Source organism: Rheinheimera sp. 1928-s (genome assembly GCF_029269265.1).
Taxonomy (GTDB): Bacteria; Pseudomonadota; Gammaproteobacteria; order Enterobacterales; family Alteromonadaceae; genus Pararheinheimera.
The window spans coordinates 1-115,343 of record NZ_JARIXP010000003.1; the positions used below are offsets into that span (position 1 = coordinate 1).

Below are 115,343 nucleotides of genomic sequence, written 5' to 3' on the forward strand. Positions count from 1 at the left end.
TGGGTGAGCGCCATGGATGGCAGCGCATAAAAAATCGTCTGGAACGATTTTTAACAACGCAACGCGTTGGCCCCTTGGGGTGCTCTGCAATCCTGCAGAGCATAAAAAAACCGGTCAGAGACCGGTTTTTTTCATGTATCGACAGCAACTAATTAGTTAGTGGCTTGTTCCAGCGCAACAGCAGTGCGTGCTTTACGTGCTTTAGCAGCAGTGCGGGCATAAGCATCAGCAGCCTGAACACGCTCTAACTCTAAAACTGAATTGCCGTTTAAATCAATTTTGCGCATGTAGGTTACAAATACAAAAGCGTTAACCATAAAGAATGCGATAGCTGCGATTAAAAATAAGTCCATAATTCACCCCGTCTTTACTACTGTTCATTTCAGCGTTTTGCTGAGCCTGCCGGTAAATTAGGTAAGAGTAACAACATCGTACCTCTTACCTAATTTACCGTTACGAACTAATAAATGCAGAGTCCGTGCCAAGTTTCTAAATTAATTTTTAATCCTTAAATAACAACATCTTATGCAAGATTATTTTAAATTTTTTCTGAAAATGAACAGAAACTCCAAAAGATCTGTCGCTAATTAGCAACAGCAAAACAGGGGTTAATTTAATATCTATATATTTCAACAACTTAGACTGTATGCTTTTTGCGACAGTTTTGTCTGGATTTATTAATAAACAATAATTCACTTTAATTTCAACAACTTAACCAACATCAAAAATGCAGTATCTAGGGCAAAAAGGGAGTCGAGCGCGGGGAGTGTCTAATTCGAGCCAGAGTAAAATTAATTTAGGGACTTACTTTTACTCTGGCTCGAATTAAGCTGGTTAGTTAATAAAGCCGTATTTTTGTGCGACTTTATCGAAGTACTCTAAACATTGCTTGGCGTACTGGCGCTTCTCTACATAGCTGCCCGGAAAAAAGCTTTTCTTAAAGCCATAGGCCACCATGTCTTTTAAGCGCTTCAGCGGAATATCAAAGTTATCCAAAGCCAATTTGTATTCGCGGCTGACTGTGGTGTTCGACACCAGCCTGTTGTCAGTGCAAATCACAGTCACAATGCGGTGGTCCAGCATATCGCCCAGTTTATGCGCCTTAATGTCGCTGATGCCTGGATTGGTTTGCAGGTTGCTGGTTAAACAGACTTCAATGGCGATACGTTTGTCGGCTATATAAGAAGCCAGTTCACGAATGTACTTTTGTTTATCTTTGATGGCCGGGTCCTGGATCATCTCCGGCACAAACAACGAATAACCGTGGCCTATGCGGTCGGCGTAACATTCGGTAATAGCCTCAAACACACTTTCAGCGCCATAAGCTTCGCCGGCATGCAGGGTTTTCAGTAAAAAGTGCTGATGCGCAAACTCATAAACTTCTTTAAATTTACTGGCCGGATAACCAGACTCCTGCCCTGCTAAGTCCAAAGCCACTATTGGAATTCCGGCTTCATCCCGCAGCCGCACACTGGCGCGTACTAATTCCATCGCCGCCAGCTTAATAACTTCAATAGGGCTAAAATCGCGCATCAGCTGGAATAAATTGGTGTAATAAGGTGAAAAGCCTTTGTCGCCAAACATCCGCATGGCGCAGTTGATAATGCCGTAGGCAAAAGGCGGTTTGTCGCCGCTCAGAATAGCGGCCTGACTGTTGTATTCCTGCTGCGCTCTTTTCAGACCATTGTTGACCGCATGCATCACACGGTCAAAATCTATGCCTGTAGGCAGGTCGATTAATAGCTGAGGAGCAAAACGCACTTCGATGTAATTCACGCCTTCAAGCTGGTTGTCGATGGCCAGTTCATAAGCAGCGCGCTCCAGATTGTCCATGTCACGCAGCACGGCACAGGTGTATTGAAAGCAATGCAGGTATTCACCCAGATTCTGGTAGCTGTCTTTAAACACCAGCTCTTTTAAACCTTCCACCGTTTGACTCGGCAGTTTCACACCGGCTTTAGCAGCCATCTCAATCAGGCTGTCTAAACGTAAGCTGCCATCTAAATGCAAATGCAGATCAGACTTGGGCATTTCTTTAATAAAATCAAGAGAGTAAAAATGCATAACAGAATAAACCTGCAAAATAAGCAAAGTGTTTTAGTTATAGCAGTTAAGTGGCAGAACAGGAATTTAAAAGGGAATATGCAAAGAATAACAGAAGAGAAATGGTGCCCGGGGCCGGACTTGAACCGGCACGCCCTTTCGAGCGAGGGATTTTAAATCCCTTGTGTCTACCGATTTCACCACCCGGGCATGAGCAGAGCGTGTTTGACAACACTGGCAGAACGGGGCGCATTTTATGCTGAATAACAGGCATTCGTCATGTGTTTTTCATAAAAAAACTGAAAAAATGCATCAACCGCCTAATTTTTCAACAAAAACAACTGTATTTCACTGCGATTGCCGCAAAAAACATCAGGCTGTGACTCTTACCCAAACAAAAATACTTAGATATTTAGCCGTCTATACTGTTGCAAAGCCAAAAGTGCCGTGATATTACTAATAGCAGTTGTATAAATTAAACCCAATGAAGACTTAAACAACAATGAATTTAAACCAGCGTTTCGCTAACCTGCTCACTCTCCTCGTGCTCCTCAACAGGCCACGGGGCTTTGTGCATTGGTAAAACGACTGTACCAGTAAACCAAAAACCCCGTGCCACAGGCCGGGGTTTTTTGTTTTAACCAAGGCCACCAGAACGGGTTTAAATCAATGAATGAGGAAAATGTGATGAGTGGTCAGGACAAAATCTGGATTTTTGATACCACCTTAAGAGACGGCGAGCAGGCGTTGCGTGCCAGCTTAAGCCATAAGCAAAAAATTCAGCTGGCTCATGCGATTGCCCGCTTAAATGTCGATGTGATGGAAGTAGGTTTTCCCGTGTCATCACCAGGTGATTTTGAATCTGTGCAAAGCATAGCCACACAGGTCAAAGGCCCCATTATTTGTGGTTTAGCCCGGGCTGTCAGCGCTGACATTGAAGCTTGTGGCCAGGCTTTGGCTAATGCTGAACGTCGCCGCATTCATACTTTTATCGCTACCTCGCCTTTGCATTTGCAGTACAAATTACGCCGCACATTAGAACAAGCCACTGAACAAGCCGTTGCTGCTATTCAGCTGGCGCGTCGTTATACAGACGATGTCGAGTTCTCTTGTGAAGATGCAGGCCGCACTCCTATTGATGATTTATGCCGTATTGTCGAAGCAGCTATTAAGGCCGGTGCCCGCACTATTAATATTCCGGACACTGTGGGCTACACCATACCGAATGAATTTGCCCGCATCATTACTGACCTGCGCAACAAAGTACCCAACATTGATCAGGCCATTTTAAGTGTGCACTGCCATAACGACTTGGGTTTAGCTGTGGCGAATAGCATCACAGCGGTTCAGGCTGGTGCCCGTCAGATTGAATGCACAGTCAACGGTATTGGTGAGCGCGCTGGTAACTGTTCATTAGAAGAAGTGGCGATGATTATCAAAACCCGCCCGGACATTCTGCCGTTTTACACCGACATTAAAAGCACTGAGATTTACCGCAGCAGCCATTTGGTCAGCCAGATTTGCCATATGCCTATTCAACCGAATAAGGCGATTGTTGGTGAAAACGCTTTTGCCCACTCCTCAGGTATTCACCAGGATGGCGTATTAAAGGCGCAAAACACTTACGAAATTATGTCGCCTGAGCAGGTGGGTATTCGTCAGAACGAATTAAACCTGACCTCGCGCTCTGGCCGCGCCGTGATCCAGCATCGCTTAAGCGAAATGGGTTACACCACTGAAGATTACAACTTAGACGAGATCTACAAAGCCTTCGTCACTTTAGCCGACCAAAAAGGCCGGGTTTTTGATTACGATTTAGAAGCGCTGGTGTTTTTCCAGAACTTACAGGACACCAACGAGCCGTACAAACTGGAGTTTTTAAGCTCGTCCACTCATACCGGCCATGTTGCCAGCGCTACTGTGGGCATCAGCATTAATGGCGAAACCCATACCGAAGCCGCCACAGGCAATGGCCCGGTGGAAGCGTCGTTTCAGGCTATTCAGCGTATTGTCGGCGCTGACGTCAAGATGGTCGACTTTAACTTACAAGCTAAAGGCAGTGGTGAAGATGCCTTGGGCCAGGTGGATATTATTGCCGAACATCAGGGCCGCCGTTATCACGGTGCAGGCTTAGCCACTGACATAGTGCGCTCTTCAGTCTTGGCTTATGTGCACGTCTTAAATTTAATTGAACGCAGCAAACAGGTAGACGCCGCTAAGCAGGCTCGCCGTTTATCTGAATCACAGACAGAGAAGTAATGATGAAAAACTATAAAATTGCCGTATTAGCCGGAGATGGTATTGGCCCTGAAGTGATGGTTCAGGCGTTAAAAGTACTGGATGTAGTTTCAGCAAAATTTAACTTCAGCTTCCAAAGCACTGAAGCGTTAATTGGTGGCGCAGCTATTGATGCAACGGGTGTGGCTTTGCCGGAAGCGACACTGAATTTATGCAAAAGCAGTGATGCTATTTTATTTGGTTCAGTAGGCGGCCCTAAGTGGACTAGCCTGCCACCGGCTCAGCAGCCAGAACGCGCTTCATTATTGCCTTTGCGTAAAACCTTTGATTTGTTCTGTAACTTAAGACCTGGTCAGATTTACCCTGCTTTTGCCGAGTTATCGCCTTTGCACCCAAAAATCAGCAGCCAGGGCATGGATATTTTATGTGTGCGTGAACTGACAGGCGGTATTTATTTTGGTGAAAAAGGCCGCACCGAAGACGCTGCTTTTGATACCCAAAAATACAGTGTCAACGAAATTGAGCGTATCAGCCGGGTTGCTTTTGAAGCCGCGACTAAACGCCGCAATAAGGTGACCTCCATCGACAAAGCCAATGTGCTGGCGACCAGTGTGTTATGGCGTGAAGTGGTAGAGCGTGTCGCTAAAGACTACCCACAGGTGCAGCTGGAACATATGTATATCGACAACGCTGCTATGCAGCTTATTCGGGCGCCGCAGCATTTTGATGTGCTGTTATGCGACAACCTGTTTGGCGATATTTTGTCGGATGAAATTGCAGCTATTGCCGGCTCTTTAGGTTTATTGCCTTCAGCCAGCTTAAACGGCTCCAACTTTGGTTTATACGAACCAGCGGGTGGTACAGCGCCAGACATCGCAGGCAAAGGTATTGCCAATCCAATAGCGCAGATTTTAAGTGCAGCTTTAATGCTTCGTTACAGCTTTGCTGAAGAAGCTGCAGCCCGTGCTATTGAACAAGCCGTTGCCATTACCTTAGAGCAAGGCATAGTAACGCGGGATATTAATTCAGCATCCAGTTATGGTACAGCAGACGTAGGCGCTGCAGTGATTGCCGCCTTAAACGCTATTGATACAAAGAGAGCTTAATGATGGCCAAAACCTTATATCAGAAGATTTACCAAAGCCATATAGTGGCTCCTGTCAATGGCAGCACCGATTTGTTATTTGTTGACCGCCATTTAATTCATGAAGTCACCAGCCCTCAGGCTTTTGCTGGTTTACGTCAGGCTGGTCGCACTGTGCGTCGTCCTGATTTAACTTATGCCACTATGGACCATAACGTCTCGACTCAACTGCGCAGCATAGATGCGGCAGGGGAAACCTCACGTAAACAGCTGGAAGCCCTGGCGACCAACTGCAAAGAATTTAATGTACCTTTGCTGGATTTAATGCACCCGGATCAAGGCATAGTGCATGTGATTGGCCCTGAGTTGGGTTTAACTCAACCAGGTATGATCATCGTCTGTGGTGATTCCCATACCTCTACTCACGGTGCTTTTGGCGCTATCGCCTTTGGTATTGGTACTTCTGAAGTAGAACATGTGCTGGCGACCCAAACTTTGCAGCAGCAAGTGGCAAAAACCTTAAAAGTAGAAGTGACAGGTTCTTTATCACCTTTTGTCACACCTAAAGATGTGATTATGGCGGTGATAGGCCAGTTAGGGACAGCTGGCGGTAATGGTTATGTGGCTGAATTCTGTGGCTCTGCTATTCGTGGCATGAGCATGGAAGGCCGTATGACGTTGTGCAATATGAGCATTGAAATGGGTGCTAAAGCCGGTTTAATAGCACCGGATGAAGTGACGTTTACCTATTTAAAAGGCAAACCTCATGCGCCTCAAGCAGAACACTGGGATGCAGCAGTGCAGTATTGGCAAAGCCTGTATTCAGATGCTGATGCCGTCTTTGATAAAACCGTGACTATTGCCGCTGAAAAAATCAGACCACAAGTGACCTGGGGTACGAATCCTGAGCAAGTCATCGCAGTCGATCAACCTATTCCGTCCCCTGAGTCCTTCAGCGATTTAATTAAAGCCGATGCCGCGCGCCGTGCTTTAACTTATATGGGCATTGAAGCGGGCCAGAAGTTAACCGACCTGAAAGTCGATGTGGTCTTTATTGGTTCCTGTACCAATAGCCGGATTGAAGATTTGCGCCAGGCTGCTGCTGTGGTGCAAGGCAAACAAGTGGCGTCCGGTGTCCGTGCTTTAATAGTGCCAGGCTCTGGGCAGGTCAAACGTCAGGCCGAAGCCGAAGGTTTAGCTGATATTTTTAAAGCTTCTGGTTTTGAATGGCGTGAACCAGGTTGCTCTATGTGTTTAGGCATGAACGACGATCGTGTTGAAGCAGGCCAACGTTGTGCTTCCACCTCAAACCGCAACTTTGAAGGTCGTCAGGGCCGTGGTAGCCGCACGCATTTGGTTAGTCCCGCTATGGCAGCTGCAGCCGCTATTGCCGGTCGTTTTGTAGATATTTCTTATGTAGAGCGCGCTGAAGGAACATACCAATGAGCCAGATTTTCGCACAAGGGCTGGTCTGCCCTTTAGATAAAAATAATGTCGATACCGACCAGATTATTCCAAAGCAGTTTTTAACTTCGGTCAGCCGCGACGGTTTTGCTGAAGCCTTGTTTTACGACTGGCGTTATCTGGCGAACGAACAACCTAACCCGGACTTTGTGTTAAATGAGCCTGCGTACAAAGGCGCGTCTATACTGCTGACCCGGGCTAACTTTGGTTGTGGATCCAGCCGTGAACATGCGCCTTGGGCCATTCAGCAGTATGGTTTTAATGTAGTGATTGCCGAAAGTTTTGCCGATATTTTCTTTAATAACAGCATTAACAACGGCATGTTACTGATCAGTCTGAGCGCATCCAATATCGAGTTTTTATTCAGCCGTTGCCAGCAAGGCACACAGGAATGGAAAATTGATTTGGCAGGCCAGCAGATTATTCTCGGCAATAATGCTGCCGTAGGTTTTCAGATAGACCCGGATATTAAACAGCGTTTATTAAGTGGCCTGGATTTTATCGGTGCCAGTGAGCAGTTTGAACCGCAAATCAGCGGCTACGAAAAACAACGCGCCTCGGCGCAGCCCTGGTTAGGTTAACAGTTCCAAGGCAGCAAAAATTTTGCTGCCTTTTTTCATTCAGCACGCCAACACCTTGTTTCATAACCTAATGTTCACATACCCAATACAGCTCCTTCACCTGCCAGCCATCTAGCCGTAAACTACTGATTTATATCGACTACTTGCTTATCAGAAAATGCAGGTAATACTTGGCAAAGTAGTACCCGACAGTATATAGTTTCATTATTATCAAATTTACCAGTTCACCTATAAACCTCTAAGGGGTATTTTTATGAAAAAGCTCGTTACATTAGCAGTACTCGCAACTGCTTATTTCGCAGCAGCGCCAGCGGCGTTAGCACAAGACCAATGGGCCACTTCTTTGTGTGAATACACTAAAGCCGACGATAAAAACCGTGTTCGCAAGGTACTATCAGATAACAAAGTAAACGTTCGTAAAATTTATGATGCGATTCAATGCAACGGCGATTCACTGATTAAATTTGCGATGCGCAGCGATGCTTATGAAACAGGTTCATTTTTTGTAAAACAGATGCCTGCTAAAGCATTAGTGGCTGAAGATTTGGAAGCATGGGCTGGCGCTAATGGTTTAGCCGCATCCCCGCTGATCAACGATATTAAAGCCCGTATCGGCCAGGATTAATTATAGCCTTCGTACTTGAAGCCGTAGCGTTGTTGTCTGCGCTCTTCGCCCCAGTCACATAGGACAACTATGCTCCTGGGGTCTCAGTCGCTTGCCGCCTAGCTACAACTCTAATTACTTTGGCTATATCCTTCGACCTGAAGCTTACGGGCGGGGATAAACCCCGCCCCTACAATTGAAACCTCTTTTTACCTCTGTCCAAAGCTTTACGTTCTGTGTAAAAAACCAAACCTAACACCCAAAGTAACAAAGGGATCACACCTGTCAGTAGCAACAGGATTTTGAAAGGGTCTCCACCAACAGCAGCAATATGCAGTGGATAAATCAGTTGGCTAAGTTGTTTACCCAGCCCCATTTCAGTGGCTTTTTGCACAGATAAAACACTGGAGCTAGCCGGATCAACTTTAATCAGAGTACGGCCATTGGGGTGCCATTCTTCGCGCAGCTGAGCACGGACGGATAGTTCTTGTTCTGCTTTCTTTCGGAAACTGACTAAACGTAAAACCCCATCAGGTAATTGTTGTTGCGCTGTCGGCAACCAAAGAGCCCACTGACTTTGCGTGACAGGATAAGATGAAACAACAACTGCGGGCACTTTGACGACTGGATCGTTAAATAGCCAGCTTAAGCTTTGTTGTACTTGCAGGTTATACACCATAGCTGTGCCTGTCAGGCTGGTCAGCAGTAATAAGGGTGCAGTCCAGAACCCCATCACAAAATGCCATTGTCTGGACCAGCGAATAGCAGAGGCCGACATGGGTAAACGCCATAACTTCCAGCGCCAATGTCTGGGCCAACTATGCCATAAACCGGATCCAATCAGCAGCAACGCCAATAATCCCAGTACCCCAATCATTTGTTCACCCAGCTCAGCACTGAACAAATACAGATGGAATTCATAACACCAGCCGATGAAATCCTGATAGGGGCCGCGGCTCAGCAATAAGTCGCCTGAAGCAGACCAGTATTCTAAAGTGCCATCCAGGCGGGATAACTCCAGCCAGGGACGTTCTTCATTGGCAAGGCGGACAAAGTGGTAGTCAGTCTGAGGCAAGGCATCTAATACCTTGCCCCAGGTGGCTAAATCTGTGACTAAAGGCTGCTGCAATTGAGGGTAAAGCCATTGCAGTAAAACGTTTTTATACAGCAGTACTGAGCCTGTCAGGCTGACGGGCACCAGCCATAACGCCAGGATCAGGCCAAAAAAACTGTGTAACTTTTTGGCCATTCAGGGCACCGGATCACTTAAAAGGTCATTTGCCAGTTCAGATTTAAAGTGCGGCCTAAGCCGGCAAAATAACTGTTGTTGGCAGGAGTGGTTTGGGAATAATAGGTAATGTACTGTTTATCCAGCGCATTCTCCAGACCCAAAGTCCAACTGCCCCAGTTGTTGCTTTCATAGCGACCGGATAAATCCAATGTATGGTAGCCTTCAAAAGAGGAGCCATCGTTATAATCGATATCGAACAACTGACTAAGCTGTACTCTGCTGCTCAGTTGCATAGGCCATTGCTGTAACCAGTACAGATTTAACCGTTCTGGCGCTATATTGATACCGCCTAAATCTCTGTCGACCTGCCCATCATTGTTACTGTCAAACTGGCCCTCAGTGCGGGCATAAGTAAAGCCTACCGTGCTGTCTTCACTCAGGTTATATTCGCCTTCGGCTTCAAAACCGCTGATTTCAGTTCGTTCACGCATTACACTGTAAATACCATCGGCATCCGCTTGCAAACGAGAACCTAAATCAGAGTCTGACTGGAAGTAACTCAATTGCAGCCGGTAACTGTTTTCTGTCAGTTCAATACCCACTTCAGCGTTATCTGATACCACTGGCTGTAAATTCAGAAATTGAGCCACAGACTGATTGGGTGTATTAATGGCTCTTAATACCCGGCCCACATCGGGCATACTGAAACCTTCACTGTAGCTGGCATACAAACGAATACTGTCGGACCACTGATGCACCACGCCAAAGTTTTTCAGCAGTTCATTAAAGCTGGGCTCACCGCCCGTCACAAAGCTACTGTTGGATGAAGCCAGGGTGGTGAAATCATCCACTGACAACTGGCCATACTCATAACGGGCGCCAGCACTGAAAGTCCAGTCTTTGATCTGGTTGTAACGCAGTTGCACAAAAGGCGCGTAGTTGTTGAATTCGGTTTCAGGCACCCAGTTTCTGTTGGTCATTACCAGCTCCTGATAAGTACTGTCCCGCAACCAATCCAAACCAGTGCTTAAATCCACTCCAGAGTCCGCCAAATTAGTGCGGAACCAGGTCAGTCGACTACCGACTTTTTCTGAGATGTTTTGGGATTGATCAAAAATACTGACGCCAAGCGCCGGATCCTGAAATACGCCAGCTCTGCTGCCGCCAAACATGGAGGCGAAATCCTGGGCAAATAATTGCAGGTTCAATTGACCGCCCGCCAGATCCTGATGCTGATAATCCAATGAAGCCGAAGTCACTTTATTTTGCGACGGCTTGCCTTCGGTGACGCCACGCGCTGAGGTAGTAGGAACGCCTGCGGCCGCATTGCCCGGCACTGTAACGTAGTTATTATTTCCTTGAAGATCAAAGTGATTGATCATCAACTGCACACTTTGATCTTCAGACATCTGCCATTTGCTTTTGATAAACAAATTGACCGTGTCTGAATCCATAGTATCGCCCTGAGTGGTATCGACTCCTATAGGGTTGCCGTTACCGTCCAGATACAAGCCTGTTTTGTTTAATGCAGCACCAGCGATGAAAGAGACATCATCAAACTGTTCGGAAAACAAATAACTGGCTTTGTAACTTTGAGTGTCCGATCCGCCTGCAGTGGGCGCAGAGCCAGATAAACTGACCTGATGCTGATGCTCAGCCGGTGATTTGGTAATGATATTAATAATGCCGCCACTGGCTCCCATCCCCTGAATCGCATTGGCGCCACGTATGATTTCAATACGTTCAATCATGGATGGGTCTATGGTATTGCCGTCACGGGAACCATTACGTAAAGGAGTCGACTGAGGCACACCATCAATCATATACAGCGGCTCGCGACCACGCAGGGTTTCGCCATTGGCCGTTAGTTTTTGTCGGCTCGGTGAAAAGCTGGGTAATAAATTCCCCAGAATTTGCGATAAGTCCTGCGTCACAGCCAGCTGAGATTTTAATTCTTCCTGATCGATCACGGTAATAGTAGCTGGTACCGTACTGACCGGATAAGAAGAACGGGTTGCTGACACATGAATGGTTTCAATTTCAGCTGCTGTTTCTGCAGCTAACAACGGAAATGGCAAAGCCAAAGCTAATGCCAGTCTGGACAATTTCATCACTACACCTGAGCAGATAAGAATAGGTCGCATTTATAAATGCGAACTATTCTTATGTCAAGTTGAATCAACCACTAGTCTGGTTTTAGTTGGAATTCGCTTTCAGGGTTAAACTGGCAAAGCTGATAAAATCTTCCGCCGTATCAATTCCCGCCATTGCCGAGCCATCCTGCATCTGGAAGAAAGTAGGAGGTTGTTGAAACTTAAAGCTGAGTTTTAAGCGTTCTGGTTGTTGCAGAAAATTCAGCACGGGCTCGCTAATTTGAGCAGGAATTTGTGGATTTTGTTGCAAAGCAGCAGTTAGTTGCTGCTGCATGCCACTGTAATCTGCGGTGATTTGTGACTGGGCCAGTTGATCAAAGAATTGCTGTAAAAAGGCTTTGTTTTCAAGTTCAACCGAACCATTGGCTATAGCTATCACCCCCACCTTTTTCATCAGATCAGGTAAATACTCAGGCTGCTCAGACCGCTGCTGTTGCTGCTCAGGAGTCAGTTGTTTCACTTCTTCAGCGAAATGCCATAAATCCGTGACCCCAGTTAAAGCAAAACGGTAGTTCAGGTTAAAATGGTGATTAACACGTAATTCTTGCTGAAAAGACAGCTCTCCTGTTTTCGCTTTGTATTTGTACTGATAACTCAGCTCCATCAGCAAAGTACCCAGATAAGTCGCTAACTCAGGAGGTAAAGAAGCCAAAGCCTGTGGTGCCAGCTTTAAGTCTTTTAAGCGAGCCGCTCCGTCTTCAGGTAAACCATCACGCTGTAAACCAATAAGCTCGACCTGGCCTATAGTGACTAAATCCCCCATACCGGCAATACCAATATGCAAATCCTGGATTTTATAGCTTGAGGTAATGACGTTGGCAGACAGTTTGCTGTAACTCATATGAATAGGCGGCATATCGCCATGTTCAGCCAATTGCAGGTACTGCTGATTACTGCGCTCTATATGTCCTGCCATCAGTTCTTCCGCATGATGGTTGGCATAAAAAAAACCTGCCAAAGCACTGGCCGATACAAATAACGCAGCCCCTAGCCAAAACGTTTTACCCATATTCCCTTTTCCTTCAACAAAACTAACGACGTCATACTAGCATGAGCAGAAAATAAAACACCTGCCTGAACCTGTGATTCAATGTAAAAGCCTGTTAATTTAACGTTATTCATCTCATTTCTTGGTGTGCTATGGAACTCTATTTCCATTGGTTTGATTTATTAGGTATAGCTGTGTTTGCTATATCTGGCACTTTGGCGGCCTGGCGAAAACAAATGGATGGCTTTGGTGTGATAGTGTTGGCCACTGTAACAGCCATAGGAGGCGGCACTTTACGGGATCTGATCCTCGACTCTCCTGTGATTTGGTTAAGCAACAACAGTTACTTCCTCGCGATTTTTGCTGCAGCAGGTTTAACCATTCTTGCTGTTCGTAACCGACTGGTGATCCCAAACAATACCTTACAAATTGCTGATGCCATTGGTTTAGCTTTTTTTGTCATTATGGGCACGCAAAAAGCATTGGATCACGGCACTTCGGGTTTTGTTGCCATTATGATGGGCACTATGAGTGGCGTTTGTGGTGGCATGATCCGTGACGTGTTATGCCGTGAAATTCCTATGGTATTCCGTGGTGAGCTGTACGCTATTACCTGCATTGTTGGTGGTCTGGTGTACGTGCAACTGCTAGGTTTTGGCATGGAACAAATGCCCGCCATGCTCGCAGGGATGACCGCCTTATTGACCCTGCGTTTAGCCGCTATTCGCTGGCATCTGACCATTCCTGTGTTTGGTAAAAAAGCTGACGATATGCGCTAAAGCCAGACAAGCAGCAGGTCAATTGTACTTTTTTATTTACAGAATACATGGGGCTTTTGCTGCTCCGGCTTGAAATTAATTAGGAAGCTAACTAAAATATAATTAGCTTCCTAATTATTAACGAGCAAATTATGAGTTTCCAAAGTTTAGGCCTGCAAGTCCACCAACTGTCACGCCAATGGCGTTGTTTATTGGATAAACAACTGGCCAGTCAGGGCCTGACCCAAAGCTCCGGCATCGCGCTAGTTTATATTGCTGAACATCAAGGCGTTAGCCAAACCGAACTGGCCCGCTTGTTAGCAGTAGAAACTCCGTCTTTAGTACCTGTACTGGATCAACTGGAAAAACAGGGGCTGATTGAACGCCGCCCATCGGAGCAGGACAGACGCCAGAAGGCTTTGTATTTGCAACCTGTAGCAACAGACTTAGTGGCTGCCATTAATCAGCAACGCCATGCTTTGCAGCAGCAATTACTGGGTAATTTAACACCACAGCAGCAGCAGGAGCTTCCACAACTGCTGAGTCTGGTATTGCAACAAGCCGCTGTGCTTTTGCAGGATCAAAAAGCCGGAGACTTATCATGAGCGCCGAACAACTGTTTAACCGCTGGATCAAATGGACCTTAGTGTTGTTTGCACTGGTGTTTGGTTATTACCTGGCCGCTGATTTGTATATGCCTGTGACTACAGACAGTCTGGTGCAACGTTACGTGGTACAGGTCGCCCCTCAGGTTCCAGGCCGGGTTGTCTCTGTTGCAGTGCAGAACAATCAGCAGGTTAAAAAAGGCGATTTGTTATTTGAACTGGACCCGGCTGACTACCAGCTCAAACTAGAACTGGCCCAGTTACAGCTGGAGCAAAGCCAGCAAAAAAACCGCCAGTTGAGTGCAGCTTTGCAAAGTGCAACAGCTCGTGTCGATCAGGCGCGTTTTGCCTTGCAGGAAGCGCAACGGGAAGATCAGCGTTATCAGCAGCTGTATAATCAAAAGCTCATCCCTCGCCAACAACTGGATCAAAGCCAGACCTCAGTACTAAAAGCCAAAGCTGAACTGCAAGCCAGCATTGCGGCTTTGAATGAACGGGAAGCTGAATTGGCTATTCCGACTCAGGAACTGGTGCAAATTAAACAAGCCAGGAATCAGTTGGCAGCAGCCCAACTTGAGCTGGACAGAACCAAGGTGTATGCCGATGTCGATGGCATAGTGACAGATCTGCAATTGGAAGTGGGTACCAATCTGGCCAGTCATCAGGCTACTGTAGCTTTGGTATCCACTCAGCAAAGCTGGGTCAGTGCCTTGTTTCGAGAAAAAAGTCTGCTGCATGTACAACAAGGTACCGAAGCCTTGATCACTTTTGATGCCCTACCCGGCAAAGTATTCAGCGCTTCAGTGCGGGATATAGATGCAGGTGTCGCCAACGGCCAGAACACCCCGGATGGACGTTTAGCCACAGCAGACAGCAGCAGCCGCTGGGTACGTGATGCGCAGCGCTTAAAAGTGAATCTGGCCATGCAACAGCAAATGCCGCCCGCTTTAGTGGTTGGCTCCCGGGCTACAGTGCAACTGATCCCCAAAGACAACAGCCTGCTGGCGGCTTTAGCAAAAAGCCAAATCCAGCTGATTAGCATGCTGCACTATGTTTATTAAAGCGGCATTTACTAAAGCTATGTTTACTAAAGATTTTAGAGTCTGCTATGTTTGCACCCACTCCCTTTAATAAAGTACTACGGCTGGCCTTTGGTGCCAGCCTTGGTTTACTGCTGGCCAAACTGACCAACTCAGATCAATGGGGTGTATTTTTTACCATCAGTCCTGTGTTGTTATTGGGGTTAATCCCCAGACTAACGCCTTTTGTTGTGCTGCAGTATGTGTCGGCTAACCTGCTCGCTGGCGCGATGGTGTTGCTGTACAGCTGGCTGGGCGCTTTAAGTGCCGTCATGACGCTGGCAGTTTTTGGCTATTTTGTGTGGTTATTCCGCCTGATGGCCAAAGGGGCACTTTTTGTTTTTGCTGCTATTGCCATTATTAACGGCAGCATCTTTTTGCATTTTGCCAGCTACCCCAGCATGGATCCGGGTCAGATGCTTGGCAATGCTTTATTGGCGGTGTTGTTTGCGTTGCTGATTAGTGGTGCTGTGATTTGGCTTTTTCCTGTACCAGAACAAGCTATGCAAATGCCCCCGGCTAAAACTCCGCTTGAACAGCAACAACAGAGCCTGATCGCAGCTGCCATTGCAACCTTGTCTTTTGTTGCCTTTCAGTTGTTGGATTTACAGGATTCGCTGTCTGCTCAGGCCAGCAGTATCCTTATTCTGTTGCCCATGAGTTTCACTGGCATAGTGCAGGCTGGTATCAAACGAGCGTCAGGCGTATTACTGGGATCCGCTTATGCAATAGCAGTCCAGTTAGTGTTGTATGACAACTACCAGCATTTAGCCTTAACCCTGCTGGCGTTCTTTTTCGGCATGCTGATTTTTGCCAGAGCTCAGCAACTGGAAGGCCCGGGCTCCGGTGTAGCTTTTGGTGGCATGACAACTATGGCCATTATTTTTGGTCAGTATTTAAAGCCGGATCAGGATTTGATGTACAGCGCTTTGTACCGTATCAGCTCAGTCAGTGTTGCTGTAGTTTTAACTCTGCTCTTGGCCACAGTGTTGTATTTGCAGTTGGACCGTCGCAACCTTAAAACAAGCACGAATAAAAAAGCCCCGTTAATCAGTGACTAATGGGGCTCATCTTGTCTTTTTCACCTGGCTTTAATCGGCTTTGTCGTCCGATATAGCTTTGTGCAGTTTCACTACATTACGGCTTTTACGCATGCGGATATTGATCATCTCCACAGTCATAGAGAAAGCCATCGCAAAGTAGATGTAACCTTTTGGTACATGCACATCAAAACCTTCAACCATTAAGGTGACGCCCACTAAAATCAGGAAAGACAGAGCCAAAATTTTAATGGACGGATGCGCGTCGACAAATTCACCAATGGATTTGGCCGCAAACAACATCACAAGCACAGCTGAAATAATAGCTATAGCCATAATCTCAATGTCATTTACCAGACCCACTGCGGTGATCACAGAATCCAGCGAGAACACAATGTCTAAAATGGCAATTTGGATCAACACCATAAACAAACTATTAGCCACCACTTTAGGGCCAGTTGTTTCTTGTTCTATACCTTCGAGGCTATGGTGAATTTCCTGAGTGGATTTGGCCAGCAGGAACAAACCACCACCTATTAAAATCACATCGCGGCCTGAAATATCGTTGCCAAGCACAGTAAACCAATTTTCAGTTAAGCCCATCACCCATGAAATTGAGAATAACAACGCCAGGCGGGCAAACATGGCTAAACCCAAACCGACACGACGAGCGAAATCCCGTTGATGTGCAGGTAAACGTGATACCAAAATTGATAAGAAGATTATATTGTCGATACCCAGCACTATTTCCAAAGCTGCAAGAGTACCCAACGCAATCCAGGCCTCAGGACTTGCGATCCATTCAAACATAGAAGATTTCCAAGGTTTAGTTAATGCTGGCTAGTGTAGCGGCTTTACTGACGAATTTCAGCTGTCAGCTATGCTATATCTCAGGACTTTGGTAGTTGTTCCTTGTATTCAACCAGACCGTAGCGTTGTTTCAACTGTTGGATCTGGTCTTGTTGTTCAATCAGAAACTGATTAAAACGCCGAATTTGCTCCGGATGCTTTTGGCTGGATAAGTGAAAAGCCAGATTGGTAAAAGGCAGGTGTTCCGCCATCACTAATTCGCCAGGCGACTGCATTTGTTGTAAATGGTATTGAGCTACATTGTATTCGACATTCGCAGCATCCACCCTGCCCCGAATCGCCATACGTAAGGCCGATTCAGCATCAGCTACATCCAGAATTTTAAACTTATGTGTTTGCTTCAGCTGCAGCCACAGGCTTGGTGAAAAACCATGAATATTGGCCAGCACTTTAAAATCAGCCAGCTGCATGAACCGTTTTTCCGGTAAAACCAGTGTGGAACCTAAGGTATAAATCACCGGAGCACTGAAGTATTTGGCCAGGTTCTGATCGATATCTAAATGAGGTTGCCATGCCTTGTTATCCGGGTAAACAAAGTCAGTTAACTCCACTGAATCTTTGTATAAACGTTTGACAGGCAAAGCCTTGAAGCGAAACTCGTCACCACTCCATTGGCTGTAGAGCTGGATCAGATCAAAAAAATAGCCGCGTGGCTGCGGCGACAGAAAATCGTAATGTGGATAATAATCCAGTTGCTCTATACCTATCACATAGGTTTTCGCCTGCAGGCTCCAACAGAAACAACCACCGAATAACAAAACAAGTGCAAGGCGCATGCAACTCCAACTTCTTCAATGATACTGCTGTAAGCCTAGTTTATTCAGAGCCTATTTACCTGAATACCTTTGTTCTGGTGGCAAATAGCCCGGAATAGAGTTCAGCTCGACGTGATCCAGTTGGCCCGGTTTTAAAAACTGCTCTGCATACTGCAGATACACTTTTTGATCGATAAAAATATCAAACAGGTCTGGGTCTATATGCTGGTTTTCTTTCATTCGCCCCATAATGGCCAGACATTCGCTTAAAGGCTTACCCTCTTTATAAGGTCGGTCGGACGCCGTTAAGGCTTCAAAAATATCGGCGATTGCCATCATGCGGGCCGGCACTGACATTTGTTCTTTCGTCAGGCCTTTGGGATAACCAGTGCCATCCATTTTTTCATGATGACCACAAGCAAACTCCGGCACCCTTTGTAAATGTTTGGGGAAAGTTAAAGACTCCAGCATATCGACGGTAATATCCATATGACGGTTGATGATCTGCCGCTCTTCTGGTGTCAGGGTGCCACGGGCTATACTCAGGTTATATATTTCATTGTCAGACAACAGATTTTGTAGCTGCCCACCAATGTGGATCTGCTGTTGACGGCCAAAATCCGCCACGCGCTGCTGATCGTTTTTATCCATAAACTCGCCGCCAATATTGGCGTTACGCAAAAATTCACGTTGAGCGTCCAACTCAGCCAAACCATCCGCCAGTTGTTGTTGCAATCTAGCAACTTGCTCCAGATCCTGTTGATGCGAGGCCAGATACAAAGGACCAGCCAGACTCAACTCCAGGTCCCTTTTAGCAATTTCTATCTTGGCGTCGACCAGCTCTATCCGGTCAAAAATGGTCTGTAACTTACTGGCTTTATCCATTACATATTCGGGTGTGGCAATTTTGCCGCAGTCATGCAACCAGCCTGCGACACTTAACTCGTGACGGTCAGCCTCTGTCAGTACAAAGTCTGCTAAAGGTCCGGTATTGTAATGGTGCACCGCATTCGCCAGCATCATGGTCAGCTCAGGAACCCGCCGGCAATGCCCGGCTGTGTAAGGTGATTTTTCATCTATAGCTTTAGCAATAAGCCGTGCTATGCCCTGAAATAACTCTTCCATATTTTCAATCAGTTGCTTATTGGTCAGTGCCACAGCAGCTAAAGAAGCCAATGAGCGCACCAATTCCATTTGCTGAGTTGAAAAAGCACTGACTTTGCCATCCACTGTGGCATTAATTAATTGCAATACACCGTTCAGCTCACCCTCATGATTTTTCATCGGCACAGTCAGCACAGACTGAGTATGGTAGCCGGTTCGCTGATCCATACTGCGAGCCGCGCTTAAATCGTATTGCTGGCAGGCGTATGCATCAGGAATATGGATCATTTCGCCTTCAGCGGCAGCAATAGCCACTATGGCGTGTTGATTCACCTGACCCTCTGTGTAGATAGAAATAGAGGGGAACGGGATCTGCACGCCAGAACTGCCGCCCATATACATATTGAGCGAGTTGTTGATTAAGGTCTCAAATTTCAGACACTTGTCAGCCGTCACTGAATAAATAGTGCCGCCGTCTGCCTGAGTTAAGGTTTGAGCACTGGTTAAAATACGCTCCAGCAGACGGGTTGTATCCCGCTCTACCGACAACGAAATACCTATTTCTATCAGGTGTCGTAATACTGAAGGTTCAGTCATCATTTTTCACTGCCATGACTACTTTTCTGCATGAGTATAGACCCCATCCCAATCTGCACCAGGTGGATGCTGACGGTAATGAGCCAATCGTTCGAGATACAAGCTGTATAACTTATCACTATAGCGCTGATGCAGCGAGGCCCAAAGCACTTCGGCGTCGGCCCAGTTTTGCTCTGAGTACAACAAAAGCGCTTGTTCATGCTGCTGCAACGCGACAACCAAGTCGGGGTTGAGCACTAAGCTGGCATCCACAGGTTCATAAATAGCCACAGCTTCAGTTTTACCTTTCACTTTCACTTTATCTACGCTGCGAAAAATGATGTTCTGGCATTGCTGCACAGTCGACTGACTGACCAAAAACCGGACACCGTAATATTTCGTCAGACTTTCCAGGCGGGAGCCTAAATTCACCGCATCTCCAAGCACTGTATAAGCACGGCGGTATTCCGATCCCATGTCACCGACGTTCATTTCGCCAGTATTGATACCCACACCAATATCGATGGCGGGCAAACCATCCGACACAAAACTTTTACTGAGTTCATCCGTGACTTTTAACATAGAAAAGCCAGCTTTCACCGCCAGTTCTGCATGATCTTTGACATCCAAAGGCGCATTCCAGAATGCCATCACCATATCACCCACATATTTATCTATAGTGCCCTGATGCTCAAAAATAGTTTTGGTAATGGGCGAAAAGTAGCGATTGAGTAAGGATTTTAGTTCTGTGGCACTCAGCTTCTCTGACAAGCTGGTAAAACCCCGAATATCAGAGAACAACACCGACATCTCCTTTCTTTTACCGTCCAGGCTGACACTCTCAGGGTGATTCAGCATTTCATCAATGTGAGCAGGTGGCACATACTGGTCAAAAATAGACTTGATCCTTGCCTTTTGCTGCGAAGCGCCAAAAAAGCCATAGATTAAATTCAGTAAGGTCAGGCCTAAAATCAGCAACAGGCTCGATGTCAGTGGCAAATCCAATTTTAACACCTGCCAGCAGTATAGGTTTCCCCCCAGAGTCAGCAGTAAAAGACCACTGCCACTCAAAGCCAAACTAACAGGACCCAAAGCAGGAAAAGTCAGACTCATCAACAGACCCAGCACCACTAAAAACAAAAACACCAAAGCTTCAGCCCAATCCGGATGCGAGTGAATCAGTTCCGGATAAATGAGGCCTTCAAACACATTGGCATGCACTTCCACGCCAGGGTATTGCACCCCAACCGGAGTGGAGCGCAAGTCGGCATGACCTACAGCTGAGGTGCCAACAAAAACGATAGCGTCTTTGAGCAAAGTTTTATCTACTTGACCATGCAACACATCGGAAGCGGAAATGTAAGGGAAACTACGGGCGGGCCCACGATAAGGGATCAACACCCTGCCGTATAAATCTGTATTGATGCGGGTATTCCCCACAGTGACACCGACTATAGTATTAATCTGTTCCAAAGGAGCGGTTTCTACCGTCAATTCGTTCGCCAGTGCATACAAACGGGCAGCTTCCAGCGCCAGTGAAGGATAGACTTGATCCTGATAGCGGATCAGTAAAGCCGCCTGACGAATAAAACCATCAGGGTCTGGGGATGAGTTAATAAAACCTGTGCCCGAACTATGTTGTTGCAGCACAGCAGTGTTGGCTACATAGCCTTCAAAATGACTGGCTGAACTTTGACTGGCCTCAGTGTCCATCAGAACATAACTTTCAGGTAACTGACCTATAGCCAGTTGTTCTTGCTGAAATAAGAATCCCAGTACCACATCTTTGTTTTCAAGGCTGTTGGCAAAGTGTTGATCCGCATCCAGAGCCGGGGCTAATTGCTGCAATTCTTCAGTCATTCCGGCCGATAGCTGCTGCTTTGCCCCCTGTAACACTTGCTGTACCGGGTTACGTTCAGGCTCTGAGAAAATGACATCAAAAGCCACCACTGAAGCCCCTGCTTCAGTTAATTGTTCCAGCATTTGCGCAACCAACTGTCGGCTCCAGGGCCAACGCCCCACTTGCTGCAAACTTTTTTCGTCTATATCCACAATGACGACAGGCAGGTCGGTTGCGGCTCTGTAAGGCAGAGTCAGTGTTAATCTGCTGTCATACAAGATGCCATCCAGACGTTTTAACAAGGATTGCTCTGAATACACTGCACTGAGCTGAGCCAGCACCAGCACTGCGCTAAACAACAGACTACAAAATACGATCCACTGATGACGACGCCAATACTTCAGCACCACAACTCCATTCCTTCCTGCGCCATCACCACTTCAGGTTGCTGACCATAAAACTGCTGCGCCAACTGATCCAATTGCTGATCAGTGCGAGCCGGATCATGACTGAAAATCACCAGTTTTTTCACTTTAGCCTCCACAGCCAAAACCACAGCCTCACTGACCAGTGAGTGGCCCCACCCCAACTTATGAGGCATATCAGCTTCCAGATACTGTCCGTCATGGATCAACAGATCGACACCTGCGACAAACTCCAGCCACTGTGCTCTTGAGGTCAGCTCTTGTTGCGGTGGGTAAAGTTCATTATCAGTGACATAAGCCATAGTCTGGCCGTCTGCTGCAATACGATAAGCACTGCCCGATCCCGGATGATTCAACCGGCAACGTTGAATTTGAAAATCCCCCAGTTGCCATTGATCTTCTGCCATAGGGGTAATGCGAATTGCAGAGGGTAACTGTTCTGGTGTCACAGGAAAAAACTCGCCACACATTTGCTTTAAAATAGCGTCATGCTCACCCTGCAGGGTATGGCCCGGAATTATGCGGATCGGCCGCCCGGCCTGGTAGGCTGGTGCAAAAAAGGGGAAGCCCTGAATATGGTCCCAGTGGTTATGGCTCAACAGCAACACCAGTTCGGTAGTGTCAGCCAAGAGTTCTTGTCCAAGGCCCCGAATACCAGTGCCTGCATCCAGAATTAATTGCTGACCACTTTGGCTGGTCAGCAATACACAAGGGGTGTTGCCACCGTAACGCTGTGTATCAGCACCGGGAGTAGGAATTGAGCCACGCACACCATAAAATTTAATTTGCATAATGGCTCACTAAATATTGCCGGGGTTGTAGTGATAGAACAGGTATTGCCGCAGCGTTGCCTGATAGCCTCCCGATCCATAGTTACTCCAACCCAAGGTGACTTTACTGCTGGTCAGTTCAATAAATACATCGCTGGAGAAGCTAGAACCGGTAAATAAGTAAGCGCCATAAATAGCAGAGTTGGCTTCAAAAGCAGGATCCCAGCGGCCTACATCTGCGCCACTGCCATCCAGCAGCACGCGCCCTACCCAGACATCGTTCCACATGSTAGTACCAGCCATCAGCAATCGTCCTTCAGTATCCATCTGGATTTTTTTGATCTTCAAAGCGGCAGGCACCAGATTGCTGAAACTGTTATACAGTCTCGGCATACCTGAATTAAACGAATTATCCGTCAGACCATTTTGCAGCAACCTATACAGGTAATGAGAATCATAGCCCTCATAACTTCTCGACAGTGCCAAAACCAGATTGCGCCCAGCATCAAAATCCAGGCCATTGATATATTCAGAATAGTGGTAGTAGTCATTACTGTTATCCACCAGATTCATCAGGCTATAACCCAAAGCGGCATCACCAAAACTATCTGAAGGACTGTTGGCCGCATTCATCAGCACGCCGGTATCACTAAAGCGGGCAATATAGAGTTGAGGATCAGTACTTAGCTTGTATTGGCCTGCGATCACCAGACTACCGTCTGCAGGATCCAGTTTCATTTGACTGAGTCGTTCTTCTGTTGCTGAGCTGGTATCTATTTCGCTGAATATTGTATAGCCCGCTGCCGAATCACCAAAATAGCCGGCATCCAGACTACCATCGGTATTGAGCTGCATAACCACAACGTCTGTATTGTCGTACAGGTAGCTATATTCGGCGCCAATCAACAGGTGACCGTCAGCCCTGACTTGTAGCTTCACTACCTCAGACTTGTCATAACTACCCACAGCAGCAGGCGTTAAGGTAAAAATTCCATTCGCAAAACTGCTGTCCAGAGCACCATCCTGATTTAACCTCATGACAAAACCAGTCTGATCATTATTCTCATCAATACCATCACCGGCCACATAAAGCTGATTTGAATCTGCTTCAGCTATGGTGTTTATCCCGATATTATAAAGCTGGTCATTCGCCACAAGCACCAGACCATGATTACCAAAACTCTGATCTAAAGCACCACTGGCGGTTAACCGGCCGATAAAGAACTGCTGGTAACTGCCGTTCAGATAAGAGTAGCTATAACCATAAATAAGGGTTTTATTGACCTGACTGCCCAGCAGCAATCTTTGGCTGCCAAGCAAAACATCTTCACCAAAGCCGGCATTAAACCAGCGCTGACCATCGCCGGAAAATGCGGTGTCTGCGGCCAAAGTATTATGCTGATATTTACCGACCCAGTTAAAGCTAACACTGCCAGTAGCACCGTAATTTGGATGACTGAAATGATTGAGCAACCATAAGCCAGCACCATCACTCTGTAGATCCACAGCTTTTAATTGTCCATCCACAGCAAGAGGCTGATCGGACATAAAGTCCCCAATCAGATTATATTGGCTGAGCGAGACCATATCACCCTCGCTCTCTGCAGTGCTTGTCAGCACATAAAATCCACTCTGATCAACCGCCAGAGCTTGGTAATGCAACGGATAACCTGAATGACCACTGACCTGAATAAATCCGGCAGCATTGCCAAAGACAGGATTCAGACTACCGTCGTAAGTCAGCTTAAAAAACAATCCATCCGGACTTGTTGGGGCAGAAGACTCAGTCACGCTGCCCACCACATACAACTCATCGTTGTACAACACAGCGTCATAAGGCTTAGAGGAATACAAAGAGAAATCATATTCCCTGAAGCCAACACAGCCTGGAGTGCAGCCGAAAGTACTGCTGTCTAATACAAAAGAAGAGGAAAAGCGGGCAATCACTATATGGTCTGCAGACGACTGGCCTATACCATAGTAGTTATGGTCGCTGTCCTGACGAACCAGATCAAAAGCTTCAACACTAGTGATGGTACTGACCCAGCCAGCCTGATAGCCGGAATCTGCAAACTCAAACAGGAAAGCACGATCATCCTTGCTGCCGGACACGACATAATGTCCAAGATGGTTCAGAAGCAGATCTGTGGCCTGCACATCGCCGCTGTCACAGGGACTGTATTCACAAAGTACATAACCCTGCATGCTGCCAAAGCTATAATCCAGAGCTCCGTCGTCACTGAGTTTAATCAGATAAAAACCTGAACCACCAGTTTCGCTATAGTTTGCCAGTATCACCAGTTCATTGTTGCTGGTGACTACGCCAGCTACAGCTTGCTCTGTGGTATAGACAGAAAATACCTTACTTCTGAACAAGCCTTTGTCTGCATAACTAGAGTCCAGAGAGCCATCCGGGTTCAGTCGTACAACAAAAAGTTCCTGCTCAAAAGAATTGCTGACGTTACCAATCACCAGACTACGGCCATCACTCTGAGGAATAATTTGCACCGGATCGTTGTATTCACCACTGAGCATCATCTCCAGTGCCAGATTGGCACCTCCGGCAAAACCAGTATCAGCAATCACTGTGGTTTCATCGGTTGGGGCAGCAATAACGCTAATGATTACTGTGGCTGTGTCTGTCAGATTGGTATCACCATTTTCTGTCACTTTGACCACCAGACTGTAAGACGCTGTAGTGCCAGCATCCAGCAAAGACGAATCAGCAACCTGAATCACGCCTCCTGAGGTAATAGCAAAAACCCCACCAGTGTTGCCTGACAAAATCTCAAAACTGTAACTACCCGGATCCTGGTCAGTCAGAGTCATGGTCAACACCTGCTGTGAGTTCACATAGTCATCATAAATAGTGACAGTCGCGTCTTGTAGAACCGGAGGAGCATTGACCGGGAGAATGTTCAATTCCACCTGAGCATCCGAACTGAGTGCCCCCTGAGTCAGCCGGTAGGTAAAGTAAAAAGCACCGTAGGAGCCAGTTGCAGGCTGATAGGTAAAAGTACCATCTGTATTAAAGCTCAGCGTGCCATAAGGTGGCGCTTGCACCAGACTGACACTCAGCTGCTGGTCTGGATCAAAAATATCATTCTGCAGTACAGAATTACCTGCGGTCACTGTAAGCAGCGTATCTTCATCCAGAGTATAAGCATCAAAGTTTGCTAACAAGGCAGGCAACACCTGAGCCACAGTGATGGTGACTGCTGMACTTGCAGTTCTTACACCATTAGTAACCTGGTAATGAAAAATATCCTGTCCATAGAAGTTCGAATTAGGTTGATAGCTAAAACTGCCATCCGCGTTAAGGCTGAGCTGCCCATAGAAGGGTCCTGAAGTGACAGAGGTTGCGGTTAACCCCAACCCAGTAGGATCATTGTCATTGCTAAGCACACCTGCAGCAATATTCACCTGCAACACGCTGTCCTGATCCACTGTATAGGAGTCAGCATTAGCGACAGGCATGGCAGATATCACATTCAGCGTAATTAAAGCTGTACCTGCAGCCCCAGCACTGTCCGCGATTTGTATATACAAAGCGCCACTGCCACCACCTCTGGCCAACAGCGCACTTGCACTGGCCACCACAAGCTGGCCCTGATTAGTCACGGAAAAGGCTTGAGTGTGATCCCCACTCAAAATGCTAAAGCTGTAACTCTGGTCGGTTTCAGCATCTTGCCAAACCAGTTGCCCTACAACAGCTCCCTGCACCACAGCCTCAGAAAAAGTAAAAGTAGCAGGACTTAATACAGGCGAATCATTCACCGGAGTGATAGTAACAAGCACAGTGGCCTGTGCAGACCGGATGCCATTACTGGCACTGTAAACAAAACTGTCTTGCCCATAAAAATTCAGGTTTGGGCTATAGCTAAAATGGCCATTCGCATTCAGGTTTAACACACCATGAGCAGGAGCTGTCACCAGACTGGCAGTTAAGCCCACCCCTTTTAGATCCACATCATTGACGAGCACACTGACAGCTGACGACAGTACCTGATCTTCCGCCACTGTATAGTTGTCATTATTTGCAGTCACCAGAGTGCTCTGAATCCTGACGGTTACAGTGGCTTGTGCTGAAAGACCCGCACTATTTTGTGCTCTGACCGTCAGTAGAACAGAAGTCCCCCCCAACTGAACCAAAGGTGCAGGGTTTACAACACTAAGTGCACCAGCAGCAGTCAGACTGAAAATGCCCTGTGTATTACCAGCAATAAGACTAAAGCTAATACTTGTATCAGGATCAGTGTTGGTCACGACAAACTGGGCTAAGCCAAAACCTTGAGGTACATCGTCCCAGACGTCAATCGTCATATCAGAAAATACAGGGGGGTTTGGAGCTGCAATAATAGTGATGCTCACAGAGCCAGTACCCACAGCTCCCGCAGGATCTGTCACCTGATAGCTAAAACTGTCTGTCCCTGTTGCCGTAGCATTGGGTTGATAGCTAAAAGCACCGTCCGCTGACAAGCTCAACACTCCCTTGGTCGGAGCTGCAACAGGGGTAGTGACCAGACTCAGGTTGTTGTCATCCACATCAAACGCGTGCGCTAACAAACCTGGAGCTTGCACAGACAACAAAACGCCCTGACTCACAGAATAAGAGGATGCCTGTACCACTGGCGGATCATTTTGCGCTATGACAGTCAGCGACACAGTAGCAGTGCTGACTAAACCGGCAGGGTCTCTAATCTGGTAGCTAAAACTGTCAGTACCAAAAAAATCCTGATTTGGGATATACAAAAAACTGCCATCGGATGCCAATAGCAACTGGCCATTTTTGACGGTAGCTGGTAATTCAGTGATCAAGGTAACTGTATCGCCATCAGGATCAACATCGTTGGCCAAAATGCCATTTGTGGCATTCACCTCCAGTCTTTGATCCTCATTCACCTGATAACTATCATTCTGAGCTACTGGGGCAGCGTTCGTCATTTCAATACGCAGACTGACCCTGGCCTCAGCTAAACCGCCCTGACCATCAGTCACCTGATATACAAAAAAATCTTCACCTGCATAATTGGTTTGTGGTGTGTAGCTAAAAGAGCCATCAGTATTCAGTTGTAAATTGCCATGGGCAGGCGCTGTTAAGGGGATGATGTTGACAACCAGCCTATCGCCATCCACATCAAAATCATTATTTAATACCCCTGGCGCAGCAATATTCAAACTGTTGTTTTTATTCAGACTATAACTGTCATCCTGTGCTACCGGTGCATCGTTCACAGGCAACACAGTCAGACTGACCAGCGCTTGTGCTGTCAGCCCTTGAGTGTCGATGATTTGATAAATAAAACTGTCATTACCAACAAAGTTGGGTACTGGCTGATAAATAAAAGATCCATCGGTATTCAGTACCAAAGTTCCGTTATCCGGCAACCGCACAGCTTTTGGATCCAAGCTGAAACTGCGGTCATCAGGATGACTGTCATTGTCCAGTAAAAAGCCTCTGAATTCCGTATCTTCGTTCAGGCTAAACTGATCAGGCGTAGCAACAGGGGATGAAAATTCAGGCGCCCCCACAGGCTGCACTACATGTTGCTGCGAGAACAAACTTTCACCAGACGAATCAACTCCGGTAATAAGGACAAAATAACGTTGATTTGCAGTCAGGTTTGGTACAGACAATGCCGGTTGAGTCAGAGCTAAAAACTGCCGTCCACCGGTTTTTGTCAAAACATTTTCAGGTGTGATACCTGGCTGCTCTGCAATGTAAAGGTTATAACGGCGAGCACTACTGTTTGCTGTCCAGTTGATCTGTGCACTGCTGTCAGTTCTGCTGGTGTTTACCCCTGTGATGGGTTCTGGCAACCATTCAATATCCCGGGCATCAAACATAACGCGATTGCCTAGCAGATCCTCCAGCCACAACTCTAAACGTAAGGATCCGGGAGTTAAGCCAAAATTGCGCGGATTTACCCCTGTCACAGTTTGTGAGTAGGATGTACCACAGTTGCTGTCACATAAAACCAAAGCCTGTTCACTGCCATTAAAACCAACCAGCACCCGGGCTATACCATCAGGGTCCGCCACATCAACAGCTATAGTCAGATTGCCACTAATACTCTCACCAGAACGCGGGAAACGATAAGTGGCAGTGCCATTACCCACAGCAAGATTTTGAACCTGATCAGTCCGTAAAGGCGAACCTGCGGCCAGCGAGTTGTAGCCAAAAGCCACCATTAAGCCCATTTCAACAGGAGTGTCTCCCACCGGAGGAATGACGGGCGGAGACACTGGAGGCACTTCCCCTGAGGGTGTATCTGGCCCACTTTCACCACCAGAGCCACCACAAGCGACCAGCAGCACACAAAGTGTGAACACTAACCAGCAGCGAAAAAGTTCACGAAGCAGAGCTACACACATAACTTTATCCTTCAAGGCGGTGCTACTTGATCAAAAATATACCGCCAGCTGTCACCGCTGGGTTCTCTGTTTCGCTCAGCACAAATTGCCCGAGGATCTGATCAATACCATCCACAAAAAGGGTGTCGACCTGCCCCTGCGCTCTGTCATTACCATGGCTGGCGAAATTAACACCTAATTCCAGTTGGTCCACATTCACCACCCCATTAAAAGCAGCAAACCACTCTCCCCCCGCATCGTTAAAAGACAACTCACCTTGAGGGACAGTGCCATTATCAAAATCTATCGTCAGACTGACCTGAAAGTCAGACACAGCCCCTTCTGTGCTTTGCACACTGAATTGTTCAAGGCTGGCGTATTGATAACTGCCTGAGCGCGCGGCAATTAATTCAGCAACCGGAATTTGATTGCTGCTGCCCTGATAAGCTTGCTCCGCAATAAAGGACGTCTCTTCAGAACCCTGATTTGACACTGAATTTGTCGCTTGGGTTAAGACGGTAGTTGACGCTGCATCCGCACTGCCGCCGGAGCCGCCAGCGCTTTCTTCGCCACGAGCACCGGATTCTCCTGCAAATTCAGCAGGAGGAGACAACAAGGGGGTCACCTGCCCCGTTGTGGTGATTTGCGCAAATGACGCACTTGCTCCCCCACCAAAAGTAACATTTTCTACAGTACCGTCTGAGCGGGTAATTTGTAATTCAATCTGACCATCCCAAACCCCCACCAGCATAATTTCGTTGATGTAAGACAACTGAAAAGTAGTACCACGAATACCTATGCTGCCCACAGGAGTTTTGAGCTGGTAGTTACCGGCATCCCCTTTGATAGAGCCAGTGACTGTGCGCAAGCCGCCTTTAACAAGTTCCATCACGACTGAGCCTTGTTCAGTGGCGGAACCGGCTTTGTATTCAGAGATCAACAGCTCTGTATCGCTTTGCAAAGCAACCAAAGCCCCATCAAGCATTCTGAACTGGGCCTGGCTTTGTGCACCTGTACTGACCTGATCGATATTAAAAACAGGTGCTTTACGACTTAAATCGCGGCTTTGTTGGGTATCAGTTGCTGTGGCAGTGACATTGCCCCTGGCCATCAAGGTCAGCCCTGCATTAGCAGCTTGTTCCTGGGCTGATACAGCAAGACTGAGGATCGCCAAAGCTGCTATCACAGACAGGTGAAAGTTAGAACGCATAGCTGGCTCCTAGCACACATTCTGTGCGGTCGTATTCATACAAAGTAACGGGGCTGTTTTTATTAGTGTAGCTGCATCTGAGTTCAGTGCCGAGCGAGGCCGAATACTGCCACATCCAGCTGGCTGTAAAGGAAAATAGCGATTCTTCCCGCTCTACCCTGAATAATGGGTGAGGTGCTTTATAACTAATGTCCTGTAGTTCAGCTCTGGCCAGAAGAATATGCGAGGCGCTGGCCAGCCAGATAGTGCTGTAACTGAGTGAACTGACATCTCTGCTATTGTAGTCGGCGCTCTCCAGCCGGCTACGTTCATTGGACACACTGACATTAGCCTGATTAATCCAGCGGTTGCCTTTACGTTCCCAGGACGCTGTAATGGCATGCACAGTCAAATTTAATCTGTCATCTATTCTGTTATCTGAACGACCTGACACCCATTGCAAACCGATAGAATTGAGAGCATTAAACTGATAGCTGCCACTGATTTGCCCTCCCCAGTCATTCCTGTACAGCTGTCCGTCTAAACGCAGAGGTCTGCTGTAGGCACGCAGGCTATAACGGTACTGCTGATAATCAGCTTCAAAACCCACACGAGCGGCCAGAGTTTCCCGGTCAAATTCAGACAACTGATTAAACTGTGTTGCTGCTAACTGTGCATCCGCCAGCCAGGCATAACGCTGATCCTGCTGCCAGCGCCCATCGAAGCTATAGCCAAGTTGATGGAAATGGTCACTGCTTGCTTTACTTTGCGGAAACACATCAATTTCTCCCAAAGAAGGGATAAAAATTCTATCCTCAGCCGTACCGCTGTTTACATTGTCATCATGACCAAAACCATACCTGATCTTATGCCGCTGATAGCCTTTGAGCTTAGCTTGCTGCCACTCTACTGCACTGCGTAACTTAGACACAGGCTCAACCAGATCTGCTTGTGGCTGTGTCCCGAGTCGTTCCAGTTGACGTAAAGCTGCAGGGTAATTCTTTGTTTTGTAATAGGCCTGAGCTAAGGTAAAACGAGCTTGCTGCCACGCAGGTTTCTCAGCAACAACACGTTCAAGCGCAAATACAGCTCTGTCATTTTGACCTACATGCAAAGCAATGCGGCCATAGGCCATATCAAAATCGGGGTCCCCTGCTAACTCCGCTTCCAGCGCTTCAGCCAATTGATAGGCCTGTTCCAACTGACCTGTTTGCACCAGTTGAATAAATTCAGCCTTTTGCTGCTCTGTGCTTTGCACTGCAGCAATCAGTGGACAAGCCGCTGTGCTTAACAAAACAAAAATGCCCATTTTCAAAAGAGGCTTGAGAGTGGCTTTCACTTTTTGTCTCCCGGCTTTTCTCACTGCAACCTCTTGTGCTTTGTGATGGCCAGACACTGTATTTGCCTGACAAATAATTAATTCTGCTGTAACAGGAATAGCAGGAAATGTAAAAAAGGAAAGCTCTAACTCTGAATTTCACAGCGGAAGTGAAAAATAAATAGTCTGCATAAACATAGATTTAGTCTTTATTTTATGCCTTTAAATCAGCGCCTTTATCATTTCGGGATTTGAACTGGCTAATTACAATTCAAAGGTTAAAATTAAGTAAATAACTTATCTGAGGACGGATCATGGCGCTGGCCTTAGTCCACAGCAGAGCCCGCTCTGGTTTGCATGCACCTCTGGTTACAGTTGAGGTGCATTTAAGCCGTGGTTTGCCTGGTTTCCAGTTGGTAGGTTTACCTGAAACCTCAGTCAAAGAAGCCAAAGACAGAGTGCGTAGCGCATTGATTAATAGTGGTTTTGAGTTTCCTGATCATAAAATCACTGTCAATCTGGCCCCTGCGGACTTACCCAAAGAAGGTGGCCGTTTTGATTTAGCCATAGCCCTTGGCATACTGCATGCCAGCGGTCAGCTACAGGCTGATTTATCGGCTTATGAATTTTTTGGTGAGCTGGCATTGTCAGGTGAAATTCGCAGCATAGTGGGAGAAATCCCTCTGGCTTTAGCCTGTAAAATTGCCGGACACACAGCGGTGTTTCCGCTGCAAAATGCGGTACAAGCCCAACAAGTACCGGAGCTTAAAGTCTTGGGCACAGAACATTTGTTGCAGGTGCACGCCTTTTTATTACATCATCAGGGCTTACCCGCTATTCCGGCTATTCCTGAAACTCAGGCTGAACCTTATCCGGATCTGGCCGACGTAAAAGGCCAGGCCCAGGCCAAAAGAGCTCTGGAAATTGCAGCAGCAGGCGAACACAATCTGTTGATGTTTGGCCCGGCAGGCACGGGGAAATCTATGTTGGCTCAACGTTTAGCCGGTATACTTCCAGTATTAACCGATCAGGAAGCTCTGGAAACGGCGGCAATTTATTCAGTCGCAGCACAACCCCGTACTCTGCAACAATGGCATCAGCGTCCCTTTCGTCAGCCTCATCACAGCTGTTCTGCTGTGGCCTTGGTAGGAGGAGGATCTGTACCCCGTCCCGGCGAAATTTCCTTAGCGCATAGTGGCGTTTTATTCCTAGATGAGGTACCCGAGTTCCCACGTGTCGTTCTCGAGTCCTTACGTCAGCCGCTGGAAAGCGGCAAAGTGTTTATTTCAAGAGCTGCACGGCAAGCCGAGTTTCCGGCCAGTTTTCAATTGGTGGTGGCGCTGAATCCCAGCCCTTCAGGGCATCATAAAGATGGCCGTTCCAGTCCTGAACAAATCCGGCGCTATTTAAGCCGCTTGTCAGGCCCTTTTCTCGACAGAATAGAGTTACAGGTAGAAGTGCCTTTATTGCCCAAAGGCAGTTTAAGCCAACACCAAACCGAAGAATCCAGTGCTGTGGTGAAACAGCGGGTGGACGCAGCCAGAACTATGCAATGGCAGCGTCAGGGCAAAGCCAATGCGCGTTTAAGTTTGAGTGAACTGGAACAGCATTGCCGTTTACAGCCGGCAGATGCGGATTATTTTGAATCCTGCCTGACTCAACTGAAACTGTCCGCCCGCAGTTATCATAAGCTGTTAAAAGTAGCGCGCACTCTGGCCGATTTAGCACAACGGCCTCACATTGAGCGCAACGATTTGCTCGAAGCCTTGAGTTACCGCTCTTTTGACCGCTTACTTAACTATTTACAATCATAGAGCTATTTAACAGCTTTAGCCTGATACACACCAAAAAACTGACTGACGGCAATAGCCACTACACCAGAAAACATCAGCACAGAAAATGGCAAGGCAGTACCAGTGTAAGCCAACGCCAGTAAAGGCCCGGCCAAAGCACCACTGCCAAAACGTAAAGTACCAATCACAGCTGTCGCTGTACCGCTATGCTCTGGAAAACGCATTAAAATCATGGCATCTGCATTGGTGGCTATTAATCCCAGACTCGCCATCAGCGGCGCTATACTCAGCACAGTGAAGACCAACCCCAGTTCAAACCAGTTTGCCAGACAAAGCACAGTCGAGCTGAACAGGGCCAGCACCAGACCAAAATTCAGCATTCGCTGCGGACCAAATCTGCCGACATACCTGCTGTTACAAAAATTTGCCAGCATCAACATCCCCACATTCAAGGCAAACAGCAGGCTAAACAGCTGCTCGTTGACACCATAATATTCAATGTAAACAAAGGGGACTGCGGTTAAAAAACAGAAAAAAGCAAAAGAGGCAAACATCGAAGTCGCAATTTGTGGTCGTGCCGCCACATGAGCAAAAACAAAACGGTAACCAGCCAGAAACTCCAGTTTTCGCCCTTTAACCACAGGCACAGGATCGGGTAAAAAGAGCCAGGTCAGCAGCAGTATTAAAGACGAATACAAAGCCAGTACCAGAAATATGTGCTGCCAGTGGCCAACCCATAACACGGCGCTGCCAATGGCAGGTGCTATTAAAGGTGCCATCATCATAATCATCGACACATAGGACATGCCTTTAGCCGTGTTTTCCTGATACAAAGCACGGATAATACCAGGCACCACAACAGTGGCCGCGCTGCCCGCAAAAGCCTGAAAAGCGCGTAAGCCCAACAGCCATTGTGCATCCTGACAAAATACCAGAGCAAAACTGGCCAGGCTGAAAAACAACAAGCCACCTAATGCCAGCGGACGACGACCTATGGCATCAGCCAAAGGACCAAAAATCAACATCCCCAGGCCATAAGCGGCGAGGTAGATGCTTAAGGACTGTTGGATCAGGCCTATCTCTGTGCCCAGTTCATCTGCCATCACTGGCATAGCGGGCAAATACATATCGATAGCCAAAGGAGTTGTGGCAACTATACTGGCAAGAAGCAGCAACATACCAAAAGAGACTGTTTTACTCATCATAATACTCAGGCAGGAACTAAATAAATGATAACTGATCTCACTAAGATTACTGCAGGCTAAATCGCAAGAATTGCGACATTGGTCCTGAACTATGCTAAATAAACAGAGTCTTCCCGGAGTTTTGATATGAAATATCTTGTTGTTTTACTAAGCCTGCTCTGCCCACTGCTGCTGGCCGCACCAATAAAAGTAGGTTTGCACGATTCAGCACCCTGGGCCTATCGCAATACTCAGGGTGAAATTACAGGGCTGGATTATGAAATAGTTAAAACCATTTTGCAGCGTGAGGGCATTGAAGCTGAATTCGAGCTCTACAGCTACAGCCGCTTATTAAAACTCTTTTCAGAGCAAAAGCTGGATATAGCCAGTCCTGTTGCTGTGCCTTATCCGGGGGCTTTCTATAGCCAGCCTTACTTTACTGTGGTGGATGTTGCGGCGACGAAAAGCACCAGTCCGTTGCTCATCAAAAAACTGACGGATCTGGAAGGAAAAACCATAGTTGCCTACCAGCAGGCCAGTGAAGTATTGGGTCCGGATTTTGCTGCCATGATAAAAAAAGCCCATTATCTGGAAGAAGCCGACAGAGTTCAGCAGTTTGAATTATTGATGAACGACAGAGTGCAATTGATGATAGGAGACGCCAAAGTGTTGGCGTATTACGCCACTAAACACTACGGTGCTGGCAGTATCAAGATCCATAAGATCTTTCCATCCGTTGATTATCCTGCGGCATTCTGGAGTGCAGAATTACAGGCTAAATTTAACTCGGGGCTGCTGCACCTGACCGAGTCAGGCGAGTTTGACCGGCTGCATGCTAAACCCCGGCTTTAATCCAGACTTTTGATGATGACCGCCGGATTGCCCGCCACCACTTTAAACGCAGGTACATCTTTCGTCACCACAGCACCAGCTGCTATCACAGCGCCTTCACCTATGGTAACGCCAGGTAAAATAATAGCGCCACCGCCCACCCAGACTGAATTGCCTATAGTGACAGCTTTGCCTTGTTCCAGCCCTGTCTTGCGCTGAATAGCATCCAGCGGATGAGTTACAGTATAAATCTGCACCCCTGGGCCAAACAGCACATCGTTGCCAATACTGACTTTAGCCGCATCTAAAATGACGCAGTTATGATTGGCATAAAAATTCTGGCCCAGTTCAATATTTTTGCCATAGTCACAGAAAAAGTTGGGTTCGATGTAACAGCTGCCTACGCTGCCAAAGAGTTGTCGCGCTAACTCTTGATGAGCTTTAAAAGGCAGAGGGCCTTGTTGATTGAGCTGAGCACACAAAGCTTTGGCATCGAGTCGTTGCTTCGCCAGAGCTTTATCTGCCGGATTAAACCACAAAGCTGCGGCCATTTTTTCCTGTTCTGTCATCTGTTACTGCCCTTGTTTAACTTATAGATAAGTGAGTGCTGCTGGCTGAGCTGTTACCATAAAGCTTCAGGCTTTTTATAGTGTTATGCGCTGGAATAGAGATATACTAAGGTTAATGTCGTTGTTTAGCCGGGTTTATAAGATGAAAAAAACTAAAGTAGTGACCACCGAAGAAATATTACTCACCCTTTGTCAGTCCGTTACTCAGGTGTTAGCTGCCGCTGGCAACGATAAGGTGGCCTATTCACCTATGGTGCAGAAAATTCATAAAACCTGCCTGCGTCCTGACCTTGGTTGCTTTGTGTTATTTGATGGTGGCTTTTCTGGTTTGGTCATTATCAACTTTACCTCGCAAGCAGCAATGGAAATTTACCGTAAATACATGATGAGCATGGGCATGCCCGAATCTGAACTGGCTAATTTCCATACCTCAGACGAAGTGGGTAATGTCATGGGCGAGCTGATGAACCAAATCGTCGGCGACTTCACCAACAGAGTCCGTATGGAGCTGCAAACTTCTATTAATCAAAGCCAGCCGAAAATGATGGCGATTAATAAACAAGTGCAAATCATGATCAACACTCAGCTGGATCAGCCTCAGGCTCGCCGGGTGACTTTCAGCACACCAAACCATGCAATTTTCTACATGGAATTGTCGATGGATAAAACTGAATTTATCCAACTGCACGATTTTATCCCAACCCAGGATGAAAATCCGGACGATATTATTGCCAATACCAATGCAGCAGAATCTGAAGCGTCGGAATCTGTAGAAGTATTAACCTCTGATGCAGATGATGATTTCCTGAAAAATCTGGGGCTGTAAGGTCTACACTCTGCCATCAGAGCGCGACTCAGATGGCAGTTTTATCCGAAAACTGGCACCACCCAAACTGCTTTGGCCCACTTCAATACTGGCCTGATGCCATTCAAGCACCCGGCAGACAATAGCCAGGCCTAAACCAAAACCACCAAAACCTTTTTGCCGACTGGGGTCTAACCTTACAAAAGGTTTAAGTATTTCCGCTCTTTTTTCTGGCGCTATACCTGGACCATCGTCTTCAACACAGAGCTCAATAGCCTCTGGAGCAGATTGCAGCACCAGCACTACTCTGGTGCGGGCAAAGCGCTTGGCATTGACCAACAAATTTTGTACTGCACGCTCCAGATAATGGCCATCACACACATAAATACAACCCGTCTTCACTTGCAGTTCAATAGCTGCACCGGGCAAAGGAGATAGCTTCTCCACTAAGTTCTGCAGTAACTCAGACAAGTCGACCTTCTGCATCTTTAACTGAGGTTGTGTGGATTCAAGACGAGCATAATCCAGCATTTCGTCTACCAGTTGCTCCAGCTCTTTGACATCATTCAACATCAATTGTTTTTCGTCCTGCGTTAAAGCAGACAATTCCAGAGCAAAGCTTAACCGGGCCAAAGGAGTACGCAACTCATGCGAAACCGCCTGCGTCATTTCACGTTGCAATCCCAACAAACGCTGGATTTGTTGTCGCATCTGTTCAAAGCTGATGGCAATAGGGGCAATAAAAGATCGAACAGGAACAGCAGCAGTGCCTGTCGGATTCAGCAATTGCTGTTTTAACTTTTGGATATCGCGGGCAACAGGCCAGAGCCATAACCAGACAGCTACTGCCAGCAAGCCCAAAAATAACAAACTAAACCAATAGGAAGGAACTGTACTCTCGCTCAGATCTGTAGGACCCAATTGCCATAACTCGCCTTGCTGCATGGCATAAAAAAACACCTGGTCCCGGGTAAACAAAGGCACAACCTGCCCCGCGTTTAATGCAGCTCGTTCAGTTTCAGACCATAAAATGCTGCCTGCGGGCAACAAAGTGACAGGCAAAGCTGAGGATAACTGAGCTTGCGGCAAAGATTGAGTACTGAGTTGTCCGGCAAGATTGTCTGCGATCAACATCACCCAAGGCGGAACCTGACTTTGTGTTTCCTGCCAGATCCGCTCGACAGTCCAACCAACACCAATCAGCACCAGCGAAATAAACAGGTAAAAATGCAGAAATAGCCTGGGCACTTACTAGCTGTTCCAGGCATCAGCAACAAACAAATATCCTTTGCCCCACACCGTCTTAATCCGGAACGGCGTTTCGGCGTTGTCATTCAGCTTACGGCGCAAATGCGATATCCGAACATCTACAGTGCGGTCCAGCCCATCGTATTCACGTCCAATAATCTGTTTATGAATGGCCTCACGTTTTACCGTCTGGCCAGCATGTTTGGCTAACATCCATAACAAATCAAACTCATAACTGGTTAATTCAACCAGTTGCCCATCAAAGTGAGCTTCGCGGGCACTATTATTCAGGTTCAGCTTGCCAAAGCTAAGCTCCTGATTTTCAGTTTTCAGAACCGGGTTGCCTCGTCTCAATAGGGCATGCACCCGTGCCAGTAATACACGAGGCTCCACAGGTTTAATCACATAGTCATCTGCACCCAATTCCAGACCCAACACCTGATCAATATCACCTTGTTTGGCGGTTAACATCAACACAGGAGCGGTAAACCAGGGACGGATAGCACGGCAAATGCTGAAGCCATCCATACCAGGCAGCATCAAATCCAGAATAACCAGATCAGGTTGCCAGGTCTTGCAAATAGCCGGAACTGTCTCACCACGACTTTCCAGTCGCACGTCAAAACCATGTTGCTGCAAAAAGCTCTGCACTAAAGCCGCCAGGCGGGCATCATCTTCAACTAATAAGATTTTTTGCATTAAAACACACTCCAGGGAGCCACCAGACGACGTCTTTTTTCCGGCTGACGGCTTAAGACAATTAACTCTTTTTGCAACAACACTTGTGTGCCATTTTGCAATCTTACTTCTGTTTTACCTGGCCAGTTCAACTCTTGCTGCCACTGTCCTTGTTCTGCCTGTTGCCAACACTGCATTCGCTGCTGTGCAAAATACAAACATAAGTTTTCCGCTTTATTGCTGGTCCAGCTCACCGTCAGCAGGGCTTCGCAATTTTGTTCCACTGTTGCGGAAACACAAAAAGCCGGACTTACAGACCAGCATAATTCAGCCCTGCATTCGGGAACAGGAGCATTCGCCAGCAGTATGTTACTGACGAATAACAGCCCTAACATTCCCTATCCTTGCATCAATAAAAGCGATAACTCACACCTACAAACCAGGTCTGCACTGAATCATCCTGCACTAACGGGCTATCCGTCATTGCATCGTCCAAATGCAGATATCTATAAAAAGTCAGTAATGACCAGCGCGGATCCAAAGCCTTTTGCCAGCCTAAACGCAGTTCAGGTTGCCAACTGGCACGCCCCTGATATCGCTGCAGATAATACAGTTCATCCTCGTCGACACCATAATAGGTATCGATCAATTTGGCACTTTTCCAATATAAAGTGGTACTTAGATCAAATTGTCCACCAGCAAAAGGCCAAAAACCTGACCAGCTCAGACTGGCGTTCTGACCTTCATACTTTGAACTGATATCTTGCCAAAGGTTTAATCTGCCTTGCCATTGTTCGCCAAACCAGTTGAACTGCACTCCGGCATCTACGGCAGTTGGGCGTTTTTTAACATGCTCAATGGAGACGGCTGCCAGAGATTTCTCAGTCCCAGTGTCCACTTCGGGTGGTAAAAAAGCCCCTGAGCTACTCAATGTCACCACATTGCCGGCAAACCAGCGCTGAAAATAGCCTTTTTCTGAATTCAGCCGCATCACAATACTGGCGGCGAATTGATCATTTTGTTGCAGGCTGTAGCCCAAAGTACCATTGTCGATAAACCAGGAGTCAGCGTAGTAACTAAAGTCCGGCAAGATCAGCATAGGGAAGCTGTCGCCATCATACAAAGGATTGCTGCGCTGTCCTGCCCCTAAAGCAACAGACAACTGAAGTTTTTCAGACTCTACACACACTTTTTCGTCTGTGGCACATGCCAAAGCTGCACTGCTGGCAAAAAAGCAGAGAAGAACAAGCCAAGTCACTGATTTCATCAACACATTACCCAGACTAAAGATTGAGCGTACTTTAGCAGTTATTGCAAAACAGCTTAAGCAGAGTTAACAACTTCACACAAATTGCAGCACCCAGTCACAGCGCAGCTGAAGTCAGACCATCTAATCCGAAGAGTTTTCCCGGCCGTATTCAGACTGTGGTAAAGCCTTTTCGCAGCTCAGGTGAAAAGGATCCAACAGACTAATTTAATGCTATGATGCCCGACACTGACAAGAATAAACAGCGCTTGGCTGCAGTACGCCACTCATCATACCCAAAGTAATGGCAGTTGCAGCAAGACGACAAGAGAAAAAGCGCAGTCAACGCAGCTGCAGCTTTAAGTAAGAAGGGTATATGAAGTCAACAAATCAGCCAGGAATAGCCCCGATGACACCGTTGAAAGGAAAAGCGACCTCCTTTGATATCGCCTATCTTGCCGGCGTATCTCAATCTACAGTTTCCCGTGCATTGCGTGACAGCCCTGCTGTAAATCAGGAAACCAAAGACAAAATTTTTGCCATCGCCAAACAGCTAAATTACAAAGTGGATAAAAACGCCAGTAATTTACGCAAACAAACCACTGGTACTTTGGCGCTGTTGCTGTTTGAAGACCCTACTGTGGATGAGTCGCAAATTAATCCATTTTTTCTCGCTATGCTGGGCAGTATTACCCGTGCCTGCAGTCAGCGTGGTCATGATTTATTAGTCTCCTTTCAACAACTCAGTAATGACTGGCATGCCGATTATGAAGACAGTAAAAAAGCAGATGGTATTATTCTGCTCGGTTACGGTGATTACAAAGACTACGAAGAAAAACTCAATACCCTGTTAGCTCAGCAAACCCATTTTGTCTGCTGGGGTGCAGAAGTGCACGGCCATCCTGAATTCACTATTCGCAGCAATAACCTGCAAGGTGGTAAGCTGGCCGGACAGCATCTGTTACAACAAGGGCGGAAGCGTTTTGCTTTTATTGGCAATGCGTCCGACCACAGCCCTGAATTTCTGGCCAGGTATCAGGGCATGGTGCATGCATTAGACCAAGCAGGTATAGCTGAAAATACTGTGGCGCAACTGGATGCTATTTCGACAGAGCAGGCAGGGTTCGATGCTATCAACCAATTGCATGCTCAAGGCAAAAGCTTTGATGCACTGTTTTGTGCCAGTGATCTGATTGCTATAGGTGCTATTCGTGCTTTGCAGAAAAAAGGCCTGAAAGTGCCGGAAGATGTTGCAGTCGTAGGCTTTGATGATATTCCGGTTGCTTCCTTTGCTTCTCCTGCTTTAACCACCATTCAGCAAAACACCTCACTGGCTGGTGAGATGCTGGTGGTCAATTTATTAAAACTGATTAACCACCAGCCTGTTGAGCTAACTGAAATTCAGCCAAAAATCATTGTCCGTCAATCTTGCGGTGCTGCAGAACGTTAAACTGCAGCCCAGGTTATTTTTATGACACTTACTTCCAAAGGTCTTCATCCCCGTAATAAGCACCAGCAAGCCTATGATTTTGCAGCTTTAACTGCTGCGGTTCCGGCTTTAACTACTTTTGTGCGTGATAATGGCCATGGCACGCTTTCGATTGACTTTGCCAACCCGCAAGCTGTTAAAACCCTGAATCAGGCTCTGTTAAAACACTTTTATGCAGTTCAGCACTGGCAGTTACCCGAGCAGTTTTTATGCCCTGCAGTACCGGGACGGGTGGATTATCTGCATTATTTGGCCGATCTTTTGGCCCCGCTGAATAAAGGCAAAGTTCCAACAGGTTCAAAGCTACACCTGCTCGACATCGGCTGTGGTGCCAATCTGATTTACCCTTTGCTGGCTCAGACTGAATATGGCTGGAAAGTTACAGCCTCGGAATTAGACCCGCAAGCACTGGCTGCAGCTGAGTTATTGATTAAGCAGAACCAGCTACACCATAAAATAACATTACGCCAGCAGCATAAAACCGAACAGATATTTCAGGGTATTATTCAGCCTGATGATTTGTTTGATTTAACCTTATGCAATCCGCCTTTTCACAGCTCTGCTGAGCAGGCTCAGGCGGGCAGTGAACGCAAAGCGAAAAACCTCGGCCAGAAAAATACCAGACTGAACTTTGCGGGCCGTAGCCATGAACTCTGGTGTGAGGGCGGAGAAGCAGCTTTTATTCGCCGTATGATCAACGAAAGCCAAAGTTACGCTCAGCAAGTCGTATGGTTTAGCAGCCTGGTGTCTAAACAGGAAAATGTGCCGCTGTTGCAGCAACAACTGACAAAACTGGGTGCGCAGCAGCACCTGATTGAAATGCAGCAAGGCAATAAACAAAGCCGAATACTGGCCTGGTCTTTTATGAATCCAACACAACGTCAGTTGTGGGCTGATTATCGCTGGCGTTGAAGCAAAGCAGAACAAGGTCCTGATCCAGCATAAGGCCGCGGATCAGGACGAGGCTTCATTTGTGTGTCACTGTTGCGCTGCTGTGCTCTCTTGTTCTTTGACGAACCACACAGACAAAGCCCCCAATATCATGGCAGCACCTGCCAGCATCACAATATACAGAGCTTCATTTTTAAAGACAGAGCCAAGGATCCAACCCGCCAGTAAACCTGAAACAATCTGAGGCGCGGCTATGGTAAAGTTGAAAATTCCCATGTAGACACCGGTTTTATTCGCTGGCAACGCGCCTGCCAGAATGGCATAAGGCATCGCCAGTATGGCAGCCCATGCTATACCTATGCCTATCATCGGGATCATTAAAGACAAAGCCCCTTGTGGAATAGTGACTTCAGTGATCAGCAAATCCACCTGAGTCAGGGTCGGATCGTTAAAGAGTACAAAACTCAGATAACCCACACCACCACAAGCTAACGCAAAGGAATACACCAGTTTACGGCCAAATACATTGGCCAGCTTTGCCATCACCATCGCAAAAAATACGGCAAACAGAGAATAGCCTGCGTACAGAATACCAACCCAATCGCCTGCAGCACCTTTGGCAGCCGCTATATCGGCAGGCACACCACCCATTTGTTGAATATAAACCGGATCAAACCAGTGCACTGCAACACCCCAGTTGTTCTGAGCTACAGCGGCCGGGAAATAAGTCCACATGATAAACAAAGCAAACCAGGAGAAAAACTGCACCAGAGCCAGCTGTTTCATAATGCCAGGCATCGACAGCATAGTGGCCCAGAATGACTTCATCTTCTCAGCAAAGCTGGTTTTTTCGCGCTGTTGCTGCAATTTTTCAAGGTCCAGTCCTTTGTACTGGCAATATTGTTCAGGGTTGTATTCGCGGGTTCTGAACGCAGTCCACAACACGCTGCCCAACAACACAGTAGCACCAATGTAAAAGGACCAAATCACTGAATCAGCCACCTGGCCGGTTTGTGAAGCGTTATCCAGACCAATCACGTTGGTCAGTACAAAAGGCAAAATAGAACCAAAAACAGCACCAATGTTAATCAGCAGGGTTTGGACAGAGAACCCCAGATTACGTTGTTCGGCTGGAACCATATCCGAGACCAGAGAGCGAAACGGCTGAAAGGTGACATTAAAAGCGGCGTCTTTAATTGCAAAAATCACCAGACCAAACAACATAGGCGGAATAAAGGCAACCACCATGGAAGAATTAGGTAACAACACCATAGCGCCAGCGGCAACGACTGCACCACCCAGCATAAAAGGAATACGACGTCCGAATCTGTTCCAGGTCCGATCCGAAGCAGCACCTACTATGGGCTGCACTAACAATCCCATGATAGGAGCAGCTAACCAGAACAATGACAATGACGATAAATCAGCGCCAAGATCGGAAAGGATGCGACTGACATTGCCATTTTGCAAAGCAAAACCAATTTGCACCCCAAGAAAACCAAAACTGAGGTTCCATATCTGCCAGAACGATAACTGCGGTTGTTTCATCTATTGTCCTATTATTTTTATGTGAATGTCAGGTGAGCGCTCACCTGAAACCGGCTCCTCTGTCATCTAATCCGGCCTTCAGTTCACCTGCAATGGACAACGCTGACGACGCTTGTTAGAGCGTTGGAGAAGAGATCGATTAGAACAGCCTTTGCCAGAGCCAGCAACCAGCTGAATACGTATTCAGCCGCTGCACAGAGTATCAAAGATCACCTGAATCAGTATGGCTCAGCCTGAAGCAGATGCCGATTTTTTCCAGATCACTATACTCTTGCAGGGAATGACGGCTTAACGCTTTTCCCAGTTGTAAAAAGGGACGCCAAAAGACGTCCCTGCACAGCGGTCAGTCGTTACCAGATTTTGACCCGTACCGCATCATCACGGTACATACCATCACCAGGTTTCACATCAAAGGTCTGATAAAATTCAGGCATATTCGACAGCACACCCAACACTCGGTACATACCCGGAGAATGAGGTCCTGTGATCACTTGCTGACGCAAGGAAGCATCACGGAACTTGATTCGCCACACCTGAGACCAGCCCATAAAGAAACGCTGATCACCACTGAAACCATCAATCACAGCAGCAGGTTTGCCCTGTAACGAGGTTTGATAAGCTTTAAAAGCAACAGTTAAACCACCCAAGTCGGCAATGTTTTCACCTAAACCTAAAGCACCCTGCAGTTTTAAATCATCAATAGGATTAAAGGCACTGTACTGGTCTATCATCAGTTGAGCACGTTTCTGGAACTGCTCTGCATCTGTAGGCTTCCACCAGTCGGTTAAGTTACCATTGCCATCTGAACGACGACCCTGATCGTCAAAACCGTGGGTAATCTCATGTCCTATCACACCACCGATGGCACCGTAGTTCACCGCATCATCCGCATTCACATTAAAAAATGGCGGTTGTAAAATGGCTGCAGGGAAAACAATTTCATTCATCGTTGAGCTGTAATAGGCATTGACGGTTTGAGGTGTCATGCCCCACTCAGTGCGWTCGACCGGCTGGCCTAATTTGGCCACCATGCGGTCGAATTCACACTGGCTGCTACGCTGCATATTGCCCAGTAAGTCGCCAGCTTTTACTTCTAAACAGCTGTAGTCACGCCATACATCAGGGTAGCCAATTTTGGCATTAAACTTAGACAGTTTTTCCTGAGCCGCCTTTTTGGTTTCAGGGCTCATCCACTCCAGACCATCTATAGCTTCTTTAAAAGCGACTCGCATATTTTTGATCAATTGATCCATGCGCTCTTTCGCTTCGGGCTTAAAGTGGCGATCGACATACATTTTGCCCAGCATAAAGCCTAAAGAGCCTTCAAGTGCTGCCACAGCGCGTTTTTCGCGTTCACGCTGAGCCTCTAAACCAGACAACGTTTTACCATAAAACTCAAAACTGGCCTGATCAAAGCTGCTGGCCAATAACTCACTGTTGGCACGCACCAGATGGAATTTTAGGTAACTCTGCCAGTCAGCAAGCGAAATTTCGCTTTGTAACTTAGCAAAAGCGGTCAGGTAAGTCGGTTGACGCACGACTAACTCTTTTACATCAGAGAGTTTGGCTGCAGCCAATAAAGCAGCCCAGTCAAAACCTGGCGCAGTTTCCGCAAGCTGAGCCAGAGTTAATTTGTTATAAGTGGCGTTACGGTCGCGGTTTTGCACCCTGCTCCATTGAGCTTCGGCCAGCTTGGTTTCTATCGCATAGACAGTGGCAGCTACTTTCGCCGGATCGTCCCAGCCGGCCAATTCAGCCACTTTGCTAATGTAAGCCTGATACTTCTGCTGAATTTCTTTCGATTTTTCATCAGTATTTAAATAATAATCACGGTCTGGCATACCTAAACCTGACTGGTTCGCCAGGGCAATATACTGATCCGATGCTTTTTGATCCTGACCGACAAATAATACGACAGGAGTACCGGTACGAGCAGCCTGGAATTCGCCCCACAGCTTGGCTAAATCGGCATGAGAAGTCAGAGCTTCTACTTTGGTAAAGTCGGCTTTTAATGGCTCTAAACCTAAAGTGTCCAGAGTCGCCGTATCCATATAAGAGCGGTAGAAGTCGGAAATCTTCTGAGTATCTGTGCCTGCTTCTGCCGTTTGGCCCGCCAGTTCCTGCACTATTGCCAGCACTTGTTTGTCAGCGTTTTCACGCAATTCGTCAAAACTGCCCCAACGGCCTTTGTCGGCTGGTATTTCAGTTTTTGCCAGCCAGTTGCCGTTTACATAACGGAAAAAATCCTGGGCTGGTTTCACGCTGGTGTCCATATTGGACAGCTCAATACCTGAAGTTAAGGTTTTTACTTCAGCCACAGCAGCAGGTGTTTCTGTGGATTGAGTTGGGGTTTGGGCTTTATCACAGCCTGCCAGTGCCACAAGCACTGCAAGGGCCAGAGTAGATTTATTTAACATGGTTTTTCCTGAAATTGATTTTAGTTATCAGTTTTTACGCAAAACCAGTGTAGAGAAAAGAAGGGTATTGTCCAGTCTTAAGATTTGGGCTGCGACTAGTGGCAAATCAAACCAGATAAGTCTCTGCTCTGGCAAATAATTGACGGAGAAATTGTCAGTCAGGCTTCCAGGCCTTCAGCAATCTGAGTGGTCACCTGAACCAACCATGGCCTGTCTTGTTCAGCCACAGGTACATCCAGCTCGCTAAGCACAGCTACAGCCAGTTGTTGCAGCGTGTCCTGCAGCGCTAAAGGCAGATGATTATCCGGATCGCTGACTAAACCTGACACAGTCAACCACAGTACCCGAAGATCAGCCAAAGCTTTAGTTTGCTCCAGCTCAGAACCTTGTTGTGCCAGTTCAAGCTGATAGAGGACACGTCGAAACACCTGAGCCTCGAGGGCTTTGGTGTTTGACGCTAAAAGCCGGGTAGCACGATACAGCTCCAATGGTTTGCGCATCGGAAGGACTTAGTTAAATAAACTCAGTAAAGAGCGAGCGCCTTGATCTTTATTGCCTATACCCATGGCCTGTTGTTTTAATTGCTGACGGGTTTCTTCAGCCTGCTTTAACAAAGCAGCTCTGCTGTCTTCATCTGGCGCAGCACGGGCTGAATTGCGGCCCCCTGTACGTTCAGATTCCAGACTATTCACTGCTTTACTGACTGCTGTTGCAGTTTCCAATTGGGCTTTGAGCTTTTTATCGTCTTTTGCCAGACGTTCTGTACTGTCGGCCACTGCAGTCTCAGCCGTCGCCAGTACACTGGCTTTGCCCTCTTTACCATTTAACAAATCACGGGCTTCGGCTGCTGAGCCTATTTTCTCCGGCAGGCCCAGGCTTTTATTCAGGGTACTGCTGCGCAGTTCAGACTGACTGCCATAACTATTAATAGTCACTTTGCTGCTGTCTTTATCGGTCAGCAAATTCAAGCCTTTGCCGCCATCAGCGCCTTTATAGCTGGCACTTTCCAGTGATTTTTCAATGCCGGTACGCAATTCAGCATACTGTTTTTGTAACTTTTCACGATCAGGAGCAGCCAACGAATCATCTGCCAGTTGAGTGGCCACTTCCCGTACTTTCACCAGTGAATCTTTAATCTCTGTTGTGGCGGCCTGTGCACTTTCCACAGCACCTTTGCCCTTCGCCAGACTTTGCTGCACAGCCGAATAGTCTTTGGCCGAGTTACGACCAGGGCTAAATTCCAGTTCCGCTTTTTTGCTGGCTGGCGCTGTAGTTTCTGTAGTGGCCACATTGGAACCAGCACTGGCTGTAGCAGGATTAACCACCGGGTTTGACGGCATAAAGCCCGGGCTGATGTTGTTGATCATGAAAAACTCCATCTGGACTGGCGACCAGAAATTAAACTACTTACTAGTTTAACCCTGCAGCGCTGTTTCGCCAGTTTAATATGGCTATTTTATCGCCAGTTCACCATGCAGAAAGGCTTTTGCTTTAGACTGGCCACCGTGTCATTGAAAAGGATGGATATGCAACAGCTACTGCTGATTTACGATGGAGACTGCCCTTTGTGCCGCAACTATGTGGCATCGCAGCGGCTGCAAAAACAATTCGGCGAACTGACGCTGCTCAATGCCAGAGATTTGCCTGAACGAGCCCCGCTGTTACTGGCTGAACTGCATCATCTGGGTTTGGTTATAAATCAAAGCATGCTGTTAAGAGTGGACGGTCGCTGGTTAAAGGGAGCTGAAGTATTACAACTACTGGCCTCACTGAATGAAGCCAGTTGGCGCAACAGGCTTTGGTTGTATTGGTTTCAATCTGCACGCCGGGCCCGCTTTAGTTATCCACTGCTGCGGGCCGGACGCAATCTGTTATTAAAGCTGTTAAAAATACCACCTTTGCCTTACTGAAGCTCTAACACCAGACTGCCACGGGAAGGTAGTTGCAGACTGCCATTGGTGGTGATGCTTTTGCCTGTCATTACGTCTATAAAGCGGGCATTGGCTGGTAAGAGTTCAGCATAACGCTTTAGATCCACGGTTTTAGCATCAGGGTTTTTATTAAAAAACACCCACAGCTGTTTGTTGTGCTGATAACGCACATAACTGTAAATACCATCGACCGGGCTGAAATGTTTCATCTTTCCTTGATGTAATACAGCGTTGTTTTTACGGTAATTCGCCAGGGTTTTGATCAGTTGCTGTGCCTGTAGCTGAGCCTGGTTTAAACCTTTGCCGCTAAATGCATTCACTGAGTCCCCTGCCCAACCACCGGGGAAATCACTGCGTACTAAACCGTCGTCACGCTGTTTAGGGCTTTGCGCCAGAATTTCAGTGCCATAATACAGCTGCGGAATACGAGGTGCAGTCAGCAGGTAAATCATCGCCATCCGATACAGATCGCTGTCTTCATTGAATAACGAAAATATCCGCGCTGTATCGTGATTGCCTTCAAACAACACCAGATTGGTTGGGTCAGGGTAAATCACATCGTTGCCTAAAGCTTCATAAAGTTTGATCCAGCCTTTATCCCATGACTCTTCTTCAGTCAGCGCCGCCAGTAAAGCGTAATAGAGCGGAAAGTCCATCATGCTAGGTGTAAATGACTGATAACCATCGGAGTTTTGTTTGCCTTTTTGCCAATAGGACACCACAACAGGGTTAGCACTCCACTCTTCACCGACAATATTAAAATTCGGGTATTCGCTCATCAGGCGTTTAGACCACTGAGTCAGAAAATCTTTATCCGCATAAGAGTAAGTGTCTTCACGAATACCGGATAAATGAGCGTATTCCACCCACCAGATGGAGTTTTGGATCAAATAAGTCGCCAATAGCGGATGACGCTGATTTAAATCCGGCATAGTTTCTACAAACCAGCCATCGACAAAAGCTTTGGCGTCGACCTTTGCGGCATAAGGGTCCTGCACTGTAGTGCGGGCGTGGTTGGTTGGATGGAAACTGGCGTTGTAATTCAGCCAGCTTTTTTCCGGTAAATCCTTTAGCCACCAGTGATTGGAGCCTATGTGATTCACCACTATGTCCTGGATCACACCTATGCCATGTGTATTGGCCTCAAGTACAAAGTTTTTGTAACTTTCATTGCTGCCAAAACGTGGGTCGATTTTGTAGAGATCCGTAGCTGCATAGCCGTGATAGGAATAAGCCGGACTATTGTTTTCCGTCAGCGGTTGAGGCCAGATCTGCGTCACACCCAGTTGCTGTAAATAAGGCAAAGCCTGCTGCATACCGGCAATATCACCACCATGCCGGCCGCCAGGGTTTGCTCTGTCCAGCCCTTCGCTCATACCTTTCACTTCATCGTTTGCGGGGTCGCCGTTGACAAAACGATCCGGTGTGATGAGGTAAATTAAATCTTTTTGAGCAAAACCCTGGCGCTGTGCCGAACCCTCTTTACGCGCCAGTAAGCTGTAGTGATGCCTCGCTACTGTCTTGCCATTGTGGCTAAAACTCAGCTCAAAACTGCCAGGTTTTACATCAGGGCTCAGTTCGAAATCGACAAACAGATAATTAGGGTTTTGCACCTTCTGCACACCCAAAAGCTTCACGCCCGGATAACTCAGTTGCACCTGAGTGTGCTGAATATCTTTGCCATGCACCATCAGTTGCAACTTTGGCTCTTTCATACCTGCCCACCAAAAGGCGGGCTCCAGATGTTCGATTGGACTGGCGAAAACAAGATTCGCCATCAGCGCCACACTCAGCAGCACAGTTTTTATCCTATGAAGAGGCTTCACTCTACCACCACCCTGGCTTTGGCCTGATCCCAGTTCAGTTTCAGCAACACTTGCTGTTTGCTGGCATCAAAATAAGCGCTTCCTGCTACCAGTTCTGCTGCTGAATTCACCCAACTCAGCGCCTTACCATTCACCAGCGCGGTAGCAGGTTTCGCCAGTTGATGAACAACCAACATAGTTTCCCGCTGTTTTGGCATACCGGCATAACCCAAACCAGTGCGGTTGAATTCAAAAGCCAAACTCTTGCCTTTTGCCGCAGCACTGAAGGTCAGCAGTTCATACTGGCCTTTGCTTAATGAATCTGGCGATTTGCCATCGTCTTCATACATGTGGCCTTTGGCCTGGCTGATGGATTTATCGTGGTAATAATGCAGCTCAAGCTGACGGCTGCTGTAGTCCTTTAAACTTTGTACAGCGGGCACCATAGGCACAAAAGAGCCGGCACGAACCAGCACAGGTAAAGTGGTTAAGTCGGTCGGTTGCTCAATAGTTTTGCCGCCCTGATAGGCTTTGCCTGTCCAATAATCCAGCCAGACACCCGCAGGTAACTGCACTGGTACCGACTTCACACCAGCAGCAGTGACCGGAGTGACTAAAAAGGCATCGCCCCAGAGGTAACTGTCTTTATTGGCGATTAAACTGGTGTCTGCTTCATTTTCAAAAAACAGCGGTCGCATTAATGGCATACCAGTACTGCTGTTTTGATACGCCAGCGTGTAGTTATAAGGCGTTAAGCGGTAACGTAACTTGACGTATTCCCGCAAAATATCTTTAGTTTCCTTGTCGTGCAACACTGGCTCTGGTGCTATTTGCTCCTGGGCGTGAGGACGATACACAGGCTGGAACACACCGTATTGCAACCAGCGGATATACATTTCTTTATCAAACACTTCGCCGCCGGCAAAACCACCTAAATCCGAATGGGTATACGCCAGGCCTAACAAACCCATTTGCAGCGCCAACTCCACCTGAGGTTTTAAACCATCCCAGCTGCGACTGACATCGCCTGTCCAGGGGATCATGCCAAAACGTTGTGAGCCGGCAAAACCCGAACGCATCATAATCATAGGGCGCTGTTCTGGTTGCTTTTCTAAGCGGTTCTGATACACCAGTTCAGCCCAACGATGGCCGTACACATTATGAATTTCGTCCGCCGTGCCAAGGCTATGAATCGCATCAGCAGGATGCACTTCAGGCTCGCCTAAATCGCCCCACCAGCCTGCTACGCCATAGTCTGCCAGCTCGTTGTAAATACCTTCAAACCAGCTTGTGCCTTCTTTTGAAAATACATCCACTAAGCCTGTGTTACCAAAATAAAAATCGAAGGTTTTGGCTTTACCTGCTAAATCAGTGGCTAAAGCTTTGGCCTGAACTGCTTCATCCCAACGTTTGGAAGTGCTTAATACAAAAGGTTCAGTGATCAGCACAGTGTTCACCCCTTTGGCTTTAAAGTCGCTGATCATGCCTTTAGGGTTAGGGAAAGCGTTGTTGTCCCAGGCTAAGTTGCCCATATGGCCCTGAATATCTGGCCCAAACCAGTATAAATCCAGCACGACTGCATCCAGTGGAAAGTCTTCAGCGGCAAATTTATCCACTATGGCGCGGGTTTCAGCCTCAGTGCGATAGCCAAAACGTGAGGCAAAATTTCCCAAGGCCCAACGCGGTGGCAATGGCTGCTTGCCCGTCACTGTCACGTACTCTTCAATCAGTTTTGGATAAGTGGGCGCCGCCATCACCACATAAGCAGTGCGGCCTGCCACAGCTTCAAATTGCAGCACCTTTTTTTCAGTTTTGCCTAAATCGACAAAACCACTGGCGCTGTTATCAAACAACAACAGATACTTTTCACTCGACATCACAGCGGGTAAACCAAAGTACATTTGCTGTGCTTCAGTGGTGTAGCCATAACTGGCTTTGTTATACAAAGGCAAACGCTGGCCACGTCTGTCCATGCCGACTACCCGCTGGCCTGTGCCTAACAGCTTTTCATCATCCTGCAGCTTAAAGCGGAAGCCCCTCATTGTTTCATGAGCAAAAAAGCCTTTTTCTTCCGTCAGAATAAGTTCGTTGCCACGGTAATAACTGAGCTGAAAAGGCGACTTTTGTATTTTGACTGTCAGTTGTCCGGTTTTGAACTCTAAAAAATCATCAGTAACACTAAGCTGTCCAGGCACTTTTTGTTTCAAATCGGCTAAGGCGAAAGAAGGTAACTGCTTTTCACCATCACGCTGGTACTCCACTTCTACAGCGCCACTACTTTTGAAGCGAAGCTGCACTTTGTACTCTTCGGTTGTGATCTGCAGTTGATCATTAGCCAGTTCGTGCCGCTGATAGCTTGCAGCTTCCGCAGGAACTAAAGTCCCGGCTAAAGCCCATAGTCCAATCCAGAAAACGCAAAGTTTCTGATTCATCTTCATAGAATTCTCTACTCATTTTTAGTAGTTAAACCAAACAACACATCACTTTTGTGATGGGTTAAAAGTAACTGCTACACTGAAGTTACGACAATAAGATGCTACAACTTAGTGCAAAAAATCAGTGGAGCATATGGCAGAGTAGATGCATACGTATGCACACTCTCCCTTCTGGCTGTGCTTCTGCGCTGCATTTATAATTATGTTTGCAGTAGTTGGTATTTTTACTCATATTCTGCAAAAGCAGGAAATGCACCAGTTTGGGGCGAAAAAAACACACTTTGCGCCATGCTCGTGCACTTTAGAAAAGATGAATACGTATTCATGTTGAGATGTTGACCGAACAAGTTTAATAAAAGCATGGGTTAACACTATCGTGCGAAAAGTGCGGGTCAAACCAGAACTTAAAAAGCACATAAAAAAACAACACACCGGGGATAAGGAATGAAGAACTTCAAACTCAACATGCTGACCATAGCGTTGGCAACCGCAGGAGCAAGTTCACTTGCTGTTGCACAAGAAACTCAGTCTACAGAAGCACAAGAGCAAATCCAAAGCCAAGTCGAAGTGATTGAAGTTCGTGGTATTCGCCGCAGCTTGCAACAATCTCAGGCTTTGAAAATGGAATCGACATCCATTGTCGAAGCTGTATCCGCCGAAGAGATCGGTAAATTGCCTGATATGAGTATCGCCGAGTCCCTGGCTCGTTTACCTGGCTTGGCGGCACAGCGCCTTGACGGTCGCGCCAACGTTGTGTCGGTTCGTGGTTTAGCTCCGGATTTCACCACAGCAACCTTAAATGGCCGTGAGCAGGTTACTGTAGGTGACAACCGTGGTGTTGAGTTTGACCAATATCCATCAGAAATGATGAGCAACGTTGTAGTTTATAAAACTCCGGATGCTTCTGTAATGGCACAAGCCATTGGTGGCACCATCGACATGCAAACTATTCGTCCTTTAGCTCATGGCGAGCAGACGATGGTGGTGAACTTACGTGGTGAGCGTAACTCATTGGGTTCATTAAACCCGGATGGTAAAGAAAATGGCTTCCGCGGTAGCTTCTCCTACATAGACCAGTTTTTAGATGACACTGTAGGTATAGCCTTTGGTTATGCCAAAATGGTATCTCCAAACCAGGAAGAACGTTGGAATGCCTGGGGTTATCCTGATGCAGGCAATAACAATATTTCTATCGGCGGTGCAAAGCCTTATGTTCGTTCAAGCGAACTTGATCGCGACGGCTGGTTAGGTATTGTTGAATATAAACCTAGCGATAAACTGACCACTATAGTAGATGTCTATTACTCTAAGTTTAATGACACCCAGTTACTGCGTGGTATTGAACTGCCATTCGTTTGGGGCCCTCAAGGCAACACTTTACAACCAGGTTACACCAGTGAAAATGGTCTGGTGACCAAAGGTGTGTATAACGATGTTGAAGGCGTGATCCGTAACGACGTAAACATTCGTGACGCAGACACAATAGCGATTGGCTGGAACACAGAAATTACGGTAACAGATCTGTGGTCGGTAGAAACCGATCTGAGCTATTCAAAAGCAGATCGTACCGACTTCGGTATGGAAAGTTACAGCGGCACTGGTCGCGGTTACCAGAATGGCGTGGCTGACAATATAGGCTTCGAATACACAGCAGATGGTTCAATGCGTTTTAGCCCAACGCTGGATTACTCCGACACAGACATTATCAAGTTAGGCGGCCCACTGAGTTGGGGTAACGGTTTAACTGTGGCAGGTAATGCACAGGACGGCTTTATCAATACACCTCATATTGAAGATGAGATGACTGCTGTACGTTTGTCTGCAAAACGGGTTTTTGAGCAAGGCTCTATCAGCTCCATTGAGTTTGGTATCAATAGCAGCAAGCGCGATAAATTAAAACGTGACACAGGCTTGTATCTGACCTTAAAAGATTACCCGGCTGATGTGGATATTCCTGCCCAGTACCTTTTACCTGATGTGTCTTTAGGCTTTATTGGCATGGGTAATATGGTCGCATACGACTCATTAGCCTTGTACCGCGACGGTTACTACAACGAAACTAACGACGCACTAAATGATACAGGTCGTGTACAAAATAACTGGGATATCAGTGAAGAAGTTTTAACGCCTTATGTCAAAGCTAATGTAGAAAGCGAAGTGAGCGGAATTCCTGTCAGAGGTAACTTCGGTCTGCAAGCAGTGCACACTGACCAGTCCTCTAGTGGTTTTGCAACAACAAAAGATAGCGCCGGTTATGTCGTGGCGACCCCGGTAAGCGGCGGCGATAAATACTGGGAAATGCTGCCTAGCTTTAACTTCGGCTTTGAAGTTGCGGAAGAACAGGTTGTTCGTGTGTCTGCAGCCCGTACTCTGGCACGTGCCCGTATGGACCGTATGAATGCCAGTAATGGTTACAGCTACGATGTAACGAAAGAGAACAACACCGATCTGGATGCTTCTCCATGGAGCGCCAGCGGTAGCAACCCGGCATTACGTCCATGGTTGGCTCGTCAGTACGATTTAAGTTATGAAACTTATTTTGGTGATGACGGCTATTTCGCCGCAGCTTTATTCTACAAAGATTTAGAAAACTACGTATTCACCGAACAAGAGTTGTATGACTTTACCGGTTTACCTGTAGTAGGTAACGAGCCAGCTCTGCGTCAGGGTTACATCAGTACGCCTAAAAACGGCAATGGTGGCCATGTTCAGGGTCTGGAATTAACATTGTCCGTTACCGGCCAGATGTTGCATCAGTCTCTCAGTGGTTTTGGCGCTATCCTGAGCGGTTCATACACAGACAGTGAAGTAAAAGAAAAGGCAGACAGCCAACCGACTAAGTTGCCAGGCTTATCAGAGAAAGTAGTAAACGCAACACTGTACTACGAAAACTCAGGCTGGGAAGTGCGCACCAGTGCCCGTTACCGTTCTGATTTCCTGGGTGAAGTCACAGGTATTAGCTTGACCCGCAAAACCGTTGATGTGAAAGCTGAGACTGTTGTTGATGCACAAATTGGCTATGACTTCTCTCAGTCTAGTTTTGAAGGTTTGGAAGGCTTATCTGTATTGTTCCAGGTAAGCAACCTGACTAACGAGCCGTTTGTCACCTACGAAAATGGTGATGAGCGTCGTGTGCTGGACTTCCAGAACTATGGCCGCAACTTTATGTTAGGCATCAGCTATAAGCTGTAAGCATTAACAAAACTGCCGAAGAGGCCCCTGCTGCTGTATCTTGGCTCAGGGGCCTTTTTTATATGTGGAGATATACATGCCTACACCAATACGACATCTGGTTATAGCCGGAGGAGGAGCTGCCGGCTGGATGACTGCAGCTATGTTGTCCAAACTTTTTCCCCATCATTTGCAAATCACGCTGGTTGAATCTGAAGAGATTGGTATTGTTGGTGTGGGCGAAGCCACAATACCGCCGATCTTATTATTTAATCAGGCTTTAGGCATTAAAGAGGCCGATTTTATCCAGTCAACCAAAGGCACCTTTAAACTCGGGATCCAATTTGAAAACTGGGGTCAGCAGGGTGACAAGTATATGCATGCCTTTGGTGATATTGGCAAAGACTTAGGGCTGACCAGCTTTCATCATTTCTGGCTAAGGGCACAACAACAAGGGTTCACTGATAGTTACTGGGATTATTCCCCTTGTTATCAGGCAGCAAGCCGCAACAAATTTGCACCACTACACCAACTCCCCGGCACGCCATTTAAACAGTTAAGTTACGCCTACCATTTTGATGCTTCGCTTTATGCTGCAACCTTAAGAAGACTGAGCGAACAGCAAGGTGTTAAACGTATTGAAGGAAAAATTGCCTCTGTCACCCAGGATCAAACCAGTGGCGATATCCAAACATTAGTGATGGAAAACGGACACGTCATTCAGGGCGATTTATTTATTGATTGTTCAGGATTCAGGGCGCTGTTGGCAGAGCAAACTCTCAAAACAGGGTATGAAGACTGGTCCCGCTGGCTGCCATGTAACAGAGCATTGGCGGTGCCAAGCGCAAACCGCAGCGCTGCAGTCCCTTATACCAGAGCTATAGCACATCAGGCAGGCTGGCAATGGCGTATTCCACTGCAGCACCGCACAGGTAATGGTGTGGTGTATTGCAGCGACTTTATGGATGATGAGTCAGCACAACAGCATTTACTGAGCAATTTAGAAGGTGACGCTCTGGCCGAGCCACGTCCCATTCGTTTTACGACGGGAAGACGCAAAATGCAGTGGCATAAAAACTGTATTTCGTTAGGTCTTGCCAGCGGTTTTCTTGAGCCGCTGGAGTCCACCAGTTTGCATTTAATTCAATCAGGCATTATCCGGCTGGCAAAGCTGTTTCCGGCAACAACCGATTATGCCAGCCAGCGCGACCAATACAACCGGCAGTCTGTCACTGAATTTGAGCAAATTCGGGATTTTATTATTCTGCACTACCACCAGACTCAAAGAGATGACAGTGAGTTCTGGCGCTATTGCCGCACTATGAGTGTCCCTGACAGCCTGACCCAAAAAATGGAACTGTTTCGCCAAAGTGCGGTAGTGCAACGTGAGCAGGATGATCTGTTCAGTGAAGTGGCCTGGCAACAAGTGATGCTGGGACAAAACCTGATACCACAGCAACACCATCCTTTGGCTAATCAGGTTCCGTCTGAAAAACTACAGCAGTTTATGCAGGATTTAAAACTGATAGTGACAGACATCGTTGACAAGCTGCCAAGCCACCAACACAGTATCGAACAGCTATTAGTACAACGCAGATAAAGCCGGTCAGATAAACCTTATAAGGGCCAGCAGAATGGCCCTTATAAGGATGTCTCACACCCGATACGAAGCCGCTTGCTGTTGCAAACGACTCGCTAACTGTGCCAATGAAGTACTGGCATCTGCGCTGTGGGTTGCGCTGCGGGTCATCTCGCCAATGCTGACACTAAACTCGCTGATATTTTTGTTAATATCTTCAGCCACTATGGTTTGCTGCTCCGTTGCTGCGGATATCTGCACATTCATGTCCACTATAGTGCCGACTGCAGATTTAATGTCTTCCAGCACAGCGCCGGCTTCCTGCGCATTGACTACGCTGCTGCTGGCATATTGACCAGATTGCGCCATGGCCTGTACAGCTTCCCGGGCAGATGCCTGCAGGTTATCAATCATAGCGCGGATAGACTCAGTGGCTTTTTGCGTATTGGTGGCTAAAGTTCGTACTTCATCGGCCACTACAGCAAAACCCCGGCCTGCTTCACCGGCGCGGGCAGCTTCAATGGCAGCGTTTAATGCCAGTAAATTGGTTTGGCCTGCAATAGTCTGGATCACGGCCAGCACCTGGGTGATCTTTTCCGATTCGCCATTCAATTGCTCAATCACCACACTGGCTCCATTCACCACAGTAGATAACTGCTCAATGGAGCCGACATTTTGCATCACCTTTTGATAGCCCTGCTGGGTTTTCTGATCCACCTCATTGGCCTGCTCAGAAGTCGCCAAAGCACTGTTAGCAACCTCCTGAATAGCTGCCGACATTTGATTGACAGCTGTAGCTATTAAATTCGCCTGCTGTTCCTGCTCAAAAGCCGTGCCGCTGACCTGCTGACTGATTTGGCTCATTTCTTCTGAAGCAGCCGCCAGTTGAGACACCGCATCTGCTAATTCAGTAAAAAACTGATGGACACGACTAATGGTTTGATTAAAAGCACGAGCTGTGACGGCAATTTCATCAGTGCCTGTCACTTGCGCCCGGATACGTAAATCGGATTTATCCCCCACAATGGAAATGGCCTGCTGTAATTGATTCAGCGGACTGTGAATAGAGCGATAAATGAGCCAGGACAAAACGCCTAAACAAATAAAAACCAGCAGCAAAGCAATAACAAACAACTTCAGGAAAAACTGATACTGCTCTGCCGCCGCCACTTTAAACTTCTCAGCTTCGACCAGTTGCACATCAATTAACGCCGCTAAAGACGCGCTGAGCGGGTCAGCCAATTGATACAACTCTGTATTAAAATCTTTGGCACTGCGCTGCATTAAAGACCCATCAGAAATCTGCGCCCTGTATTGCTGCAAGCGTTGCTGGAACAACAATTTTTGTTGTTTGGCCTTTTCAGCCAGCCCAGCTTCTTCTGTGGTTAAGCTGGTTGCCAGATAAGCTTGCCAGACCTGATCCGCCAACTCGCCTTGTTGCTGCAACTGCTGCACAGCTTCCCCGGCAGTAATGACCTCACCACGATATTTATGCAACAAATCCACTGAAGTCACAGCGTAGGCATCCGCTACTTGTTTAATTTGTTTCAGAGGCACTACACGGTCTTCATAGATACTGGTCGCTCCGTCACTTAAATGCCCCATTTCCCTGACCGAAATCAAACTAATGGCAATTAACACCAGTAATGGCACACAGACCAATACCAACAAGCGGATTTTTACCGACATTTGATTTAACATTGAGGTGAACTCCTTAACAGATCAGTTACTTAGCGGCTTGGCTTTTTTATTGAGCATAGCCTAAAACTCACAGCTTCAAGGGCGAAAGTCAAAATCTGTCTGGATTCAGTTGTTGCCTTTTGTCCGGCTTTTCTGGATCATCGGCAAAGCACCCTAACTTAAAGAAAGGATTTTATAATGAGTGACACTTTATTGGCCTCTGTGGCAGGTTTCCCGGACTTTATCAGCTTCTTTTTTCTGGCCATTTTATTGGTGGCTTTATTTTGCCGCTTTTACACCTGGATCACGCCACACGACGAATTAGCCTTAATCAAAGAAAATAACGGTGCTGCCGCTGTCGCTTTTGGCGGTGCTTTAATTGGTTTTGCCTTGCCATTGTCCAGCGCTATCACTCATTCACTGTCATTAGCCGACTGTGCTATCTGGGGTGCTATAGCTCTGGTGGTGCAAGTATTAACTTTTGCTGTAGTACGTTTTGCTTTGAAACAGCTACCGGAACGTATCACTAAAGGCGAAGTAGCAGCTGGTGTGTTTTCCGCCGGTTGTTCTATTGCCATAGGTTTGATTAACTCCGCCAGCATGACGTATTAACCTGCATAACCTATTGAGGAGTCACTGATGAAACAAAAAGTGCTTAAACGCAGTAAAAAGGCAGCTTTAGTGTTAATGGTGCCTACTGCAACTTTTTTAATGGCAGGCTGTGGTCAGGAAGAAGCAGTGCAAACTGCAGCTTTTGAAACCGTTGATCAATGTGCAGCCTATTTTAATCCTGAGCAATGCCGTGCCGATTTAAACCAGGCTTTGACTATGCATACTCAGGTTGCGCCAAAATATACCGACAAAGCCTCCTGTGAAACTGACTTTGGTGTTGGTCAGTGTGAAACTCCGGCTCAGGCCGCAGCGGCAGCTGGTACAGAGCAGCCAGCACAACAGGCTCAGGCTTCCAGTGGCGGTTTTTTTATGCCGATGATGATGGGCTTTTTAGCAGGCCAAATGCTGAACCGTTCAGGCGGCCAACTAAAGCAACCAGTCCAGGCTCAACCTTTGTATAAATCACGGGACGACCGCAGCACTTTCCGTACTGCAACCAATACACCTGTAGCCAGAGGTGTAGGCCCAACCTATATCAAGCCATCCTCAGTACAACCTAAAGCAGCTGGTACTGTGAATCGTGGTGGTTTTGGTGCTCAGGCCGCTAAACGCTCCAGCCCAACCAAAAGTTTTGGTGGTTAACAGGCAATGAAAAAAGTAGCTTGTGATGAGCGCCCTGGCTGGCGCTCTTATGCTGAATCTGTTGGCTTTGAATTCCATACCTTTGACGGCGAAGCCTATTGGGATGAAACTGCCTATTATCAGTTTAACCTGCGCCAGATAGAACAAGATTTAGAAGACCCCACCGAAGAGCTGCATCAAATGGCTTTAGGTTTGGTGGATGACATTATCGGCGATGAAGAAAAACTGCAGCAGCTCGCTATACCAGAAAAGTTCTGGGATTTTGTTGCCGAATCCTGGCGCGCTAAAGCGCCGTCTTTATACGGCCGGCTGGATTTAGTTTACGACGGTAATGGCCCGGCTAAATTGCTGGAACTAAACTACGACACCCCTACCTCTTTATTTGAAACCGGTTTTTTCCAGTGGGTATGGCTGGAAGATCAGATCATGCGCGGCAAAGTGCCACAAGGCGCTGATCAATTTAACTCCTTGCAAGACCAGCTCGAAACCGCTTTTGCTGAGTTGCCATTGGCCAACCCTTTGTATTTTGCTTCTGTGGCCAACAGCATAGAGGACAAAGGCACAGTGATGTACCTGATGGACATCGCCAAACAAGCAGGTCTCGACAGCCGTTTTATCGAACTGGAACAGTTAGGTGAAGCCAGTGGTCAACTGGTGGATCTGGACGGGTACGCTATAGGGGGGTTATTTAAACTCTACCCATGGGAATTTATGGTGCAGGAAGATTTTGCGTCCGTCATCTTAAGCAGCCAAACCCAATGGTTGGAACCCGGCTGGAAAATGTTGTTATCCAACAAAGGCATATTGCCCTTGCTGTGGCAAAAACATCAGGGCCACCCGAATTTGCTGGAAAGCCATTTTGAACAACCAGGCCAAAGTTTTGGCGCAGGCTGGGTACGTAAACCGCTGTTTTCCCGTGAAGGCGCTAATGTTGAATTAGTGACGCCAAGCGGCGAAAAAATCAGTGAACCAGGCCCTTACGCCGATTCAGCTTTTATCCGCCAGAAGTTTCAACCACTACCAAAATTTGGTGACAGCTACACCATGATAGGCAGCTGGGTCGTAGGCAACAGCGCAGCAGGTATTGGTATTCGCGAAGACAATTCGCTGATCACCAAAGACAGCTCCAGATTTTTGCCGCATATAATTTTGGATTGATGCGAAGGCTCTGGTTGCTTTAGCAGCCAGAGCTTTTTTCCAGCATTTCTGGTTCGAACCATGATCACGTATTTACTTAACCGCTGAGATAAAAGTACGACTGACGTCCTCACTTCAATCAATTCGTAGTTTTTTATTTACTTATATCCGTAGAGTCTATTTAACCAATCCATTCAATTGAAATACATATCCAAATTCACCAACCTGCTATCAGGTATTTATCCGCTTTTTCTCCTGTAAAAGTAAGGCTTTTTTTTACTTTGGCTCTCATGCTGTCGACTACTCCTGTTACAGCGCACAAAGCGCAGAGCGTACTTATGAACAGAATCAGCATACTGAAGCTTTTCCTCTTGGCGATGACAACCACAAGTTGCCTGTATTTGACCGCTTGTGGTGGCGGTGCGACTACTCCAACAGACATTACTGGCGGCGGTGGTCAGGTTGCTCCGAATAATCCTGACTTTGGCCAGTTGCCACTGGCTGCTGAAGTGCCGGATAACAGGTATGTCGATCACTATAAAATCCTGATGTTTGGCAACAGCCATGTGCGCTCACACAATATGCCTGGCTTGATCCGGCAACTGATTCTGGCAGGACGACCAGGGGCTCTGGTGGATATGACTGTGGCTGATGGTTATGCTTATCTGGATGAGCGTTTATCTGGCACTGCGGATTTAAAGTTATTGCAGTCTTTGAGCTGGAGCCATGTGATTTTACAAGGCCAGAAGTACTCTACCTCTGGCCTTTATAGCTACCCTGTAAATGACAGCCTGATTTGGCTTAGGGCGGTAAAAGCGCAAAACGCCACCCCCGTGTTATTTCCGGAACATGGTCAGGATGGCAACAGCACAGAAGGCAGCCGTGTACATCAGTTGCATCAGTCTATTGTGGCGACTGAGCCTGGTTGTGTTGCGCCTGTTGGTATGGCCTGGGACAAGGTATTGCAGCAAGATCCTCAGATGATATTGCATGAGGCGGATGGCAATCATGCGGCTTTGGCTGGTACTTTTCTGACAGCTTTGGTGTTTTATCAAAGCATCACAGGAAACAATGCCGAATTGCTGGCGTATTTTCCGCAAATTCCTTTAAGCTCTGAGCAACAACAGTTTTTACGTCAAATCGCCGCCGCCACTTTGCAACAGCATCCAGCCTGCCCTTTTTAATGGATAAACTTAATATTCATGCAACAAAGAAACATAACAACCCACAACAATGAATAACAACACTCGAAGGTAAAACATAAAGCATTGATATAAAATATGTTTTACAAAAACACAGTCCCCATGCAAATTAACTGTTGGTTATTTATCCAAAATTGTTTAAAGTGCGCGCTCATTTGTACTGCCCATACAGCGTCAGCTATAGCTTTTGCATTATTTTGCTATGCTTAAGTTGCTGTCGTATTCCTGTCACAAGGCAGCCCTAGTCTTATTTTTGTTTTTGCCAGAAGGAAACAAAACCATAGTGCGCACTACAGAACTTGTTGATGGCTTTCGTCAGTCTGCCCCTTATGTGAATTCTCACCGTGGCAAAACCTTTGTGGTGATGCTGGGTGGTGAAGCCATAGATCAGCCCGGCTTTCGCAGCATTATTAATGACATAGCTTTGCTTAATACGCTCGGCATTAAAATAGTGCTGGTGTATGGTGCCCGGCCACAAATTAATAAGGCGCTGGAAAAGGCCGGTTTAAATTGCGATTACCACAACCGCATTCGGGTGACGGACGATGATTCGTTCCGTGTGATCAAACAAGTCGCAGGTTCTTTGCAACTGGATATTACCGCTCGTTTGTCGATGAGCTTAAGCAATACTCCTATGCACAATGCGCAAATCAACGTAGTCAGTGGCAACTTTGTGATAGCCCAGCCTTTAGGTGTGGACGATGGCATCGACTATTTACACAGCGGCCGGGTGCGTCGTATTGATGTACAGGGTATTCGGCGTCAATTGGATAACAACGGCATTGTCGTGATGGGTCCTGTTGCAGCTTCGGTCACAGGTGAAAGTTTTAATCTGACTGCCGAAGAAATTGCCACTCAGGTTGCCATTAAACTCAAAGCGGAAAAAATTATCGGTTTTAACGAAGCTGGCGGTATTGTCGGTGAAGATGGCGATATTACCGCAGAGTTGATGCCCAATTATGCTGAACATTTAATGTGGCAGATGGAACAAAAAGACGATGCCTGCACAGCCACTATCGCCTTTTTGCATGCAGCCGTCACAGCCTGTCGCTCTGGCGTGCCCCGTTGTCACTTAGTCAGCTACGGCGAAAATGGTGCCATGCTGCAGGAATTATTCTCCCGTGACGGTATTGGTACCCAAATTGTGACTGAAGCGGCCGAACGTTTGCGTGCCGCCAGTATCACTGACATCGGCGGTATTCTGGATTTGATCCGCCCGTTGGAGCAGCAAGGTTTATTAGTTCGCCGCTCGCGCGAGCAACTGGAAATGGAAATCGATCAGTTTGTCGTGATTGAACGTGATGGTTTAATTATCGGTTGTGCCGCGCTTTATCCATTTCCGGAAGAAAATGTCGGTGAATTTGCCTGCTTAGCAGTGCATGAACAATACCGTGATGCAGACCGTGGCAGCGCTTTGCTGAAAAACATTATTCAGCTGGCACGGCAGCGTAAATATTACCGCTTGTTTGCACTGACCACCCGCAGTATTCACTGGTTCCAGGAGCATGGTTTTGAACTGGTGACTGTGCAGGATTTACCAGAGAAAAAACAGCAGTTGTATAACTACCAGCGCCGCTCAAAAATACTGGCACTGGATTTATAAATCTTTTTGTTGCACCTGTTCCACTACAGTCAGGGCCAAAGCTCTGGCTGTAGTCCATTTCCCACCTGACACTGTTAATAACTGCTGTTGCCAGTTTAATGCGTATTCCCTGCTGGCCGTGCTGGCACTGTCGCTACCACCTAATAAAGGCCGCACTCCAGCAAATTTGTCTTTTACATCTGTTGCTGTTTTCTGACCGACAAAATAATGGTTATACAGCTTCAGTAAATAGCTCTGCTCTTCGTCACTGCACTCTATAGGTTCTGCCAGACTTTGCCGCACTTCTGTGGTGCCCAACAAAGTTTGCCCCTGATAAGGCAATACAAACACAATACGGCGCTCACCCGGCACTTCCAGCATATGGCCATATCGGCTGACGGCTGGCAGCAATAAATGACTGCCCCTCACCAAGTCTAAAGCTTGTTGCACTGGCAGTTCAGACTGCTCCAGCAGCTGATTACTCCATGGGCCTGCCACATTCACCACCAGATCAAAGACTTGCCAGTCAGAACTGTTCCCGGCAAAGACCCCACCAGTAGCAGTAATTTGACTGACAGGGCAATGCTGATGAATTTGTACCCCAGCTTTGATGGCTTGTGTTGCCACCCAGAGCCCGAGTTTTCTGTCGTCCATCTGGCCATCAAAAAATAAATAAGCCCCTGTTAAACCATCGGTTTTTAATTCAGGCGAGCAACGTTTTGCTTGCTCTGCCGACAGCCAGCGATGGCGGCCTATGCCTTTTTTGCCACTCAGCAAGTCATACAACCACAAACCAATTTTGATTTGCCAGCGGGGTCTTTGACCCTTCTGATAAATGGGATACAACAGCGGTAATCTTTTGGTTAAATGCGGTGCTTTCTTCAGCCACCAGCGCCTTTCCTGCAGAGCTTCATGCACCAGCCGGAACTCGCCCTGCTCCAGATAACGTAAACCGCCATGCAGTAATTTGGAGGAGGATTTACTGGTCGCCTGCATCAGCTCGTCACGTTCAAACAGCGTCACCTTATGACCAGCCAAAGCCAGTTGCCATGCGGATGACAAGCCATTAATACCACCACCTATGACAGCTATTTTCATATGCAAATCCATTAAGTCTTTGATCTATCAAAGCAGAACAGAGCAGCTTTGTCGAACTGCTTCGCAGGCTTTAGCTGGCTGATAAGCAGCATGATCTGGCTTGAATGCTGGCAGACAGCTGAAGGTGTCTCTGTTGAAATAGGTTAAAAGAAATGAGAGGAGATACTGATGTTAGAACTCAGACCCAATTGCGAATGTTGTGATGCGGATTTAGCGCCAGTAGATCAGGCTTATATCTGCTCTTTTGAGTGCACTTTTTGCCCAGATTGTAAAAATAAGCTAGCTGGGATTTGTCCAAACTGCAGTGGGGAACTGGTCAGAAGGCCGATACGCCCTGCCTCTAAACTAGCAGCCAATCCACCTTCAGCGGTACGGGTGTGTAAACTTGATTGCAAAACAAAAACAGCGTCTTAGTTCATCAGCGCCATGGCGGTTTGAATTTGCTGTTCAGTTAAGCCCTGATCTTCCATTGAGCTGACTAAATTATTTTTCGCGTCAACCAAGCCGCGACTCAAACTACTGACTTCCGCTTGTAGCGCTTTTACTTTTTCCTGTTTTTCTTCAGGCGGCATAGAACTGTTACTCATCAGCTGTTGCAGTTCTTGTTGTTTTTTCTCCAGCTCTTCCTGCTTATCACGAATAGCTTTCAGAGCCTGCTTCACGTTGTCAGGCAGTTCACTTTCATCAATATCTTTGTCCCTTTCGGCTTTTTTGGATTGATCTAAACCCAGCGGCGACAGATCGACATGAATACCGACAGGAGCTTTACTGCTGTCTTTTTCCGGCTCTGAGGTGTTGTTAGCCGAAACAGGCCTTGCCTGCGTCGGTGCAGAAAATACATTTTGAATGCTCAAATTAAGCATCTGGTTTAAGTCCATTTTTATCATCAGCTTTGCACCGAAAACAGAGAATCCACTCTGTTATCGGCGCCACTTCAATAAACTTGAACCAGCTTTAGCGAGTTTGACCGTCGCCTATCACTATGTATTTCTCAGTGGTCAGGGATTCCAACCCCATAGGGCCGTAGGCGTGCAGCTTAGAGGTAGAAATACCAATTTCTGCCCCTAGCCCCAGCTCGCCGCCGTCACTGAACCGTGAGGACGCATTCACCATCACCACAGCACTGTTAATTTGCTTTAAAAAGCGTTGTGCTGTGCTGATATCCTGAGTGCAAATGACTTCAGTATGACCTGAGCTGTGGCGCTGGATATGAGCCACAGCTTCGTCGTAATCAGCCACTGTTTTTACCGACATGGCTAAACGCAAATATTCGGTATCAAACTGAGTCTCATCTGCCTTGGTCGCCCCAGTGAAATAGGGCAAAGACAAGTCGCAGGCAAAGACTTCTACCTGCTTCTCTTCAAAAGCCGCAGACACTAAAGCTAAAAACTCCGGTGCTACCGCCTGGTGCACCAACAAAGTTTCCAGCGAATTACAAACACCGGGACGCTGAGTTTTGCCGTTTAATAACAAGGCCATGGCTTTATCCAAATCAGCAGCTTTATCAACATACAAATGGCAGATGCCTTTGTAATGCTGAATGACCGGAATTTTGCTGTTGTCGCTGACAAAATGAATTAAACCTTCACCACCTCGGGGTATCACTAAATCGACACTGTCCTTTTGTTGCAGTAATTCCAGCAATAAAGCCCGATCGGGGTCTGGGATCACGCTAATGGCAGCTGGGTTTATGCCCTGTTGCGCCATGGCTTTATGCAAGGAAGCGGCAATAGCCAGGCTGGACTGCAGAGCTTCACGGCCCCCACGTAATATCACCGCATTCCCTGATTTTAAACACAAAGCACCAGCGTCTGCCGTGACATTAGGCCTGGCTTCGTAAATCATCGCGATAACGCCAAGCGGAATACGCATTTTACCGACCTGAATGCCATTAGGCCGTGGTGCCATCTGACGGATTTGGCCTACAGGATCAGGTAAAGCTGCGATATAACGCACTGCGTTGGCTAAAGCTTTAATCCGATCTTCGGTCAGTAACAAACGGTCCAGCATAGCCTCCGCCAACTGCTTATCGCGCCCGGCCGCCATATCTTTGGCATTGCCCGCCAGAATCAAAGCAGTATCGGCTTCCAGCTGATCCGCCATCGCCAGCAATAACTGGTTTTTATCGGCTTCGGATAACTGCGCCAGTTGCAACGCCGCTTGCTTGGCTTGCTGGCAAATGGCTTTAATATTTACATCGCTCATGCTCAGCCCTCCACCAGTGCTAAATCGTCGCGGTGCACTACTACTTCGCTTGGGCAATACCCCAAAATGCTTTCAATCTGCTGGCTATGCACACCACGGATTTTACCAAGCTCAGATACACTGTATTGGCTGATGCCTTTGGCCAGTTGCTTACCAGCTTGATCACACAACCAAATCGCATCACCTTTATCAAAATCACCACTGATGCTGCTGATACCTTTTGGCAGCAAAGAGGCGCCTTTATGCAATAACGCCTGCACAGCACCACTGTCGAGCTGTAGCTCACCCCGGGTTTTTAAACTGTGTAATAACCAGTGTTTTTTTGCACTTAAACGCTCTTGCTGCTTATGAAACAGCGTGCCACAGGCTTTGCCTGCCAAGAGTGCCGCAAAACTATCAGCTTTCTGGCCATTAATAATTAAGGTATCAATACCTTGCGAGGTCGCTTTGCTGGCAGCCTGCAACTTAGTGGTCATGCCGCCTGTACCAATCAAATGATGACTGCCTCCGGCCATGGCATAAATTTCTGCTGTGATCAGATGCACTTCAGGAATAAGCAAAGCGCTGCTGTCCGAACGTGGATTGGCGGTATATAAACCATCGACATCAGAGCAAATAATCAAGGCGTCGGCATCTACAACTGTCGCCACCAAAGCGGCAAGGTTGTCGTTATCCCCCACTTTGAGTTCAGCTGTCGCCACAGTATCGTTTTCATTCACTATCGGCAGCACGCCGTGATCGAGCAAAGTACGCAGCGTATTGTGGATATTTAAATAGCGATTACGGTGCTGTAAATCATCATGCGTCAGCAGAATTTGCGCACAATCCACATCCAGTAAATTGCGCCAGCTTTGCATCATGCGGGTTTGGCCCACAGCAGCCATAGCTTGTTTCACATTAATGGGTAAGGGGTGGTGGACAAAGGGAATCGCGGCGCGGCCTGCAGCCACACTACCTGAGGATACCAATACCACTTCAACCCCTTGTTGCCTGCATTCGCTGATAAACCCAGCGATAGCCAGCAAATAACGGGTGGAGCAACCTTTTGCTTCCGGTGCAATCAGGGCACTGCCCACTTTGAGCACCAGACGTCGCCACTTTAACCCTGCCATAAAACCCATTTATCTCCAGTTATTTTTTAACCACCCGAGCATACTGGTTTAGACGTATATATGTCTATGAAGAAAATGGGGTCAGATCACATTTATCGTTCACAATGTGATCTGACCCTAGCTTTATTCGCCGCCATCCATGGTGCTCTCCCTAAAGGGCCAAAGCTCCGCGTTGTTAAATATTGCTACGGGCAATGTTTTTAGTTCAGCGCTAATTCAGTTGAACTGAGGTACAATTGCGTCACAAAAATTCAGGAGATTTCGCATGAAAGCCAAACAGTTAGGTTTAGTCGCCTTATTCAGCACTTTAGTTTTATCAGGTTGTGCCAGCATGAACATAGCGCCGGAAAACCAAAACACCGCCAAAGGCGCCGCTATTGGTGCAGGTGTGGGTGCTGTGCTGGGTAAAGCCACAGGCAACCATAAAAATAAAAGGCTGGCGATAGGTGCTGCTATTGGTGCTTTAGCCGGTGCAGCTGTGGGCCGTTATATGGACAATCAGGAAATGGCCTTGCGTGATCAGTTATCCGGCACTGGTGTCAAAGTGCATCGTGACGGCGATATTTTACGTTTAGAAATCCCATCACAAATTACTTTTGCAGTGAATCAATCAGCCATTCAGCCACAGCTCTATCCGGTACTCAATGATGTAGCTAAAGTGCTGGGCGAATACGATAAAACTCTGTTAGTGATCAGCGGCCATACCGACGACACAGGCACTTACGATTACAATATGCAATTGTCGAAAAAACGTGCTGAAAGTGTGAAAGATTATTTAGTAGCACAGCGCCTGAACCCGATTCGTATTGAAACTCAGGGTTTAGGCCCAAGCTACCCGGCTGTGCCAAACAACTCTGAAAGCAACAGAGCAATGAACCGCCGCGTTGAGATACATATCGAAGCAATCACCCAGTAATTTAGCCGTCGCCCTAATGGCTTAGGCTAAAGCTGTTAAAAACGCAAAACTCCGGCTATGCTGCCGCTGAATTTTCAGCCCAGCACACCGGAGTTTTTTATGGGTTTATTGTGGTTAGTTACGCTGATTTGGGCTTTTAGTTTCTCCCTGATTGGCGAGTTTCTGGCAGGCCGGGTTGACCCTTATCTGGCCGTCAGCAGCCGCATGCTGTTGGCTCTGTTATTGTTCCTGCCCTGGTTACTCAAAAGCACCAGTTCTAAACCTCAGGCTATGGCTCTTGCCGCCATAGGCGCTATCCAACTGGGGCTGATGTACCTGCTGCTGTATCACAGTTTTTTGTATTTGAGCGTGGCTGAAGTGCTGCTCTTTACCATTCTGACCCCTGTGTATATCTCGATACTGGATTATTTCTGGCGTTATAAAAAGTTACACCTTCGTTGGTTAGGTCCTGCTCTGCTGGCCATTTTGGGCGCTTTAGTGATTCGGTATCACAACTTAAGCTCAGATTTTTGGTGGGGTTTGCTGCTGATACAGGCCGCTAACTTATGTTTTGCTTTTGGTCAGGTGGCTTATCGTCAACTGAATTTAGGCTCTACAGGCGCGCAGCGTTATAACTTCGGCTGGTTTTTTGTCGGCGCAACGATTACCAGTTTGCTGGCCACAGTTTTATTTGCCGACTGGAACAAAATGCCGACGACCACTCTGGATTACGGCATTTTAGTCTGGCTGGGTGTAGTGGCTTCAGGTTTAGGTTACTGGTTATGGAATGCAGGAGCCAGGCAGGTCAATGCGAATCAGTTGGCCGTGATGAATAACGTCTTGATCCCTGCAGGCTTAGTAGTGAATTTTGTATTCTGGCAACATAACGTCAACTGGTGGACTTTATCCGCAGGTTCAGCACTGATTTTAGCCAGCTTAGCCTGGGCAAGCAGGCAGAAAAATTTGTAGGGCGGCACTGCGCTCATAACACATCGCCTGTTTAAGGTTTGGATAAAACCACTTTGTCATCAACAGTGGCAACAAACCGCAGGCTCCAGTTGTACTTACTTTTTTGTTTGGACATGGACAGCATGTGCCAGGATAAATCTGGGTCCATAAGCGACTTACGCACGTCATCAACCTTAATGTCTCTTGGCACATTGATTTGCAGCAGACAAATGTTATCTCTGCAACCTAAAGCTTGGGGCTCGGCCTGAAATTTTTTCACTGCAATTAACATCAGCTGTTCAAGTTTCAGCTCAGTTTTGTGGTCATCAGCTTTTTGTCTGGAGTAATGCAACTGCTCTGCTGCCTCAATAAAATTCCGACTTTTAAACACAGCCTCAAGTTCAGAGCTTAACAAGCCACCATCGTTATTGAGCAGCTTCAGATGCCAGTTTTCGTGTAGGTCCAAAGTACAACCGCGGCCCTCCAGGCACAGTGCTGAAGACAACTCAACAGCTTCAGATTGAGGCAACTGCGCCACATGCTCCGGAACTAAGTCTGTATCCAGCCTTGCCAGAACCTTATTAGCCGATGCAGTTGGTTCTGCAGGATTTACTATCACACTGATATGATCATCAATTTTAAGCTCTGCTGCTGGTAGCCAATCACTGCCTTTTATAGCCAACAGTCCTATCACCAAGATTGCAACTGCCGCAAAAATCCATTTCATATTAACTGTCCCTGGTTCAAGCTAGGTTGCTATTACTCTGCAAAAGCCTTTTTGACAAAATTAGGCAAAGCCATAGCGGCTTGATGCACTTCGGCGTTGTAATACTGGGTTTCAAACGCAGGGTTTTGTGCAGCTTCAACACGGAAGCCGTCAAATTTGGCCTCTTTACGAGCCAAAGTACAAGTCCACCAGCCGGATGGGTATACCATCTGCGGGAAGAGCAGGCTTTGTAAATCAGCAAAACCAGCGCCTGACATGGCATCGCGCATGGCTTTTAAAAGTGGCATATGAATAAGAGGCGACTCGCTTTGTTGCACTAAAATGCCACCAGGGCGCAGTGCTTTTAAGCAGCTTTCGTAAAAAGCACGGTTAAATAAACCTTCGCCCGGGCCTATAGGGTCGGTGGAGTCGACGATCACTACATCCAAAGATTCCGGTTCAGCGTCACGCATAAACTGGATACCGTCGGCAAATTTCAACGTAGCGCGTGGGTCGTTATTGGATGCACAGAGTTCAGGAAAGTATTTTTCCGCCATGCGGGTGACTTGTTCGTCGATATCAATTTGAGTGACTTGTTCGATATCCGGGTGTTTTAGTACTTCACGCAAAGTACCGCAGTCACCACCACCTATAATCACCACCTGTTTTGGCGCGGGGTGAGTAAATAACACCGGGTGGCTTAACATTTCGTGATATAGGAAATTGTCACGGCTGCTTAGCATAATCACGCCGTCTATCACCATCAGATTGCCAAAATGGGTGGTTTCAAACATTTCGATATGTTGAAAAGGCGACTGCACCTCATCCAGTTTTTTTGTAATGGCTAAACCAAAAGCACTGCCACTGGCCGCAAAAATTTCGGTGAACCATTTATTGTCGCCCGACATACTTATCTCCTCAAAATAAACTAAGCTGGATGTCCCAGACTCGTATGAAACTGCACCTGCATTAGCTACGCCGTGCTGCAATTTCAAAGACTTTGGGGGTATTTTGCCAGTCAGGGCACTATGAGACAAACTTTTCATGTTTTTTTCACAGCATTGGCTTTAAAATAGCGCATCATTTTTTTAAGGGCACGACAATGGCAGATTGGGGTATCGAAAAAGCACGATCCATATATAACGTAGCAGTCTGGAGTGAAGGCTATTTTGATGTTAACAATAATGGCGACCTGGTAGCCTATCCGGATCAGGACCATAAAAAACCCGGTATTAATTTCCCGGAACTGACTGCCCGTTTTAAAGAGGAAGGCTTAACCCTGCCCGTATTGGTACGTTTTACCGATATTCTGCAGCACCGTGTTGGCACCTTAATTAATTCTTTTGCTCAGGCGAAAAAAGAGCGTGAGTACAAAGGTGAATACACTGCCGTTTACCCTATCAAAGTAAACCAGCAATTTTCTGTAGTGAAAAAGCTGGTCAGTCATGACAGCGGCAAAGTAGGTTTAGAAGCAGGCTCCAAACCTGAGCTGATGGCTATTTTAGGTGTCACCGACAAACCTCTGCGTATTGTCTGCAACGGTTATAAAGATTCTGAGTTCCTGCGTTTAGCCACTATTGGCCAGATGATGGGCCATCAGGTTTATGTGGTGGTTGAAAAAATCACTGAATTAAAAACCTTAATCCGTGAAATCGACAGCTTAGGCCAGGCACCTTTAATTGGTATCCGTATCAAGCTGAACTCGGTCGGTAAAGGCAAATGGCAAAATACCGGTGGTGAAAAAGGCAAGTTTGGCTTAACCGCCACTCAAGTGCTGCAAGCCATCGACATTTTGCGTGAAGCCGGCAAACTGGATCTGTTGCAGTTAGTGCATTTCCATATTGGTTCTCAAATTGCCAATATCCGTGACATTCACAATGCCATCCGTGAATGCGCTCGTCACTACGCTGAACTGCGCACTTTAGGTGTGCCTATCACGACGGTTGACGTAGGTGGTGGTTTAGGTGTGGATTACGAGGGTTCGAACTCACGTTCAGCCTGTTCGATGAACTACACCATGCTGGAATACGCCCGCAACGTGGTGTACGGCTTAAAAGAAGTCTGTGACGAATACGACTTACCGCATCCAAATATTATCACTGAATCTGGCCGCGCTATGACTGCACACCACGCTGTGTTAATTACTGATGCGATTGACGTTGAACGCGCACCAGGTTTAGTCAATATGCCAGAGCCAAGCGAAGACTCACCAGCCGTGATTTGGGCTTTGTGGGATTCGTATAAAAACGTGACTCCACGTACAGCGGTCGAAGCCTACCACGATGCAGTGCATTATTTTACCGATGCCCACGCTCAGTATGTGCATGGTTTGCTGACGTTAAAAGACTGGTCGTTGCTGGAGCAAATTTACTTTGCCACCATCAACAAAGTGAAAAACAAACTGGATTTATCGTCGCGCTCGCACCGTGATATTCACGATGAACTGAACGAGAAATTAGCCGACAAGTTGTTTGTAAACTTCTCCTTGTTCCAGTCTATGCCGGATGCCTGGGGTATTGACCAGTTATTCCCTGTGATGCCATTGGAGCGTATGGATGAGTCACTGGAACACCGCGCTATTATTCAGGACATTACCTGTGACTCAGACGGCGTACTGAAAAGTTATGCCGACGGTAACGGTATTGAATCCAGCCTGCCGCTGCCTTCGTACAAAGAAGATTCGCAGTTCCTGCTGGGTATGTTTATGGTCGGCGCTTACCAGGAAATTCTGGGCGACTTGCATAACCTGTTTGGTGACACCGACTCAGTGCATGTTGAATTGGATGACGAAGGCGGTTACCGTCTGACCAATGCGATTAAAGGCGACACAGTGGCTGACGTTTTACGTTATGTACAGTTTGACGCGAAGAAGCTGCTTGCCTCTTATCAGAAGCAATTAGCACGGATGGACTTTACCCCAGAAATGCAGGCCTCTTATTTAGATGAACTGAAATCCGGGGTTTATGGTTACACCTACTTCGAAGATTAAGGTAAACTTGCCACTGATCGGATGAGAGAAAAGCAGGTATACCTGCTTTTCTTTTTTAAAACTATATCCCTAATGACCACAGGCTCGACACCTTGGGAAGTGGGAAATAACGAATAAGTGGTGACTGAATGCTGCATTTTTTACCAGCCCCTGTACGTGGCTCGCTTTCTTTTCTGCTGTACTTTATCAACACTATTTTTTGGGCCACCCCTATTCTGATCCTGGCCATAGTGAAGTTACCTCCGGTAAAAATCTGGCAAACCTGGATCACTTATTTACTGGATTTCTGCGCCACCAGTTGGATCACACTGAACAATTTAACCAGCCGAACCTTTACCCGTATTCGCTGGGATATCAAAGGCATAGACAATTTAAGCGTCAAAGACTGGTATCTGGTGATGGCGAATCATCAGTCCTGGGTTGATATTCTGGTGCTGCAAAAAGTCTTTAATCACAAAGCACCCTTTTTAAAGTTTTTCCTGAAAAAAGAGCTGATTTATGTGCCTGTGATTGGCTTATGCTGGTGGGCGCTGGATTTCCCTTTTATGCAGCGTTTAACCGCCAAGCAACTGGCAGAAAAACCTGAACTCAAAGGCACCGATATTGCCACTACCCGTAAAGCCTGCGAGAAGTTTCGCTACAAGCCGGTGTCTGTGATGAATTTCCTTGAAGGCACACGCTTTACTCAACTTAAACATGACAAACAACAATCGCCTTTCACTCATTTGCTTAAACCTAAAGCCGGCGGCATTTCTTTTGTACTGAACGCTATGGGTGAACATTTACATAAGCTGCTGGACGTGACCATTTGTTACCCCAAAGGCATACCCACTTTCTGGGACTATATTTCCGGCAAAGTGCACGACATTAAAGTACGGGTCAGAGTATTGCCTATAGATCCCAACCTGATTGGTGATTATGACGATCCGGCATTTAAGCAAAGATTTCAGGCCTGGGTGAATCAACTCTGGTTAGATAAAGACTTGTTATTAACAGAGCTGAAGCAAGGAGAGCGAAGCTGATGTTGCACTGGTTACCTGCCGTCTTTAAAGCCCCTGTGGCATTTTTTATGTTTAGCTGCAACTTAGCTTTATGGGGTACGCTGGTCACGCTGATTGGCATCGCAAAACTGCTATCGCCAAGCACAACAGCCAGAGCATTCTGGTCAAAACCTGCGCATTGGTGTTATCGCGGCTGGTCGCGTTATAACAAAGGGCTGATGGAGCTGTTTAATAAAGTGGAATGGCAAGTCAGTGGTGTGGCTGAGCTGAAAAAGGACAGCTGGTATTTGCTGATCTCCAACCATAAAAGCTGGCTGGATATTCCGGTGCTAAGTCAGTTTGCATTAAACCGTATTCCTGAGCCTAAGTTCTTTTTAAAAGAAGAATTAAAATGGGTGCCTTTTATTGGTTCTGGGTCCTGGGCTTTGGATATGCCTTTTATGAAGCGTTATAGCCAGGCAGTGGTCGCTAAAAACCCACAACTCAAAGGTAAAGATATAGAAACCACCCGCAAATCCTGCGAAAAGTTTAAAAACACCCCAACCACTATTATCAACTTTGTTGAGGGTTCGCGTTTCACCGCAGAAAAACACAAACAAAAACGTAGCCCATTCCGGCATTTATTACCGCCCAAAGCCGGTGGCATTGCTTTTACCTTAGCCAGTATGGGCCAACAGTTTCATTCGGTACTAGATGTCACTATTCTGTACCCTGACAATCCGGGTCACGTGGCTTTGGATATGCTCTGCGGCCGTTTAAAGCGCGTGGTAGTTCTGGTTGAGATTCTGCCTGTTGATCACGAAATCATTGGCGATTATTTTAACGACGAAGCCTTCAGAGTCAGCTTTCAAAACTGGCTGAATCAGCGCTGGCTGAAAAAAGATCAGACCATAGCGGCTTACCATCAACCAGAAACATCAGCTTCGGAAAACGCCTTGTGTTAGACCTGTATTTACAACAAGCCGCCAGCTATTTTGGCCAGACTTTACCGCCAGAGCATCTGCTGATGTTGGCCATCAGACTATTGCTCGCTTTGCTGTTGTTATGTCTGCTTTTTGCATTGGCCCGCCGTTATCTGATGCCCGTCATAGCTCATCTGCTGGATAAAGTAGATGGCGAATTAGAACATCAAACAGCAAGAGAACGGTTGCAACTAGCCAGCCATGTGGCGCATTTAATACCAGCAGTGGTACTGATCAGCTCGGCCGAAAAGTTCTTTCTGCATTGGCCGGATTTTATGTCTGCCGTGCATCTGGGTCTTTGGATCTACCTCTATTGTTTTGCAGGTTTGGCTTTTGCAGCGCTGATTAATTTTGCTACCGCTATTTATAGCGCTATAGACCGTCAAAGCAATGTACCTTATCTGGGGCTGGCTCAAGTTCTGAAATTACTCGACTTTATCGTAGTCGGCATACTTATCTTAAGCATGCTGCTGGATAAATCTCCGGTGTATTTACTCAGCGGTTTAGGCGCTTTAACAGCGGTGTTATTGCTGGTATTTAAAGACACTATTTTAGGTTTAGTCGCCAGTATTCAGTTAGCCACCAATAACATGGTAAACCGCGGTGACTGGATTGAAATGCCTAAGTACGGCGCAGATGGTGCCGTGACTGAAGTGGCGCTTACCACTGTCAAAGTGCAAAACTGGGACAACACCATTACCACTATCCCTACCTATGCACTAATTTCCGATTCCTTTAAAAACTGGCGTGGTATGCAACAATCCGGTGGCCGCCGTATTAAAAGAGCCATCAAAATTGATATTCACAGCATAGGATTTCTGGACGAGCAGGAAATACAACAACTGTTAGAGCAACAAGTGCTGCAGCCATTTTTTGCTACACAGCAGGCGAAGGACTTGTTAAAGCAACCTCATCTAACCAACCTGAAACTGTTTCGTCATTACACTCAATGGCTATTGCAGCAAAACCCCAATATCAATCAGGACATGACCCTGATGGTGCGTCAGTTAGAGTCCAACGAAGTAGGCTTACCCCTGGAAGTCTATTGTTTTAGTTCGGATAAAGTCTGGGGTAACTATGAGCAAATTCAGGCCGAAATTTTCGAAACCTTGTTTGCGACTTTACCGCTTTTTACTTTGAGTACTTTCCAGCGGATAGGTGGCAGGCAACAGGAGCTTTAACTTTTGTAAGCACTGATCATCAGATTGCGTGGCGTAAGTTGGTAATCACAGAATTGTTTAACCTGCACTTGATAACCTTGCTGTTGCAAAAATATGGCCCTGTCCAGCACCAGCCATTGCTCCAGCAGAGGCCGGAACAAGGAACGGACCAGTTGCATTTTCTGCACTAATAAATGCCGTTGTTGGCCAAGTTGCAGGTAATAATCCCAGTTTGTATCAACCGGGATCTGCCATTGGTGTTGACTGGCAGCCCACTGTGCAAAAGCACTGAACTCACCACTAAACCAATGTTTAGGCACTGAAGATAAAGGCCGGTAGTCCGTCACTTTTTGCAAAGCCTGATATAACTCCTGATAGGCCAAACGCCACAGCACTTCGGTCTGGCGCAAACGTGTCACCCGCTCACCAGCAGTCACCTGAGCCTGTACTGCCAGCTTAAGCTCATCACGGTTTAACTGACCCAAAGTACTTTGCTGCGCCAAACTGGATAAAGCCTGATACTGCTCTTTGGCTATTAAATGATAACAACAAGGCACTATATCCAGTTGCTCTGTTCCTACCTGGCTAGCCAGTTGTAATAAGCGAATATGCAAATCACCACAGGCATGCAAAGCCACTATCTGTTGCTCTGTTTTGAGGTGATTAGCAGCATCTTCAGACAACACATCTGCCTGAACAAAACCCTGTGACAGCTTGAGTTTTTCCGCCTGTTGCTGACCTTCACTACAAAGCTGGGGCTGCCATTCCAGACTGGTTACTTTTCGCTGCATACTAAAAGAAAGCCAGCGGCCTAAATGACCTTTGCCAGCGCACCATTCCAGCACAGGCAAATCACTTTGCTGCATCTGCAAAGCAAAGGTTTGAATTTGTTCCAGTTTTCGCCCTTTAATATCACGGCTGAACCAAAAAGGCACTGCAGTCTGCTCTGTGGCTTTTTCCTGTGTTAAATCAAAAGGGCTGAACTGATTTAATTCGGGGAAAAACTCAGAGAAATAACTACGGCGATACGCTTCATCCTGATCCAGACGCTCTATTTCTGCAGGCTCAATTTGTTGTAAATGCTGGCCTAACTTTGTATCAGCCCATGGCAAACTGGTTAAATGAAAAGGGCTAAAACGCCAGAACTGCTGATACTGACTTAATAACAAATCCAACTGCAAAAACTGTTCAGACAAAAGCTGAGGCATAAGCGAATAAAATATCGTGACCCTATCGAATACTGACACTATACCACCGGATCACACAAAAACTGCCGTGCCTTTTGCCTGGTATTTTATGTACCACAACCAGACTTGAACTGGCATCGGCGCTAAAAATCATGCACACTCAGATCTATAAGTAGGATCAGATAAAGAGACATTCAGGTGACAGAACTTAAACGTATTATGCATGTGGAAGACGACCCTTCCATTCAGGCTGTAGCCAAAGTAGCACTGGAAGTCGTAGGTGGTTTCACCGTTGAAACCTGCAGTGGTGGTGAAGAAGCATTAAATACTTTTCACGCTTTTCAGCCTCAGCTGATATTGCTGGATGTGATGATGCCTGGTATGGATGGTCCCAGCACGTTAAAAAAGATGCAGGCTGATTTTGATTTAAGCCAAATTCCTGTGGTTTTTATGACAGCCAAAGTGCAGGCCAATGAAATTGAATCTTACAAAGATTTGGGTGCTGCCGACGTGGTAGTCAAACCTTTTGATCCTATGACCTTGTCTGATCAAATCCGCGCTATCTGGCAGAAACTGCAGTAAGCTGAAATTGGGGTCAGATCACATTATTTGCCTGGCAAATAATGTGATCTGACCCCAATTTTACAATTTTATTCTTTATCTTTGTCCTGCCGCTTTTGTTCCACTTGCTCAAATAACTGCTGCAAGTCCTGTTCATACTGCTGCATAGTTTTGCCCTGTCCCAAATAAAAAGGTAAAGGCAAGATACGCGGATCGTAACGCAAGCTGCGATCAAAAGGCGATGGTGGTGTCAGTAAACTGGCCCATTGGCCTGAAGTTGCCAATAACGCTACAGCCAAAGCTACAGCTGTCTGAGCACGCAACGACCAGTGGGTTGCCAGCCAAAAATTACCACTAAACAATGCAAACAGGATCACAGTGTAGCCAACAACTTCCACCACCTGAGCCACACTTGAACCATCCAGATTAAAGCCCAGCCAATAACAAATAGCCCCCCACAAAGCACTGGCAGCGACAGCAGCATAAGTCAGGCTTAACTGAGGTAAAAAATGACTTTCTTGCTGGTTAAAACGGCTCCACAACGCCAGAATGGCAGGCCAGATACAAAACAACAGCAAATTCCTTGGAATATCCAGCAATCGTGCTGGCCACAGCTGTTCCAGCTGCTTTGGCAATGTCAGCCAGATTTCCACCACCTGATCGGCAGCCAGTATCAGGGCAAACAACAGGATAAAAGCCCAATGCCCCATAGCCTGTAATCTTTGCCCCATCACACTGAATGGCAACGTCTCAGCCACAGGGTGGGCATCGTCATACAATCGCAGTGCCTGCTCACCCAGCCAACAGATTTCACCTGAGCGCAGTGGCTCTTTAGCTACCACAGCTTTGCGTCCGGAGACAAAACTGCCATTGACTGAGCTTAAATCCTCAAGCCACCAGTAACCTTCTTCATCTTGTTGCAGCATGGCATGATAAGGACAAACGTGTTTATTAAATAAAATCACGTCATTATCAAAAGCCCGGCCAAGACGCACCTGATGTTGCAAAAACTTGTGCCGCTCAGTGACTTTTTGCTGCTTATTCAGTACTTCCACTATTACTGCCATACCACAGCTCCAATAAACTTACGGCTGAACTCTAAAGCGATTTGTTGATCCACTCCTGCTAAGGTGAAGTGGCTGATCACGCCTTGTTGCTGGTGGTCCATAGAAGCTGAAATATAAGCTACATCAAAAAGTTGCGGATAATTACGATAGGCTCTGATACAAAATATTGCCTTAGCATGCTGCCCTTCGACCGGGCTTACCAACTGGTTCTGGCAGGAGAAAGCCGTAACATCATCTTCGCCTGCGCTGTTATCGGCATTCATCTGGCTAATACTGAACTGATAACGGCGGAAAAACTGCAGTGGATGTAAGTCTTTGGCCTGGATCCATTCAAACTGCATTTCAATGCGGCCTGTACTGAATTCTGACGATAAAAAGATTTCTTCCGGTTGATTACAAAAGGCATTCACCCTTTTGATATCGTCTTTGTCTTTCTCCACATTGGACATACCCCAGCAGCGGATAAAAGGCACAATTTCGTCCGGCACTGTGGCAGGGCCAAAGTTTTTCAGTTGCCAGTCGGCCTGCAAAATTTGCTGAAACATGCGCTGCTGGTTACCGATCAATTGCTGCTGAATATCCAGTTTTAAGTCAGCCACTACAGCTTTTTCCAGCAGCGCTTTTAAAGCAGCCGCAGGGACTAAAAAACCTAAATCATTACCAGCAGAAGCTACGTTCACTCCAATCACTTCGCCGGCGTCATTGACCGCCGGGCCACCACTCATGCCACTGTTAATAGCACCGGTAAAATGAATGCGAGGGTAAAAGCTGTGTTTTTGCAGGCCATTGTATGTACCTGGTACAACAATTAAGCCTAAATCATGCGGGTTTCCCAGTGAATACACTGTCGCCCCTTGCACTGGTGTTTGCTGTTGTAGCCGGAAACTTTTGGCCGCTTTGTAGTCAGTTTTTAGCAAAGCCAAATCGTTAACCACATCCACAGCTACTATTTCGAGTGCGCCTTTTTGCTGATTTTGCGCCAGAAACTCCAACTGATACTTTTGCGGAAACAACACAGCTTCGGACACCACATGGTAGTTAGTGACCACCAGATCCGAGTCTGCCAGCAAAAAGCCACTGCCTATAGCCGACTTAGCGCCTGAAGCATGTTCCAGCACTTTAATTTGCAACAAAGCGTCAGCGTAATCGGCAAATACTTTTTCTGCCACAGCAGCGCTGTAGCTTTGCGCTGACCAACAGCACAGAACCAGCCACACCAGGCTGGTCCATGTTTTTCTCAGCATAGGGAGTCCTTTCAAACAATGAATTAATACAAAAGGCTATAGAGTTTACGTCTGTAGCTGGAGGCTAAAGGCTCACCTTTGGGTAAAGTAGCCAGAATATCCAGATAGAGCTTTTTCGCCTCACCAAAGTTCAGATCCTGTTTTAATATCTCAAAAAGCAAAGCCAAAGCCTCAGCAGAACGTTGCACCTGATGGTACTGCACTGCAAGTTGTTGTTGCAGCTCTTTATTGTCAGGATCTGTGACTAAAGCCTGTTCCAGTGCTTTTACTTCAGGGCTGTCTGCGGCCTGTTGCGCTAATTCCAGACGGGCTTTAACACTCTGATACAACGCATCCTGATCGGCCATTAATACAGTAGCCAGGGCTTTTTCAGCGGCATCCAACTGCCCCAGCTCCACTTGCACCAACGCCAGTTGTAAGCGGATATCCACCCGATCACTTGCCAGCTCATTCGCCTCTTTTAACAAAGGATAAGCTTCAGTCCAGTTTTGCTGTTCCAGTAAAGGCATAGCCTGCTGCAGCAACATATCTTGCGGCTTAGGTAAAAAAGCACTCAGACGCTGCAAAATAGCCTGTTCAGGTTCTTCACCCGCAAAACCATCGACTGGCTGACCTTCTTTAATAAAGAGGACTGTAGGCACAGAACGCACACCAAAATGAGCGGCGAGTTGCTGCTCCTGATCACAATCCACCACAGCCAGCGTCAGCGCATCCGGATAATTTTGGGCAATACGCTGCAAAACAGGGCCTAAATTTAAGCAAGCCGGGCTGCGCTCTGAGTAAAAATAAAACAGCACAGGCTGGGCAAACGACAGCTCTAACAGTTCACGGACATTTTCTATAGTAACGGGCTTGATATTAGCTGACACAACTCACCTATTTTTATGCAAACCGGACAGCTCCGGTTTTATGGAATGCTTTGAACCACTATGTGGCCGGGACCTTAGATTTGCAAGTCGGGGCTGAGCCGGGAATTGTGAGTATGGCTGCCAAATAGATTCACGAATTGGCTTTTGATAAGGCCAGGGGATACTAACTCAACGAATACCTGACCGACTTAGTGCACCTTACAACACTCAGGCTCGCTATCCCTTATGTTGTTCCTTTCCAGTATTTGTATCACTAAAAAACAACCTAACAAGTATTTTCTCAAACCCATAAAAACACAGATTTAACACCACAAATAACCCCAAAATCACTCCAAGCCAAATAAACCCTATTTCTGGTGGGTTCTCAATGGCGGGGAGACCTAACTCGGAACGACGATCTATAAGTGAATTGACGAAATACAACTTTAGTAACTGCCAAAAGAAAAGAAAACCAGCCAAAATGTAAGAGGACCTTACCCTGTATTTACGCACCAGTTGGCTGAACTCTTGAAGTGTCATTGATTGCATATCTTGTCCCTAAGAAACTCGTTATAACGCAGCAGTAAAAGGATACCAGACTAATACCAATGTGCCTGTATTCCAATGATTTCTTACGAAATCACTAAAACTCGTGCGAAAGAAATCTGTAGGTAGCTCACTCTTTACTACCAATGATTAAAAGCCTCTACCAATTACGGGCACCAAATCCCTAATGAGGCCTGCTAAAACTGTTCAACAGCTCATGTTATCGCACTGCTGCAGCGACACTTTTTTGTGTCAGGCCAGAAAAAGCGTTACTCGCCACCTTCCCTGGCGCTCACCTTGCGGGCCAATGCTGCGCATTGTTCACAAAACATCAGGGATGATGTGAGTGAAAAACATTCCAGATGTTTTTGTATTCGCCGCCATCCCTGGCGCTCACCCTTACGGGCCATCGTCGCTGCGCTCCAATGCTCACAAAACGGCAGGACAGCCGTTTTGCACAGCTTTAGCTGCCGAAGGCGAACATCAGGGACGATGTGAGTAAAAAACATTCCAGATGTTTTTGTATTCGCCGCCATCCCTGGCGCTCACCCTGCGGGCCATCGTCGCTGCGCTCCAATGTTCAAAAACATTCCAGATGTTTTTGTCGACTTTCGTCGATTATTCCCTTAAATTAGCCATCAAGCCTGCTAAATAAAACATAAAAACGACCACTGAGTCGGATCCATACCTCAAGGTATACAGGCACATAGTTTTGACAGACCCCTTACTCTGTCCGTCCACGTAAAAGAAAATTTATGCTGTTCTGCGCAAGCTGAGCAGTGATTTTTGCTTTGAGCTCAATTGCGCCCGCAATAGGGCTTAAAGTTCGCACGTGCAAACTATGAGACCTGAACAATGACAAGCCAAAACACCCAACCAGAACTGCTGTCTGGTGGAGCCATGCTGATCCGCGCCTTAGCTGACGAAGGCGTAGAGTATGTGTATGGTTACCCCGGCGGTGCCGTGTTACACATTTACGATGCCATGTTTCAACAGCATCAGGTGAAACACGTGCTGGTCCGCCATGAGCAAGCCGCGACCCATATGGCGGACGCCTACGCAAGAGCAAGCGGCAAAGCTGGTGTAGTGCTCGTTACCTCCGGCCCTGGTGCTACTAATGCGGTTACCGGCATAGCCACAGCCTATATGGATTCTATTCCTATGGTGGTGATCTGTGGTCAGGTGATGAGCCATCTGATTGGCGACGACGCCTTTCAGGAAACCGATATGCTGGGTATTTCCCGCCCTATTGTGAAACACAATATGTCGGTACGCTGCCCTGAAGATATTCCGTATTTAGTGAAAAAAGCCTTTTATATAGCGCAAAGCGGCCGTCCTGGTCCTGTGGTATTGGATATTCCAAAGGATATGACTATCCCAAGCCAGAAGTTCCCTTACGACTATCCAAAAGATATTAAGCTGCGCTCTTACAACCCGAACGCTAAAGGCCATCCGGGCCAGATTAAAAAAGCCCTGACCACTTTATTAGCGGCAAAAAAACCTGTGTTGTATGCAGGAGGTGGCGTGATTTTAGGCCGGGCTTCAGACGAGCTGACAGTGCTCGCCCGCAAGCTGAATTTACCAGTCACCAACACATTAATGGGCTTAGGTGCTTATCCGGCGTCCGATCCGCAGTTTATTGGCATGTTGGGTATGCACGGTAGTTATGAAGCCAATCAGGTGATGCATAACGCCGACGTGATTTTTGCCGTAGGGGCGCGTTTTGACGATCGTGTCACCAACGCCACCAAAAAATTCTGCCCCAATGCGACCATTATTCATATCGACATTGACCCGGCCAGCATCTCCAAAACCATTAATGCGCATATTCCTATTGTGGGTTTAGTAAAACCTGTACTGCAGGAAATGCTGCATCAATTGGAGAAAAACAAAGGCGAACTGGATCAGGACGCTTTAGGTCAATGGTGGCAGCWAATACAGCAATGGCGTGAAGTGCATGGCGGCCGTTACGACACAAGCCCATCGCATTTAAAACCTCAGGCTGTGATTGAAGCTGTGCACAGGCATACCAAAGGCGATGCTTATGTGACGTCCGATGTAGGTCAGCACCAGATGTTTGCCGCTCAGTATTATAAGTTTGATAAACCGAACCGCTGGATCAACTCAGGTGGCCTTGGCACCATGGGCTTTGGTTTACCCGCTGCTATGGGCGTCAAGCTGCATTACCCTGATGCTGAAGTCGTCTGCGTCACAGGCGAAGGCTCTATTCAGATGAATATTCAGGAGCTGTCCACCTGCAAGCAATACGGCCTTGGCGTCAAAATTATTAACCTGAATAACGGTTATTTAGGCATGGTGAAACAGTGGCAGGATATGAACTACGACAGCCGCTACTCCAGCTCCTATATGGATTCCTTGCCTGACTTCGTTAAATTGGCCGAAGCTTATGGCCATGTCGGTATTCGGGTCACCAAAGCCGAAGAATTAGAACCTGCGTTAGAGCGTGCTTTTGCCCTCAAAGACAAACTGGTGTTTTTAGATATTCATGTCGACCCAACAGAGCATGTGTATCCAATGCAAATACCAGGTGGCGCTATGAATGACATGTTTTTAAGCAAAACGGAGCGGACTTAAGATGCGGCATATTTTATCTGTATTGCTGGAAAACGAGTCCGGCGCTTTAGCCCGCGTTGTGGGTTTATTTGCCCAGCGCGGATACAACATTGATTCGCTCACTGTAGCGGCCACTGAAGACCCGACCATCTCGCGTCTTACTCTGGTGACCCGCGGTGATGATCAGGTAATAGAACAAATCACCAAACAGCTGCATAAACTGATTGAAGTGGTGAAGTTAGCGGATTTAAGTGAATCGGCTCATATTGAACGTGAACTGATGATGGTGAAAGTGAAAACCACGCCAGAGCAACGCGAAGAAGTAAAACGCTGCGCTGATATCTTCCGAGGTCAGATTATTGATATCACAGCCAGCACCTACACTATTCAGGTGGTCGGCACGTCGGACAAACTGGAAGCTTTTATTCAGGCCTTAAACGGCACGCAAATACTGGAAACAGTACGAAGTGGTGTCTCTGGTATTTCACGTGGTGAACGTACCTTAAGCTTGTAATAAACTGGTTTTAGTGAATTTAACAAAGCGGACTCTGGTCCGCTTTGTTGTTTTATGGCGTTAACTTTCACTTACAACCCGCGCTGATACAGCATTTTTCTCTACGGCTTTCTTCTTCATATGCCGCCCATACACCAGCTCAAACAGTGGTGTCGCCATGAGCGTAGTGACTATGGCCATCAACACCATAATGGAAAATAACGCAGGTTCTATCACGCCAAACTTCAGCGCTATATTGATAATAATCAGCTCCATCAGACCTCGGGCGTTCATTAACGCGCCGACGGCCATAGCAGTTCTGTTATCACTGCCAGTGAGGCGTGCGGCAGCCCAGCAAGCAATGCCTTTGGCAAACACCGAAGCGGCCAGTATCACCAAAGCAACAGACATCACTTCCCAATCGGCCAGTATAGTTAGCTGAGTTTTTAAGCCTGAGTAGGTAAAAAACATCGGCAACAATACAAAAATCGTGATTTTTTCCAGGCGTTTACGTAAGTGCTCCACTATGGCACCACGGGGCATGGCAATACCTAAAATAAAGCCGCCGAACACAGCATGTAAACCTACCCATTCCATCGAATAAGCAGAAATAGCAAAGAGCACCAGCAGGAAAGCAAACTGGCCCCAGCTCATTTCGCCTTTCGTTTCAATACGGTCAGCCAAAGGCTGCAACCAGCCTGTGACTTTAGTAAACATCAGGCTGGCGTATAAGGCGCCGCCCACTATAGCTTTGACTGCCAGTAAGGTGCCTCCACCAAAACTGCCCAACACCACAGCCATCACAGTCCAGGCCGCAGCATCGTCTATAGCACCGGCCGCTAAAGCCAAAGCGCCTAAAGATGTGCCGGACAAACCCCGTTCATAAATAATACGGGCAAGCATAGGAAAAGCGGTAATAGCTATGGCTGCGCCTAAAAATAACGCGGCGTTGCTATAGGAAATATCGGCAGCAAATAAGCCCGGTATATCCAGCAGCCATACACACAATAAAGCGGCAACAGTAAATGGCACCAACATGCCAGCTAAAGACACAGCAATAGCACTGCGCGCCTGTTGTTTAAACAAACTGGTATTAAATTCCAGTCCAACTAAAAACATATACAAACCCACGCCTAACTGAGCGCCAAAATACAGCACAGGCATAGTGTCAGCAGGGAAGATTTGTTGTTGCCATTCTGGCCAGAACAAGCCAAATAACGAAGGGCCTAACACAACGCCAGCGATCATTTCGCCAACCACTTTCGGTTGACCAATAAAACGTGCCAGATAGCCAAAGATTTGCGCTGCGACAAGAATTACCGCCAGTTGCAGCAAAAAGGTGACTACAAACTCTAAAGAACTCATCATTTACACTTCTGTTGTTGCTGTTGATTGAAGGATGCTTGTAGTGGGAAAGGTTGTGTTTTGTTGCTTTAATGCCGGTTTAAACCGATCTCTGAAATCGAGACTACAGAGCGGTTTAAGCCAGCGCAAGCGAATTTCTGCCCTTCTCTGCTAAGCGGGTGATTAGAGGGAGTTTTATTTGCTCAGAAACCACCAGATAAACAGCAGCGAAAAGCCAAATAAGTAGGTCAACCCTAGCCAGGATAACAAGCGGATCCAGGGCTGCATCAGGTGTTTTTGCTGACCCCGCATCAGCCGGTAATTCAGCCAGGCAAATATCGGTGTGGTCACAAAAGCCAGACTCATGGCAAAGGTCAGCATAGGCCCAAGCGCAGATTTAAAAAATAAAATCACTGCCATACCTGAAGCAGCCTGCGCCAGCAGCCAAAGGTTGTAACTATTTTTTCGGTGCGTTTTTTGCCAGCCCAGCAGCTGAAACGACTCATTGATAGTACGGGCATAACCATCCAGCACGGTCAGCGTAGTGCCAAACATACAAAGGAAAGCCACAAAAGCCACCAGCAACCTCGACCAGTCACCTATAGTGCTGGCATACATAGCGACAAACTGGCTGGTGTACGCAGCACCAGCTAATTCTACTTTCTGATCCGAGCCATATTGCACCAAAGCGCCCAGTGACAAAAATACCAGAGCCAATGCAGTAGTGCTCCAGTAGCCTAAGTTAAAGTCAAACAAACCATCCTTTTTACTGACAGCCGTATGCTGCTGCTTGGCTTTAAGCCATAACGAATTAATAGCGGAGATTTCAATAGGAGCAGGCATCCAGCCCATCAGCGCGACTAAAAAACCTAAATACATTAATTGCCAGGGCGAAGGGCCAACAAAATCCGGCGCTGCTGTTGCTCCTTTGTTAAAAGCGATAATGGCCGCAGCTACAGTGGTGATGGTTAACAACACCATCACCCACTTGGACACGCTATCAAGCAGCTTGTATCGGCCTGCCAGCAAAATCAGCAAACAGACTACTAATAACATCAGGCACAGCGCCGTCAGTGATAACTGAACCGGCAGAAACAACTGTAACAAGCTGGCTGTCAGCAACAGCACACCAGCCGTATTGACCACAGCAGCTATTAAATTCAGCCAGACAAAACTTAATAAATAACCCCGGCCCTGTTTTTTATAGCCTTCCAGCAAGGTTTCACCACTTTGCAGGCTGTACTCGACACCAAAGCGGAAAAAGGGGTACTTCAATACGTTCACCAGCAAAATCAGTACCGCCAGTTGCCAGCCAAATAAAGCACCAGCCTGAGTGGAAGCGACAATATGCGAACCACCAATAGCAGCCGTTGCTAATAAAACACCTGGCCCCAAAGCCTTCAGCCTGCTGTGCCAGTTTGACGAATATCCCTGTTGCATAAGTTTTTGTTTTTATGTTTAAAAAGTCGTGACCCAGCTTAGCCAAAGCCAAAGCTGAACACCATCGGACAAATGGAAAAACTTCAGAGGTCGGTCCTTCGACTTGCTGCTTTGTAACCACTCTGGCATGCTGCGCGCATAGATACAACTGTCTGGAAAAAAACCGAATGACTCAGGAACCTTTAGTCGATCAGGAAATAATTTTTGAAGTGCTGGAAAACCAGCTGGCCGATAATGATCCAAAACAAGTAAAAGAAACTCTGATGCGTTTATGCATGACAGGCCATAGCAGAGAAGATGCACTAGAGCTGATGGCTTGTGCTTTAGCGCCAGAAATGGAAGCCGTGATTGAACGCAACGAAACCTTTAATCTGCAGCGTTACATCGAACATCTGGCGTTATTACCGGAAATGCCTTGGGTGACCGAATAAGCTACTTGGTTATTGTACAGGCGGGATAAACCCAATCGACACCGGATTGAACGATGGACGGGCGGGGATAAACCCGCGCCCCTACAACCCAATATGCAAAATAAATCCGTAGGGGCGACCTTTATGGTCGCCCGCCTATAAACCGCGGCGCCAAGGACGCAGGATTTTCAGAAATAGATGATCATCTCGGCTGCCTCACAGCGACAATCAAAACCACAACGCACGCACTCGTAACCGTTATGGCTGTCTTGCCGCCATTTATCCGGATGAATTTTTACCAGTTGCCCACCTTGTTTTGTGAAATACTTTACAGCCGCATTGCCAGGGCTTTGCCGCCATAAATGCGCTACACCGGCTTTTGCGCCTTGTTGTTTTAATGCAGTGATAGTGCGTTTCATCAGTTCGCCACCCACACCATGGCCCTGCCAATGAGGCGCTATGGTGTTGCATTTAAAATAACTGGTATCCGCTATTTCTGTTTGCCATAAATCTGTGCTGCACCACTGATCGGGTTGCCACTGCCCTGCCGCCCAGCATAAACGGAACCCCACCAGTTGCTGATCCGCATAAGCCACAAAGCTGGCATCTATGCCCTGCTTAATACTTAACTGGTGGTAATAAGCCAGAGACTGCTGATCCAGATAACCATCACCATGCACCTGATTGGCCAATTGCAGTAATGCGGCATAATCCTGCAATTGAAGCTGACGGTACTGAATAGCTATGGAATGCATAAAACACTCTTGGTTTTTTCTCTTGTTCTTGCCATGATCACTAAAAAACTCATCCATTACAATATAGCTGTACGACAAAAGGAAAAACGGATGTACGACCCGCTTATCGACCCCCATCCGGGCCAGGGCCAGGCTTACCCACACAGCTATTGGGCTGATCATTCAGGCGCAGCACCGGCAGATGATGGACAGTTGCAGCAGGATTTATCAGTGGATGTCGCCATTATTGGTGCTGGTTACACAGGTTTATCTTGTGCTTATCATCTGGCGACTGAACATGGCGTAAAAGCTGTGGTGCTGGAGGCCAACAAAACCGCCTGGGGGTGCAGCGGCCGTAATGCCGGTTTTGTGCTGAAATCCTCAGGTCGGAAACCCTATTCAGTGATGCGGGCCCAGTATGGCGAAGCAGTAATGCACGGAATTTATAACGAATTTTGTGCTGGTCTTGAAACCGTTAAATCGCTGATCGCCACTGGTATAGAATGCGACCAGCAAGAAGCTGGGTATTTACGGATGGCCCATAAGCCATCGATGATCAAAAGCCTGCGGCAACAAGCAACCTTACTGCAAAAAGAATTTGGTTATCAGGTGGAGTTATTCAGCCGTGAAGAGCTACAGCAAAAATTTGTTGCCGATCAGCACGCTTATGCAGCTTTGCGTTTTCATGATGGTTTTGGTGTTAACCCGCTCAAACTGGCATGGGGTTATCAGCAACTGGCGCAAAAAGCTGGCGCGAAAATTTATAGTGCAAGCCCTGTGACTCAATGGCAACAAGATGGCGACCACCAACTGTTAATAACTCCACAAGGCAATGTCAGAGCGAAAAAAGTGGTGATTGCCAGCAATGGCTACACGCCAAAGTTGCTGCACAGCGGTGTGCAGTCCCGCACCTTGCCTGTGTTGTCACAAATTATTGTCACTGAACCTTTGTCTGAAGCTCAGTTGGCTGCCTGCAATTTTTTAACCTCGCAAGTCATTATGGACACCCGCGCTTTAAAGTATTACTACCGTAAATTACCGGATAACCGCATTTTGTTTGGTGGCCGCGGCGCTATTACCGGTCAGGGCGCAGAGGATCCTTATTTTGCTAACCGCTTGCTTGAGGTTTTAAAACTCAGTTTCCCGGCTTTACAGTCACTCAAATACGACTACAGCTGGTCAGGCTGGATTTGTATGACTCTGGATGATATTCCACATCTGGCTCAGGCCGATGACAAAGGCAATGTGCTGTACAGCATGGGCTATTGCGGCAGCGGTCTGACCTTTTCAGTTCAGGCAGGTAAACGACTGGCTGAACGTTTAATGGGAGTGCCTTTACCCGCCATTCCGATTTATCAGAACGCTTTGCCGCAGTTTCCTTTGCCAGCGCTGCGGCGTTTAGGCCAGTGGGGCTATTTTCATTATGGTATGGTCAAAGATCGCTGGTTCTAATCCTCTTCGTGCTTGAAGCCGCAGCAATTTCTTGGGTATATAAACAGAGTCAGGTAAACTAGCGGCCATATCTGGCGTGAGAAAAGACATCATGAGTTCAAGCAAAGCATTAAAAAAGAAAATCAGTAAAAGAGCCAAACAAAAGAAAAACATTCTGGTGAAAAACTCCATCAGGTTAAAACAAAAAGCAGAAGAAGCTCAGACTGAAGTCACTGAAACTGATGCGACTCAAGTTGAGGCAGCTGAAGCTCCTGATTCACCTCTGAAAAATACTTCAGCTGCAGCTGAGTAAAGATGGGCTCTTGCTGTACCTCAGCCAGAGCTTTATCAAACTTGGCTCGCAACCGCTCATTCTTAAACGCCGCACTGTATAAACTGGGCTGAAACACAGCTGCTAAATCAAAAGGCTGCATACTGTGACCTGCCAATCTGGCGTAGTAATAAAAGATATTTCTGTCCATCACCACTACGTCACAACGTTCCAGCAATAACATTTGCAGTTGCTGACTCTGGTTCGCCACTTCCTGATAATTCATCACCAGACGCACCAGTTGCTGATACTCAGGCCCCAACAAAGTTCTGGCGTTATGGAACGCCACCACAGAATAGGGTTTCAATTGTTCCAATTGATGCAATTGCAAACTTTTGGATGACAGGCTGGCGGCCACATTCTGATAACGGATATAGGGCTGCGAATAATACAGCTGCTGTTGCTCTGGATCGCTCTTTTGCAAGGTTGCGATATCCGCCCTTCCCGCCAGCATTAGATCTTTAATCCGGGCGTTAGGCACATGCAAAAAAACTGCGTCGTAACCCATTTTTTTACTTAATAAACGTAATAGATCCAGCTCATAACCTGAGCTGTCGTTTAAGTCGATATAAGGGGGTTTGTCCAGGCCGACCAGAATAGTCAGCTCTGTTTTAGCCTGGGCTGTCAAACTAAAGGCGATACATAAAAACAACAACCATCTCATGCGTTTACCTCTATACCCGCCATTAGAAAAAGTTTAGTCTGGATGAGATCATCCTTAATCTGCAAAGGCCATTCTGCATGTCAGCATCAGTTGATATTCAACACCATCCTGAAGAACATCGTTTTTTTATTTTGTGGGCAAAAGAACAAGCGGAGCTTCTTTATAGCCTTGACCCAAACAGCAAGAAAATCAACTTTTACCGCACTTATGTTCCAGAAAGTGCCAGAGGAAAAGGGTTAGCCAGACAGCTGGTAGAAGCGGGTCTGAGTTGGGCCAAAAAGCAGGGCTATCAGATAGAAGCCAGTTGTTCTTATGTGCAGCCTTTTTTAAAGAACTGAAACATTTGCTTACGGTTCAGTTTGAGTACAGCTTGACGCGTCTACACTCCTGTCAACTTCATTGCCAAAGGCAATCGAACTTTATAACAGTGAATTGAGGTGTATGATGAACAAGTCTCTTATTGCAGGTTTAGTAGTAGGTGGTATCGCCGTTACTGCTTTAGGCTCTATGGCAGGCTACAGTTATTTAGACAAAGAACCGGAATACGCCGAAGTAGTTGCCAGCAAAGCTGTGTATGAAAGTTACAACGTACCGGTTGAACAGTGTACCGACCAGATAGTGCAGCAAAAAGCAGCTGTGCAGGATCAGCATCAAATCGCAGGTACTGTCTTAGGTGCTGTGGTGGGTGGTGTACTGGGTAACCAGGTTGGCGGTGGTTCAGGTAAGAAGATTGCAACTGTTGCAGGTGCTGCAGCTGGTGGTTATGCCGGTAAACAAGTGCAGAACGACATGCAAAACAAGGATGTAGAAAGTACAACCCGCCGGGTTTGTAAAACAGTGCAGAAAAAAGAACAACGGGTTGTTGGTTACGACGTAACCTATTTGTTGGACGGTAAAGTCCACAAAACCCGTTTAAATGAAGAGCCGGCAGAACGCCTTCCGGTAAAAGATGGCCAGCTGCTTACAGCCAGCGCCAACTAAGAAAGTGCCCCTTGATGGGGCATTTTTGTTTCTGCTCGTCCCCCTCTGCCGAACTACCTTCTGTTAATATTTTGCTGATGCCCTTGCAGCTTGCCCAAAGCAGACCTATGGTGCTAAAGGAGCATATGCCATAACACAGGGCTGTTCATCTCATGTCAGCAGTAGGTTTTAAGGGTGCTGGTGCTATTCTTTTGCTTTGCCTCTGGCTGGCAAGCACAGCTGCATGGGCCGAACCTTTGTTGTCAGCTTCCCAAATTCAGCACCTGAAACTCAAAGGCAAAATCACTTACTGTATAGACCCGGACTGGCTGCCTTTTGAAGCACTGTCGGAGCAAGGCAAACACACAGGGATGTCGGCCGAATATATTCGCCTGTTACAACAAATGCTGCCTGTACCACTGGAGCTGCATCCGACACCAAACTGGCCTGCCTCCTTGCAAGCGGCCAAAGACAGACACTGCGATCTGCTCACTCTGGCGATGCCCACTCCATCCCGCCTGGATTACTTAAACTTCAGCAAAGCTTATCTGGAAGTGCCTAATGTGGTGGTCACGACGAAGGACAAAGCTTTTATCCGCTCTGCAGCCGATATTCCAAACTCAGCTCCTATCGGCATCAGAGCAGGTTTCGGCACGCTTGAGATTTATCAGCAACGTTACCCGCAATTACAGCTGGTGCCTTTTCATAGCTATGAACAAGGGCTATTACAGGTTCAGGCCGGAAATTTGTACGGTATGCTTGGTAATATGGGCAGTATCAGCTTTAGCCTGCAACAAAACTCCATCATCAACCTGAAAATAGCAGGCCGATTAGCTGAAGATACGTTACTGAGTCTGGCCTGTCGTAATGATGACCCTGTGCTGTTGGAAATTTTTGATACCTTGCTGGCGCAGATCAGTCCGGAGCAAAAACAGCAGATCAACAATCACTGGCTGGCTATTCGCTACGATCAGGGTTTTGACTACGAATTATTCTGGCAAATGCTGGCGGCCTTTGTATTACTGATTTCCGTGGTCAGCATCAGTTACCTGAAACTTAAAAAGCTCAATCAGGCACTGACAGAAGCCAATATCCGGCTGGAACAGTTAAGTCAGCATGACCCTTTAACTGGCTTGTACAACAGGCAATATTTTGAGCCTCGTGTGCAACAGGCGCTGGCTTTGTGTCAGCGTCAGCAACTGCCTCTGACCTTAGCCATGATGGATTTAGACCACTTTAAACACATTAACGACAACCTTGGTCACAGCTTTGGTGATCAGTGCTTAAAAGACTTCGCCACTTTATGCCAAAGCCAGTTTCAGCGCAAAGACGACTTACTGGTGCGTTATGGTGGCGAAGAATTTATTCTGGTCAGCGTCGGTTGTGACGCACAGACTATGCAGGAATTGTTACAAGACTTTTTACAGCGCCTGGAAGCGCATCAGGTGCAGTTGAATAAGCAACAAGGCCACTGCACTGTCAGTATTGGCTGGTACTGCGATATTCCGCCCTCTGATATGGATAGCGAAACCCTGGTCGAACTGGCTGATCAGGCGTTGTATCAGGCCAAAAATGCCGGGCGTAACTGCGAGGTCCGCTCCAAAGCTGCGGCGTCCTCTAGCCCAGATTGTTAATCCATTCACTCATCACCACATGAGTGCGGATTTTAATCACATCCAATTCCGCATCCAGTAACTCACGAATTTCATGCAAGCGCTGCATCGACTCTGTTTTTACATAAACCAGTAAATCCATTTCACCGCTGATGCCATGGCAAGTCACCACCTCCGGAATAGCCCGAAACACATGCATCACATCAGCACAACGGCCACACCGATGCTGAATTTCAAAGTAAGCCGACACCGCACTTTTTTGTGATTCAGACAACAGCACCTGATAACCACGGATCACGCCGTTTTGTTCCAGCCGCTTAATACGATCGGAGACAGCAGTACGCGACAAGCTGACTTTCTCCGCTAAAGTAGACACACTTTGCCGCGCATCTTTTTTCAGTTCGGCCAGAATATGTTGATCAAATTTATCCATCTTTTGTATACGCGCTCCGGCATTTTGCCGCTTTTGTTATCAATACAACTGCATTTTCACGGTACAAAACCGCAGTTTGCAGCCTGGGCTTTCAGTAGAATATCACCAGCCCTAACCGAAGAGAAAAACTATGTCACACAAAGGAATTGGACGCTGGCAAGGCGCGGCATTAATGGCCACCACCTTACTGGGTACCGGAGTATTTATTCTGCCGCAAATGACTGTCGCAGTAGCAGGTTCATGGGCTTTGCTAGCCTGGCTGTTACTCACTGTTGCCGTTTTGCCTTTGGCTTTTACTTTTGGTTTGCTGGCCAGCCGTTTTCCTCATGCCACAGGGCCTGCCCACTTTGCCGCTTTAGCTTTTGGTGAACTGACAGGCCGAATTTTGGGCCTGATGTTTTTGCTGGTGGTGCCACTGGGCGCATCTGCTGCTTTGATGATTACTTTTGAATTTATTGCCCCCTTGATACCGCAAGCCCAACAATGGCGTTTGCCGGTTGAACTGGGTTTGCTTGGGTTATTGTGGTTGCTGAATTTCCGGGGTTTACAGCTCTCAGCCCGCTTGCAGTTTGGTTTAACCTTGCTGATTGTTATGGTGGTCTTGCTGCTATTACTGGCCTTTGGCCTGCTGCAACCGCAAAACGTACAACAGCCTACTTTGGCTGACTTTAATGGCAGTGCATTGGCGGCGGCCTGTGCCATCGCCTTCTGGAGTTTTTTAGGCATCGAAGCCATGACGCATCTGGCCCATGATTTCAGAGACGCCAGCAAAGATTTATTACCTGCGCTGATCCGTGGTTGTCTGGTGGTGGGTGCTATTTATCTGGCCTGTAGTTACCTGGTGTTGGTGATGGGTTCTGACCATCCGCTGGCTATGATTGGCGTTTTTAATCAGTTGTTAGGAGGCTATGGCGAACTGGTGCTTGGCGTCTTAGGTTTTTGCAGCGGCATAGCCACAGTCAATGTTTATACCGCCAGTGTGGCGCGTTCTTTGGCCAGCTTTAGCGAACAAGGTATTACTCCTGTTTACTTTCAGCAGAAAAATGCTTACCAGATGCCACAACGTGCTTTAACCGCCATTATCGCAGCCATGGCTGGCGTCTTAGTACTGACCTGGCTCAGCGGCCAACAACTGGAAGATTTAATCAGCTGGGTCAACGGCGTTTTCGTGGTGATTTATCTGGTTAGCATGGCAGCCGCTTACACACTACTGCCCGACCGTTATAAAGGCTTGTGTCTGCTGAGTTTCGCTTTGTGCCTGATACTGGCTGTGGCTATCGCAGAACATATGGTGTACGCCCTGCTGCTGATTGCCGTGCTTGGGCCGCTGCTTTATTTGCAGCAGAAACAACAACGTCTTAGTGCACCACCTTCAGTGAGCCCTCCTGGATCTGGCGTGTGACAGTGTAAGGTAAAGCCAGGGTATCAGTGACAGCACACAACACAGTGTCAGAAGCCCAAAATGAAAAATACATCGCTGTGCTAAAGCCACTTTGGGTTGGTTCGCCGTAAAGCTGGCAAAAGTTATGGGCAGTCCCACTGTAAATACGTGGAATAGACTGACAGTAACTTTTTTTATCGTTGAAACTGATCGCCACTTTGCCTTTTTCCGGTTCCAGCGTTTGCATGGTGCCACAACCAGTTAAGACAGCCAGCAGTGTGAAAAGGCTCAGTGTTTTGATAGGTACCCGCATTTATCATCCTTCGGCGACTGGGGTTGAATTCGGCTGCCCTACAGCTCCGGCATAAAAAATCAGCAACAACACAGGTTCAGTGCCGATATTTTTACCGCTGTGAGCAGTGTTGACTACTTCAGCTAAAGCATCACCTGCTTTGACCACATTCTTTTTACCATTTATTAACCTTATTTCCAACTGACCCTGCAGCACAACACCAAAAGAAGGAACCGGGTGTAAATGCCAACCGGTTTCTCCACCCGGAGCTATTTCAATCCTGACACCGGTAATTTCAGCCTGACCTTGCGGATAGCTTAATGAAACACCGTCCCAGCTTTGGCTGGTCTTTAAAACAGGGGTCACCTTTACAGCAGTATTGGTTTCGATAGCGGATAAAGCGAAGCTAAAAGGCAGCAATACAGCACAGATCCAGCCAATGATTTTGTTCATAGATTATTCCTCTGGGGCAGCTGAAATAAAGTCTAGTTGGAGCAAAGCAGATCTCCAGAAAAAACAGTAACAAAGCAATTCTGGTTCAGCGGTATTTCAGCTAGTATTCTTTAGACTAAGCAAGCTTCATAACGTCTTTGTTCTGAATTTCAATCCAACGCCTCCTAAGGATCAGCTCATGCAGCCCACACCTTCAGCTTTTCGCTTCAGTTTAAAATTCAGTATTGGCCTTTTTGTGCTGCTGACCTTATGGCTGTTGTATTTGGATTGGCAGCTGTTAGTACCAGGCTGGCTGAAGTATGTTTTTGTGCTGATCAATGCTGTAACTTTGTTTGGCTATTGGCGGGATAAAAAAGCAGCTGAACAACAAGCCTGGCGCACTCAGGAAAGCAGCTTGCTACTGCTGGGTTTAGTGGGCGGCTGGCCTGCGGCTTTTGTAGCTCAACACTGGTTTCGGCACAAAAACCGTAAAGTCAGCTTTCAATTGCTATTCTGGTTAACGGTACTACTGAACACCTCAGCCTTTTACAGTTTATGGTTATCCGGCTGGTTGCTGCCATAAGGGCAAAAACTGCGACCAGAAACAGAGCTTGCTCTATACCCGAAGTGTAAAGCGCGATAGATTAGGAAAAAACGACTGCATTGCAGTTAAAACTATCGAGGGATCTATGCGCTTTACTCTACTTAGTATCAGTTTAATTGCCGCTTTTGGCCTGCAGACTCAGGCCGCAGACTTTAGCCAACAGGCGAATAAAATCGCCCAAAGCACGTTGATTATCGACACTCATATCGACGTGCCTTACCGTTTGCATGACGACTGGGAAGATGTGACTAAAGCCACCAAAAGAGGCGAATTTGACTACCCCCGCGCTAAAGCCGGTGGTTTAAATGCGCCTTTTATGTCGATCTACATTCCGTCTTCTTATGAGAAAAAAGGCGGCGGTTATTTGTTGGCGAACCAGCTGATTGACAATATGGAAGCCTTAGTGGGCCGTGCGCCGGATAAATTTGCCATGGCTTACAGCAGCGCGGATCTGGCGAAACACTTTAAAGAAGGCAAAATTTCCCTGGCTTTGGGTATGGAAAATGGCACTCCTATCGAAGGCAAACTGGAGAATCTGCAACACTTTTATGACCGTGGTATCAGATACATCACTTTGGCTCACTCCGAAAGTAATCATATAGCCGACTCCAGCTACGATTTACGCCGGCAGTGGAAAGGTTTAAGTCCTTTTGGTAAAGAGCTGATCAAGGCGATGAACGAAACAGGTGTGATGGTAGATGTATCTCATGTGTCAGATGATGCCTTTTATCAGGCGGTCGCGATCAGTAAAGTTCCTGTTATTGCGTCCCACTCCTCGTTACGGGCATTAGTGCCGGGTTTTGAACGCAATATGGACGATAAGATGCTCAAAGCGCTGGCCAAAAATGGCGGTGTACTGCAGATCAACTTTGGTTCTGCGTTTATCGTTAATGCCGCCAATCAGTGGGGCCTGCAACGGGACGCGGCTTTTAAAGCTTCAGGTCAGACAGACAAAGATGCATTCAGCCAAAATTATCGCAAAACCAACCCTTATCCGTTTGCCTCTTTAGAAAAGGTGTTGGATCATATCGACTATGTGAAAAAGCTGGTGGGTATAGACTACGTAGGCATAGGTTCTGACTATGATGGTGTAGGTGACTCTCTGCCAGAACAGCTGAAAGATGTGTCGACCTACCCGAACCTGATCCGTGGTTTACTGGAACGGGGCTACACTGAACAAGAGATTGAAAAAATCTTATCCGGAAATACATTGCGGGTTTGGCGTGCGGTAGAGGACTATGCAGCTAAACACTAACTGCATTTATACTGCTCTATAAAATTGAAGTTGCAGGGAGGCAACCAATAGTAAATCGCCAATGACAATAACCCACTATGTCATTGGCGCAAAAACCCCTGGCAACACAGTTGCAGCTTCAAGTAAGACGAGTCAGTTGTAAGAGGTAAAAGTAATGGAATGGTTACGTCAGTTATTTGAACATCCAGCCGATCCATTGCTGTTATCCGGCAGTTACGATCTCAGTTTAGTGGTGTTATCGTTTTTAATAGCTGTATTTGCTTCTGCCATGGCGATGCAAATCACGGCTCAGGCTATTAGTGTCCGAAAAAATTCCTTACGTTTATTGATGCTTGGCAGCGGCAGTGTGGCGCTTGGCGGTGGCGTCTGGTCTATGCATTTTATCGGCATGCTGGCCTTCACTTTATGCACAGAAGTCAATTACCACTTTGGTTTAACCTTGTTGTCTATGCTACCCAGTGTCGCGGCGTCCTGGGTTGCTTTGGATCTGATCAGTAAAAAGCGGATCAGCCTGCCTCAGCTGTTATTAGGTGGAGTACTGATGGGTGCTGGTATTGGCACCATGCACTACAGTGGCATGGCCGCTATGCAAATGTCGGTCGCTTTACGTTACGACTTGCCGATGTTTTTACTCTCTATTCTGGTTGCTGTGGTGCTTGCCATAGTGGCACTCTGGATCCGTTTTGGTTTAAAACGTTTTAATCTGGCCCCGCAATGGTTAACGCTGTTGAGCAGTCTGGTGATGGGCGGCGCTATCAGTGGCATGCATTACACAGGGATGGCGGCAGCCCGTTTTGTGCCTCCACCCGGTTTTGTCCCTGATGATCAGGCTGGCGAAATGCCGCTGGTGCTCGCTATGGGTATTACTTTTACCACCTTAGTGATCAGCAGTTTTGTTGTGGCTATCAACTTGCTGCTGAAATACCGCGAAGTCAGTGCTGTCGTCAAAACCAGTGAAAGCCGTTTACTGGCCATGATGGACACAGCGGTAGATGGCATAGTCACTATTAATGCCAAGGGCCTCATCCAGGGTATGAATAAAGCCGCAGAACAGATTTTTGGCTGGACTCAAGCCGAGTTACTGCATAAAAACGTCAATATTCTCACCCCCGCCGCTATTCGCCCTGAACATGATTCTTATCTGACGAACTACCTGACCACTGGCACAGCAAAAATTATGGGTATAGGCCGGGATGTTGAAGCAGTGCATAAAAATGGTCAGCCAATACCGGTACGATTAGCTATAGGCCATGCCAAATTACCGGACGAAGATATTTTTGTCGCTTTTATTACGGACATCAGCCAGCGCCTGCGGATGGAGCAAGCGCTGAAAGAAAACGAAGAAAAGTTCCGCTCTTTAATTGGCAATATTCCGGGTGCAGCGTATCGCTGTTTGTACAATGAAAACTGGGATATGGTGTTTATCAGTGATTCCATAGAAAGTATTACCGGCTATCCGGCAGCAGATTTTATGTTGCCGGATGCCAAACGCAGCTGGATGTCTGGTATTCATCCTCAGGATGAACACTTGCTGCAACAACTGGATTTTTTCCAGCAAAGTTTTCAACTGGAATACCGCATTATCCACAAAAGTGGCTCTGTACACTGGGTACTGGAAATGGGGCAGGCCGTGCGGGACAAGCAAGGTGAAATCATCTGGGTGGATGGTTTTATTATGGATATCAGCCAACGTAAACAGATGGAAGTCGACCTGCTGGAAGCCAAAAATAAAGCTGAACAGGCCGCCGAAAGCCGTAGCGCTTTCCTTGCCAATATGAGCCATGAAATTCGTACACCCATGAACGCCATTATCGGCTTCAGCGATTTGCTGTTAAGTTCGGACTTGTCCGCGGAACAGAAAAAACATCTGGCGACTATCCATGGTTCGGCTCATTCGTTATTGCATTTACTGAACGATATTCTCGACAGCGCCAAGCTGGAAAAAGGCAAACTGGAACTGGAGTGCAGTGACTTTTCTTTACCTGCTGTATTGGATGCCGTGGTGTCTACCTTATGGATCCAGGCGCGTAAAAAACAACTGGAACTGAAGCTGGAACTGGATCCAAAACTCGGCGAGTTTTATTACGGCGCGCCGGACCGATTACGTCAGGTACTAACTAATCTGATCGGCAATGCCATTAAATTTACTGACAAAGGTTCTGTGCTGGTTCGGGTGACTCCAACAGCAGACCAACAACTGAAGTTCAGTATTCAGGACACCGGCATTGGTATAGCAAGCGATCGCTTAGCCTTGATTTTTGATGCTTTTACTCAAGCCGATGCATCAATGAGCCGCCGTTTTGGCGGCACAGGCCTTGGCACCACCATCAGCAAACAGTTAGTCGAATTGATGGGCGGCGAAATCAGCGTCCAAAGTACTGAAGGTGTGGGCAGTTGTTTTGAATTCAGTTTACCGCTCAAAGCAGGTAAAGCCATTGTTGCTGCTCAGCAAGGTTATGTGCCTGCGCTGCCAGCTTTAAAAGTACTGATAGCAGACGACATCCCACAAAATCTTGAACTGTTGAAACTCCTATTACAACGTGCCGGACATCAGGTAACGGCGGTGACAGATGGCATCGAAGCAGTAAAAGCTGTGCAGCAACAGCCCTTTGATTTGGTGCTGATGGATATTCAGATGCCCAACCTGGATGGCCTGAAAGCCTGCCAGCAAATTCGCTTATGGGAGCAAAACCATCACAACACCACCCTGCCGATCATCGCATTAACTGCCAGTGTGCTGGACGAAGATAAAACAGCTGCCAAAGAAGCGGGCATGCAGGGTTTTTCCAGTAAACCTATAGATTTTGCAGCTTTATGTTTTGAAATAGCCCAGGTGCTGCAGATTGAAGTGCGGGAGCCTTTATCCCAGCTTGCGCCAACTCCGGCATCCGATCAATTACTGAACTTGCCAAAAGCACTGCAGCTCTGGGGCAATCTGCCCACTTATTTGCCTCAATTGCAGCAATTTTTACAGCAACAACTGCCTCAGTTACAGCGGGCCATCGCAGAATTACAAGCCGAAAACTATCAGTTAGTGCAGCAACAGGCGCATGCGATTAAAGGTGTTAGCGCGAATCTTGGGCTGGATCCTCTGAGTAAAGCCTGCGCCGAGCTGGAACAGGCAAGCCGACAGCAGCAGCAACAAAGAGCCATGGAATTAGTGCAGAAAATTTTGGGCTGCTGGCCTAAATATGAAGCTGAATATCAAAAACTGCTGACAGAGCAGCCTGTGGCTCAGAAAGCACAGTCAACACAACTGGATAATCAGCAACTTAAAACCATGCTCGACAGCTTAAAACAGTCTTTATTACGGCATGAATTGGACGACCAAAGCATAGAGCAATTGGCTCAGTACAGCGGCGAGCATCAGCCTGCGCTACTGATGTTGCTGGATGCCGTCAACGATTTTGACTTTAACCTGGCGCTGCAACTACTGGAACAGTTAACGCAGAAGCTGGCGGAAGGAGAGCTCTGATGACAGACAAACAAAGCCTGTTACTGGTGGATGATGAACCCACTAATTTAAGAGTATTACGTACTGTATTGCAGGAGCAGTACCGCCTGTTTTTTGCCAAAAGTGGTGAAGAAGCCTTGCAGCTGCTGCAAACAGAACAACCCGACTTAATACTGCTGGATGTGATGATGCCAGGCTTAACCGGCTTTGATGTCTGCGCCCGCTTAAAAGCCAATCCGGCAACCAGCGCTATTCCGGTTATTTTTGTCACAGCGCTAAAAGATGAAATGGATGAAACCAAAGGTTTTGAAGTAGGAGCAGTGGATTACATCACCAAGCCTATCAGCCCTGCTGTGGTGCGGGCCAGAGTGAAAACCCATTTGTCCTTAGTGCAGGCGCAAGAGCTGAAACAAACCCGGCTGCAAGTGATCCAGCGTTTAGGCCGGGCTGCAGAATACAAAGACAATGAAACCGGCTTACATGTGATGCGTATGAGTCACTACGCTCAGGTATTGGCGTTAGCTTATGGTTTTAGCGAACAAAAAGCCGAAGACTTGCTACATGCAGCCCCTATGCACGACATAGGTAAAATTGGCATTGCCGACAATATCTTACTCAAACCCGGCAAACTGACGGGTGAAGAATACACAGAGATGCAAAAACATCCGCTGATAGGTGCAGAGATTATCGGCGATTGTGAATCTGACTTATTAAAAATGGCCAAAGCCGTGGCTTTGTATCACCACGAGAAATGGGACGGCACAGGCTACCCTTTTGGCCTGAGTGCTGAGCAAATACCGGTTGAAGCCCGTATTGTCGCCTTGTCCGATGTATTTGATGCCTTAACCAGCGCCCGGCCATACAAACAGGCCTGGAGTATTGAAGACACACTGCAGCATATCCGCCAGCAAAAAGGCCTGCATTTTGAACCCAAACTGGTTGATTTGCTTGATGAAAATTTGCAACAAATCCTTGAAATCAAACAACGTTGGGCTGAATAATACAAAGCTTTTATTAATTAGTATCTTAACCTGGCTAAACTCCCGGAAACTGCCGCTTTATCACACAAGAAAGGACTCATAATGAACAAACTAAAGTTAATGACATTACTCAGCAGCACCATACTGTTCACCGCCTGCGGTGGCAGCGGAAGTGATGGCGGAGGTGATGGCGGGGGTACAGGTGGAGGTAATAACACAGTCACTCTGACGGCTGACATAGTACAGCAAAGCCTTTGCCGGACAGAGATCCCTGCCACCAATGCTGAACTTGTTGTCTACGATTCGAATTGGGCGATAAAGAGCCGGCACATCCCTGATACTCAAGGCAAAATAACAGCGGTAATTCCTGCCACTCAGTCAGTCAATATAGCCTTTATTACCCGAACAGAAACGACCTCTGGGACACAGATTTATGCAGAATCCAGAGCTCAGCACCCTGTAGGTGACCTCGGAAAATTTACTGCTTTAGGCTCCTCAACCCAAGGCTGTGAATGTCAAACCAAGGATGTTCGGGTGAGCTCAGCGCAGGGATTTAGTATTGAGCGTATGACGTTGGCTGGAGCTACTAGCCCGGTCGCATTTCGACAACTTTCCTCCTATGGCGGTGTTTTTAGGAATGCCCAAATTTGCCGGACCACAGGAGGAGCCTGGCCTGCTTTGACAGTTTTAAACTCGGCGAGCACTGAATTAGCAGCTGGTCGTTTGACTAATTACAACATCAATACAGATCTGGAAGTACAGTTGGACCAATTCGCTACACTTTATCCGGCCAATGTTGACATAAATTTCAATAATGTCAGAGTGATACATGAAATCGATGGCACTATGCTCAGCACCCCTATCGATCAAGGCAGCACTGAATTCCCGGTGCTTGCAGGCTTGGATAATCTGATACGGGCTCACCTGAGTGGCACCAACTTTCAGCGGATCACAGAAGATGGACAGTCGGTAAATATCTTTGTCAGTCGCAGAAAAGCAGTAAATCTTACAAACCCAAGTACCACCTCTCTTGACCAGCCAGATGTCACTCCACTTGAAGGTATGGCCTTGGCTTTTGACAACTTTATTACGTCCGATTCAAACAACTATTCAATTCCTAATGCAAATCAGTATGCAATGTTCTCAATTCGTGCTGAAGTTAGCATGATGGATGGTTCTGAATACAGCGAAGCCTTTTTCGGGCCAATGCAAGGCAAATACCCGGAAAATATTTTGCCGGCAGACTACAACATGGAAGAAAAATTAGAGATGGTTTCAGATCTGTATATTCAACTGTCTTTATCAAAATATGCCAGCGAAACGAATTACCAGAGTGCTCTGAGAAATCTGGTAAAAAGAAGCAGAGCCGCGGATGACGAAGTGTTTGGCGGAGACTGGTCCGATTATTCATCACTTTCAATTAGCGCTGATGTTAATCTTTAAATACAGTGAAGAAGCATAAGTGGCCTGCGTTATCACAAAACGCAGGCTCCTTTTCCTCCAATCCTGACTTTAAGTAGTGTTAGGAAAACAGCTGAAACATAACTTAAAACAAGGATTTTGTATGAAAAAAAACCCACTTTATCTGGCGGCATTGGTCAGTGTTCTGCTGCTCAGTGGCTGTGATAAAACGCCAAAAACCGACACCGCAGTGGCAGAAACTAAGGTTGAGGCCAAAGCTATTCCTGGCTACAGCCCAACTCAGTTTTATGCCACCAAGTCTTACTTGGGCAATGATATTAACCACAAAGCCGATGCGCTGTTAGTGGCGTCTGATGAGACTGGTGTATTTAACCTGTATAAAGTCAGTCTGGATGGCAAAACCTGGACGCCCCTGACCAGTTCCACCACCGAATCTATTTTACCTGTAGGCTGGTTTCCGTTGGATGACCGTGTCCTCTATCGTGCCGATCAGGGCGGTAACGAGCTGCATCACTTATATGTGCGTGAACTGGATGGCTCAGTCAAAGATTTAACACCTGGCGATAAACACAAAGCTGAGTTTATTGGCTGGACAGATGACAACCAATTCTGGGTAATGAGTAACGAACGGGACCCGAAGTTTTTTGACCTGTATAGCTACAACAGCACCGACTATCAACGCACTTTGGTGTATCAGAACAATGAAGGTTATGACATAGGCGCTTTAAGTGATAACGGCCGTTATATCGCCTTATCGAAAGAGCGCACTAATGCTGACAACAACCTGTATTTGGTTGATTTGCAAAGCGCAGACAAAACACCACTACATATCACGCCGCATCAAGGCAATGTATCGCATGGCATCTATGGTTTTAGCCGTGATAATAATCAGCTGATTTTTGGCAGTGATGAAAAATCTGAGTTCAGCGAAGCCTTTGCCTACAACATCGCTGAAAAAGCAGTAAAACCTTACAGCAAAGCCGACTGGGACATTATGTACATTGGCTTTAGCAAAGATAATAAATACAAAGTGGAAGCGGTCAACGCTGATGCATCGACCAAAATCAGCATCACAGACCAAAGCACAGGCAAAGCACTGCAGTTACCTGAATTACCTGCAGGTGATTTACGGGGTGTCACCTTTTCGGATGACAGCCAGTACCTGAGTTTTTATGTCAACGCCGACAACAGCCCTTCTAATTTATTTGTCTGGAAACTGTCAGAACCCACAGCAGAACGTTTAACTCAGGCACTGGATAAAGCCATAGATGAAAGCGTACTGGTGAACAGTGAAGTAGTGCGTTACCCAAGCTTTGACGACTTAGCTATACCTGCCCTGCTGTATAAACCGAAACAAGCCAGCAACAGTACTAAAGTTCCTGCACTGATTTGGATCCATGGTGGTCCAGGTGGTCAGTCACGCACAGGCTACAGCCCCGTTATTCAGCATCTGGTTAATCAGGGTTATGCCGTGTTATCGGTCAATAACAGAGGTTCCAGCGGTTATGGCAAAACCTTTTTCCACCTGGATGATTTAAGACACGGCGAAGACGATTTACAGGACATAGTGTACGGTAAAAAATACCTGCAATCGCTGGATTGGGTGGCCGCAGACCGCATTGGCGTGATGGGGGGCAGCTACGGTGGTTATCTGACAATGGCGGCTATGGCTTTTACTGATGAGTTTAAAGTCGGCATTAATATCTTTGGCGTGACCAACTGGGTTCGCACTTTAGAGAGTATTCCACCTTGGTGGGAGTCTTTCCGTGAGTCGTTGTATGCGGAGCTGGGCGACCCGGCAGTAGACGGTGAACGTTTGCGTCGTATCTCCCCTGTATTCCATGGCGACAAAGTGAAAAAGCCGGTATTGGTGGTGCAAGGGGCTAATGATCCTCGGGTACTGCAGGTTGAGAGCGATGAAATGGTAGCAGCAATTCGAGCTCAGAATGTACCGGTCGAATATGTATTATTTCCGGATGAAGGCCATGGTTTTTTGAAAAAGGAAAACCGTATTAAGGCACAAGAGGCTTATTTAGCCTTTTTACAAAAATACCTGTAGCATCCGAAACAACAGGGAGCAGATAAAAGCTCTGCTCCCATTGATGATAAATAATTTGAGTCCTATGAAAACCAACTTCAGCTTTGTTTTGATCAGCAGCATGTTACTGGCCGCTTGTGCCATACCGCGTTACACCGAGCGGTTACAGCAACCTATGCCTTTGCCTGAAGGTGAATGGACAGTCAGCCAAAGCAATCCTAAAGATATAGAGAATGTCACAGAGATGCGCTGGCAATCCGTTGATTCAGAAAACTATGTGCAAAGTTTTGTGTTTGAACAACAGCCCAACAGCGACCTGATGAAAACTAAAACCATTGATGATCAGCAAGGCCAGCGTAATTGCGACGAGTTGTTTGATAGTCAGATTTTGAGCGAAGAGCCGGTGAATGGTTATCCGACCTTGGTGTGGGTGTCTGAGTGCAAAAGCAAAAGCGGCGCTTATTCCAAAATTTTGCACAAATCCATAGCGGGCAAAGAGTCGCTCTATGTATTTAACAAGGTATGGCGCAGTTTACCTTTGCAAACCGAATGGGATTTGTGGCTGGATTACACCAATAAAATCCATATTTGTGACAGCAACAGCAAGAGCCAGCCTTGTAAGTAGGTAAGTCAGGTCAGAGTCGGTGACTCTGACCTTGTTCTTAGTTTAACGCTGAGCAGCCAGAGCTTCAGGGAAATCAGAGAAAGCTTCTTTCGTCACAGAACTGGCTTGCTGTTCATAGGCGCTCGAAGCTTCAAAAAAAGCCTGGTACAAAGCTTCAGGTAAGAACTTTTCAGCCATGGCAAAACGGGTATCCGTCTGTTTTTCTTTATGATGCCAAAGTGTTTGATCAGAAGTAGCAGACACCAGTTTGTACTCCAGCTCTACCGTAGCCTCTGAAGCCAGCAATTTAGCACTCTGCTCAGACCAACGCTGGATATCGACATAAAGCACCATATCCACATCTGTCAGGGCTGGTACTTCAGTCAACTGACGCGCTTGAGCATCCACAATCTGAAAGCCCTGTTCCGCCGCTACGGCCGGAACTTCGCGGTTAAATGCCTGTATTAAAGCATCAGGTACAGCTGCATCGCTGTGCACCACAATCATTACTTTTTGCGAATTCTCTTTCTGCACTTGCACATAATGTTGCTGGTCGTCTGCAACAGAACTGCAGGCACTCAGATAAACAGCGGCGGCTGCAGTGATCACTAGCTTAAAGTACGTCATATGTTTGCTCCTTCCATCGGAAAAATCCTGTAACCCCTGTTACTGCACTGGCTTACTTTATACATTCAGTGTGGCTTATCCGGATGAACCAAAACTTAACCAGTTCAAAAAATAAACTGTTTAGTTTTTGGCTTCAATTAACGCCACTAACTTAGCCAACCTTTGCTGGCATTGATCTAATTGCGGGCTTTGCTGAGTCACCAGTTGCTGGCCTAAACTTAAAGCCGCCAGCACTATGCTTTGCTCCATCGACAAATGCCCTGCACCTTGTCTTACCTGAGCAATTTTAGTGTTTAGCAGCCGTGCCGCTTCCTGCAGCTCGGCCTGTTCTTTTACAGTGCAGCGCAGCCAGTACTCACGCCCGGCTATCACTACTTTCTGTTCGACCACTAAGGGCTGCTTTAACATGGTCAGGCTGACAATTGTTGTTCAAACAACTGAGTCAGTTGTTGTAGCTTCTGCTGTGCCCTTTGTTTCTGGTCGTCAGACTCCATGGCATGCAACTGCAAGGTTTCCAGTTGATCTGTGCTTTTTTTCAGTTCCTGCTGCAACTGCTGCTCTTTCTGATCGAATTGCTGTACTTGTGCAATGAGCTGCTGATTTTCAGAAATTAATTTCTGAATTAACTGCTCTAACTTGCTGAATTCGGCTTCAAACATAAAATTCCCTTAATGCATTAGTGGGTTGAAAATTGGATGGTGACAAGTAAGTCATTGATTACAAGCGAGGGCAGAATGAACCTGAAGTCTTGAACCTGAGCTGAATAATAACAAGCGAAGTGAATAAATTTAGTGAGCGACAGAAACAAAAAGGGCAGAGTGATCACACTTCTGCCCTTGTTTAAACTTCTGGCGGCTGTAGGAGCCTTTGCCTTTTTTCGCTTTCACCACCTGCATCTGAAATAATTTACTGGTCACTAAAGCTTTGAGTGCATTATCCCGGATCTCGCCGCGGCCATGCTCAGCCGTTGGTTTTTTTGCCATAAGGCCTCCTGTGTAAAAAACGCGCAAAGTGTAGAGCCAAAATCTATCGGAGTAAATTGCTGGCACTGATTTATTTTAGCCAGATCTGCTTTATGATAAAGCGCATCACTAAAGCCGGAATCGTCAGAATGAAATTTATAGCGCCGCTGCTTTTACTCTTCAGTTTTATCTTAGATGCCGACAGCTGGCAGCCCCCTGAGCCTATGGCTGCTTTAAGTGCGGATGCGTCAATACTGGTGAGGGTTGAACCAGGAGTTTTACCCAACAGAGATGCCAGTAATCAGCCTCATTTTGCCAAAGCCAGTTTTTTTCGCTGGGATCATCAGGGTCACTATCAGCCTTATCAGCAACTGTCATTGCAAAATAAAGTCTCTCCGTTATTTATTTTTGTCAGCAATCAAGGGGAATTGATCACTCTGGATAATTGGTATAACTCAGGACATGGCGAAGTGGTGGTGATTTACAAAGCGGATGGTTCTGTGCTGAAAAGCTTTGGTCTTAGCGCTTTCTATACCAGACCGCAACTGGAGCAACTACTGCACTCAGTCAGCTCTGTGCAATGGCGCTGCTTTAAAAAATCACCCTATTTACTACAACGTGATTTTTATCTACCTATCCGCCCTGCCGGGATAGTCAAAATTAATTTGGATAATGCCAGTGTTAGCCTGATTGACGGTGATCAGAGCTGCTAAAGCATATTTTCGTTAATCTCACATTCACAATAATTAACATATTTTACCTTCAGTCCATTCAAGGACACCGGCCATGCCTCCAGGCCTGGCAGCATTCTCAGACTATTTAAGGAAAAATATGTTAAAAAAAATTGCAGTCGCATTGATGGGTTTAGGCTGTTCAGCAGCAGTATTTTCAGCTCAGGCTGAACAACCTCTCTATTTTGGTGCTCAGTACAGCCAGCAAAGTGTTGATGATGCCAACTGGGATTTTGGTTTGGTATCAGGGGTGGCTGGTTATAAGTTTAATGACATCTTTGCCATAGAAGGCCGTTTAGGTGTGGGGGTGCAGGATGAAGAGTATTCCGGAGCATTAACCCGAGTCAAAATAGGTATAGATAACAGCTATTCAGTGCTCGGAAAAGCGTCCTGGCCTTTGTTGGAAACCTTATCTGTGTACGGCATCGCTGGTTTTAATAAAACCAAGTACGACATCAATATCAATGATGAAGACGGCATACTGGACGACAGCCACAGCGAAGATGGTCTAATTTATGGCGCAGGCGCAGAGTTGCGTATTACGACGAACCTTAGCCTTAACCTGGAATACGCTGTCTTACCAGAAATAGGTGATGATGAAGATAACCTGGATGTAGAAAGCATCAGCGCAGGCATCAATTACCGCTTTTAATCAGCTGAATTCTGCACATTAAAAGCTGACACCATGTTGATACCAGTTGGGATGAGCATCCCGACTGGTACGTACAACTCAAGCCAGCACTTTCTCGTCGACAAATGCCTGTACTGCTCTTGATATTTATCAGCCACGTAACCAGATCGCTTGAATCTCTTCCCTGATTCAGGATCTGTAATGAAAAACCTGCATATAGATTTAGTCTCCGATATTGCCTGCCCCTGGTGCGCCATAGGTTATGCGCGACTGGAACAAGCCATGGATAGCATCAAAGATAAAGTCAGCGTCAATATTCAATGGCGGGCTTTTGAACTGAACCCGGATCCAAAACTGGTTCCCGAGCCTATATTACCGGCGTTAAGTAAAAAATATGGTCGTAGCGAAGACGAAATGCGTGCGTCACAGCAGTCCATGATGCAGGTTGCTGCTGATTTAGGGCTTAACTTCGATAAAATGCAGCAACGTTTTACCTGCAATACCTTTGATGCGCATCGTCTGGTGAAATGGGCAGCTGGCTTTGACAAACAAACAGCGATGAAACAAGCCTTATTTGAAGCTTATTTTGGTTTTGCAGAGGATGTGTCCACAACCGAAGTTCTGCAAAAATGCGCAGAAAAAGCCGGACTTAATGCGGATGAAGCATTAAAAGTGCTGCAATCAGAGCAGTTTGTTGACGAAGTACGTGCTGAAGAAGCCCAGTATCAACAAGCGGGTATCAGTTCGGTGCCGGCTTTTGTGATCAACCAGCGCTATCTGATATCAGGTGCGCAGGACCCTGCAACTTTAGCCGCAAGTCTGCTGCAAATTGCTGATGAAATGACCACTGAATAACAACACATTCATATAAAACAAAAAAGGTGCGGTATGACCACCCCAACTAAAGACTTTATTTATCACATTGGCACTGTAGGCACGCCTTGGGGCGACACTGAAAAACAACAGTGGCTGAGCGAGCAACAAATTAAACGCAGCTACGAAGACGAAGTAGTGAAACCGCTCCTTCAGCATTTACCTGATACAGCTGAACTGGTTAGCTACGGCAAGCTGGATTACCGCAGTTTTGATTTACCTTTGTATGAGCTGTTTGCTGTGCGCAGCAAAAACTGGCAAGAAGGTAATCCGATAGTGCTGATCACTGGCGGTGTGCATGGGTATGAAACCAGTGGGGTACAAGGCGCGCTTAAGTTTGTTAAAGAAGAGTTCAGCCGTTACAGCGACAAGGTGAACCTGCTGGTTTTGCCTTGTATCAGTCCATGGGGTTATGAAACCATCAATCGCTGGAATCCAAAAGCAGTAGACCCTAACCGTTCCTTTGGCGCTGAAAGTCAGTCTGATGAAGCAACAAAAGCTATGGCTTTTGTACGTCAGCACTCAGGCGAAGTGTTAGTGCATATCGACCTGCATGAAACTACCGACTCAGACAACAGCGAATTTCGTCCGGCCAAAGCGGCCCGAGATGGCACTGTGAACACCAACTGGAATATTCCAGACGGATTTTATCTGGTGGGAGATACGGCTAAACCAGAAGCTGGTTTTCAGCGCGCTATTATCGAAGCAGTGCAGAAAGTTACTCATATCGCTGAAGCCGATGAAAATGGCTGCCTGATTGGCGAAAAACTATCCCAATTTGGCGTAGTGAATTACCCAAAACGTTCACTGGGACTTTGTGGCGGTATGACAGATGCCAAATTTGTCACCACCACTGAAGTCTATCCGGATAGCCCAAAAGCCAGCCCACAGCAATGCAATGCTGCTCAGGTTGCGGTGATTTGTGCAGGCGTGGATTACGCTTTAGCTTGATAAGTAAAGGGTCAGAGTTTTAACTCTGACCCTCTCATCTTTAGCTTATTCAGGTATCAGATCAGAGCCAAGGCTCTGACCCTGCTTAGAAAGAGTAAGTTGCGCCTAAAGTGAAGTTACGTGGTGTGCCGTAGCCGTATTGATCAAAGAAACCAATCTGGCTGTAGTAAGTTTCGTCAAACAGGTTGTCGACGTTAAACTGCACAGAAAACTGCTCTGTCACATCATAACGCGCCATCAAACTGACCAGGCTATAAGAGTCCTGTCGCAGTATCTTTGGTGCTGTACCACTGTATTGCTCATCTTCCCAGCTGATACCACCACCAATCACTAAACCTTCTAACTCATTCACAAAGTCATAAGTCGTAAACAGGTTCAGCTTTTTACGAGGATGATCAGTGTTCACTTCAACACCAGCAGCATCTTCAGCTTTAAACTGAGAATAACCAGCTGAGATATTCCAGCTATCTGTTAACCGGCCTATCAACTCCACTTCAAAGCCTTTACTTTCCACACCTTGAGCAGCTCGGTACATAGTTTCCAGAGGTCGACCATCCACTTGCGGGAAAGTGCCAATTGGCTGAGCCAGATTGTCTTGATCCACTTTAAATACAGCTACCGCAGTTTGTACTGCGCCATCAAGGAAGGAGCTTTTTAAACCCAATTCAGTGTTTGTGCCTTCCAGCGGATCAATAAAAGCACCTGAAGCTACACGGGCATTTTGCGGTTTAAAGATCTCGGTCTGACTGATATAGGCATTGTGGTTTGCACTCAGTTGGTACATTAAACCAGCGTAAGGAACAAATACGCTGTCATCACCGAAGTTCTCTGGCACACCGTAGTTAACCCCTGTACGTTCCCACTTCGATAAACGACCACCAGCAATCAGTTTTAAATCGTCAGTCAGAGAAAAACGGGTTGCTGCATAGTAACCATCCTGCTCTGTCTCTAAATCGACGGCTACTGCACTGGTCGTTGACCAGACAGGTTCAGAGTAACTTTTGCCATTCCACTGATAGAAATTACCTACTGAAGTATCAGCCGAAAGCACTCCAAAAGTAACAGTTTCAGCTTCCTGCTTACTGTTTAATACTCCTACAACGAACTCATGGCTCTGACCTAAAAGCTGGTAATCACCTTTTAACTGCAGATCCAGGCTGTCTTGTTCACTGGTGCCTGAGCTTTTGTAAGGCCATGGCGACAAACCTAAACCAGTTTCTTTGTCTGGTGAGCCAACCAAGTAAAGTAATTGTGTGTCCGCAGTATTTTTAGTGCTGTTGAAACTCACTTTCGCCTGCCAACCATTCGCAAAGTTATGCACCAGATTAACGAAGGTATTTTCGTTGGTGGATGCCCAATACGTCCAATCGGCAGCAGAAGTGATATTTCTGTCCCAGTTGGTTGCAGTGCCATCACTAAACCACGCAGCTAAACCACCCCAGGTTGAACCTTTAGGGTCATTATCCTGATAACTGCTACCAAAACTGACAGAAGTATTGTCTGTTAAATCAGCATCGACTACGCCATAAAGAACAGTTTTATCGTCTTCAGGAATGTCCATAAAGCTATCGCCAACTTCCTTCTTTGCAACAAAACGTACGCGTAAATCGCCTTCTGCATCTAAGCCCGTAGAAAGATCCGCCGTAATAAATCTGTTATTCCAACGGCCAATGCCTGCATTGACATAGCCTGTCAGCTCAGCTGAATCAGCATGTTTGCGTACTAAGTTAATAGAAGCGGAAGGATCACCAGCACCAGTCAGTAAACCCGTAGCGCCACGCACCACTTCAATACGCTCATAAATCGACACGTCAGTAATAGTTTCACCTGAGTCGCCAGCCAAACTCCAGGCTAAAGGCACGCCATCAATTTGATATTTATCTATATCAAAACCACGGGCACTGAATGTATTGCGAGTAGTATCAAGCTGCTTTGCTGACACACCAACAGTCTGGCTAATCACTTCATTAATACCGCTGAACCCCTGGTCGATAATACGTTGTGAGGTAATCACGCTGACGGACTGAGGGGTTTCAAACAAAGACAAACCTAAACCTGTAGCCGTATCAATATTTTCATTGACCGTGTAGTGGCCCTTGACTGTTATTTTTTCAATGTCTTTTTCGGCTTTTTCATCTGCGGCATGCACCACAGTTACCATACAAGCCAATTGCACTGCCAATACCACTGGCAACTTTCTGAATTTCTGTTGTAACGCCATGATCACCCCCAATAAAGTTGGGCGAATAATACACTAATACGAATCGTTATCAACTAGATTAAGATAAACAGCGGAGCTATACGACGAGCTAATGTAAGTGGTTTCAAGTCTATAACCTACTGATAACAAAACAGCTGTGTTTCACAACGAAATCATTAGTCCCGCGTCAGCACTTCCAGCAATTCAATTTCAAAAATCAGATTTGAGTGTGGTGGGATCATAGTGCCAATCTGGCGTTCGCCATACGCTAAATGGGCAGGCACCCATAATTTACGTTTGCCACCCACCTGCATGCCTTTTAAACCTAAAATCCAGCCCTGGATCACTCTGTTGTTGCTTAAAATACACTGAAAAGCTTCGTCTCTTTTATAGGACGAATCAAACTCTGTACCATCTTCCAGCCAGCCACGATAATGGGCAGTGATCAAAGCGCCACGTTCAGCCGCTTTGCCCTGACCTGTGACAAGGTCTTCTATTGTTAATTCTGCGCTCATATCCACACTGCTCTGTATTTTTTGCGCAGAGTATAGCTCTAAACACCAAGCAGATTAAAACCAGAAAAGATCACAGTCTGAAGATGCCAATGCTTCAGCTAAGTTTTCACTGGCTTTAGAGCCTTCACCACAGCATCGGCCACATCGGCAATACGGCACTGTTGTTTCATCGCGCTTTGCTGTAATTGGCGATAGGCTTGCTCTTCGGTCAGTTTTTTGTACTGCATCAATAATAACTTAGCTCTGTCTATCAGCTTTTGTTCGTCGATAGCCCGGCGAGCATCCGTCAATTCGGTGTGCATTTGGCGAATATGCTGAGCCTGTTCAGACAATAGCTGATAAAAGGACCGGCTGGGCGCCTGCAAATTTTGCTCAGCCTGGCTTGATGGCAGCACAGAAGCACCATATAAACCCGGCATACTGGGGTCAATCAGTAAGGTTAAACCTGCACTGGCGGGCAGTTCTGTTAATTCAGTCAACTTGTGCTGATGCTGCTGTAACTGCTGCTGCGCAGCTGCTACTGTGGCTGATGTCAGTTGCTGTAACTCTGAGGTTAAGCCAGCCTGTAACAGATGCATAGCATCCATGCGTTCAGTGGCAAACTGGTACCACAAATCACTGACCGCAGGCACTGGAGCCGCAGTGCCTGCCAGTTGCTGCATCATAGTGCGCAGTTGGCGTAGTTGTTTTGCTGCTGTCGCGTCTTCAAGCAAATGCCACTGATGTTGCTGCTCCGCTGTAGCAAATTCCAGAAAAACAGCAGCGCTGTGTTGCTGCGCCTGTTGCAGTAATAATAAACGCTCGGCCAGCTCTGTGGTCAACTGACCCGAAGCTAAGCCCATAGCACCCCAGGCTCTTTCTTGTCCGGCATATTCTTTGGTTTGCAGTAAG

General features: G+C 46.9%; 100 protein-coding genes and 1 tRNA gene (1 of these 101 running past the window's edge). 49 read left to right on the forward strand and 52 right to left on the reverse strand.

The annotated features are described in order from the left end of the window. Positions 1–152: 152 nt before the first annotated feature. The 3 genes from P3C17_RS07755 to P3C17_RS07765 all read right to left on the reverse strand — a co-directional run bounded on the left by P3C17_RS07755 (position 153) and on the right by P3C17_RS07765 (position 2,253). Positions 153–353: a hypothetical protein gene (locus P3C17_RS07755; RefSeq protein WP_300928879.1), complete on the reverse strand. Its 201-nt coding sequence runs from the start codon at positions 351–353 to the stop codon at positions 153–155. Between the two features lie 481 nt (positions 354–834). After that, the gene (locus P3C17_RS07760) at positions 835–2,064 is read right to left on the reverse strand and encodes an adenosine deaminase family protein (RefSeq protein WP_008899184.1); all 1,230 of its coding nucleotides are present in this window, start codon (positions 2,062–2,064) and stop codon (positions 835–837) included. Between the two features lie 102 nt (positions 2,065–2,166). Then, a tRNA-Leu gene (locus P3C17_RS07765) sits at positions 2,167–2,253 on the reverse strand. 477 nt (positions 2,254–2,730) lie between these two features. Between P3C17_RS07765 and leuA the strand changes: the two genes are divergently transcribed. The 5 genes from leuA to P3C17_RS07790 all read left to right on the forward strand — a co-directional run bounded on the left by leuA (position 2,731) and on the right by P3C17_RS07790 (position 8,035). Continuing rightward, positions 2,731–4,302: a 2-isopropylmalate synthase gene (gene leuA, locus P3C17_RS07770; RefSeq protein WP_300929374.1), complete on the forward strand. Its 1,572-nt coding sequence runs from the start codon at positions 2,731–2,733 to the stop codon at positions 4,300–4,302. Positions 4,303–4,304: 2 nt separating this feature from the next. Continuing rightward, positions 4,305–5,387, forward strand: coding sequence for a 3-isopropylmalate dehydrogenase (gene leuB, locus P3C17_RS07775; protein WP_346015661.1), 1,083 nt, complete (start codon positions 4,305–4,307; stop codon positions 5,385–5,387). Then, entirely contained in the window at positions 5,387–6,811 is a 1,425-nt protein-coding gene (leuC, locus tag P3C17_RS07780; protein ID WP_300928881.1) for a 3-isopropylmalate dehydratase large subunit, read from the forward strand. The genes leuB and leuC overlap by 1 nt, the downstream gene beginning before the upstream one ends. Next, the gene (gene leuD / locus P3C17_RS07785; protein ID WP_300928882.1) at positions 6,808–7,410 is read left to right on the forward strand and encodes a 3-isopropylmalate dehydratase small subunit; all 603 of its coding nucleotides are present in this window, start codon (positions 6,808–6,810) and stop codon (positions 7,408–7,410) included. Before leuC ends, leuD begins: the two co-directional genes overlap by 4 nt. 253 nt (positions 7,411–7,663) lie before the next feature. Continuing rightward, positions 7,664–8,035: a DUF3718 domain-containing protein gene (locus P3C17_RS07790; RefSeq protein WP_300928883.1), complete on the forward strand. Its 372-nt coding sequence runs from the start codon at positions 7,664–7,666 to the stop codon at positions 8,033–8,035. Between the two features lie 169 nt (positions 8,036–8,204). Here the strand turns inward: P3C17_RS07790 and P3C17_RS07795 are convergent, their stop codons facing one another. From P3C17_RS07795 to P3C17_RS07805, 3 genes are all read right to left on the reverse strand, one after another. Beyond that, positions 8,205–9,263, reverse strand: coding sequence for a PepSY-associated TM helix domain-containing protein (locus tag P3C17_RS07795; RefSeq protein WP_300928884.1), 1,059 nt, complete (start codon positions 9,261–9,263; stop codon positions 8,205–8,207). A 17-nt stretch (positions 9,264–9,280) separates the two neighbouring features. Beyond that, positions 9,281–11,356, reverse strand: a complete 2,076-nt coding sequence (locus P3C17_RS07800; RefSeq protein WP_300928885.1) for a TonB-dependent receptor — start codon at positions 11,354–11,356, stop codon at positions 9,281–9,283. Positions 11,357–11,441: 85 nt separating this feature from the next. Continuing rightward, positions 11,442–12,407, reverse strand: a complete 966-nt coding sequence (locus tag P3C17_RS07805) for a hypothetical protein (RefSeq protein WP_300928886.1) — start codon at positions 12,405–12,407, stop codon at positions 11,442–11,444. Between the two features lie 131 nt (positions 12,408–12,538). Here P3C17_RS07805 and P3C17_RS07810 point away from each other — a divergent pair, with 131 nt between their 5' ends. The 4 genes from P3C17_RS07810 to P3C17_RS07825 all read left to right on the forward strand — a co-directional run bounded on the left by P3C17_RS07810 (position 12,539) and on the right by P3C17_RS07825 (position 15,889). Further along, positions 12,539–13,165 (forward strand): trimeric intracellular cation channel family protein, encoded by a 627-nt coding sequence (locus P3C17_RS07810; protein WP_300928887.1) that lies wholly within the window; start codon positions 12,539–12,541, stop codon positions 13,163–13,165. 131 nt (positions 13,166–13,296) lie between these two features. Next, positions 13,297–13,749: a MarR family transcriptional regulator gene (locus tag P3C17_RS07815; RefSeq protein WP_300928888.1), complete on the forward strand. Its 453-nt coding sequence runs from the start codon at positions 13,297–13,299 to the stop codon at positions 13,747–13,749. After that, complete coding sequence (locus tag P3C17_RS07820; protein WP_300928889.1) at positions 13,746–14,810, forward strand: HlyD family secretion protein; 1,065 nt, start codon at positions 13,746–13,748, stop codon at positions 14,808–14,810. The genes P3C17_RS07815 and P3C17_RS07820 overlap by 4 nt, the downstream gene beginning before the upstream one ends. 47 nt (positions 14,811–14,857) lie before the next feature. Then, positions 14,858–15,889: a DUF2955 domain-containing protein gene (locus tag P3C17_RS07825; RefSeq protein ID WP_300928890.1), complete on the forward strand. Its 1,032-nt coding sequence runs from the start codon at positions 14,858–14,860 to the stop codon at positions 15,887–15,889. Positions 15,890–15,919: 30 nt separating this feature from the next. Here P3C17_RS07825 and P3C17_RS07830 read toward each other — a convergent pair whose 3' ends face one another. The 8 genes from P3C17_RS07830 to P3C17_RS07865 form a co-directional block, all read right to left on the reverse strand. After that, a complete protein-coding gene (locus tag P3C17_RS07830; protein ID WP_300928891.1) occupies positions 15,920–16,678 on the reverse strand; it encodes a TerC family protein in 759 nt (252 codons plus the stop codon). Between the two features lie 80 nt (positions 16,679–16,758). After that, the gene (locus P3C17_RS07835; protein WP_300928892.1) at positions 16,759–17,514 is read right to left on the reverse strand and encodes a hypothetical protein; all 756 of its coding nucleotides are present in this window, start codon (positions 17,512–17,514) and stop codon (positions 16,759–16,761) included. Between the two features lie 51 nt (positions 17,515–17,565). Continuing rightward, positions 17,566–19,197 carry an HD family phosphohydrolase gene (locus P3C17_RS07840; protein WP_300928893.1) on the reverse strand — a complete coding sequence of 544 codons (1,632 nt, stop codon included), beginning with the start codon at positions 19,195–19,197 and terminating at the stop codon, positions 17,566–17,568. Positions 19,198–19,212: 15 nt separating this feature from the next. Then, entirely contained in the window at positions 19,213–21,420 is a 2,208-nt protein-coding gene (locus tag P3C17_RS07845) for an adenylate/guanylate cyclase domain-containing protein (protein WP_300928894.1), read from the reverse strand. Continuing rightward, on the reverse strand, positions 21,414–22,229 hold the full coding sequence (locus tag P3C17_RS07850) for an MBL fold metallo-hydrolase (protein WP_300928895.1): 816 nt from the start codon (positions 22,227–22,229) through the stop codon (positions 21,414–21,416). Before P3C17_RS07850 ends, P3C17_RS07845 begins: the two co-directional genes overlap by 7 nt. Before the next feature lie 9 nt (positions 22,230–22,238). Next, positions 22,239–28,583, reverse strand: coding sequence for an Ig-like domain-containing protein (locus tag P3C17_RS07855; protein ID WP_300928896.1), 6,345 nt, complete (start codon positions 28,581–28,583; stop codon positions 22,239–22,241). 22 nt (positions 28,584–28,605) lie between these two features. Beyond that, positions 28,606–29,772, reverse strand: coding sequence for a FecR family protein (locus P3C17_RS07860; protein ID WP_300928897.1), 1,167 nt, complete (start codon positions 29,770–29,772; stop codon positions 28,606–28,608). Next, positions 29,762–31,090, reverse strand: a complete 1,329-nt coding sequence (locus tag P3C17_RS07865) for a bacterial transcriptional activator domain-containing protein (protein WP_300928898.1) — start codon at positions 31,088–31,090, stop codon at positions 29,762–29,764. Before P3C17_RS07865 ends, P3C17_RS07860 begins: the two co-directional genes overlap by 11 nt. 293 nt (positions 31,091–31,383) lie before the next feature. Here P3C17_RS07865 and P3C17_RS07870 point away from each other — a divergent pair, with 293 nt between their 5' ends. Next, positions 31,384–32,883: a YifB family Mg chelatase-like AAA ATPase gene (locus P3C17_RS07870; RefSeq protein ID WP_300928899.1), complete on the forward strand. Its 1,500-nt coding sequence runs from the start codon at positions 31,384–31,386 to the stop codon at positions 32,881–32,883. A gap of 2 nt (positions 32,884–32,885) precedes the next feature. Here the strand turns inward: P3C17_RS07870 and P3C17_RS07875 are convergent, their stop codons facing one another. Continuing rightward, entirely contained in the window at positions 32,886–34,067 is a 1,182-nt protein-coding gene (locus P3C17_RS07875; RefSeq protein WP_300928900.1) for a Bcr/CflA family efflux MFS transporter, read from the reverse strand. 126 nt (positions 34,068–34,193) lie between these two features. On the opposite strand from P3C17_RS07875, the gene P3C17_RS07880 reads away from it, so the two are divergent. Further along, positions 34,194–34,898 carry a transporter substrate-binding domain-containing protein gene (locus P3C17_RS07880; RefSeq protein WP_300928901.1) on the forward strand — a complete coding sequence of 235 codons (705 nt, stop codon included), beginning with the start codon at positions 34,194–34,196 and terminating at the stop codon, positions 34,896–34,898. Here the strand turns inward: P3C17_RS07880 and P3C17_RS07885 are convergent. After that, the gene (locus P3C17_RS07885; protein WP_300928902.1) at positions 34,895–35,446 is read right to left on the reverse strand and encodes a sugar O-acetyltransferase; all 552 of its coding nucleotides are present in this window, start codon (positions 35,444–35,446) and stop codon (positions 34,895–34,897) included. The genes P3C17_RS07880 and P3C17_RS07885 overlap by 4 nt on opposite strands. A gap of 142 nt (positions 35,447–35,588) precedes the next feature. On the opposite strand from P3C17_RS07885, the gene P3C17_RS07890 reads away from it, so the two are divergent. Further along, positions 35,589–36,272 carry a DUF3334 family protein gene (locus P3C17_RS07890; RefSeq protein WP_300928903.1) on the forward strand — a complete coding sequence of 228 codons (684 nt, stop codon included), beginning with the start codon at positions 35,589–35,591 and terminating at the stop codon, positions 36,270–36,272. A 3-nt stretch (positions 36,273–36,275) separates the two neighbouring features. Here P3C17_RS07890 and P3C17_RS07895 read toward each other — a convergent pair whose 3' ends face one another. From P3C17_RS07895 to P3C17_RS07910, 4 genes are read right to left on the reverse strand one after another with little or no spacing between them, the layout of a single operon-like run. Then, positions 36,276–37,499 (reverse strand): ATP-binding protein, encoded by a 1,224-nt coding sequence (locus P3C17_RS07895; RefSeq protein WP_300928904.1) that lies wholly within the window; start codon positions 37,497–37,499, stop codon positions 36,276–36,278. Positions 37,500–37,502: 3 nt separating this feature from the next. Continuing rightward, positions 37,503–38,198 carry a winged helix-turn-helix domain-containing protein gene (locus tag P3C17_RS07900; RefSeq protein ID WP_300928905.1) on the reverse strand — a complete coding sequence of 232 codons (696 nt, stop codon included), beginning with the start codon at positions 38,196–38,198 and terminating at the stop codon, positions 37,503–37,505. Continuing rightward, positions 38,198–38,572, reverse strand: a complete 375-nt coding sequence (locus tag P3C17_RS07905; RefSeq protein WP_300928906.1) for a DUF3019 domain-containing protein — start codon at positions 38,570–38,572, stop codon at positions 38,198–38,200. The genes P3C17_RS07900 and P3C17_RS07905 overlap by 1 nt, the downstream gene beginning before the upstream one ends. 14 nt (positions 38,573–38,586) lie before the next feature. Then, complete coding sequence (locus P3C17_RS07910) at positions 38,587–39,444, reverse strand: MipA/OmpV family protein (RefSeq protein WP_300928907.1); 858 nt, start codon at positions 39,442–39,444, stop codon at positions 38,587–38,589. A 388-nt stretch (positions 39,445–39,832) separates the two neighbouring features. On the opposite strand from P3C17_RS07910, the gene P3C17_RS07915 reads away from it, so the two are divergent. Together P3C17_RS07915 and rlmF are read left to right on the forward strand one after the other, a co-directional pair. Further along, positions 39,833–40,873 carry a LacI family DNA-binding transcriptional regulator gene (locus tag P3C17_RS07915; RefSeq protein ID WP_300928908.1) on the forward strand — a complete coding sequence of 347 codons (1,041 nt, stop codon included), beginning with the start codon at positions 39,833–39,835 and terminating at the stop codon, positions 40,871–40,873. Between the two features lie 21 nt (positions 40,874–40,894). Continuing rightward, positions 40,895–41,824 carry a 23S rRNA (adenine(1618)-N(6))-methyltransferase RlmF gene (gene rlmF, locus P3C17_RS07920; RefSeq protein WP_300928909.1) on the forward strand — a complete coding sequence of 310 codons (930 nt, stop codon included), beginning with the start codon at positions 40,895–40,897 and terminating at the stop codon, positions 41,822–41,824. Between the two features lie 66 nt (positions 41,825–41,890). Here the strand turns inward: rlmF and P3C17_RS07925 are convergent, their stop codons facing one another. The 4 genes from P3C17_RS07925 to P3C17_RS07940 all read right to left on the reverse strand — a co-directional run bounded on the left by P3C17_RS07925 (position 41,891) and on the right by P3C17_RS07940 (position 47,135). Next, positions 41,891–43,351 (reverse strand): MFS transporter, encoded by a 1,461-nt coding sequence (locus P3C17_RS07925; RefSeq protein ID WP_300928910.1) that lies wholly within the window; start codon positions 43,349–43,351, stop codon positions 41,891–41,893. Positions 43,352–43,701: 350 nt separating this feature from the next. Beyond that, the gene (locus P3C17_RS07930; RefSeq protein WP_300928911.1) at positions 43,702–45,768 is read right to left on the reverse strand and encodes a M13-type metalloendopeptidase; all 2,067 of its coding nucleotides are present in this window, start codon (positions 45,766–45,768) and stop codon (positions 43,702–43,704) included. A gap of 158 nt (positions 45,769–45,926) precedes the next feature. Continuing rightward, positions 45,927–46,268 (reverse strand): flagellar biosynthesis regulator FlaF, encoded by a 342-nt coding sequence (locus P3C17_RS07935; protein WP_300928912.1) that lies wholly within the window; start codon positions 46,266–46,268, stop codon positions 45,927–45,929. Between the two features lie 9 nt (positions 46,269–46,277). After that, positions 46,278–47,135: a hypothetical protein gene (locus P3C17_RS07940; protein ID WP_300928913.1), complete on the reverse strand. Its 858-nt coding sequence runs from the start codon at positions 47,133–47,135 to the stop codon at positions 46,278–46,280. Positions 47,136–47,294: 159 nt separating this feature from the next. Here P3C17_RS07940 and P3C17_RS07945 point away from each other — a divergent pair, with 159 nt between their 5' ends. Further along, complete coding sequence (locus P3C17_RS07945; RefSeq protein WP_300928914.1) at positions 47,295–47,678, forward strand: DCC1-like thiol-disulfide oxidoreductase family protein; 384 nt, start codon at positions 47,295–47,297, stop codon at positions 47,676–47,678. Here the strand turns inward: P3C17_RS07945 and P3C17_RS07950 are convergent. Then, positions 47,672–49,477: a glycoside hydrolase family 13 protein gene (locus P3C17_RS07950; protein WP_300928915.1), complete on the reverse strand. Its 1,806-nt coding sequence runs from the start codon at positions 49,475–49,477 to the stop codon at positions 47,672–47,674. The two genes, P3C17_RS07945 and P3C17_RS07950, sit on opposite strands and share 7 nt — an antisense overlap. Positions 49,478–49,521: 44 nt before the next feature. Beyond that, entirely contained in the window at positions 49,522–51,942 is a 2,421-nt protein-coding gene (locus P3C17_RS07955; RefSeq protein WP_300928916.1) for a TIM-barrel domain-containing protein, read from the reverse strand. A 441-nt stretch (positions 51,943–52,383) separates the two neighbouring features. Between P3C17_RS07955 and P3C17_RS07960 the strand changes: the two genes are divergently transcribed. Both P3C17_RS07960 and P3C17_RS07965 read left to right on the forward strand, forming a co-directional pair. Continuing rightward, on the forward strand, positions 52,384–55,131 hold the full coding sequence (locus tag P3C17_RS07960) for a TonB-dependent receptor (protein WP_300928917.1): 2,748 nt from the start codon (positions 52,384–52,386) through the stop codon (positions 55,129–55,131). A 76-nt stretch (positions 55,132–55,207) separates the two neighbouring features. Beyond that, positions 55,208–56,710 (forward strand): tryptophan halogenase family protein, encoded by a 1,503-nt coding sequence (locus P3C17_RS07965; RefSeq protein ID WP_300928918.1) that lies wholly within the window; start codon positions 55,208–55,210, stop codon positions 56,708–56,710. A 54-nt stretch (positions 56,711–56,764) separates the two neighbouring features. On the opposite strand, the gene P3C17_RS07970 is transcribed toward P3C17_RS07965, so the two are convergent. Next, on the reverse strand, positions 56,765–58,390 hold the full coding sequence (locus tag P3C17_RS07970; RefSeq protein ID WP_300928919.1) for a methyl-accepting chemotaxis protein: 1,626 nt from the start codon (positions 58,388–58,390) through the stop codon (positions 56,765–56,767). Positions 58,391–58,567: 177 nt separating this feature from the next. Between P3C17_RS07970 and P3C17_RS07975 the strand changes: the two genes are divergently transcribed. The 5 genes from P3C17_RS07975 (at position 58,568) to argA (ending at position 63,565) form a co-directional block, all read left to right on the forward strand. Beyond that, positions 58,568–58,981 carry a DUF350 domain-containing protein gene (locus P3C17_RS07975; RefSeq protein ID WP_300928920.1) on the forward strand — a complete coding sequence of 138 codons (414 nt, stop codon included), beginning with the start codon at positions 58,568–58,570 and terminating at the stop codon, positions 58,979–58,981. A gap of 27 nt (positions 58,982–59,008) precedes the next feature. After that, positions 59,009–59,623 carry a DUF1190 domain-containing protein gene (locus tag P3C17_RS07980; RefSeq protein ID WP_300928921.1) on the forward strand — a complete coding sequence of 205 codons (615 nt, stop codon included), beginning with the start codon at positions 59,009–59,011 and terminating at the stop codon, positions 59,621–59,623. Positions 59,624–59,629: 6 nt separating this feature from the next. Beyond that, positions 59,630–60,781: a glutathionylspermidine synthase family protein gene (locus P3C17_RS07985; protein ID WP_300928922.1), complete on the forward strand. Its 1,152-nt coding sequence runs from the start codon at positions 59,630–59,632 to the stop codon at positions 60,779–60,781. A 317-nt stretch (positions 60,782–61,098) separates the two neighbouring features. Then, positions 61,099–61,944, forward strand: coding sequence for a hypothetical protein (locus tag P3C17_RS07990; RefSeq protein ID WP_300928923.1), 846 nt, complete (start codon positions 61,099–61,101; stop codon positions 61,942–61,944). A 301-nt stretch (positions 61,945–62,245) separates the two neighbouring features. Then, entirely contained in the window at positions 62,246–63,565 is a 1,320-nt protein-coding gene (gene argA, locus P3C17_RS07995; protein WP_300928924.1) for an amino-acid N-acetyltransferase, read from the forward strand. On the opposite strand, the gene P3C17_RS08000 is transcribed toward argA, so the two are convergent. Next, positions 63,560–64,642, reverse strand: a complete 1,083-nt coding sequence (locus tag P3C17_RS08000; protein ID WP_300928925.1) for a glycerol-3-phosphate dehydrogenase/oxidase — start codon at positions 64,640–64,642, stop codon at positions 63,560–63,562. The two genes, argA and P3C17_RS08000, sit on opposite strands and share 6 nt — an antisense overlap. Positions 64,643–64,810: 168 nt before the next feature. Between P3C17_RS08000 and P3C17_RS08005 the strand changes: the two genes are divergently transcribed. Then, complete coding sequence (locus P3C17_RS08005) at positions 64,811–65,056, forward strand: DUF1272 domain-containing protein (RefSeq protein ID WP_300928926.1); 246 nt, start codon at positions 64,811–64,813, stop codon at positions 65,054–65,056. Here the strand turns inward: P3C17_RS08005 and P3C17_RS08010 are convergent. The 3 genes from P3C17_RS08010 to proB all read right to left on the reverse strand — a co-directional run bounded on the left by P3C17_RS08010 (position 65,053) and on the right by proB (position 67,968). Continuing rightward, entirely contained in the window at positions 65,053–65,505 is a 453-nt protein-coding gene (locus P3C17_RS08010; protein ID WP_300928927.1) for a hypothetical protein, read from the reverse strand. The genes P3C17_RS08005 and P3C17_RS08010 overlap by 4 nt on opposite strands. Before the next feature lie 91 nt (positions 65,506–65,596). Continuing rightward, the gene (locus P3C17_RS08015; protein WP_300928928.1) at positions 65,597–66,847 is read right to left on the reverse strand and encodes a glutamate-5-semialdehyde dehydrogenase; all 1,251 of its coding nucleotides are present in this window, start codon (positions 66,845–66,847) and stop codon (positions 65,597–65,599) included. A 2-nt stretch (positions 66,848–66,849) separates the two neighbouring features. Continuing rightward, the gene (gene proB / locus P3C17_RS08020) at positions 66,850–67,968 is read right to left on the reverse strand and encodes a glutamate 5-kinase (RefSeq protein WP_300928929.1); all 1,119 of its coding nucleotides are present in this window, start codon (positions 67,966–67,968) and stop codon (positions 66,850–66,852) included. Positions 67,969–68,224: 256 nt separating this feature from the next. Between proB and P3C17_RS08025 the strand changes: the two genes are divergently transcribed. Both P3C17_RS08025 and P3C17_RS08030 read left to right on the forward strand, forming a co-directional pair. Then, positions 68,225–68,875, forward strand: a complete 651-nt coding sequence (locus tag P3C17_RS08025) for an OmpA family protein (protein WP_300928930.1) — start codon at positions 68,225–68,227, stop codon at positions 68,873–68,875. Between the two features lie 99 nt (positions 68,876–68,974). Beyond that, positions 68,975–69,823 carry an EamA family transporter gene (locus P3C17_RS08030; RefSeq protein WP_300928931.1) on the forward strand — a complete coding sequence of 283 codons (849 nt, stop codon included), beginning with the start codon at positions 68,975–68,977 and terminating at the stop codon, positions 69,821–69,823. A 31-nt stretch (positions 69,824–69,854) separates the two neighbouring features. Here P3C17_RS08030 and P3C17_RS08035 read toward each other — a convergent pair whose 3' ends face one another. Next, positions 69,855–70,529, reverse strand: a complete 675-nt coding sequence (locus P3C17_RS08035; protein WP_300928932.1) for a hypothetical protein — start codon at positions 70,527–70,529, stop codon at positions 69,855–69,857. Between the two features lie 32 nt (positions 70,530–70,561). Next, the gene (gene speE / locus P3C17_RS08040) at positions 70,562–71,416 is read right to left on the reverse strand and encodes a polyamine aminopropyltransferase (protein ID WP_300928933.1); all 855 of its coding nucleotides are present in this window, start codon (positions 71,414–71,416) and stop codon (positions 70,562–70,564) included. 194 nt (positions 71,417–71,610) lie between these two features. On the opposite strand from speE, the gene speA reads away from it, so the two are divergent. The 4 genes from speA to P3C17_RS08060 all read left to right on the forward strand — a co-directional run bounded on the left by speA (position 71,611) and on the right by P3C17_RS08060 (position 76,641). Further along, positions 71,611–73,497 carry a biosynthetic arginine decarboxylase gene (gene speA, locus P3C17_RS08045; RefSeq protein WP_300928934.1) on the forward strand — a complete coding sequence of 629 codons (1,887 nt, stop codon included), beginning with the start codon at positions 71,611–71,613 and terminating at the stop codon, positions 73,495–73,497. 128 nt (positions 73,498–73,625) lie between these two features. Continuing rightward, positions 73,626–74,519, forward strand: coding sequence for an acyltransferase (locus tag P3C17_RS08050; RefSeq protein WP_300928935.1), 894 nt, complete (start codon positions 73,626–73,628; stop codon positions 74,517–74,519). Next, positions 74,519–75,442 carry an acyltransferase gene (locus P3C17_RS08055; RefSeq protein WP_300928936.1) on the forward strand — a complete coding sequence of 308 codons (924 nt, stop codon included), beginning with the start codon at positions 74,519–74,521 and terminating at the stop codon, positions 75,440–75,442. Before P3C17_RS08050 ends, P3C17_RS08055 begins: the two co-directional genes overlap by 1 nt. Continuing rightward, the gene (locus P3C17_RS08060) at positions 75,436–76,641 is read left to right on the forward strand and encodes a mechanosensitive ion channel domain-containing protein (protein WP_300928937.1); all 1,206 of its coding nucleotides are present in this window, start codon (positions 75,436–75,438) and stop codon (positions 76,639–76,641) included. Before P3C17_RS08055 ends, P3C17_RS08060 begins: the two co-directional genes overlap by 7 nt. Here P3C17_RS08060 and P3C17_RS08065 read toward each other — a convergent pair. Further along, positions 76,638–77,816, reverse strand: a complete 1,179-nt coding sequence (locus tag P3C17_RS08065) for a methyltransferase (protein ID WP_300928938.1) — start codon at positions 77,814–77,816, stop codon at positions 76,638–76,640. The two genes, P3C17_RS08060 and P3C17_RS08065, sit on opposite strands and share 4 nt — an antisense overlap. A gap of 189 nt (positions 77,817–78,005) precedes the next feature. Here P3C17_RS08065 and P3C17_RS08070 point away from each other — a divergent pair, with 189 nt between their 5' ends. Beyond that, positions 78,006–78,389 (forward strand): response regulator, encoded by a 384-nt coding sequence (locus P3C17_RS08070; protein ID WP_300928939.1) that lies wholly within the window; start codon positions 78,006–78,008, stop codon positions 78,387–78,389. A 68-nt stretch (positions 78,390–78,457) separates the two neighbouring features. On the opposite strand, the gene P3C17_RS08075 is transcribed toward P3C17_RS08070, so the two are convergent. The 4 genes from P3C17_RS08075 to P3C17_RS08090 all read right to left on the reverse strand — a co-directional run bounded on the left by P3C17_RS08075 (position 78,458) and on the right by P3C17_RS08090 (position 82,076). Next, entirely contained in the window at positions 78,458–79,435 is a 978-nt protein-coding gene (locus P3C17_RS08075) for an FHA domain-containing protein (protein ID WP_300928940.1), read from the reverse strand. Continuing rightward, entirely contained in the window at positions 79,426–80,679 is a 1,254-nt protein-coding gene (locus tag P3C17_RS08080) for a serine protease (protein WP_300928941.1), read from the reverse strand. Before P3C17_RS08080 ends, P3C17_RS08075 begins: the two co-directional genes overlap by 10 nt. A gap of 23 nt (positions 80,680–80,702) precedes the next feature. Further along, complete coding sequence (locus P3C17_RS08085) at positions 80,703–81,548, reverse strand: tetratricopeptide repeat protein (RefSeq protein WP_300928942.1); 846 nt, start codon at positions 81,546–81,548, stop codon at positions 80,703–80,705. Positions 81,549–81,764: 216 nt separating this feature from the next. Further along, positions 81,765–82,076, reverse strand: coding sequence for a hypothetical protein (locus P3C17_RS08090; protein ID WP_300928943.1), 312 nt, complete (start codon positions 82,074–82,076; stop codon positions 81,765–81,767). Between the two features lie 852 nt (positions 82,077–82,928). Here P3C17_RS08090 and P3C17_RS08095 point away from each other — a divergent pair. Continuing rightward, entirely contained in the window at positions 82,929–84,668 is a 1,740-nt protein-coding gene (locus P3C17_RS08095; protein WP_300928944.1) for an acetolactate synthase 3 large subunit, read from the forward strand. Between the two features lies 1 nt (position 84,669). Continuing rightward, positions 84,670–85,161: an acetolactate synthase small subunit gene (ilvN, locus tag P3C17_RS08100; RefSeq protein ID WP_300928945.1), complete on the forward strand. Its 492-nt coding sequence runs from the start codon at positions 84,670–84,672 to the stop codon at positions 85,159–85,161. A 60-nt stretch (positions 85,162–85,221) separates the two neighbouring features. Here the strand turns inward: ilvN and P3C17_RS08105 are convergent, their stop codons facing one another. Then, positions 85,222–86,508, reverse strand: a complete 1,287-nt coding sequence (locus P3C17_RS08105) for a cation:proton antiporter (protein WP_300928946.1) — start codon at positions 86,506–86,508, stop codon at positions 85,222–85,224. Positions 86,509–86,679: 171 nt separating this feature from the next. Next, the gene (locus P3C17_RS08110; RefSeq protein ID WP_300928947.1) at positions 86,680–87,924 is read right to left on the reverse strand and encodes a divalent metal cation transporter; all 1,245 of its coding nucleotides are present in this window, start codon (positions 87,922–87,924) and stop codon (positions 86,680–86,682) included. A 167-nt stretch (positions 87,925–88,091) separates the two neighbouring features. On the opposite strand from P3C17_RS08110, the gene P3C17_RS08115 reads away from it, so the two are divergent. Then, a complete protein-coding gene (locus P3C17_RS08115) occupies positions 88,092–88,355 on the forward strand; it encodes a hypothetical protein (RefSeq protein WP_300928948.1) in 264 nt (87 codons plus the stop codon). Positions 88,356–88,522: 167 nt separating this feature from the next. Here P3C17_RS08115 and P3C17_RS08120 read toward each other — a convergent pair whose 3' ends face one another. After that, positions 88,523–89,089, reverse strand: a complete 567-nt coding sequence (locus P3C17_RS08120) for a GNAT family N-acetyltransferase (RefSeq protein ID WP_300928949.1) — start codon at positions 89,087–89,089, stop codon at positions 88,523–88,525. Between the two features lie 90 nt (positions 89,090–89,179). Between P3C17_RS08120 and P3C17_RS08125 the strand changes: the two genes are divergently transcribed. Beyond that, positions 89,180–90,520: an FAD-binding oxidoreductase gene (locus tag P3C17_RS08125; protein WP_300928950.1), complete on the forward strand. Its 1,341-nt coding sequence runs from the start codon at positions 89,180–89,182 to the stop codon at positions 90,518–90,520. Positions 90,521–90,729: 209 nt separating this feature from the next. Here the strand turns inward: P3C17_RS08125 and P3C17_RS08130 are convergent, their stop codons facing one another. Then, a complete protein-coding gene (locus P3C17_RS08130; RefSeq protein ID WP_300928951.1) occupies positions 90,730–91,494 on the reverse strand; it encodes a transporter substrate-binding domain-containing protein in 765 nt (254 codons plus the stop codon). A gap of 77 nt (positions 91,495–91,571) precedes the next feature. Here P3C17_RS08130 and P3C17_RS08135 point away from each other — a divergent pair, with 77 nt between their 5' ends. The 3 genes from P3C17_RS08135 to P3C17_RS08145 all read left to right on the forward strand — a co-directional run bounded on the left by P3C17_RS08135 (position 91,572) and on the right by P3C17_RS08145 (position 94,088). Further along, a complete protein-coding gene (locus P3C17_RS08135; protein ID WP_300928952.1) occupies positions 91,572–91,832 on the forward strand; it encodes a GNAT family N-acetyltransferase in 261 nt (86 codons plus the stop codon). Positions 91,833–91,935: 103 nt separating this feature from the next. Further along, a complete protein-coding gene (locus P3C17_RS08140) occupies positions 91,936–92,475 on the forward strand; it encodes a glycine zipper 2TM domain-containing protein (RefSeq protein WP_300928953.1) in 540 nt (179 codons plus the stop codon). Positions 92,476–92,627: 152 nt separating this feature from the next. Next, positions 92,628–94,088, forward strand: coding sequence for a diguanylate cyclase (locus P3C17_RS08145; RefSeq protein WP_300928954.1), 1,461 nt, complete (start codon positions 92,628–92,630; stop codon positions 94,086–94,088). Here P3C17_RS08145 and P3C17_RS08150 read toward each other — a convergent pair. Further along, a complete protein-coding gene (locus P3C17_RS08150; protein ID WP_300928955.1) occupies positions 94,072–94,500 on the reverse strand; it encodes an Lrp/AsnC family transcriptional regulator in 429 nt (142 codons plus the stop codon). The genes P3C17_RS08145 and P3C17_RS08150 overlap by 17 nt on opposite strands. A gap of 130 nt (positions 94,501–94,630) precedes the next feature. Here P3C17_RS08150 and yjeH point away from each other — a divergent pair, with 130 nt between their 5' ends. Beyond that, positions 94,631–95,902 (forward strand): L-methionine/branched-chain amino acid transporter, encoded by a 1,272-nt coding sequence (gene yjeH / locus P3C17_RS08155; protein ID WP_300928956.1) that lies wholly within the window; start codon positions 94,631–94,633, stop codon positions 95,900–95,902. Here yjeH and P3C17_RS08160 read toward each other — a convergent pair. Continuing rightward, complete coding sequence (locus tag P3C17_RS08160) at positions 95,859–96,194, reverse strand: YceK/YidQ family lipoprotein (RefSeq protein ID WP_300928957.1); 336 nt, start codon at positions 96,192–96,194, stop codon at positions 95,859–95,861. The genes yjeH and P3C17_RS08160 overlap by 44 nt on opposite strands. Positions 96,195–96,197: 3 nt before the next feature. Continuing rightward, on the reverse strand, positions 96,198–96,626 hold the full coding sequence (locus P3C17_RS08165) for a cupin domain-containing protein (RefSeq protein ID WP_300928958.1): 429 nt from the start codon (positions 96,624–96,626) through the stop codon (positions 96,198–96,200). Positions 96,627–96,804: 178 nt separating this feature from the next. Here P3C17_RS08165 and P3C17_RS08170 point away from each other — a divergent pair, with 178 nt between their 5' ends. The 7 genes from P3C17_RS08170 to P3C17_RS08200 all read left to right on the forward strand — a co-directional run bounded on the left by P3C17_RS08170 (position 96,805) and on the right by P3C17_RS08200 (position 106,983). Further along, on the forward strand, positions 96,805–97,188 hold the full coding sequence (locus tag P3C17_RS08170; protein WP_300928959.1) for a DUF1294 domain-containing protein: 384 nt from the start codon (positions 96,805–96,807) through the stop codon (positions 97,186–97,188). A gap of 106 nt (positions 97,189–97,294) precedes the next feature. Next, positions 97,295–98,464 (forward strand): dipeptidase, encoded by a 1,170-nt coding sequence (locus P3C17_RS08175; protein WP_300928960.1) that lies wholly within the window; start codon positions 97,295–97,297, stop codon positions 98,462–98,464. Between the two features lie 154 nt (positions 98,465–98,618). After that, a complete protein-coding gene (locus P3C17_RS08180; RefSeq protein ID WP_300928961.1) occupies positions 98,619–101,939 on the forward strand; it encodes an MHYT domain-containing protein in 3,321 nt (1,106 codons plus the stop codon). Next, complete coding sequence (locus tag P3C17_RS08185; RefSeq protein WP_300928962.1) at positions 101,939–102,919, forward strand: HD domain-containing phosphohydrolase; 981 nt, start codon at positions 101,939–101,941, stop codon at positions 102,917–102,919. The genes P3C17_RS08180 and P3C17_RS08185 overlap by 1 nt, the downstream gene beginning before the upstream one ends. Positions 102,920–103,000: 81 nt before the next feature. Further along, positions 103,001–104,341, forward strand: a complete 1,341-nt coding sequence (locus tag P3C17_RS08190) for a hypothetical protein (protein ID WP_300928963.1) — start codon at positions 103,001–103,003, stop codon at positions 104,339–104,341. Between the two features lie 121 nt (positions 104,342–104,462). Beyond that, complete coding sequence (locus tag P3C17_RS08195; RefSeq protein ID WP_300928964.1) at positions 104,463–106,379, forward strand: S9 family peptidase; 1,917 nt, start codon at positions 104,463–104,465, stop codon at positions 106,377–106,379. A 64-nt stretch (positions 106,380–106,443) separates the two neighbouring features. Beyond that, positions 106,444–106,983 carry a hypothetical protein gene (locus P3C17_RS08200; RefSeq protein ID WP_300928965.1) on the forward strand — a complete coding sequence of 180 codons (540 nt, stop codon included), beginning with the start codon at positions 106,444–106,446 and terminating at the stop codon, positions 106,981–106,983. Between the two features lie 42 nt (positions 106,984–107,025). Here P3C17_RS08200 and P3C17_RS08205 read toward each other — a convergent pair whose 3' ends face one another. From P3C17_RS08205 to P3C17_RS08220, 4 genes are all read right to left on the reverse strand, one after another. Beyond that, positions 107,026–107,589 carry a hypothetical protein gene (locus tag P3C17_RS08205; protein ID WP_300928966.1) on the reverse strand — a complete coding sequence of 188 codons (564 nt, stop codon included), beginning with the start codon at positions 107,587–107,589 and terminating at the stop codon, positions 107,026–107,028. A gap of 120 nt (positions 107,590–107,709) precedes the next feature. Then, positions 107,710–107,997 (reverse strand): cell division protein ZapA, encoded by a 288-nt coding sequence (locus P3C17_RS08210; protein WP_300928967.1) that lies wholly within the window; start codon positions 107,995–107,997, stop codon positions 107,710–107,712. 2 nt (positions 107,998–107,999) lie between these two features. Then, positions 108,000–108,248, reverse strand: a complete 249-nt coding sequence (locus tag P3C17_RS08215; RefSeq protein ID WP_300928968.1) for a hypothetical protein — start codon at positions 108,246–108,248, stop codon at positions 108,000–108,002. A gap of 129 nt (positions 108,249–108,377) precedes the next feature. After that, entirely contained in the window at positions 108,378–108,572 is a 195-nt protein-coding gene (locus P3C17_RS08220; RefSeq protein WP_300928969.1) for a ribosome alternative rescue factor ArfA, read from the reverse strand. A gap of 128 nt (positions 108,573–108,700) precedes the next feature. On the opposite strand from P3C17_RS08220, the gene P3C17_RS08225 reads away from it, so the two are divergent. The 4 genes from P3C17_RS08225 (at position 108,701) to P3C17_RS08240 (ending at position 111,737) form a co-directional block, all read left to right on the forward strand. Then, complete coding sequence (locus P3C17_RS08225; protein WP_300928970.1) at positions 108,701–109,264, forward strand: hypothetical protein; 564 nt, start codon at positions 108,701–108,703, stop codon at positions 109,262–109,264. 118 nt (positions 109,265–109,382) lie between these two features. After that, complete coding sequence (locus P3C17_RS08230) at positions 109,383–109,934, forward strand: porin family protein (protein ID WP_300928971.1); 552 nt, start codon at positions 109,383–109,385, stop codon at positions 109,932–109,934. Positions 109,935–110,114: 180 nt separating this feature from the next. Beyond that, on the forward strand, positions 110,115–110,768 hold the full coding sequence (locus P3C17_RS08235; RefSeq protein WP_300928972.1) for a DsbA family oxidoreductase: 654 nt from the start codon (positions 110,115–110,117) through the stop codon (positions 110,766–110,768). A 33-nt stretch (positions 110,769–110,801) separates the two neighbouring features. Then, a complete protein-coding gene (locus tag P3C17_RS08240) occupies positions 110,802–111,737 on the forward strand; it encodes a M14 family metallocarboxypeptidase (protein ID WP_300928973.1) in 936 nt (311 codons plus the stop codon). Between the two features lie 85 nt (positions 111,738–111,822). On the opposite strand, the gene P3C17_RS08245 is transcribed toward P3C17_RS08240, so the two are convergent. The 3 genes from P3C17_RS08245 to P3C17_RS08255 all read right to left on the reverse strand — a co-directional run. Then, entirely contained in the window at positions 111,823–113,958 is a 2,136-nt protein-coding gene (locus P3C17_RS08245) for a TonB-dependent siderophore receptor (protein ID WP_300928974.1), read from the reverse strand. A gap of 155 nt (positions 113,959–114,113) precedes the next feature. Further along, positions 114,114–114,452: an FKBP-type peptidyl-prolyl cis-trans isomerase gene (locus P3C17_RS08250; RefSeq protein WP_300928975.1), complete on the reverse strand. Its 339-nt coding sequence runs from the start codon at positions 114,450–114,452 to the stop codon at positions 114,114–114,116. 98 nt (positions 114,453–114,550) lie between these two features. Further along, positions 114,551–115,343, reverse strand: partial view of a nitrate regulatory protein gene (locus P3C17_RS08255; protein ID WP_300928976.1) — the 3' portion only. The gene runs 488 nt beyond the window's last position; the window shows 793 of its 1,281 coding nt (coding positions 489–1,281); the start codon falls outside the window, past its right edge; it ends in the stop codon at positions 114,551–114,553.

Coding starts and splice junctions, on each gene's coding strand:
- P3C17_RS07755 (WP_300928879.1), bottom strand. CDS start 353: ATGGACTTATTTTTAATCGCAGCTATCGCATTCTTTATGGTTAACGCT.
- P3C17_RS07760 (WP_008899184.1), bottom strand. CDS start 2,064: ATGCATTTTTACTCTCTTGATTTTATTAAAGAAATGCCCAAGTCTGAT.
- leuA (WP_300929374.1), top strand. CDS start 2,731: ATGAGTGGTCAGGACAAAATCTGGATTTTTGATACCACCTTAAGAGAC.
- leuB (WP_346015661.1), top strand. CDS start 4,305: ATGAAAAACTATAAAATTGCCGTATTAGCCGGAGATGGTATTGGCCCT.
- leuC (WP_300928881.1), top strand. CDS start 5,387: ATGATGGCCAAAACCTTATATCAGAAGATTTACCAAAGCCATATAGTG.
- leuD (WP_300928882.1), top strand. CDS start 6,808: ATGAGCCAGATTTTCGCACAAGGGCTGGTCTGCCCTTTAGATAAAAAT.
- P3C17_RS07790 (WP_300928883.1), top strand. CDS start 7,664: ATGAAAAAGCTCGTTACATTAGCAGTACTCGCAACTGCTTATTTCGCA.
- P3C17_RS07795 (WP_300928884.1), bottom strand. CDS start 9,263: ATGGCCAAAAAGTTACACAGTTTTTTTGGCCTGATCCTGGCGTTATGG.
- P3C17_RS07800 (WP_300928885.1), bottom strand. CDS start 11,356: ATGAAATTGTCCAGACTGGCATTAGCTTTGGCTTTGCCATTTCCGTTG.
- P3C17_RS07805 (WP_300928886.1), bottom strand. CDS start 12,407: ATGGGTAAAACGTTTTGGCTAGGGGCTGCGTTATTTGTATCGGCCAGT.
- P3C17_RS07810 (WP_300928887.1), top strand. CDS start 12,539: ATGGAACTCTATTTCCATTGGTTTGATTTATTAGGTATAGCTGTGTTT.
- P3C17_RS07815 (WP_300928888.1), top strand. CDS start 13,297: ATGAGTTTCCAAAGTTTAGGCCTGCAAGTCCACCAACTGTCACGCCAA.
- P3C17_RS07820 (WP_300928889.1), top strand. CDS start 13,746: ATGAGCGCCGAACAACTGTTTAACCGCTGGATCAAATGGACCTTAGTG.
- P3C17_RS07825 (WP_300928890.1), top strand. CDS start 14,858: ATGTTTGCACCCACTCCCTTTAATAAAGTACTACGGCTGGCCTTTGGT.
- P3C17_RS07830 (WP_300928891.1), bottom strand. CDS start 16,678: ATGTTTGAATGGATCGCAAGTCCTGAGGCCTGGATTGCGTTGGGTACT.
- P3C17_RS07835 (WP_300928892.1), bottom strand. CDS start 17,514: ATGCGCCTTGCACTTGTTTTGTTATTCGGTGGTTGTTTCTGTTGGAGC.
- P3C17_RS07840 (WP_300928893.1), bottom strand. CDS start 19,197: ATGATGACTGAACCTTCAGTATTACGACACCTGATAGAAATAGGTATT.
- P3C17_RS07850 (WP_300928895.1), bottom strand. CDS start 22,229: ATGCAAATTAAATTTTATGGTGTGCGTGGCTCAATTCCTACTCCCGGT.
- P3C17_RS07860 (WP_300928897.1), bottom strand. CDS start 29,772: ATGCGTTCTAACTTTCACCTGTCTGTGATAGCAGCTTTGGCGATCCTC.
- P3C17_RS07870 (WP_300928899.1), top strand. CDS start 31,384: ATGGCGCTGGCCTTAGTCCACAGCAGAGCCCGCTCTGGTTTGCATGCA.
- P3C17_RS07875 (WP_300928900.1), bottom strand. CDS start 34,067: ATGATGAGTAAAACAGTCTCTTTTGGTATGTTGCTGCTTCTTGCCAGT.
- P3C17_RS07880 (WP_300928901.1), top strand. CDS start 34,194: ATGAAATATCTTGTTGTTTTACTAAGCCTGCTCTGCCCACTGCTGCTG.
- P3C17_RS07885 (WP_300928902.1), bottom strand. CDS start 35,446: ATGACAGAACAGGAAAAAATGGCCGCAGCTTTGTGGTTTAATCCGGCA.
- P3C17_RS07890 (WP_300928903.1), top strand. CDS start 35,589: ATGAAAAAAACTAAAGTAGTGACCACCGAAGAAATATTACTCACCCTT.
- P3C17_RS07900 (WP_300928905.1), bottom strand. CDS start 38,198: ATGCAAAAAATCTTATTAGTTGAAGATGATGCCCGCCTGGCGGCTTTA.
- P3C17_RS07905 (WP_300928906.1), bottom strand. CDS start 38,572: ATGTTAGGGCTGTTATTCGTCAGTAACATACTGCTGGCGAATGCTCCT.
- P3C17_RS07910 (WP_300928907.1), bottom strand. CDS start 39,444: ATGAAATCAGTGACTTGGCTTGTTCTTCTCTGCTTTTTTGCCAGCAGT.
- P3C17_RS07915 (WP_300928908.1), top strand. CDS start 39,833: ATGACACCGTTGAAAGGAAAAGCGACCTCCTTTGATATCGCCTATCTT.
- rlmF (WP_300928909.1), top strand. CDS start 40,895: ATGACACTTACTTCCAAAGGTCTTCATCCCCGTAATAAGCACCAGCAA.
- P3C17_RS07925 (WP_300928910.1), bottom strand. CDS start 43,351: ATGAAACAACCGCAGTTATCGTTCTGGCAGATATGGAACCTCAGTTTT.
- P3C17_RS07935 (WP_300928912.1), bottom strand. CDS start 46,268: ATGCGCAAACCATTGGAGCTGTATCGTGCTACCCGGCTTTTAGCGTCA.
- P3C17_RS07940 (WP_300928913.1), bottom strand. CDS start 47,135: ATGATCAACAACATCAGCCCGGGCTTTATGCCGTCAAACCCGGTGGTT.
- P3C17_RS07945 (WP_300928914.1), top strand. CDS start 47,295: ATGCAACAGCTACTGCTGATTTACGATGGAGACTGCCCTTTGTGCCGC.
- P3C17_RS07950 (WP_300928915.1), bottom strand. CDS start 49,477: ATGGCGAATCTTGTTTTCGCCAGTCCAATCGAACATCTGGAGCCCGCC.
- P3C17_RS07955 (WP_300928916.1), bottom strand. CDS start 51,942: ATGAAGATGAATCAGAAACTTTGCGTTTTCTGGATTGGACTATGGGCT.
- P3C17_RS07960 (WP_300928917.1), top strand. CDS start 52,384: ATGAAGAACTTCAAACTCAACATGCTGACCATAGCGTTGGCAACCGCA.
- P3C17_RS07965 (WP_300928918.1), top strand. CDS start 55,208: ATGCCTACACCAATACGACATCTGGTTATAGCCGGAGGAGGAGCTGCC.
- P3C17_RS07970 (WP_300928919.1), bottom strand. CDS start 58,390: ATGTTAAATCAAATGTCGGTAAAAATCCGCTTGTTGGTATTGGTCTGT.
- P3C17_RS07975 (WP_300928920.1), top strand. CDS start 58,568: ATGAGTGACACTTTATTGGCCTCTGTGGCAGGTTTCCCGGACTTTATC.
- P3C17_RS07980 (WP_300928921.1), top strand. CDS start 59,009: ATGAAACAAAAAGTGCTTAAACGCAGTAAAAAGGCAGCTTTAGTGTTA.
- P3C17_RS07985 (WP_300928922.1), top strand. CDS start 59,630: ATGAAAAAAGTAGCTTGTGATGAGCGCCCTGGCTGGCGCTCTTATGCT.
- P3C17_RS07990 (WP_300928923.1), top strand. CDS start 61,099: ATGAACAGAATCAGCATACTGAAGCTTTTCCTCTTGGCGATGACAACC.
- P3C17_RS08000 (WP_300928925.1), bottom strand. CDS start 64,642: ATGAAAATAGCTGTCATAGGTGGTGGTATTAATGGCTTGTCATCCGCA.
- P3C17_RS08005 (WP_300928926.1), top strand. CDS start 64,811: ATGTTAGAACTCAGACCCAATTGCGAATGTTGTGATGCGGATTTAGCG.
- P3C17_RS08010 (WP_300928927.1), bottom strand. CDS start 65,505: ATGCTTAATTTGAGCATTCAAAATGTATTTTCTGCACCGACGCAGGCA.
- P3C17_RS08015 (WP_300928928.1), bottom strand. CDS start 66,847: ATGAGCGATGTAAATATTAAAGCCATTTGCCAGCAAGCCAAGCAAGCG.
- proB (WP_300928929.1), bottom strand. CDS start 67,968: ATGGGTTTTATGGCAGGGTTAAAGTGGCGACGTCTGGTGCTCAAAGTG.
- P3C17_RS08025 (WP_300928930.1), top strand. CDS start 68,225: ATGAAAGCCAAACAGTTAGGTTTAGTCGCCTTATTCAGCACTTTAGTT.
- P3C17_RS08030 (WP_300928931.1), top strand. CDS start 68,975: ATGGGTTTATTGTGGTTAGTTACGCTGATTTGGGCTTTTAGTTTCTCC.
- P3C17_RS08035 (WP_300928932.1), bottom strand. CDS start 70,529: ATGAAATGGATTTTTGCGGCAGTTGCAATCTTGGTGATAGGACTGTTG.
- speE (WP_300928933.1), bottom strand. CDS start 71,416: ATGTCGGGCGACAATAAATGGTTCACCGAAATTTTTGCGGCCAGTGGC.
- speA (WP_300928934.1), top strand. CDS start 71,611: ATGGCAGATTGGGGTATCGAAAAAGCACGATCCATATATAACGTAGCA.
- P3C17_RS08050 (WP_300928935.1), top strand. CDS start 73,626: ATGCTGCATTTTTTACCAGCCCCTGTACGTGGCTCGCTTTCTTTTCTG.
- P3C17_RS08055 (WP_300928936.1), top strand. CDS start 74,519: ATGTTGCACTGGTTACCTGCCGTCTTTAAAGCCCCTGTGGCATTTTTT.
- P3C17_RS08075 (WP_300928940.1), bottom strand. CDS start 79,435: ATGGCAGTAATAGTGGAAGTACTGAATAAGCAGCAAAAAGTCACTGAG.
- P3C17_RS08080 (WP_300928941.1), bottom strand. CDS start 80,679: ATGCTGAGAAAAACATGGACCAGCCTGGTGTGGCTGGTTCTGTGCTGT.
- P3C17_RS08090 (WP_300928943.1), bottom strand. CDS start 82,076: ATGCAATCAATGACACTTCAAGAGTTCAGCCAACTGGTGCGTAAATAC.
- ilvN (WP_300928945.1), top strand. CDS start 84,670: ATGCGGCATATTTTATCTGTATTGCTGGAAAACGAGTCCGGCGCTTTA.
- P3C17_RS08105 (WP_300928946.1), bottom strand. CDS start 86,508: ATGATGAGTTCTTTAGAGTTTGTAGTCACCTTTTTGCTGCAACTGGCG.
- P3C17_RS08110 (WP_300928947.1), bottom strand. CDS start 87,924: ATGCAACAGGGATATTCGTCAAACTGGCACAGCAGGCTGAAGGCTTTG.
- P3C17_RS08115 (WP_300928948.1), top strand. CDS start 88,092: ATGACTCAGGAACCTTTAGTCGATCAGGAAATAATTTTTGAAGTGCTG.
- P3C17_RS08120 (WP_300928949.1), bottom strand. CDS start 89,089: ATGCATTCCATAGCTATTCAGTACCGTCAGCTTCAATTGCAGGATTAT.
- P3C17_RS08125 (WP_300928950.1), top strand. CDS start 89,180: ATGTACGACCCGCTTATCGACCCCCATCCGGGCCAGGGCCAGGCTTAC.
- P3C17_RS08130 (WP_300928951.1), bottom strand. CDS start 91,494: ATGAGATGGTTGTTGTTTTTATGTATCGCCTTTAGTTTGACAGCCCAG.
- P3C17_RS08135 (WP_300928952.1), top strand. CDS start 91,572: ATGTCAGCATCAGTTGATATTCAACACCATCCTGAAGAACATCGTTTT.
- P3C17_RS08140 (WP_300928953.1), top strand. CDS start 91,936: ATGATGAACAAGTCTCTTATTGCAGGTTTAGTAGTAGGTGGTATCGCC.
- P3C17_RS08145 (WP_300928954.1), top strand. CDS start 92,628: ATGTCAGCAGTAGGTTTTAAGGGTGCTGGTGCTATTCTTTTGCTTTGC.
- P3C17_RS08150 (WP_300928955.1), bottom strand. CDS start 94,500: ATGGATAAATTTGATCAACATATTCTGGCCGAACTGAAAAAAGATGCG.
- yjeH (WP_300928956.1), top strand. CDS start 94,631: ATGTCACACAAAGGAATTGGACGCTGGCAAGGCGCGGCATTAATGGCC.
- P3C17_RS08160 (WP_300928957.1), bottom strand. CDS start 96,194: ATGCGGGTACCTATCAAAACACTGAGCCTTTTCACACTGCTGGCTGTC.
- P3C17_RS08165 (WP_300928958.1), bottom strand. CDS start 96,626: ATGAACAAAATCATTGGCTGGATCTGTGCTGTATTGCTGCCTTTTAGC.
- P3C17_RS08170 (WP_300928959.1), top strand. CDS start 96,805: ATGCAGCCCACACCTTCAGCTTTTCGCTTCAGTTTAAAATTCAGTATT.
- P3C17_RS08175 (WP_300928960.1), top strand. CDS start 97,295: ATGCGCTTTACTCTACTTAGTATCAGTTTAATTGCCGCTTTTGGCCTG.
- P3C17_RS08180 (WP_300928961.1), top strand. CDS start 98,619: ATGGAATGGTTACGTCAGTTATTTGAACATCCAGCCGATCCATTGCTG.
- P3C17_RS08185 (WP_300928962.1), top strand. CDS start 101,939: ATGACAGACAAACAAAGCCTGTTACTGGTGGATGATGAACCCACTAAT.
- P3C17_RS08190 (WP_300928963.1), top strand. CDS start 103,001: ATGAACAAACTAAAGTTAATGACATTACTCAGCAGCACCATACTGTTC.
- P3C17_RS08195 (WP_300928964.1), top strand. CDS start 104,463: ATGAAAAAAAACCCACTTTATCTGGCGGCATTGGTCAGTGTTCTGCTG.
- P3C17_RS08200 (WP_300928965.1), top strand. CDS start 106,444: ATGAAAACCAACTTCAGCTTTGTTTTGATCAGCAGCATGTTACTGGCC.
- P3C17_RS08205 (WP_300928966.1), bottom strand. CDS start 107,589: ATGACGTACTTTAAGCTAGTGATCACTGCAGCCGCCGCTGTTTATCTG.
- P3C17_RS08210 (WP_300928967.1), bottom strand. CDS start 107,997: ATGTTAAAGCAGCCCTTAGTGGTCGAACAGAAAGTAGTGATAGCCGGG.
- P3C17_RS08215 (WP_300928968.1), bottom strand. CDS start 108,248: ATGTTTGAAGCCGAATTCAGCAAGTTAGAGCAGTTAATTCAGAAATTA.
- P3C17_RS08220 (WP_300928969.1), bottom strand. CDS start 108,572: ATGGCAAAAAAACCAACGGCTGAGCATGGCCGCGGCGAGATCCGGGAT.
- P3C17_RS08225 (WP_300928970.1), top strand. CDS start 108,701: ATGAAATTTATAGCGCCGCTGCTTTTACTCTTCAGTTTTATCTTAGAT.
- P3C17_RS08230 (WP_300928971.1), top strand. CDS start 109,383: ATGTTAAAAAAAATTGCAGTCGCATTGATGGGTTTAGGCTGTTCAGCA.
- P3C17_RS08235 (WP_300928972.1), top strand. CDS start 110,115: ATGAAAAACCTGCATATAGATTTAGTCTCCGATATTGCCTGCCCCTGG.
- P3C17_RS08240 (WP_300928973.1), top strand. CDS start 110,802: ATGACCACCCCAACTAAAGACTTTATTTATCACATTGGCACTGTAGGC.
- P3C17_RS08245 (WP_300928974.1), bottom strand. CDS start 113,958: ATGGCGTTACAACAGAAATTCAGAAAGTTGCCAGTGGTATTGGCAGTG.
- P3C17_RS08250 (WP_300928975.1), bottom strand. CDS start 114,452: ATGAGCGCAGAATTAACAATAGAAGACCTTGTCACAGGTCAGGGCAAA.